General features: G+C 66.4%; 95 protein-coding genes, 1 other RNA gene and 1 pseudogene (1 of these 97 running past the window's edge). 77 read left to right on the forward strand and 20 right to left on the reverse strand.

Annotated elements, in window-relative coordinates; genetic code table 11:
* The 9 genes from ACSQ3N_RS04205 to ACSQ3N_RS04245 form a co-directional block, all read left to right on the forward strand.
* On the forward strand, positions 1-453 hold the 3' portion of the coding sequence (locus ACSQ3N_RS04205) for a hypothetical protein (protein ID WP_436145664.1). 15 nt of this gene lie to the left of the window's left edge; the window shows 453 of its 468 coding nt (coding positions 16-468); its start codon lies beyond the left edge, outside the window; the stop codon is at positions 451-453.
* A gap of 273 nt (positions 454-726) precedes the next feature.
* On the forward strand, positions 727-2,505 hold the full coding sequence (locus ACSQ3N_RS04210; protein ID WP_436145665.1) for a cell surface protein: 1,779 nt from the start codon (positions 727-729) through the stop codon (positions 2,503-2,505).
* 122 nt (positions 2,506-2,627) lie between these two features.
* The gene (locus ACSQ3N_RS04215) at positions 2,628-3,620 is read left to right on the forward strand and encodes a peptidylprolyl isomerase (RefSeq protein ID WP_436145666.1); all 993 of its coding nucleotides are present in this window, start codon (positions 2,628-2,630) and stop codon (positions 3,618-3,620) included.
* 172 nt (positions 3,621-3,792) lie between these two features.
* Positions 3,793-4,596, forward strand: a complete 804-nt coding sequence (locus ACSQ3N_RS04220; RefSeq protein ID WP_436145667.1) for an ABC transporter permease — start codon at positions 3,793-3,795, stop codon at positions 4,594-4,596.
* Between the two features lie 5 nt (positions 4,597-4,601).
* A complete protein-coding gene (locus ACSQ3N_RS04225; protein WP_369817115.1) occupies positions 4,602-5,900 on the forward strand; it encodes an ABC transporter ATP-binding protein in 1,299 nt (432 codons plus the stop codon).
* Between the two features lie 234 nt (positions 5,901-6,134).
* Positions 6,135-7,040: a class I SAM-dependent methyltransferase gene (locus ACSQ3N_RS04230; RefSeq protein ID WP_436145668.1), complete on the forward strand. Its 906-nt coding sequence runs from the start codon at positions 6,135-6,137 to the stop codon at positions 7,038-7,040.
* A 73-nt stretch (positions 7,041-7,113) separates the two neighbouring features.
* On the forward strand, positions 7,114-7,980 hold the full coding sequence (locus ACSQ3N_RS04235) for a class I SAM-dependent methyltransferase (protein WP_056164053.1): 867 nt from the start codon (positions 7,114-7,116) through the stop codon (positions 7,978-7,980).
* Positions 7,977-9,050, forward strand: coding sequence for an acyltransferase family protein (locus tag ACSQ3N_RS04240; protein WP_056164050.1), 1,074 nt, complete (start codon positions 7,977-7,979; stop codon positions 9,048-9,050). Before ACSQ3N_RS04235 ends, ACSQ3N_RS04240 begins: the two co-directional genes overlap by 4 nt.
* Positions 9,051-9,149: 99 nt before the next feature.
* Positions 9,150-10,280 carry an acyltransferase family protein gene (locus ACSQ3N_RS04245; protein WP_235507269.1) on the forward strand — a complete coding sequence of 377 codons (1,131 nt, stop codon included), beginning with the start codon at positions 9,150-9,152 and terminating at the stop codon, positions 10,278-10,280.
* Here ACSQ3N_RS04245 and ACSQ3N_RS04250 read toward each other — a convergent pair.
* Positions 10,258-14,049 carry a methyltransferase domain-containing protein gene (locus ACSQ3N_RS04250; RefSeq protein WP_056164047.1) on the reverse strand — a complete coding sequence of 1,264 codons (3,792 nt, stop codon included), beginning with the start codon at positions 14,047-14,049 and terminating at the stop codon, positions 10,258-10,260. The two genes, ACSQ3N_RS04245 and ACSQ3N_RS04250, sit on opposite strands and share 23 nt — an antisense overlap.
* Before the next feature lie 80 nt (positions 14,050-14,129).
* Here ACSQ3N_RS04250 and ACSQ3N_RS04255 point away from each other — a divergent pair, with 80 nt between their 5' ends.
* From ACSQ3N_RS04255 to ACSQ3N_RS04380, 26 genes are all read left to right on the forward strand, one after another.
* Positions 14,130-14,915, forward strand: coding sequence for a glycosyltransferase (locus ACSQ3N_RS04255; RefSeq protein WP_162241055.1), 786 nt, complete (start codon positions 14,130-14,132; stop codon positions 14,913-14,915).
* Positions 14,912-16,015 carry an MraY family glycosyltransferase gene (locus ACSQ3N_RS04260; RefSeq protein WP_056164043.1) on the forward strand — a complete coding sequence of 368 codons (1,104 nt, stop codon included), beginning with the start codon at positions 14,912-14,914 and terminating at the stop codon, positions 16,013-16,015. Before ACSQ3N_RS04255 ends, ACSQ3N_RS04260 begins: the two co-directional genes overlap by 4 nt.
* An 89-nt stretch (positions 16,016-16,104) precedes the next feature.
* Positions 16,105-16,995 (forward strand): acetylglutamate kinase, encoded by an 891-nt coding sequence (gene argB / locus ACSQ3N_RS04265; RefSeq protein WP_056164040.1) that lies wholly within the window; start codon positions 16,105-16,107, stop codon positions 16,993-16,995.
* Positions 16,996-17,052: 57 nt separating this feature from the next.
* Positions 17,053-17,745, forward strand: coding sequence for a response regulator transcription factor (locus ACSQ3N_RS04270; protein ID WP_056164036.1), 693 nt, complete (start codon positions 17,053-17,055; stop codon positions 17,743-17,745).
* Between the two features lie 139 nt (positions 17,746-17,884).
* Entirely contained in the window at positions 17,885-19,336 is a 1,452-nt protein-coding gene (locus ACSQ3N_RS04275; RefSeq protein WP_436147916.1) for an ATP-binding protein, read from the forward strand.
* A 220-nt stretch (positions 19,337-19,556) separates the two neighbouring features.
* Positions 19,557-20,219 (forward strand): nucleoid occlusion factor SlmA, encoded by a 663-nt coding sequence (gene slmA / locus ACSQ3N_RS04280; RefSeq protein ID WP_436145669.1) that lies wholly within the window; start codon positions 19,557-19,559, stop codon positions 20,217-20,219.
* A 292-nt stretch (positions 20,220-20,511) separates the two neighbouring features.
* Positions 20,512-21,264 (forward strand): TetR/AcrR family transcriptional regulator, encoded by a 753-nt coding sequence (locus tag ACSQ3N_RS04285; protein ID WP_396506003.1) that lies wholly within the window; start codon positions 20,512-20,514, stop codon positions 21,262-21,264.
* A 5-nt stretch (positions 21,265-21,269) separates the two neighbouring features.
* Positions 21,270-23,066, forward strand: a complete 1,797-nt coding sequence (locus ACSQ3N_RS04290) for an acyl-CoA dehydrogenase C-terminal domain-containing protein (RefSeq protein ID WP_056413892.1) — start codon at positions 21,270-21,272, stop codon at positions 23,064-23,066.
* A gap of 61 nt (positions 23,067-23,127) precedes the next feature.
* Entirely contained in the window at positions 23,128-23,565 is a 438-nt protein-coding gene (locus ACSQ3N_RS04295; protein ID WP_436145670.1) for a DUF2147 domain-containing protein, read from the forward strand.
* Between the two features lie 116 nt (positions 23,566-23,681).
* Positions 23,682-26,084 (forward strand): 3-hydroxyacyl-CoA dehydrogenase NAD-binding domain-containing protein, encoded by a 2,403-nt coding sequence (locus ACSQ3N_RS04300; protein WP_436145671.1) that lies wholly within the window; start codon positions 23,682-23,684, stop codon positions 26,082-26,084.
* Positions 26,085-26,095: 11 nt separating this feature from the next.
* The gene (locus ACSQ3N_RS04305) at positions 26,096-26,605 is read left to right on the forward strand and encodes a DUF4442 domain-containing protein (RefSeq protein ID WP_056164018.1); all 510 of its coding nucleotides are present in this window, start codon (positions 26,096-26,098) and stop codon (positions 26,603-26,605) included.
* Between the two features lie 15 nt (positions 26,606-26,620).
* The gene (locus tag ACSQ3N_RS04310) at positions 26,621-27,820 is read left to right on the forward strand and encodes an acetyl-CoA C-acyltransferase (RefSeq protein WP_056413886.1); all 1,200 of its coding nucleotides are present in this window, start codon (positions 26,621-26,623) and stop codon (positions 27,818-27,820) included.
* A 400-nt stretch (positions 27,821-28,220) separates the two neighbouring features.
* Positions 28,221-29,150 carry an alpha/beta hydrolase family protein gene (locus tag ACSQ3N_RS04315; protein WP_436145672.1) on the forward strand — a complete coding sequence of 310 codons (930 nt, stop codon included), beginning with the start codon at positions 28,221-28,223 and terminating at the stop codon, positions 29,148-29,150.
* A 27-nt stretch (positions 29,151-29,177) separates the two neighbouring features.
* Positions 29,178-30,083, forward strand: coding sequence for an acyl-CoA thioesterase (locus tag ACSQ3N_RS04320; protein ID WP_436145673.1), 906 nt, complete (start codon positions 29,178-29,180; stop codon positions 30,081-30,083).
* Between the two features lie 7 nt (positions 30,084-30,090).
* Positions 30,091-30,867, forward strand: a complete 777-nt coding sequence (locus ACSQ3N_RS04325; RefSeq protein ID WP_056164012.1) for an enoyl-CoA hydratase — start codon at positions 30,091-30,093, stop codon at positions 30,865-30,867.
* A gap of 1,153 nt (positions 30,868-32,020) precedes the next feature.
* Positions 32,021-32,752, forward strand: coding sequence for a TetR/AcrR family transcriptional regulator (locus ACSQ3N_RS04330; protein WP_436145674.1), 732 nt, complete (start codon positions 32,021-32,023; stop codon positions 32,750-32,752).
* A 26-nt stretch (positions 32,753-32,778) separates the two neighbouring features.
* Complete coding sequence (locus ACSQ3N_RS04335) at positions 32,779-33,732, forward strand: SDR family oxidoreductase (RefSeq protein WP_436145675.1); 954 nt, start codon at positions 32,779-32,781, stop codon at positions 33,730-33,732.
* Positions 33,729-35,342, forward strand: coding sequence for an acyl-CoA carboxylase subunit beta (locus ACSQ3N_RS04340; RefSeq protein ID WP_436145676.1), 1,614 nt, complete (start codon positions 33,729-33,731; stop codon positions 35,340-35,342). Before ACSQ3N_RS04335 ends, ACSQ3N_RS04340 begins: the two co-directional genes overlap by 4 nt.
* A gap of 32 nt (positions 35,343-35,374) precedes the next feature.
* The gene (locus tag ACSQ3N_RS04345; RefSeq protein WP_436145677.1) at positions 35,375-36,505 is read left to right on the forward strand and encodes a DNA alkylation repair protein; all 1,131 of its coding nucleotides are present in this window, start codon (positions 35,375-35,377) and stop codon (positions 36,503-36,505) included.
* Positions 36,506-36,558: 53 nt separating this feature from the next.
* On the forward strand, positions 36,559-37,755 hold the full coding sequence (locus ACSQ3N_RS04350) for an acyl-CoA dehydrogenase family protein (protein WP_436145678.1): 1,197 nt from the start codon (positions 36,559-36,561) through the stop codon (positions 37,753-37,755).
* A gap of 1 nt (position 37,756) precedes the next feature.
* On the forward strand, positions 37,757-38,566 hold the full coding sequence (locus ACSQ3N_RS04355; protein WP_436145679.1) for an enoyl-CoA hydratase/isomerase family protein: 810 nt from the start codon (positions 37,757-37,759) through the stop codon (positions 38,564-38,566).
* Between the two features lie 109 nt (positions 38,567-38,675).
* A complete protein-coding gene (locus ACSQ3N_RS04360; protein WP_436145680.1) occupies positions 38,676-40,802 on the forward strand; it encodes an acetyl/propionyl/methylcrotonyl-CoA carboxylase subunit alpha in 2,127 nt (708 codons plus the stop codon).
* Positions 40,799-42,058: an acyl-CoA dehydrogenase family protein gene (locus tag ACSQ3N_RS04365; RefSeq protein WP_436145681.1), complete on the forward strand. Its 1,260-nt coding sequence runs from the start codon at positions 40,799-40,801 to the stop codon at positions 42,056-42,058. The genes ACSQ3N_RS04360 and ACSQ3N_RS04365 overlap by 4 nt, the downstream gene beginning before the upstream one ends.
* A gap of 239 nt (positions 42,059-42,297) precedes the next feature.
* Positions 42,298-43,185: a 3-keto-5-aminohexanoate cleavage protein gene (locus ACSQ3N_RS04370; RefSeq protein WP_436145682.1), complete on the forward strand. Its 888-nt coding sequence runs from the start codon at positions 42,298-42,300 to the stop codon at positions 43,183-43,185.
* A 319-nt stretch (positions 43,186-43,504) separates the two neighbouring features.
* A complete protein-coding gene (locus tag ACSQ3N_RS04375; RefSeq protein WP_436145683.1) occupies positions 43,505-46,291 on the forward strand; it encodes a midcut-by-XrtH protein in 2,787 nt (928 codons plus the stop codon).
* 348 nt (positions 46,292-46,639) lie between these two features.
* Positions 46,640-47,281, forward strand: a complete 642-nt coding sequence (locus ACSQ3N_RS04380) for a LysE family translocator (RefSeq protein ID WP_436145684.1) — start codon at positions 46,640-46,642, stop codon at positions 47,279-47,281.
* Between the two features lie 211 nt (positions 47,282-47,492).
* Here ACSQ3N_RS04380 and ACSQ3N_RS04385 read toward each other — a convergent pair whose 3' ends face one another.
* Complete coding sequence (locus tag ACSQ3N_RS04385; protein ID WP_436145685.1) at positions 47,493-49,664, reverse strand: 3-hydroxyacyl-CoA dehydrogenase NAD-binding domain-containing protein; 2,172 nt, start codon at positions 49,662-49,664, stop codon at positions 47,493-47,495.
* Positions 49,665-49,689: 25 nt separating this feature from the next.
* On the reverse strand, positions 49,690-50,895 hold the full coding sequence (locus ACSQ3N_RS04390; protein WP_436145686.1) for an acetyl-CoA C-acetyltransferase: 1,206 nt from the start codon (positions 50,893-50,895) through the stop codon (positions 49,690-49,692).
* Positions 50,896-51,070: 175 nt separating this feature from the next.
* Between ACSQ3N_RS04390 and ACSQ3N_RS04395 the strand changes: the two genes are divergently transcribed.
* A complete protein-coding gene (locus ACSQ3N_RS04395) occupies positions 51,071-51,373 on the forward strand; it encodes a hypothetical protein (RefSeq protein WP_235507267.1) in 303 nt (100 codons plus the stop codon).
* Between the two features lie 182 nt (positions 51,374-51,555).
* Here the strand turns inward: ACSQ3N_RS04395 and ACSQ3N_RS04400 are convergent, their stop codons facing one another.
* The 7 genes and pseudogenes from ACSQ3N_RS04400 to ACSQ3N_RS04430 form a co-directional block, all read right to left on the reverse strand.
* The gene (locus ACSQ3N_RS04400; RefSeq protein WP_436145687.1) at positions 51,556-52,719 is read right to left on the reverse strand and encodes an acyl-CoA dehydrogenase family protein; all 1,164 of its coding nucleotides are present in this window, start codon (positions 52,717-52,719) and stop codon (positions 51,556-51,558) included.
* A 120-nt stretch (positions 52,720-52,839) separates the two neighbouring features.
* A complete protein-coding gene (locus ACSQ3N_RS04405) occupies positions 52,840-54,003 on the reverse strand; it encodes an ABC transporter substrate-binding protein (protein ID WP_436145688.1) in 1,164 nt (387 codons plus the stop codon).
* Positions 54,004-54,240: 237 nt separating this feature from the next.
* Complete coding sequence (locus ACSQ3N_RS04410) at positions 54,241-56,097, reverse strand: AMP-dependent synthetase/ligase (RefSeq protein WP_436145689.1); 1,857 nt, start codon at positions 56,095-56,097, stop codon at positions 54,241-54,243.
* 7 nt (positions 56,098-56,104) lie between these two features.
* Positions 56,105-56,926, reverse strand: coding sequence for an ABC transporter ATP-binding protein (locus ACSQ3N_RS04415; protein WP_436145690.1), 822 nt, complete (start codon positions 56,924-56,926; stop codon positions 56,105-56,107).
* On the reverse strand, positions 56,923-57,762 hold the full coding sequence (locus ACSQ3N_RS04420) for an ABC transporter ATP-binding protein (protein ID WP_436145691.1): 840 nt from the start codon (positions 57,760-57,762) through the stop codon (positions 56,923-56,925). The genes ACSQ3N_RS04415 and ACSQ3N_RS04420 overlap by 4 nt, the downstream gene beginning before the upstream one ends.
* Positions 57,759-58,833: pseudogene (locus tag ACSQ3N_RS04425) on the reverse strand (branched-chain amino acid ABC transporter permease). Before ACSQ3N_RS04425 ends, ACSQ3N_RS04420 begins: the two are co-directional and overlap by 4 nt.
* Positions 58,834-58,837: 4 nt before the next feature.
* Positions 58,838-59,713, reverse strand: coding sequence for a branched-chain amino acid ABC transporter permease (locus ACSQ3N_RS04430; protein WP_436145692.1), 876 nt, complete (start codon positions 59,711-59,713; stop codon positions 58,838-58,840).
* A 665-nt stretch (positions 59,714-60,378) separates the two neighbouring features.
* On the opposite strand from ACSQ3N_RS04430, the gene ACSQ3N_RS04435 reads away from it, so the two are divergent.
* Together ACSQ3N_RS04435 and ACSQ3N_RS04440 are read left to right on the forward strand one after the other, a co-directional pair.
* Complete coding sequence (locus tag ACSQ3N_RS04435) at positions 60,379-60,879, forward strand: thioesterase family protein (RefSeq protein ID WP_436145693.1); 501 nt, start codon at positions 60,379-60,381, stop codon at positions 60,877-60,879.
* A 223-nt stretch (positions 60,880-61,102) separates the two neighbouring features.
* A complete protein-coding gene (locus ACSQ3N_RS04440; RefSeq protein ID WP_056163938.1) occupies positions 61,103-61,678 on the forward strand; it encodes a bactofilin family protein in 576 nt (191 codons plus the stop codon).
* A 253-nt stretch (positions 61,679-61,931) separates the two neighbouring features.
* Here the strand turns inward: ACSQ3N_RS04440 and ACSQ3N_RS04445 are convergent, their stop codons facing one another.
* Positions 61,932-62,375 (reverse strand): acyl-CoA thioesterase, encoded by a 444-nt coding sequence (locus ACSQ3N_RS04445; RefSeq protein WP_056163935.1) that lies wholly within the window; start codon positions 62,373-62,375, stop codon positions 61,932-61,934.
* A 45-nt stretch (positions 62,376-62,420) separates the two neighbouring features.
* On the opposite strand from ACSQ3N_RS04445, the gene ACSQ3N_RS04450 reads away from it, so the two are divergent.
* The 5 genes from ACSQ3N_RS04450 (at position 62,421) to ACSQ3N_RS04470 (ending at position 66,722) form a co-directional block, all read left to right on the forward strand.
* Positions 62,421-64,253 (forward strand): ABCB family ABC transporter ATP-binding protein/permease, encoded by a 1,833-nt coding sequence (locus ACSQ3N_RS04450; protein ID WP_396503385.1) that lies wholly within the window; start codon positions 62,421-62,423, stop codon positions 64,251-64,253.
* Positions 64,254-64,442: 189 nt separating this feature from the next.
* Positions 64,443-65,375 carry a 2-hydroxyacid dehydrogenase gene (locus ACSQ3N_RS04455; protein ID WP_436145694.1) on the forward strand — a complete coding sequence of 311 codons (933 nt, stop codon included), beginning with the start codon at positions 64,443-64,445 and terminating at the stop codon, positions 65,373-65,375.
* A gap of 147 nt (positions 65,376-65,522) precedes the next feature.
* On the forward strand, positions 65,523-65,801 hold the full coding sequence (locus tag ACSQ3N_RS04460) for a DUF1778 domain-containing protein (protein ID WP_056163928.1): 279 nt from the start codon (positions 65,523-65,525) through the stop codon (positions 65,799-65,801).
* On the forward strand, positions 65,798-66,313 hold the full coding sequence (locus ACSQ3N_RS04465) for a GNAT family N-acetyltransferase (RefSeq protein WP_436145695.1): 516 nt from the start codon (positions 65,798-65,800) through the stop codon (positions 66,311-66,313). The genes ACSQ3N_RS04460 and ACSQ3N_RS04465 overlap by 4 nt, the downstream gene beginning before the upstream one ends.
* A 79-nt stretch (positions 66,314-66,392) precedes the next feature.
* A complete protein-coding gene (locus ACSQ3N_RS04470) occupies positions 66,393-66,722 on the forward strand; it encodes a nucleotide pyrophosphohydrolase (RefSeq protein ID WP_056164135.1) in 330 nt (109 codons plus the stop codon).
* Positions 66,723-66,790: 68 nt separating this feature from the next.
* Here the strand turns inward: ACSQ3N_RS04470 and ACSQ3N_RS04475 are convergent, their stop codons facing one another.
* From ACSQ3N_RS04475 to ACSQ3N_RS04485, 3 genes are all read right to left on the reverse strand, one after another.
* Positions 66,791-67,825, reverse strand: a complete 1,035-nt coding sequence (locus ACSQ3N_RS04475) for a DctP family TRAP transporter solute-binding subunit (protein ID WP_056163922.1) — start codon at positions 67,823-67,825, stop codon at positions 66,791-66,793.
* Between the two features lie 75 nt (positions 67,826-67,900).
* Positions 67,901-69,199 (reverse strand): TRAP transporter large permease, encoded by a 1,299-nt coding sequence (locus ACSQ3N_RS04480; RefSeq protein WP_396503389.1) that lies wholly within the window; start codon positions 69,197-69,199, stop codon positions 67,901-67,903.
* On the reverse strand, positions 69,196-69,762 hold the full coding sequence (locus tag ACSQ3N_RS04485) for a TRAP transporter small permease (protein ID WP_436145696.1): 567 nt from the start codon (positions 69,760-69,762) through the stop codon (positions 69,196-69,198). Before ACSQ3N_RS04485 ends, ACSQ3N_RS04480 begins: the two co-directional genes overlap by 4 nt.
* Positions 69,763-70,003: 241 nt before the next feature.
* Between ACSQ3N_RS04485 and ACSQ3N_RS04490 the strand changes: the two genes are divergently transcribed.
* The 6 genes from ACSQ3N_RS04490 (at position 70,004) to ACSQ3N_RS04515 (ending at position 75,443) form a co-directional block, all read left to right on the forward strand.
* Positions 70,004-70,936: a LysR family transcriptional regulator gene (locus ACSQ3N_RS04490; RefSeq protein WP_056163913.1), complete on the forward strand. Its 933-nt coding sequence runs from the start codon at positions 70,004-70,006 to the stop codon at positions 70,934-70,936.
* Between the two features lie 173 nt (positions 70,937-71,109).
* Positions 71,110-72,009: an amino acid ABC transporter substrate-binding protein gene (locus ACSQ3N_RS04495; protein WP_056163909.1), complete on the forward strand. Its 900-nt coding sequence runs from the start codon at positions 71,110-71,112 to the stop codon at positions 72,007-72,009.
* 115 nt (positions 72,010-72,124) lie between these two features.
* Complete coding sequence (locus ACSQ3N_RS04500; protein ID WP_056163905.1) at positions 72,125-73,024, forward strand: amino acid ABC transporter substrate-binding protein; 900 nt, start codon at positions 72,125-72,127, stop codon at positions 73,022-73,024.
* Positions 73,025-73,133: 109 nt separating this feature from the next.
* Positions 73,134-73,889: an amino acid ABC transporter permease gene (locus tag ACSQ3N_RS04505; RefSeq protein WP_436145697.1), complete on the forward strand. Its 756-nt coding sequence runs from the start codon at positions 73,134-73,136 to the stop codon at positions 73,887-73,889.
* A 1-nt stretch (position 73,890) separates the two neighbouring features.
* Positions 73,891-74,556 carry an amino acid ABC transporter permease gene (locus tag ACSQ3N_RS04510; RefSeq protein ID WP_056163898.1) on the forward strand — a complete coding sequence of 222 codons (666 nt, stop codon included), beginning with the start codon at positions 73,891-73,893 and terminating at the stop codon, positions 74,554-74,556.
* Positions 74,557-74,705: 149 nt separating this feature from the next.
* Complete coding sequence (locus ACSQ3N_RS04515; protein ID WP_056163897.1) at positions 74,706-75,443, forward strand: amino acid ABC transporter ATP-binding protein; 738 nt, start codon at positions 74,706-74,708, stop codon at positions 75,441-75,443.
* 133 nt (positions 75,444-75,576) lie between these two features.
* Here ACSQ3N_RS04515 and ACSQ3N_RS04520 read toward each other — a convergent pair whose 3' ends face one another.
* Positions 75,577-76,497, reverse strand: a complete 921-nt coding sequence (locus tag ACSQ3N_RS04520; RefSeq protein WP_436126015.1) for a MurR/RpiR family transcriptional regulator — start codon at positions 76,495-76,497, stop codon at positions 75,577-75,579.
* A gap of 102 nt (positions 76,498-76,599) precedes the next feature.
* On the opposite strand from ACSQ3N_RS04520, the gene ACSQ3N_RS04525 reads away from it, so the two are divergent.
* The 6 genes from ACSQ3N_RS04525 (at position 76,600) to ACSQ3N_RS04550 (ending at position 83,810) form a co-directional block, all read left to right on the forward strand.
* On the forward strand, positions 76,600-77,769 hold the full coding sequence (locus ACSQ3N_RS04525) for a M20 family metallopeptidase (RefSeq protein ID WP_436145698.1): 1,170 nt from the start codon (positions 76,600-76,602) through the stop codon (positions 77,767-77,769).
* 102 nt (positions 77,770-77,871) lie between these two features.
* Positions 77,872-78,882, forward strand: coding sequence for a Bug family tripartite tricarboxylate transporter substrate binding protein (locus tag ACSQ3N_RS04530; protein ID WP_436145699.1), 1,011 nt, complete (start codon positions 77,872-77,874; stop codon positions 78,880-78,882).
* A 138-nt stretch (positions 78,883-79,020) separates the two neighbouring features.
* Positions 79,021-80,073, forward strand: a complete 1,053-nt coding sequence (gene pyrC / locus ACSQ3N_RS04535; protein ID WP_056164132.1) for a dihydroorotase — start codon at positions 79,021-79,023, stop codon at positions 80,071-80,073.
* Positions 80,058-80,855: a DUF3025 domain-containing protein gene (locus ACSQ3N_RS04540; RefSeq protein WP_436145700.1), complete on the forward strand. Its 798-nt coding sequence runs from the start codon at positions 80,058-80,060 to the stop codon at positions 80,853-80,855. The genes pyrC and ACSQ3N_RS04540 overlap by 16 nt, the downstream gene beginning before the upstream one ends.
* Before the next feature lie 202 nt (positions 80,856-81,057).
* Positions 81,058-81,933, forward strand: a complete 876-nt coding sequence (gene htpX / locus ACSQ3N_RS04545) for a protease HtpX (protein WP_436145701.1) — start codon at positions 81,058-81,060, stop codon at positions 81,931-81,933.
* A gap of 305 nt (positions 81,934-82,238) precedes the next feature.
* Positions 82,239-83,810, forward strand: coding sequence for a methyl-accepting chemotaxis protein (locus tag ACSQ3N_RS04550; RefSeq protein WP_436145702.1), 1,572 nt, complete (start codon positions 82,239-82,241; stop codon positions 83,808-83,810).
* Between the two features lie 12 nt (positions 83,811-83,822).
* Here ACSQ3N_RS04550 and ACSQ3N_RS04555 read toward each other — a convergent pair whose 3' ends face one another.
* Complete coding sequence (locus ACSQ3N_RS04555; RefSeq protein WP_436145703.1) at positions 83,823-84,929, reverse strand: GlxA family transcriptional regulator; 1,107 nt, start codon at positions 84,927-84,929, stop codon at positions 83,823-83,825.
* 126 nt (positions 84,930-85,055) lie between these two features.
* On the opposite strand from ACSQ3N_RS04555, the gene ACSQ3N_RS04560 reads away from it, so the two are divergent.
* The 7 genes from ACSQ3N_RS04560 to ACSQ3N_RS04590 all read left to right on the forward strand — a co-directional run bounded on the left by ACSQ3N_RS04560 (position 85,056) and on the right by ACSQ3N_RS04590 (position 93,297).
* Positions 85,056-86,399 carry an amidohydrolase gene (locus tag ACSQ3N_RS04560; protein WP_436145704.1) on the forward strand — a complete coding sequence of 448 codons (1,344 nt, stop codon included), beginning with the start codon at positions 85,056-85,058 and terminating at the stop codon, positions 86,397-86,399.
* A gap of 177 nt (positions 86,400-86,576) precedes the next feature.
* Positions 86,577-88,253 carry an MBL fold metallo-hydrolase gene (locus ACSQ3N_RS04565; RefSeq protein WP_436145705.1) on the forward strand — a complete coding sequence of 559 codons (1,677 nt, stop codon included), beginning with the start codon at positions 86,577-86,579 and terminating at the stop codon, positions 88,251-88,253.
* A gap of 170 nt (positions 88,254-88,423) precedes the next feature.
* Positions 88,424-89,245: an rRNA pseudouridine synthase gene (locus ACSQ3N_RS04570; RefSeq protein WP_436145706.1), complete on the forward strand. Its 822-nt coding sequence runs from the start codon at positions 88,424-88,426 to the stop codon at positions 89,243-89,245.
* Between the two features lie 327 nt (positions 89,246-89,572).
* Positions 89,573-90,841 (forward strand): YjgN family protein, encoded by a 1,269-nt coding sequence (locus tag ACSQ3N_RS04575; protein WP_056163864.1) that lies wholly within the window; start codon positions 89,573-89,575, stop codon positions 90,839-90,841.
* Positions 90,838-92,118 (forward strand): M48 family metallopeptidase, encoded by a 1,281-nt coding sequence (locus ACSQ3N_RS04580; RefSeq protein WP_436145707.1) that lies wholly within the window; start codon positions 90,838-90,840, stop codon positions 92,116-92,118. Before ACSQ3N_RS04575 ends, ACSQ3N_RS04580 begins: the two co-directional genes overlap by 4 nt.
* A 139-nt stretch (positions 92,119-92,257) precedes the next feature.
* Entirely contained in the window at positions 92,258-92,881 is a 624-nt protein-coding gene (locus ACSQ3N_RS04585; RefSeq protein WP_156371947.1) for a hypothetical protein, read from the forward strand.
* Positions 92,878-93,297 carry a hypothetical protein gene (locus ACSQ3N_RS04590; protein WP_056163857.1) on the forward strand — a complete coding sequence of 140 codons (420 nt, stop codon included), beginning with the start codon at positions 92,878-92,880 and terminating at the stop codon, positions 93,295-93,297. Before ACSQ3N_RS04585 ends, ACSQ3N_RS04590 begins: the two co-directional genes overlap by 4 nt.
* A 57-nt stretch (positions 93,298-93,354) precedes the next feature.
* On the opposite strand, the gene rnpB is transcribed toward ACSQ3N_RS04590, so the two are convergent.
* Positions 93,355-93,791: RNase P RNA component class A (gene rnpB, locus ACSQ3N_RS04595), an RNA gene on the reverse strand.
* A 45-nt stretch (positions 93,792-93,836) separates the two neighbouring features.
* Positions 93,837-95,471, reverse strand: a complete 1,635-nt coding sequence (gene rtcR / locus ACSQ3N_RS04600) for an RNA repair transcriptional activator RtcR (RefSeq protein ID WP_056164129.1) — start codon at positions 95,469-95,471, stop codon at positions 93,837-93,839.
* Positions 95,472-96,258: 787 nt separating this feature from the next.
* On the opposite strand from rtcR, the gene ACSQ3N_RS04605 reads away from it, so the two are divergent.
* The 12 genes from ACSQ3N_RS04605 to ACSQ3N_RS04660 all read left to right on the forward strand — a co-directional run bounded on the left by ACSQ3N_RS04605 (position 96,259) and on the right by ACSQ3N_RS04660 (position 109,484).
* On the forward strand, positions 96,259-97,404 hold the full coding sequence (locus tag ACSQ3N_RS04605) for a slipin family protein (RefSeq protein WP_436145708.1): 1,146 nt from the start codon (positions 96,259-96,261) through the stop codon (positions 97,402-97,404).
* A gap of 82 nt (positions 97,405-97,486) precedes the next feature.
* Entirely contained in the window at positions 97,487-98,170 is a 684-nt protein-coding gene (locus ACSQ3N_RS04610) for a hypothetical protein (protein WP_235507265.1), read from the forward strand.
* A 32-nt stretch (positions 98,171-98,202) separates the two neighbouring features.
* The gene (locus ACSQ3N_RS04615; RefSeq protein WP_436145709.1) at positions 98,203-99,423 is read left to right on the forward strand and encodes an RtcB family protein; all 1,221 of its coding nucleotides are present in this window, start codon (positions 98,203-98,205) and stop codon (positions 99,421-99,423) included.
* Positions 99,424-99,849: 426 nt separating this feature from the next.
* The gene (locus ACSQ3N_RS04620) at positions 99,850-100,704 is read left to right on the forward strand and encodes a nucleotidyltransferase domain-containing protein (RefSeq protein ID WP_436145710.1); all 855 of its coding nucleotides are present in this window, start codon (positions 99,850-99,852) and stop codon (positions 100,702-100,704) included.
* The gene (locus ACSQ3N_RS04625) at positions 100,701-101,261 is read left to right on the forward strand and encodes a hypothetical protein (protein ID WP_156371945.1); all 561 of its coding nucleotides are present in this window, start codon (positions 100,701-100,703) and stop codon (positions 101,259-101,261) included. Before ACSQ3N_RS04620 ends, ACSQ3N_RS04625 begins: the two co-directional genes overlap by 4 nt.
* A 7-nt stretch (positions 101,262-101,268) precedes the next feature.
* The gene (rtcA, locus tag ACSQ3N_RS04630; RefSeq protein WP_235507264.1) at positions 101,269-102,357 is read left to right on the forward strand and encodes an RNA 3'-terminal phosphate cyclase; all 1,089 of its coding nucleotides are present in this window, start codon (positions 101,269-101,271) and stop codon (positions 102,355-102,357) included.
* 271 nt (positions 102,358-102,628) lie between these two features.
* On the forward strand, positions 102,629-103,546 hold the full coding sequence (cysK, locus tag ACSQ3N_RS04635; protein WP_056163843.1) for a cysteine synthase A: 918 nt from the start codon (positions 102,629-102,631) through the stop codon (positions 103,544-103,546).
* A gap of 301 nt (positions 103,547-103,847) precedes the next feature.
* Positions 103,848-104,612, forward strand: coding sequence for an endonuclease/exonuclease/phosphatase family protein (locus ACSQ3N_RS04640; RefSeq protein ID WP_056163840.1), 765 nt, complete (start codon positions 103,848-103,850; stop codon positions 104,610-104,612).
* Entirely contained in the window at positions 104,609-105,907 is a 1,299-nt protein-coding gene (gene clsB, locus ACSQ3N_RS04645; protein ID WP_082516758.1) for a cardiolipin synthase ClsB, read from the forward strand. Before ACSQ3N_RS04640 ends, clsB begins: the two co-directional genes overlap by 4 nt.
* 46 nt (positions 105,908-105,953) lie before the next feature.
* Positions 105,954-107,045, forward strand: a complete 1,092-nt coding sequence (locus ACSQ3N_RS04650) for a lysylphosphatidylglycerol synthase transmembrane domain-containing protein (protein WP_436145711.1) — start codon at positions 105,954-105,956, stop codon at positions 107,043-107,045.
* Positions 107,046-107,201: 156 nt separating this feature from the next.
* Complete coding sequence (locus tag ACSQ3N_RS04655) at positions 107,202-108,917, forward strand: NAD(P)/FAD-dependent oxidoreductase (RefSeq protein ID WP_436145712.1); 1,716 nt, start codon at positions 107,202-107,204, stop codon at positions 108,915-108,917.
* A 15-nt stretch (positions 108,918-108,932) separates the two neighbouring features.
* Entirely contained in the window at positions 108,933-109,484 is a 552-nt protein-coding gene (locus ACSQ3N_RS04660) for a VUT family protein (protein WP_056163835.1), read from the forward strand.
* Positions 109,485-110,445: 961 nt separating this feature from the next.
* Here ACSQ3N_RS04660 and ACSQ3N_RS04665 read toward each other — a convergent pair.
* Positions 110,446-111,648, reverse strand: a complete 1,203-nt coding sequence (locus tag ACSQ3N_RS04665; protein ID WP_436145713.1) for an MFS transporter — start codon at positions 111,646-111,648, stop codon at positions 110,446-110,448.
* Positions 111,649-111,785: 137 nt separating this feature from the next.
* Between ACSQ3N_RS04665 and ACSQ3N_RS04670 the strand changes: the two genes are divergently transcribed.
* Entirely contained in the window at positions 111,786-112,670 is an 885-nt protein-coding gene (locus ACSQ3N_RS04670) for a LysR substrate-binding domain-containing protein (RefSeq protein WP_436145714.1), read from the forward strand.
* A gap of 31 nt (positions 112,671-112,701) precedes the next feature.
* Here the strand turns inward: ACSQ3N_RS04670 and ACSQ3N_RS04675 are convergent, their stop codons facing one another.
* The gene (locus ACSQ3N_RS04675; protein ID WP_056415026.1) at positions 112,702-113,412 is read right to left on the reverse strand and encodes a glutathione S-transferase N-terminal domain-containing protein; all 711 of its coding nucleotides are present in this window, start codon (positions 113,410-113,412) and stop codon (positions 112,702-112,704) included.
* A 193-nt stretch (positions 113,413-113,605) separates the two neighbouring features.
* Here ACSQ3N_RS04675 and dapF point away from each other — a divergent pair, with 193 nt between their 5' ends.
* Together dapF and ACSQ3N_RS04685 are read left to right on the forward strand one after the other, a co-directional pair.
* Positions 113,606-114,487, forward strand: a complete 882-nt coding sequence (dapF, locus tag ACSQ3N_RS04680; RefSeq protein WP_436145715.1) for a diaminopimelate epimerase — start codon at positions 113,606-113,608, stop codon at positions 114,485-114,487.
* Entirely contained in the window at positions 114,484-115,176 is a 693-nt protein-coding gene (locus ACSQ3N_RS04685; protein ID WP_056173087.1) for a DUF484 family protein, read from the forward strand. The genes dapF and ACSQ3N_RS04685 overlap by 4 nt, the downstream gene beginning before the upstream one ends.
* Positions 115,177-115,343: the final 167 nt, after the last annotated feature.

Genomic DNA, 115,343 nt, shown 5'->3' on the forward strand with positions numbered 1-115,343 from the left:
TCGGCCGCCGCCCCCGCCACGATGGCACCCGTTGCTGTACCGCGCAGCATCAGCCGTGCCAAGATTGCACTGGCTGCCCTGGTAATGGCGGCAACAGCAGGTTGTGCCACCATGAGCGGCCAGACGCCTGAACAAAAGGTTCAGGCCCGTGCAGAAGCATTCTGGAAGGCACGCGTCGCAGGCGACGCCAAGGCTGCCTATGCACTGATGACCCCCGCCTACCGTGGCTTGCGCGACGAGCCATCGTTCGTCAAGCAATTCGGTGAGAAAGCGCCCGTTACGAAAAGCGAGATCACCAAGGTCACTTGCGAAGACGCAGAAAAGTGCATCGCGCAGGTGGGCCTGACTGCCAAACCGATGGTGCCTGGCCTGGCCTTGCCCACAGTGACTGGCTACATCGATGAGACCTGGGTGTTGGTAGACGGTCAATGGTGGCGCCACGAAGCTCCCTGACCGTGACAAATGACTCAAGAAACAACACTTCGTGCTGCCGTTGATAGAAATCATGGGACCGCAGGTGGGTGCTTGGGTATAGTCGGAATTGCTGATTACTATCCTGCGCCCGGCAGCTTGCTGCCAATGGTGACCAAGCCCTCTCTGTGGCGATGAAGCAACAGGTTTGTGGGGGTGCCGGAATCTTAGGCAGGTTTGAAAAACTCTGTGCTAGGATTCGCGGGCGTAATCAATCGTGGTAGTTGCGCTTATTTATTTAACTGGAGTTAAAGCATGAGAAAGAATGTATTGGCACTGAGCATTGCTGCCATGGTTGGTAGCTTTGCTGGCGTTGCCCAAGCTGACGTGTTTGCACCTGCTGCTGCCGCTACTGGCGTTGTGCTCGGCACGAACGTGGCTACTGAGCCAGGCGTGGTTGGTGCTGTTGCTACGGCCGCAACCGTGCTGGAAGTGAATTCCAACAACACCGGCCACATGCTGGTGGTTCCTTACTACACGGTGCAAAACGGCAACATGTCCGTGATCCACCTGAGCAACACCGACCGCGCCAACGGTAAGGCTGTGAAGATCCGCTTCCGCGGCGCCGCCAACTCGGACGACGTCAAGGATTTCCAGATCTTCCTGTCGCCTGGTGACGTGTGGACTGGTGCCGTTCTGCAAGGTGCCGATGGCGCAGCTTCGCTGTTCTCCAACGACAAGACCTGCACGGTTCCCGCTATTCCTTCGACCGGCACGCCTTTCGCTACCGCTCGTCTGAACACTACCGCCAATGTGAACGGCACGCGTGAAGGCTACGTTGAAATCTTCAACATGGCTGACATCCCATCTGTGAAGCTGTACAACGCTGCCACGCCTGCATCGGGCGTGGTTGCTGGTAACGCCGGCACTGCCAACTCCATCCTGTACACGGCTACCAAGCACGTGGCTGGTGTGGCGCCTTGCTCGGTGGCAGGTTCTGCCTCCCGTTCCACTCTTGATGAAATCGCTCTGACCAACTTCACTGCGGGCGCTCACGCTGCATCCGTCGGTTTCGCTGGCGCAACGACCGGTCTGGCTGCTGACTGGTACATCCTGAACCTGGCTCAAACCACTGCCTTCTCTGGCTCCGCTACCGCTATCGAAGCGCGCGTGGGTGCTGGTGGTGCTGCTGGTGCCGCCAACTTCGTGCATTTCCCACAAACGGACGCTGGTTCGGCTGCTTTCTTTGCTTCCGCCAACAAGAGCGCTGACACTTACACCGCTGACCCGCTGCTGCGCACTAACGTGCACAACCAAGCCAAGGCCGCCGTTGTTGGTCCAGTCGTGACGCCTCTGTTCATCGACCTGCCAGACATGTCGACGCCTTACCTGGTTGGCAATGCTCCTGCTGGCGCTCCTGCTGACGCAAACCGTCCTAAGGTCCAGGCTGTGACCCTGACTGCCGCTCTGTCGCGCACGTCGGTGTCTAACCAGTACGCTCTGGATGCAGGCATTTCGGCTCAGACCGACTGGGTGTTCTCCATGCCTACCCGTCGTTACAGCGTTGCTGCTAACTACAAGGCTGCCACCACCGCCGCTGATGCATACCGCCTGTATTCCGACTTGAGCGTGATTGCTACTTCCCCAGCACTGCCCGCCCTGACAGGTGCAGCTGACGAGTGGTTCCACCCCGCTAACACTTCGGTGGACAGCCGTGGCAACATCTGCGTGAATGCAGACGGTATCCGCTTCTTCGACCGCGAAGAAACCACGACTGGCAATGCGCCAATCTTCTCGCCAGCAGTGGCCGGCCAACTGGCTTTCTGCGGCGAAACCAGCGTGCTGTCGCTGTCGACCAACAAGGTTCTGAGCTCTGCTTCTGACCTGACGGCCTCGACCACGACGTCGCCTTACACCAATGGCTGGACGCTGGTCACCACGACCAACGCCTTTGCTGGTGTTGACAACACTAACACGTTCACCGGCGGTCTGCCAATCCTGGGTGACGCCTTCATCAAGATGAAGAACGACTCTGCAGGCCAAGGCTTCGCTTCGACGTTCGGTCTGACCTGGGGTCACCGTTACGGCCGTTAATTCGGCGTGAACTTTTCGCAGCAATGCGAAACCAAAAAAAGGCGGGGCAACCCGCCTTTTTTTTATTTTGTGCCTGACTGGTTGAGCAAGGTGGCCGGGGCACTCCACATACATTGATCCACATGCATATGCGTAAATTTTGTCAAAGCGTTCTGAAGAGCGACCCCCAAGAAACCGTAGCACATGGCGTCTGGAAGCAGCGCTGGGTGGCTGTTTGTGCAGTCCCGCTCCTGGCCTTTGCAGCTCATGCTGCTGAGCCGGTGCTGGCCAAGGGGTCGGTCAAGGGTGCGGGCGAAGTTCAGGTCACTGCGGCGGATGTAGCCGCCGACGTGCAGCGCATTCCACCAGAGGTGCGTCCTCAGGTTTTGACTCAGGCCCGCACCATAAATCAACTAGTCACCAATCTGTACACCCGCCGTGCACTGGCGCAGCGGGCGCAGGCCGAGGGATTGGGCCAGAATCCGGAAGTGGTTGCCGCGCTTGCATTGGCGCGTGACAAGGTTCTGTCGGATGCGCTGCTGGTCCAGGTCGACAGGTCCAACACGCCGTCGGACATGCAGGCCGTGGCCATGGCACGCACAATCTACAAAGCCCAGGCAGCGGAATATGCTGAGCCTGAGCAGGTTCAGGTGCGTCACATCCTGATCCTTGTCAAGGACCCGTCGGAAGATGCTGCTGCCAAAGCCAAGGCCCAAGACCTGCTGACCAAGGTGCGGGCAGGAGGTGACTTTGCAGCGCTGGCCAAGCAAAACTCGGGCGACCCCGGCAGTGCCGAAAAGGGCGGTGACCTGGGCTTCTTTGCCAAGGGCCGCATGGTGCCAGAATTCGACACGGCCGCCTGGGCCTTGCAAAAGCCCGGTGATACCAGCGAAGTGATCAAGACCCAGTTCGGTTACCACGTGCTGCAGCTCGTGGGTCGCAAGCCTGCGGGCCAGAAGCCGTTCGAGGAAGTGCAGGAAGCACTGGTGGCCAAGGTCCGCCAGGCTGAGCAGCAAAAGGGCCGCAACGAGTTGGCCAAGACGCTTGAGGAGACCGTCAAGCTTGACGAGGCCGCCATCAAGGCCACCGTAGACAAGCTGGTTGCTCCAGCACCGGCAGCTCCCGCCAAAAAGTAAAGCCGCTGGGCTTACGCCGTCGCTCCATGTGCCGGCGTAAGTCTTTGTGGCAACCGACAGCTCAATCCAACCAACGGCAGTCCGCATATCAGCATGCGGCAAAACGTGGTACGTTACGCGGTTTTGTCTTTGATGAGGATGGGCCTGCCAAGGCAGGCCCGCAACAATCAACATGCTGCATGCGTTTGGCAATGAACTGAGGGCCGTCTGGAGCGCGCGGTCCTTGGTATGGGTGCTCACCCGCCGTGAGGTGGCCGCCCGCCACGCAGGCACGGCTGCTGGCATTCTTTGGCCCTATCTCCAGCCACTGCTGACAGTAGCGGCTTACTACTTGGTCTTCGACGTGGTGTTTGCCATGCGGCTGGGTGATGGCGCCCCCACACATGCGGTGGGCACGTTCCTCGTGGTCGGCGCGCTTCCGTGGATGGCATTTTGTGATGCTGTGGCACGCGGCATGAACAGTCTTATCGATGCAGGCGGGCTGCTCCAGAAGAACCCACTGCCTCCAGTGCTGTTTGTCACCCGCTCGGTGTTGGCCAGTGCCCTGGTGTTTGCGCCGTTGCTGTTGCTCCTGGCGTTGGCTTACACACCGCTGCATCGGTTTGCGTGGCCCGTGGTTGCCTTCCCGCTGCTGGTTCTGGTCCAGTGGGCAATTTGTCTGCTCCTGGCCTACGTGCTGGCCATTTTGGCCGCCGCCTTGCGCGACACCGTGCAGATGGTGGGCTTTCTGTTGTCGGTCGGCATCTACCTGTCGCCGGTCCTCTTTCCCATGACCCTGTTCCCTGAGCGCTGGCGCTGGGTCTTGTGGCTCAACCCCATGGCGGCGCCAGTGCAGGGCTACCAGCAGATTCTGTTGCAGGGCAGCTGGCCCGCCGCCAGCGTATGGTGGGTATCCTGCGCATGGATGGTAGTGCTGGTTTTGGCTTTGAATGTGCTGGTGGCGCGCAGCCGGGATCAACTGGTGGACTGGCTATGAGTGCAATGGTTCAGCCTTCCCCAGAGGGCGGTGTGACGCCGCAGACTGTGTTGAGCGTGCAGTCCGTCAGCAAAGAATACAAACTTTACCCTTCGGCACGTTCAAGGCTGCGGGCCTTGCTCACGGGGCGCGCCACCCACCGCAGCCACTGGGCGCTGCGCGACGTGTCCTTCGAGTTGCATCGAGGCCAGTGCATTGGTGTGATTGGAGACAACGGTGCAGGCAAGAGCTCGTTGCTCAAGCTTCTGGCCGGGACCCTGCAGCCGTCGAGCGGACGCATTGATCGCGTAGGCCGTGTAACGGCCATTCTGGAACTGGGAGCAGGCTTCCACCCTGACTTCAGCGGCCGTGACAACCTGTACTTCGGCGGCAGCCTCATTGGCATCAGCCATGACGAGATGGCGCGGCTGGAGCCGGAGATCGTGGAGTTTTGTGAGTTGGGTGAAGCCCTGGACCGCCCGGTCAAGACCTATTCATCGGGCATGACGGTGCGGCTGGCTTTTGCGCTGGTGACGGCCGTGCAGCCCGACGTGCTGATCATCGACGAAGCCCTGGCGGTGGGCGACCAGCATTTTCAGAAGAAGTGCGTCGAACGCATCATGGCGTTTCGCAACAACGGCTGCACCATCCTGTTTTGCTCCCACAGCCCGTACCACATACGCCACCTGTGCGATGCCGCGCTGTGGCTCAGGGCCGGGGAGGTGGTGCAGTTTGGGCCCACCGAGCCGGTGCTCGCGGCATACGACGTGCACACCCGGCAGCGTCAGGCGCTGCAGGACGGCTCGCAAGAGGGCGTCGTTCCCTATGCAGATACACCCGGCGGAGGCGAAGGCGAAGCGGGCGCGTCAGAAGCCGACGCCGCGGGCAAGCACCCCGCAGCCGTTAACGATCTTGGCGCTGCATGCATCGTGTCGGTGGATGTGCAGGACCTGGCAGACCCGGTCGGCGACCAGCCACCTTTGCTGGAAAGCACCAACCTGGTGGTCACCATCACAGCCAGAGGGCGGGGCGAGGAACGTCCGCACATTGGCTTCATGATCGAGCAGTCCAAGGGCGTAGGTATCACATCGCTGGCGACGCATGAGGATGGTGCCTACCCTGAGCGTCAGCCAGATGGGACGTGGCGTTCGGTACTCACGTTTCCCGATTTGCCTTTGCACAGCGGCGACTACGTCATCAGCGCTTTCCTGTTCGACGAAACGGGCCTGGCTGTGTACGACGAGTGGTTCCAGTTCATGCATTTCCGGTTTGTTTTTCCAAAGGCATTGCCGGGGCTCGTTCGCTTGCCGCACCACTGGGGGTAGGGGCTCGGCTCGCACCGCAGCCACGCCGCAGTGAGCGGGTGTGTGCTGGCCCAGCCATGCACAAGTCGTGAGGCCGGGCGGGAATGTTGGAAAATGACCCACAGCCACGCCCCATCACCTCGCAGCGTACCTGGGTAGCAGGTCGCTGGCAGCTATGCGGCTTACTCAGATTGGCAACCTCGCATCGCGGGGCGCTTTTGTCTCCTTCAAGCAGGTATTGATTCCTTATTTCCCATGACAATGGATTCTCTGATTTCGCAGGACAACCCCACCAGCGCAGCGCAGCAGTTGCTGCACGAGGGCGTGCAACTTCTGCAGCAAGGTGACCGCGTTGGCGCCGCCCAGGTGCTTGCAAGGGCGCGTGAGGTGCGCGAGACCTTGCTTGAGGCGCACGACCTGATCGAGCAGCATGCGCTGGTGGGTTCGTTCACGAACATGACCGGGCTTGAATGCAAGATATCGCCCGAGGACGATATCTTTGGGTTCTTTGCGAGCCATCCATCCAGCGTCAATCCACTGCGCGACTACTTTGCAGACGGTTGGCGCACGCTTTCCGAGCTGCTGCTGTTGCTGGAGGCCGTAGATCAGCCGCTGCTCAAAACTCCGCAGGTGCTGGAGTTCGCCAGCGGTCACGGCCGTTTCACGCGCCATCTGGTCAAAGCGCTGGGGGCTGAGCGTGTCACCGTGTCTGATGTGGTTCCGGGGGCGGTCGAGTTTGCGAGGCAGACGTTCGGCGTGCAGGGGTTCCTGTCTGCCAGCGTGCCGGAGAGTGTGCAATGGCCACGGCAATATGACCTTGTGTTCGTTCTGTCGTTGTTCAGCCATCTGCCGCGCAGCACATGGACTCGGTGGCTTCAGGTGCTGCACGGGGCGGTTGCGCCTGGTGGGCTGCTGGTGTTCAGCACACACGGCATGAAGGCGGCTCATTTCGATAGCGTGCAGTTGGACGAAGAGGGCTTCTTCTTTGCCCCCTCGAGCGAGTCGAATGCCATCGATGCCCAGGAATATGGGACGGCTTTCACGTCCGAGGACTTCGTCATTCAGCGCATTGCTGAAACCTGGGGTGACCAGGCGCTGGTACACCGGTCGTTGGTGCATTTCTGGAACCACCAGGATGCGTACGTGTTGCGCAAGCCATGACGACCTGCACTGCCGCAAGTGCCTCCGGTGCGCTTAGTTTCTTCCCCTTCTGACATGGACTGACGACAACAACATGCGCACGCAATGGATGCTGCAGCTGCAGGAGCGGTTGTGGGGCCTGGCCCCTTGGGATGCCCAGAAAATCTCGGATGAGTGGTTCCGTGCCCATTTCCACTACGCCGCGGACGTGGTGAACCACTGGGTGGGCAGTGTCGTGGACATGCCCCACGCCAAGCTTTTCAACTTCGGATGCGGCGATGGCATCACAGACCTGTCGCTGGTGCTGCGCCATGGCGCGACACGCATCCATGGCGTGGACATCCGGCAGGAATACGCCAAGCTGCCGCGCATTGCACGCGAGCAGTTGGGAATGTCCAGAATCCCGTCGGCATTGACTTTTGAGACCATCCTGCCGGGCACCCCGCTGGCTGGGCGCCACAGTAACTTCGACGCGATCATGAGCTGGTCGACCTTCGAACATGTGCAGCGCGATCAGTTGGCCCCCATACTGCGCGACCTGCACGGGTGCCTGCGGTCTGGTGGGTACTTCTTCATCCAGATCGAGCCGCTTTTCTACTCCCCATTCGGTTCGCACCTGCGGCGCTATGACGACAAGCCCTGGCACCACTTGCTGGCCAGCGAGGACGAGTTGTGGGGCGTCGTGCAGTCGCACGAGGGGCCTATCGATGCGGCTGAGGTGGACTTCGGTTTTGCCGACTTTGGCGTGGACGGCTACAAGCGTTTTGTCTTCAAGGAATACCTGGCGCTGAACCGCCTGACCTCGGATGAACTGGTGGAACTTGCCGTAGCTGCGGGTTTCTCGGTGGCACGCCAGGAGCGGCGCAACGTAGAGATGGAGGTGCCGTCGGCACTGCGCGACCGGTATCCGCAAGAGTGGTTGCTGAACAACGAGATCTTCCTGCTGCTGCGCAAGGAATGAGCGCCATCCCCACATCGTCGGCCGATGAGCAAGGCAACGCCTTCAACGCGTTGCGGATCGGCGCTGCCTCCGCGGTGATCTTCAGCCACCACTTTCACATCACTGGGACCCCGCCGCCCTCCTGGCTGCATTCCGACATGGTGGGAGGCGTAGCGGTGATGACGTTCTTTAGCATCAGCGGCTATCTGGTGACGCTGAGCTGGCTGCGGGACCCGCGGGTGCTGGCGTTCATCGGCAAGCGGCTGCTGCGGCTGTGGCCTGGCATGCTGGTGGCGGTGCTGGCCGACGTTTTTCTGTTTGGCGCGTTCTTCACATCGCTCCCGCTGCGGGAGTTTCTCGTGCACCCGAAGACGCTGGAGCACTGGCAGAACCTGTTGCTGGGGACTGCCTACGTTAACCTGCCCGGAGTCTTCCCGAAGAACCCGCTGGCCGGGTTGATGAACGGGCCGTTGTGGACGATCCCGATGGAGCTCATGTGCTACTTTGCCCTCGCCGTAGCGGGCGTGCTGGGTGTGTTGCGCTCGCGCAAGCTGGCGTGCGCCGTGGCCGTGGCCTATGTCGCGTACTTCCTGGCAAAGCGCAATGCCGACCTGACGGGCGTGATGGAGCACTGGTTCGAATACCCGGCGTACTTCGCTTGCGGTGTGCTGCTGGCGTTGTCCCGCGATCAGTTCCATGCCCATGGGCGCAAGGTGGTACTCGGCCTGGTGCCGGTAGCGGCTGCGCTTTTTTTCGGCGCCAAGCTGGAGCACTCTGCCGGCCTGTTGCTGCTGCCCCCGTTGCTCATCCATCTGGGGTCGCTCAAGGCGCCTGCTTTTGCGTGGCTGCATCGCAAGGGCGATCCCTCGTACGGCATCTATATCCTCGGGTGCCCCATTCAGCAGGCGGTACAAGCCCTGTTCCCTGGCTTGCCTTTTTTGCTGAGCCTGGCGTTGGCGCTCGCTGTGGCTGTGGCTGCCGGATATGCATCGTGGCATGCCGTGGAGGCCCCCGCACTGCGGCTCAAGCGCTGGCTGGATGGGCGCCCTGGCGGCGCACGCACAGCAACTGCTGCCGCTGCTGGCGCATGACGCGCGGACACGACCGCTCCTGCCGGGCGCACGGGGTGTGCCGCTTGGTGCAGCAGCTCGCTGGCTTGGGGCCGATGCAGTGCATCAGGACCTTGCCGAATGGACTTTGGGGTCAACATGCATCGGGTGATTGCCATGCAGGCCATTGAGCGCGGCAACCGCTTCGATCTGCTTCGCTTGATGGCTGCGCTCGCGGTCTTTGTGGCGCACGGCGACTTTCTGTACCGTTTGCATCTGCCGGTGCCTTTCCCCGGGCACAGCCTGGGATCGGTGGCGGTGTATGTCTTCTTTTTCGTCAGCGGCTACCTGGTGTGCCAAAGCTGGGACCGCGAGCCCGACTGGCGTGCGTTCGGGGTGAAGCGGGCGATGCGCATCTTTCCGGGCCTGATGGTGGCGGTCTTATTTTCCGTCTTCGTGCTCGGTTGGGCGGTCACCACGTTGCCCTCGTCGGTCTACTGGGGTTCAGGCAGCACCTGGCTCAACGTCGTCAACAACGCGCTGGGGCTGGCGACGGTGCAGACCCTGCCGGGTGTGTTCGAAAGCAATCCGTTCGCGCGTGCGGTGAATGGATCCTTGTGGACCATCCGGTATGAACTGGCGATGTACCTGATCCTCGCCACCATGGCGATGGCTGCGCGCGGGCGCCGCTGGGTCTACCCGCTCGCTGTGTGCATTCTGGTACTCGGTTGGGAAGCAGCACGGCAGGGCCGCTGGGATGCCGGCATCGAAGCCGGTGGCGGGCTCCTGGCGGACGCATTCCGCTGGCGGGATTTCTGCGGCTTTGGCGTACCGTTTTTCGTCGGCGCGTGGTGGGCAGCCTATGGAGTGCGCCCGCGAGTTTGGATGGCGCTGGCTGCCTTGGTGTCTGCGGTTGCGGCCCTGACGCTGCAGAGCGAGTGGTTGCGCCAGATCAGCGTATGGGCTCTGGTGGCCTGCGGCACCTTCTACGCTGCGCATGCCGGGACGGCCCGCGAAGGTCCAAGGCAGCGGGAGCGCACCGATATCTCCTACGGGGTGTATATCTACGCGTTCCCGGTGCAGCAGGCGGTCACGGCAGTCTGCCTGCGCCAAGGCTGGCCGCTGTCCGCATGCCTGGCGCTGTCTTTGCTGCCGGTGCTGGGGCTGGCCCTGATGTCGTGGTTCTGGGTGGAGCGGCCTTGCATTCGCGCAGCCCACCGGTGGCTGCGCGCACGGCGCGCCACCCGACCTATGCCCTCAACCAGTTCTTGACACGGCGCTGCCAGTGGCCTGGAATCCTCTGGGCCACGCTGCGCAGCACGGGCAGCGAGCGCAGGTACACCACAGCGCTCAACAAGCCCGACTTGGCACCGAGCGCCGCATCGGGCTGCGGCAGATAGGCCTGCAGTGCATTACTGCCCAGACCAGTGGCTGAGGCACGGCGGGACGCAATGTCGTCTGCCAGGTAGGCCGACCGGTAATGCCATTCGCCGGCTCCACCCACGCCCGCGTTGCCGGAGGTTTGGGCTTCGGCCTCGGTGATGGCAGGGGGCGTGCCGGGTACGAAATGCTGCGCCTGGAGGGAGGCGAAGGTATCCACCCACTCCTTGGCGCTGAGATCCCAGCGGACCACCCAGCTCCAGGGGCGCCCCGCAATGCGTTCGGCGAATGCGCCCAGATCGCTCACCACCACTGGCAACGCAGCCTGCAAGGCGGCACTCAGGGTGTAGCTGTAAGTCTCTGGCCACTGCGCAGGGAACCACACCAGGTCGGGTTGCAGCCACTGCAGCAGGCCGGGCAGGTCTGCCTCCTCATACTGGCCATGCACGGTCAGTTTGGCGCGGGGCTGGGTCTGCAGGTGGCGGTAGCCGTAGCCCAGGAGGTGGAACTCTATGTTCACCTGCCGCTTGGCGGCTTCGATGGCCACGGCTTCGAGAAGGTCGGCGCCCTTGATGGCGCTCAGTGCGCCGATGACTGCGATCTTGAGGGGCGCGTTGGGCAGGCGTGTCGCAGGCAGCGGGGCCGTGAGCGTCGGCACGCCATCGCCAGTGAGGTCCGTGTGCGGGACAACCTTGACGCGTGCACCCTGCGCAAATGCGGCGATTCGCCGCGCGGTGTCGTGGCTTGGCGCGAAGACGTGCCGGGCGCTGGTCAGGAACAGCTCGTTGCGGTGCCGCCAGTCTGCGATGGTCCCTGTGCCCGCGGGGGCTGCTTCGTGCGTCGAGCAGCAGGCACATTCGCCGGGCCGGGGCTCTGGCGCATAGCGGTTGTCGTTCCCGGTCAGGGAGATGTGTGCGCAGTAGCTGTAGAAGTCGTGCGCGGTGAAGTCATAGGGCACGCCCAGTTGGTGGGGCAGGTCCATGATCAGCGGGTCGTGGCCCAGCAGGTGGTGGTAGTGGATGTGCGCCACGCCGAGCTGCCGCAACACCTCCACCAGATCCGGGTGCTGATCCGCAAGGCGGAAGACCAGTTCGAAACCTTCATCTTGCGCCGCCAGCTCGAGAACCACGCTGCGCGCAGGCGCGGGCTTGAGGGTGAGGAAGACGGCGCGATCGCTCAGGTGCTGGGCGAGCTCGCGCACATGGCGCAGGGTGCCGCCTGCTCTGTCGTGCAGCACGGCAAGCACAGCGGGAAGTCCCGCCTGCGCTATCCGGGCCACATCGAGCGCCAGGCGGGAGGGCTGTGCCGGGTCCGCCTGCACGAAGGCCATGACTGCTCTTTCATACCGCGGATGCAGCCGCCGCAGCGTCTCCATGGCGGCCTTTTCCCGCGGGCTCTTGCTGTCGCCGAAGCTCACCCCGCCCGTGTGCAGTACGAAGGTGTCCAGGTTGTGCAGGTTGCGCCAGCCTTTGGCTGCAGCGCGCTGGCAGAAGTCGTTCTCTTCGCCATAGCCCTTGCCGAAGTTCTCGGTGTCGAACAGCCCGACGTCGGCCAGGCTGTCGCGCCGGATGTACATGCAAAAGCCCACGCCGGTGGGCACATCCACGACCGCGCCAGGGTTGGTGGCTGCGCACAGGGCGTCCAGGCGGGCGGTGCTGTAGCCTTCCGGCAGGTCGTTGCCCTCGCAAAAGCGGGGGTAGCTGCAGATGGTGGCGTTGTTCGAAAACGGCGTGACGGATGCGACCTTCTGGTCGCTGTAGGCCGCGCGGCGGATGCGGTCGAGCCAGTCATTGGCGACTTCCGTGTCGCTGTTGAGCAGCAGCACATCGTGGCTGTCGCTGAGCGCCATGCCGCGGTTCACGGTGCCGACGAAGCCCAGGTTCTCGGGGTTTTCCAGCAGGGTGACGCGGCTGTCCTGGGCGGCCTTCTCGCGCAGCCACGCGGTGACTTCGGGCTCGGGACTCGCATCGTTGATCACGATCAGGCGGTACTCGCTCGTGCAAGAACTTGCCAGCACCGACTCGATGCAAAGCTGCGTGTCGGCCAACCCGCGGTAGACCGGAACGATGATGTCCACCGGATGGGCCGGTGCGGACATGGGCTGGGCTGTCGGGGTCGCAGCGGCGCTGCTTTTGGGCGCACGGCCCAGCAATCGGTCAATGCGCATTTTTGCGTGTACCAGGGGGCGGGTTGCGCGAAAGACGGTGGACGCCTCGATGTTCTTCAAGTGACGGGCCAGGTCGTCGTAGTCCCGCTGCACGCGCGTAGCCTCCCGTTGCCAGGTGGCACGCTGGTGGCCTGTGGCGCGGTTGCTTTCTTCCAGCAGCGCGTTGCGGCTGCGGGCCGTGGCCAGGTCTGCGCTCAGGCTGCTTTGCACTTGGTGCAGATGACCTTGCGTGTCGCGGAGATCGCCTTCCAGTTGCGCAATGCGGTCGTGCAGAGGGTGCACCGTCGCAGCCAGCGCCAGGTAGTCCGTGGACATCGGCCAGCCCAGCTCGACCTCCAGCGCCAGGCCGCCGGGCGACCGGGACCGCAGAATCTCTACCGGGACCGGTACCTCGAACCACGGGTCTTCGCCCGACAGCAGCAGCAGGGTCGCTCCGCTGGCGGCGGGCAAAGGTGCCTGCCAGACGATTTCATGGTGGGGCGTGGTGGCGAGCAGAGAGCGCTGGCTTGCCTGTGCATCCCACTTCCAGAGCTCGGCGCCCTGGGCATTCTTCAGCGCGATGCCGTACAGGTGCAGGTAGCCCGGCCGGTCTGCCGGGTCCAGCCGCAGGTGCGTGCAGGGCACGTCGGCTGCGGGGATGTCAAAGCGAACGGTCTGCCGGTCCTGGCCGATGATCCCCGACGCGGTGAGCTTGTCGGCTTCGCGGTACTGGCCGTCGCGCCCCAAGTACAGCTCGGCCGAAAAATGAGCCTTGCCTTCTGCAGGAAAGGACTCCTGCACCACCACCGCTTCTTCGGCGGACTCGACGGGACGCGCCGCACCGACAAACTGGTAGCTCAGGGCATCCGGGCCCGACAGGATGAAACGGGCCACCGACGGCGGCAGATCGTCGAACTCCACCTTGAACTCTGACTCGGGGATCGGGCGCTCGATGACCTCCAGGGTGTCAATGGCCCAGCGCTGTTCCGTCATGAACCGCACCAGCGACCGGCGCGTGAAGAAGCGCAGGTGCGTCTCATCCAGCAAGCCTTCCTTGCGGTATTTGAATTCGCCCTTGAGCAATTCGGCGATCAGGCCGCTGTAGCTGGCGTTGGGCACGGAGATGAGCAGCCGTCCTTCGGCGGACAGCATGTTCCGGGCGGCTGCCAACACCGACTCGGGGTGCCGCAAGTGCTCCAGCACGTCCGCACACACGATGGCGTCGTAGCGTTCCCCGGCGAACAGCTTGGGCAGGTCCGCGGTTTCCAGGTCCGCCACATGCACGTGGCGATAGTGGGGGCGGGCGTGGGCCGCTTCCGCCTCGCTCCACGTGACGCCGTCGCTGACACAGCTGCGGGTTTCCGCCAGGTACTGACCCAATGCCCCGCTCCCACAGCCCAGGTCGAGGACCTTGGAGCCTGCGGGAATCATCTCGGCGAGGGTGGAGAGAGAAGTTCTTTCTTCGGGACGAATGCTACGTAGATAGACGTGCAAGTCCTCAATTGTTTGCGTCATCCCGGAATTATGACGGGGCTTGCCAGGGCACCCCCGGGAGATTGTTACAACTGTGTGGCTATCCGAACGACAATACCGGGGTGCCACTGATTGCTCCCCGCCCTTCACCCACCGTCGTCGTGTCCATCGTCAGCCATGCCCATGGGGTTCAGATTCAGGCATTGCTGGAGGCCCTGGCCCGCCTGAATTCCCCGGTGGTGTCGAGGGTGGTGCTCACACTCAATGTGCCCGAGGCAGAGCCGCAATGGCCGTCAGGGCGATGGCCTTTTTCGCTGGACATCATTCGCAACGAGGTGCCCGTAGGTTTTGGCGCCAACCACAACCAGGCGCTGGCATCGGCCCAGGAAGCGTTTGTTTGCGTACTCAACCCGGATGTGGTGCTGGGCGACGACCCGTTTGTGCCCCTGGTCAACGCCCTGGCCGGGCACGCCTCAGGCTGCGCTTACCCCATCCAGGTCAACGAGAGCGGCCGTGTGCAGGATAGCGAGCGCGAACTACCGTCCCCCTGGACGCTGTTGCGCCGGCGTTTGCTGGGCCGCACGGAGCAGCGCGTCGATTGGGTCAACGCGGCATGTCTTCTGCTGCCGACATCTGTCTGGCGGGAGCTGGCCGGCTTTGACGAGCGCTACTTCATGTACTGCGAAGACGTGGACTTTTGCCTCAGGCTCCGGCTGGCCGGGGGGGCACTGATCAAGGCGCCGGTGGAGATCGTGCATGCGGGCCAGCGGGCCAGCGGCCGCCGGCTCGACCACCTGGCCTGGCACGTTCGCAGCCTGTTTCGGCTGTGGATGTCGCCCGTGTATCGGCAGGCGCAACAGTTGCTAACTGGGGCCTCAGGTATCAAAGGTACCATCGGCACCCCATGATTTGGTTGTCTGTAGTCGGTTTTCTGGTGGCGGCGCTGGCTGCAGGGCTCATCGTTCGATGGGGGAATGAACACGCGCTCGTCTATGGCGAGGGCATGCCGCAGCGGTTTCATCTGGGTGACGTGCCCCGCATCGGCGGCGCTGCGCTGCTGATCGGTATGGTCGTCAGCTGGGGGCTGGGCGTGTGGCAGTCGCTGGGCTGGGGCGACCCTGGCTCGCTGCGGCTGGGCAGTTGGGTCGGCGCCTGGCTGTTGACACTGCTGCCGGCTGCGCTGGGCGGCATTGCCGAAGACATGACGCAACGGCTGTCGGTGCGCTACAGGCTGGCCCTGACCGGTGCATCCGGTGTGCTGGCCATCTTTCTGCTGGATTTGACACTGCCCCGCGTGGGCTGGCCGTGGCTCGATGGCTGGATGGCCATGGCTCCCTGGATCGGCTGGTGCATCGTGGTGCTCGCCGTCGCAGGCCTGCCCCACGCCTTCAACATCATCGACGGCTACAACGGCCTGGCGGGCATGGTGGCGCTCATCGTGTGCCTGGCGCTGGCGCACGTCGCCTTGCAGGTGGGCGACCGCGCCCTGGCGGCGCTGCTGGTGTCCACCGCGGCCGCCACGGGCGGGTTCCTGGTGTGGAACTACCCGCGCGGCATGGTGTTCGCCGGAGACGGCGGGGCGTACGTGTGGGGCGTGGTGATTGCGCTGGCCAGCATTTCGCTGGTGCAGCGCAATGCCGATGTGTCCCCCTGGTTCCCCATGCTGCTGCTGATCTACCCGGTGTGGGAGACGGTGTTTTCCATCTACCGCAAGGCGGTCCGGGGCGTTTCGCCCGGGGTGGCCGATGCGTTGCACTTTCACCAGCTGATCTACCGGCGCATCGTGCGCGGCGTGTTCCATGACGACGAGTCCCGCCGCATGCTCATGCGCAACAACCGCACATCGCCCTACCTGTGGGGCTTCACCCTGCTGACCGTGGTGCCGGCCGTGCTGTTCTGGAGCAATACACCGCTGCTCATGGCGTTTTGCGGCCTGTTCGTGATCAGCTATGTGATGGCCTACATGGCCATCGTGCGCTTCAAGGTGCCGCACTGGCTGCGGCACTGAGACCGGTGCACGCACTGCGGTAGCGGGCCGCGCCGCGAATGCGGCACAATTTGCGCTTCACATTTTCTTCTTGCGGATGGCACGCCTCCATGACCGACCTTCTTTCGATTGCTCCACGCGACAAGGCTGAAATCCTGGCCCAGGCGCTGCCTTACATCCGCAAGTTCCATGGCAAGACCATGGTCATCAAGTACGGCGGCAACGCCATGACCGACCCGGCCCTGCAGGCGGACTTCGCCGAAGACGTGGTGCTGCTCAAGCTCGTGGGCATGAACCCCGTGGTCGTGCACGGCGGCGGCCCGCAGATCGAGACGGCCCTGAACCGCCTGGGCAAAAAGGGCGAGTTCATCCAGGGCATGCGCGTGACCGATGCCGAGACCATGGAAGTGGTCGAGTGGGTGCTGGCCGGCGAGGTGCAGCAGGACATCGTGGGCCTGATCAACCAGGCCGGCGGCAAGGCCGTGGGCCTGACCGGGCGCGACGGCGGCATGATCCGCGCGCAAAAACTCAAGATGGTGGACAACAAGAACCCCGCCATCGAGCACGACGTGGGCCAGGTGGGGGACATCGTCTCCATCGACCCCAGCGTGGTCAAGGCGCTGCAGGACGACGCGTTCATCCCCGTCATCAGCCCCATCGGCTTCGGCGAGAACAACGAGAGCTACAACATCAACGCCGACGTGGTGGCCAGCAAGCTCGCCACCGTGCTGCAGGCTGAAAAGCTCATGCTCCTGACCAACACGCCCGGCGTGCTGGACAAGCAGGGCAACCTGCTGACCGACCTCACGGCGCGCGAGATCGACGCGCTGTTCGCGGACGGCACCATCTCGGGCGGCATGCTGCCCAAGATCGCCGGCGCGCTGGATGCCGCCAAGGCCGGCGTGCACGCCGTGCACATCATCGACGGCCGGGTCCCCCATGCCATGCTGCTGGAGATCCTCACGGATCAGGCCTACGGCACGATGATCCGCTCGCACTGAGGCCACGATGATGCCGGGCGGCGGTCATCTTCCGGTGGGCCACCAGGGAGCGCAGGCGTGAGGCTGCTGCTCGTCGAGGACGACGTCATGGTCGCCAGCGGCATCAAGCTGGGCCTGTCGGACGCAGGCTACGCGGTGGACTGGGTGGGCAGCGGCGAGCGCGCTGAAGAAGTGCTGCGCACCGAGTCGTTCGACGCAGCCATCATCGACATCGGCCTGCCCGCCATGGACGGCCTGGAGCTCACCCGCCGCCTGCGCCGCCCCGACATGGCCAGCCCGTCGATGCCGGTGCTGATCCTCACCGCGCGCGATGCCCTGCACGACCGCGTCCAGGGCCTGGACCTGGGGGCCGACGACTACATGGTCAAGCCCTTCGAGTTGCCCGAACTGCTCGCCCGCCTGCGTGCCCTGCTGCGCCGCTCGCAGGCCGCCACCACGGCGGTGCTCAGCTTCGGCCCGCTCGAGCTCGACACCGCAGGCCGTCGCGCCACGGTGCGCGCGGGCGATGGCGATCTGGTCATCGAGCTCGGCCCCCGCGAGTGGACGGTGCTCGAATACCTGCTCATCAACGCCCCCAAGCCCGCCAGCAAGGACAAGCTGCTGCAGGCGCTGACCGGCTGGGACAAGGAGATCACACCCAACGCGGTGGAGGTCTACGTCTCCCGCCTGCGCGGCAAGCTGGAGCCGCACGGCGTGGCGCTGCGCTCGATCCGCGGGTTCGGCTACCGGCTGGAGCTGCAGGCGGCCTGACCGGCCCCCGTCGGCCCACCAGACCCACGGCCAGTCCGTCCATCGGTCAGCCTGCCAACTCGCCCATCTGCCGTCTGCTCCCGCCATGACGCCGACGCCACCCCGGTCCACCCCTTCGCAGCGGCCCGGCCTGCGCGCCATGACCTCGGACCTGCGCAACCGGCTGCTGCTGCTGCTGGTGCTGCCGCTGTGCCTGCTGGCCATGGTCGGCGTGTGGCTGGACTACCGCTCGGCCGACGACGCCGCCAACCGGCACGACCAGCGCCTGCTGCGCCTGCTGCCCGCGCTGTCCGACTCGGTGCTGGCCCCGGCCATCCGCGACAACGAACCGCCCCTGCTGCTGCTCGCGCCGCCGGTAGAGGACTTCCTGCGCCAGAACGCCGGCTTCTCGGGCTACAGCGTGCGCGACCCGTCGGGCAAGCTTTTGCTGGGCGACGACTGGGTGCACAGCGCCGTGCCCACCACGCAGGCGCCCGAGTTCCACAGTGTGGAGTTCGGCGGCGTGACCTACCGCGTGGCCGTGCAGCGCGGGCGCACCGGCGCGGGCGAGCTGGTGGTGGCCCTGGCGGACGGCTCCGACCCCCGCCAGCAGTGGGCCCAGCAACTGCTGCTGCGCGTGCTGCTGCCCAACCTGGTGCTGGTGGCCGCGGCGGCGCTGGCCATCCACTGGGCCGTGGGCCGCGCCTTCAAGCCGCTGGTGGACTTGGCCGAAGCGGTGGAGGACCGCTCCCCCCGCGACCTGAGCCCCATCGACGAAGCCGCGTCCCCGGCCGAAGTGCGGCCGCTCGTGCACTCGCTCAACCGGCTGTTCGCGCTGGTCAACGCCCAGGCCGAAGGGCAGCGCCGCTTCGTGGCCGACGCGGCGCACCAGCTGCGCACGCCCCTGGCCGGCCTGCAGGCCCAGGTGGAGGCCTGGGCCATGATGGCAAAGGCGGCAGCGCCGCCGCGCGTCTCGCTGCCGGATTTGGATGGAAAAACGGCCCTATCGCACGATGGGCGGGCGCAAGGCGCTATTGTTTTAGGAGTGGATCAGATCGAGAAGCTGCGCAACGCCACGCGCCGCACCTCGCAACTGGCGCACCAGCTGCTCGCCCTGTCGCGCGCCGATGCACGCAGCCAGGACGCCCAGCAGACGCAGCGGGTGGACCTGAAAGACCTGTGCGAAACCCTGCTCGAGACCTTTCTCGACCCTGCCACCGGCAAGGGCCTGGACCTGGGCCTGGAGGTGCAGCCGGTGCACGTCACCGGCCACGGCTGGCTGCTGCGCGAGCTCTTGTCCAACCTGGTGGACAACGCCATCAAGTACACGCCCGCGGGCGGCATCGTGACCATCCGCTGCGGCATGCGCCAGGGGCGCACCGGGCCGCCCCGCGTGTTCCTGGAGGTCGAGGACGACGGCCCCGGCGTGCCCGAGGCCGAGCGTGCCCGCGTCATGCAGCGCTTTTACCGCGTGCCCGGCACGGTGGGGGAGGGCACGGGCCTGGGGCTGGCCATCGCGGACGAGATCGCCCGCGTGCACCGGGCCTCCCTCACGCTGGGCACAGGTGCGCAAGGCCACGGACTGCTCGTCACGGTGATGTTCCCGCTGTAGCCACGGCAGGCAGTCCGGGGTGCAAAGCCCTGTGCGAGAATCATTTACATACAAGATTGACTTGTGCAAACATGGCGCCGGCCCTCGCTGGCGCCATGGGGGGCGGCACCACTGCCCCGACGCTTGCACAAGCCCTGTGGATCCCTGTCCTGCTGCCCACCCGCGATGCCCACGGCATGGCGGCTGGTGACGCAGGGCCCTACCTGAGCGCCTGCCCCGCATGTCCGAACTCTCGCCCCTGCCCGAGCCAGTCTCCACCGACGACGCGGAGGCTGCCCCCGCGGCGCGCAAGCGCCCCAAGCCGGGCGAGCGCCGCGTGCAGATCCTGCAGGCGCTGGCCGCCATGCTGGAGCAGCCGGGCGCGGAGCGCATCACCACGGCCGCCCTGGCCGCCCGCCTGTCCGTGAGCGAGGCGGCGCTGTACCGCCACTTCGCCAGCAAGGCGCAGATGTTCGAGGGGCTCATCGACTTCATCGAGCAGACCGTGTTCACCCTGGTGACGCAGATCACCGGCCGCGAGGTGCTTGACACCGAGCAGCCGCCCGAAGTCGGCGCGCGCCAGGCCGCGCGCATCGTGGGCCTGCTGCTGCAGTTCGGCGAGCGCAACCCTGGCATGGTGCGCGTGATGGTGGGCGACGCCCTGGTGTTCGAGCACGAACGCCTGCAGCAGCGCATGAACCAGTTCTTCGACCGCATCGAATCCACCCTGCGCCAGTGCCTGCGGCCCACGACTGCAGGGTCGTCCACGCCCACGGTGGATGCGCAGGTGGCCGCCAGCGTGCTCACCGCCTTTGCCGTGGGGCGCCTGCAGCGCTACGCCCGCTCGGGCTTCAGGCGCCTGCCGTCGGAGCACCTGGAAGCCAGCCTGGCGCTGATCCTGTAAGGCGGGCCCGGCTACCCGGCTACCCGGCTACCCGGCTGTCATGGCGAAGCGGCGGGCGCTGCCGGCGGCGATGCCAGCACGAGGGCATGGGCAGCCAAACGGCCGAGCCAACGACAGGATCTGTCAGAAGGCTCGATCGTCCAGAGCAGAAGAGCAGGGCAGCGCGCCCCCACCTTGCCGGTGGCGCCCCTGCAACGCCCGTTTGGGTACCCCTCCCTATTTTTTTCAAGGGTTTTGGCGGTGCCCTGAAATTGCTGCAGAATAGAACGAACGTTCGTTTTTATTTGCCAGCATGCCCGCCACCTCCGAATCCAGCCAGGCCACCCGCAGCCCGCGCGCCCGCAGCAGCACCGGCCGTGCCCTGCAAAAGGGCCAGCAAACCAAGGCGGCCATCGTCGAGGCGGCGCTGGGCCTGGCCACGCACATCGGGCTGGAGGGCCTGTCTATCGGGGCCCTGGCCGACGTCACGGGCATGAGCAAGTCCGGCGTGTTCGCCCATTTTGGCTCACGCGAAGAGCTGCAGATCTCGGTGATCCGCGAATACCACACCCGCTTCGAGCAGGAAGTCTTCTACCCCGCCATGTCCGCCGAGCGCGGCGTGGCGCGCCTGTCGGCCCTGTTCGACAACTGGATGAAGCGCACTTCCATCGAAATCGACTCGGGCTGCATCTACATCAGCGGCGCGGTCGAGTTCGACGACCGCACCGGCCCCGTGCGCGACGCGCTGGCCAGCTCGGTGCTGACCTGGCACGCCGCCATGCGCCGCGCCATCGAGCAGTGCAAGGGCCTGGGCGAATTGCGTGTGGATACCGATGCAGAACAGATGCTGTTCGAGATCCACGGCCTCATCCTTGCGCTGCACTACGAAGCGCGCTTCCTGCAGACCCCCGGCTCCATGGGCCGGGCGGTGCAGGGCTTTCACAACATCCTGGCGCGCTACAGCAGCGCCCCGTCCCCTTCGCCGGCCGCCGCCGCGCCTGCAGCCACCCCTGCTGCCGCCAAGCGCCGCAAAGTTTCCAACCAAACCACCACATCCAAGGAGTAAACCCCATGCCTATCTACACGCCGCCGCTGCGCGACATGCAATTCGTCATGCACGAAGTGCTCAAGGTCAGTGATGAATTCAAGGCAATGCCACCCCATGCCGAGGTGGATGTGGACACCATCAACGCCGTGATCGAAGAAGCCGGCAAGTTCGCCGCCGAAGTGACCTTCCCGCTGAACATCAGCGGCGACACCGAAGGCTGCGTGCTCGACAAGGCCACGCACGAAGTCAAGCCCCCATCGGGCTTCAAGGACGCCTACGCCAAGTACGTCGAAGGCGGCTGGGCGGCGCTGTCGTGCGACCCCGCCTATGGCGGCCAGGGCCTGCCCTTCGTGCTGAACCAGTGCCTGTACGAAATGATGAATTCGGCCAACCAGGCCTGGACCATGTACCCCGGCCTGTCGCACGGCGCGTACGAAGCCCTGCACGCCCACGGCACCGAAGAGCAAAAGGCCCTGTACCTGCCCAAGCTGACCAGCGGCGAGTGGACCGGCACCATGTGCCTGACCGAACCCCATTGCGGTACCGACCTGGGCCTGTTGCGCACCAAGGCCGAACCCCAGGCCGACGGCACCTACAAGATCACCGGCAACAAAATCTTCATCAGCGCCGGCGAGCACGACATGACCGCCAACATCGTGCACCTGGTGCTGGCCCGCCTGCCCGATGCGCCCAAGGGCAGCAAGGGCATCAGCCTGTTCGTCGTGCCCAAGTTCAACATCAATGCCGACGGCTCGCTGGGCGACCGCAACCCCATCTACTGCACGGGCCTGGAGCACAAGATGGGCATCCATGGCAACGCCACCGCGCAGATCGCCATCGACGGCGCCATCGGCACCATGGTGGGCCAGCCCAACAAGGGCCTGGCCGCCATGTTCGTGATGATGAACGCCGCCCGCCTGGGCGTGGGCAACCAGTCGCTGGGCCTGACCGAAGTGGCCTACCAGAACGCGCTGGCCTACGCCAAGGACCGTATCCAGATGCGCAGCCTGTCGGGCGTGAAGGCCAAGGACAAGGACGCCGACCCCATCATCGTGCACCCCGACGTGCGCAAGATGCTGCTCACCGCCAAGGCGTACGCCGAAGGCGGCCGCGCGCTGCAGATCTTCTGCACGCTGCTGCTGGACAAGGTGCACAGCCACCCCGATGAAAAGGTGCGTGCCGAATCCGAAGAGATGGTGGCGCTGCTCACCCCCATCGTGAAGGCCTTCATCACCGACAACGGCCACATCAGCACCAACGCGTGCATGCAGGTCTTCGGCGGCCACGGCTTCATCAAGGAATGGGGTATGGAGCAGTACGTGCGCGACAACCGCATCAACATGATCTATGAAGGCACCAACACGATCCAGTCGCTGGACCTGCTGGGCCGCAAGATCCTGGGCAACAACGGCGCCACGCTCAAGAAGCTGGGCAAGCTGATCGGCAAGCTGGTGGAAGAAGAAGGCGTGAACGAGAAGATGGCCGAGTTCATCAACCCCGTGGCGATGCTGGGCGACCAGATGACCAAGTTCACCACCGAGATCGGCTTCAAGGGCATGCAGAACCCCGACGAAGTGGGCGCCGCGGCCGTGGACTATCTGCGCGTGGCCGGCCACCTGGTGTTCGGCTACCTGTTCGCCCGCATGGCCCAGGTCGCCCTGCGCGAGATCGCCGCCGGCAACACCGACCCCTTCTACGGAGCCAAGCTGCAGACGGCCCGCTTCTACTTCGCCAAGCTCTTCCCCGAGACCGCGACGCTGATGCGCACCGCCCGTGCCGGCAGCAAGGTGCTGATGGACACGGACCTGGCCCTGGCCTGATCGCTGCGTCCACACCCTCCAGTCCCTGCGGATCTTCAGCCTTTTTTGCCACGGAGCGCTTATGTATAGAGCGGTAGCAGCTATTGTTTTGGTAGCGGGTGCCTTGCCGGCCTGGGCGCAGATGACGCCCGAAGGCCTGTGGCGCAACATCGACGACAAGACCGGTGAAGCCAAGGCCGAGATCCGCATCCGCGACACTGGCGGCGGCGTGCTGAACGGGGCGCTGGAAAAGCGCCTCACCAAGGACGCCAAGCCCGACGACGTCTGCGACGAATGCTCGGACGACCGCAAGGGCAAGCCCATCCTGGGGCTCGAGATCATCCGCGGCGCCAAGAAGGCCGACGGCAAGGAAGTGTGGGAGGGCGGCAAGATCCTCGACCCCGAGAACGGCCGCAACTACACCCTGCGCATGACGCCCATCGAGGGCGGCAAGAAGCTCGAAGTGCGCGGCTCCATCGGCCCCTTCGGCCGCTCGCAGACCTGGATCCGGGTCCAGTAAGCGCCAACCCCTATCAACACTCCGTTCGCCCTGAGCTTGGCCCCAGGGCCTGGTGGCCACCTCCCCGCCAAGGCTTCGACAGGCTCAGCCCGAACGGTTTTGAAATGACACAAACCATGTCCAGATTCCAAGTGAAAAAAGTCGCCGTGCTCGGTGCAGGCGTGATGGGCGCGCAGATTGCTGCGCACCTGGTCAACGTCAAGGTGCCGGTGGTGCTGTTCGACCTGCCCGCCAAAGAAGGCCCGAAGAACGGCATCGTCACCAAGGCCGTCGAAGGCCTCAAGAAGCTCAAGCCCTCGCCCCTGGGCGTGGCGGACGACGCGGCGCTGATCCAGAAGGCCAACTACGAAGAGCACCTGCACCTGCTCAAGGAATGCGACCTCGTGATCGAGGCGATTGCCGAGCGCATGGACTGGAAGCTCGACCTGTACACCAAGATCGCGCCCCACGTGGCCAAGCACGCCATCCTGGCGTCCAACACCTCGGGCCTGTCGATCACCAAGCTGTCTGAAGTGCTGCCCGAGAGCATCAAGCCGCGCTTTTGCGGCATCCACTTCTTCAACCCCCCGCGCTACATGACGCTGGTGGAGCTGATCAACACCCCCACCACCCAGCCCGAAGTCCTCGACCAGCTCGAAGCCTTCGTCACCAGCGGCCTGGGCAAGGGCGTGGTGCGCGCGCACGACACCCCCAACTTCGTCGCCAACCGCGTGGGCATCGCCGGCATGCTGGCCACCATGAAAGAGGTCGAGAACTTCGGCCTGACTTTCGACGTGGTGGACGACCTCACGGGCAAGAAGCTCGGCCGCGCATCAAGCGGCACCTTCCGCACCGCCGACGTGGTGGGCCTCGATACCATGGCCCACGTGATCAAGACGCTGCAGGACAACCTGAGCATCGAGACCGATCCGTTCTACGAAAGCTTTGGCACGCCCGCCGTGCTCAAGAAGCTGATGGAACTGGGCCACCTCGGCCAGAAGGCCAAGGCCGGTTTCTACAAGAAGGTCGGCCGCGACGTGATGCGCTTCGATCTGGAAGCCGAAGAGTACGTGCCCGGCGGCCAGAAGGCCGACGAGGTGTACAGCCGCATGCTCAAGAAGCCGGCGGCCGAGCGCCTGAAGCTCTTGCGCAACGCAGAAGGCGCACCCGGCCAGTTCCTGTGGGCCATCCTGCGCAACGGCTTTCACTACGCCGCCGTGCACCTGGGCACCATTGCCGACAACGCACGCGACGTGGACCAGGCCATGCGCTGGGGCTTCGGCATGAAGCAGGGCCCCTTCGAGCTCTGGCAAGAGGCCGGCTGGCTCGAGGTGGCGAAGATGATCCAGGAAGACATCGACGCCGGCAAGGCATTGAGCAAGGCGCCGCTGCCCGAGTGGGTCTTCAAGGGCCCCGTGGCCGAAGCCGGTGGCGTGCACACCGCGCAAGGCTCGTGGAGCGCATCGCAAAGCAAGTTCGTGCCCCGCCGCCAGCTGCCCGTGTACGAGCGCCAGATGTTCCCCGAGACGCTGCTGGGCGAGACCAACCTGCCCGACTGGCGCACCGCCGGCACGACCATTGCCGAATCGAAAGCCCTGCGCACCTGGACGCTCGACGGCCAGATACTGATCGCCAGCATCAAGAACAAGATGCACGCCATCAGCCCCGAAGTGATGGAAGCCCTGACCGAAGCCGTGGAGCTGGCCGAGGCCGAATACCAAGGCATGGTCATCTGGTCCGGCGACGCCCCGTTCAGCGTGGGCGCGGACCTGGAAGCCACCATGCCCGCCTTCATGGTCGGCGGTGCCGATGCGGTCGAAAGCATCGAGCAGGAACTGCAGAACCTGATGCTGCGCATCCGCTACGCGCAGGTGCCCGTCGTCGCGGCCATCCACGGCATGGCGCTGGGCGGCGGCTGCGAGCTGGCCGTGTACTCCGCCAAGCGCGTGGCCCACATGGAAAGCTACATCGGCCTGGTGGAAGTCGGCGTGGGCCTGGTGCCCGGCGCGGGCGGCCTGACCTACATCGCGCGCCGCGCCGCCGAGAACATGGCGGCTTCCACCGGCAAGGACATCCTGCCCTTCCTGACCGAAGGCTTCACCGCCGCCGCGATGGCCAAGGTGGGCACCAGCGCGCTCGAATCGCGCAAGCTCGGCTACCTGCTGGAGTCCGACATCATCGTCCCGCACAAGGACGAACTGCTGTTCGTGGCCGTCAACGAAGCCAAGTCCATGGCCGCCAGCGGCTGGCGCGCCCCGCACAAGCGCCTGTTCCCCGTGGCGGGCCGCAGCGGCCTGGCCACCATCAAGGCACAGCTCGTGAACATGCGCGACGGCGGCTTCATCAGCGCCTACGACTTCAAGGTCAGCACCATGATCGCCGAGGTGGTCTGTGGCGGCGATGTGGATGCCGGTGCCCTGGTGAGCGAGGAATACTTGCTCACGCTGGAGCGCAAGGCGTTCTGCCACCTGATCGCCCAGCCCAAGACGCACGAGCGCATCCTGGGCATGCTCTCGACAGGCAAGCCTGTTCGCAACTGACCGCCATCACCATGACGGACCACGCCCCCAACAAACTCCAGCGCTCGCTGATGCGCCTGGACGAGGCACCCGCCTTCATGCGCGGCTTCGTGCAGAACATCATCCTGCGCCGGGCCGTGCCCTTCACCGGCACGGCCGGGGTGAAGTTCGTGTCGCTCACGCCCGAGCGTGTGGAAGTGCGCCTTGCCAATGAGCACCGCGTGCAGAACCACATCGGCGGCGTGCACGCCTCGGCCATGAACCTGCTGGCCGAGACGGCCACGGGCATGGTGGTCGGCATGAACGTGCGCGACGACTGCATCCCGCTGGCCAAGGAGCTGTCCATGGCGTTCAAGAAGCGCGCCACGGGCGGCTTGAAGGCCGTGGCCACGCTGACCGCCGAGCAGCGCGCCGCCATGCAGGCCAGCGACAAGGGCGAGGTGCAGGTCGCGGTCACCGTGACCGACGACGCTGGCGTGGAGCCGGTCGAATGTGTATTTACGTGGGCCTGGATTCCTTCCAGCCGCCCCGCCAAGCATTGAAGGAGTTTCAACACCATGGCTCAAAAACAAGTCCAGGACGCCTACATCGTTGCTGCCACGCGCACCCCCATCGGGCGCTCGGGCCGCGGCTATTTCAAGAACACCCGGCCCGATGACCTGCTGGTCGCCGCCATCAAGAGCGCGATGACCCAGGTCCCCACGCTGGACCCCAAGGCGATCGAGGACGCCATCATCGGCTGTTCTTTCCCCGAAGGCGAGCAGGGCATGAACATGGCCCGCATCGCCGTGGGCCTGGCGTTCGACCACCCCGTGGGCGGCGTGACCGTGAACCGCTTTTGCGCATCGGGCATCACCGCGCTGCAGATGGCCGCCGACCGCATCCGCGTGGGCGAGGCCGACGTGCTGATCGCCGGCGGCGCCGAGTCCATGAGCCTCGTGCCCATGGGCGGCAACAAGCCATCGTTCAACGCCGAGATCTTTGCGCGCGACGAGAACGTGGGCATCGCCTACGGCATGGGCCTCACGGCCGAGAAGGTCGCGCAGCAGTGGAAGATCAGCCGCGAGGCACAGGATGCCTTCGCGCTCGAATCCCACCTGCGCGCCATCAAGGCGCAAAAGGCCGGTGAGTTCACCGACGAAATCACGCCCTTCGAGGTCGTGGAGCGTTCGCCCAACCTGGCCACTGGCGAAGTGGTGGAAAAGCGCCGCACCGTGAGCCTGGACGAAGGCCCGCGCCCCGACACCTCCCTCGAAGGACTGGCCAAGCTCAGGCCCGTGTTCGCCGCACGCGGCAGCGTCACGGCAGGCAACAGCTCGCAGACCAGCGACGGTGCCGGCGCGCTCATCGTTGCCAGCGAAAAGGCGGTCAAGCAATTCGGCCTCACGCCCCTGGCCCGCTTCGTGAGCTACGCCGCCCGCGGCGTGCCGCCCGAAATCATGGGCATCGGCCCCATCGAGGCGATTCCTGCGGCCCTGCGGTATGCGGGCTTGAAGCATGAAGACATCGGCTGGTTCGAGCTGAACGAAGCCTTTGCGGCGCAGTCGCTCGCTGTGATCAACACGCTGGGGCTGGACCCGAGCCGCGTGAACCCGATGGGCGGCGCGATTGCGCTGGGGCACCCGTTGGGGGCCACGGGCGCGATCCGCGCGGCGACGGTGGTGCATGCGCTGCGCAGGCACAAGCTGAAGTACGGCATGGTCACCATGTGCGTAGGGACAGGACAAGGCGCCGCCGGCATCATCGAGGCGTTGTAGGGGGTTGGCTACTGCGCGGGTCATCTGCGTCGTTGGGCGGTGCTCGCCATCCTCACGTACCTTGAGTACGTTCCGGTGGCTCCGCTCCGTCCGCCTAGCAGCTGAGCCCGCTCGCTACGCCCTGGAGGGCGGGGTGTGAAAGCAAGGGAACCGGGCAGGAGGATTCTGATGTCTCATCCCGACCCGACCCGACCCGACCCGACCCGACCCGACCCCGCCCGTTCGGGCTGAGCCTGTCGAAGCCAGTCCACGAGTCCCACCCGTTCGGGCTGAGCTTGTCGAAGCCTGGGCACCGGACCCCTACCCGTTCGGGCCGAGCCTGTCGAAGCCAGGGCCCAGCCCAGCGGTAGTTTCTTTTCTTCAAGCCGGCGCAGATCGGTCTCGAAACAAGGAGACAGACATGATCAACAAGCAAACCTTGCAGGTCCACCACGGTGCCGTGTCGCTGGCACTGCGCGTCTATGAGCCCGAGGGCGCACCGCCGCGCGCCAGCGTGGTCATCGGTGGGGCGATGGGCGTGCGGCAGTCGTTCTACGAAGGCTTTGCGCTGTGGTTGTCGCAGCAGGGGTTTCGGGTCACCACGTTCGACTACCGGGGGCATGGCGATTCGCTGCAGGGCGCCATGCGCGATGTGAAGGCCGACCTGTTCGACTGGGCGCAGGACTACGAGGCAGTGATCTCCGCCGCCAAGGCCGCGCTGCCCGCGCAGCCGCTGTACCTGCTGGGCCACAGCCTGGGCGCGCAACTGCCGGGGCTGCTCCAGAAGCCCGAGCAGGTGGCGGGCCTGCTCAGCGTGGCTGCGGGCAGCGGCTACTGGCGCGACAACGCACCGCAGCTCAAGCGCATCGTTCCGTATTTCTGGTGGGTGCTGGTGCCCCTGGCCACGCGGCTGTGCGGGTACTTTCCGGGGCGCACGCTCAAGAAGGTGGGCGACCTGCCAGCGGGCGTGATCCTGCAGTGGCGGCGCTGGTGCCTGCACCCGGCCTACAGCGTGGGCGCCGAAGGGCCCGCGGTGGCGCAAAGCTATGGCGCGGTGCGCTTTCCGGTGCTGGCCCTGTCGATGGCCGACGACGAGCTGATGACGCTGCGCGGCACGCACAACCTCGTCAACCTGTACGCCAATACCGAGCGCCGCGTGGAGAGCATCACGCCCTCCGATGTGCAGGTGCGGCGCATCGGGCACTTCGGGTTCTTCCGCGACCAGTTCCGCCAGAGCCTGTGGCCGCGCGCTGCCGCTGCTTTCATGGCGCTGGGCACTGCGGCGGGCCGGCCTTCCGGCGATGGGTCGGTGGCAGCAGCGGCGGGCGCAGTCGCCGGCACGACGATCTGAGTCTTCATTTGGCGGCACACTCGCAGCATGACTTCCGCATCCACATCCCTACCGCACCCGCTGGACGAGGCGCTGCAACTGCGGCGCGCAGCTGATGCGCAGTCGGCCGAGCCCGCATCTGCATCTGCGTCCGAATCTGCCGCGGCGGCCATTGCTGCAGGCCAGTACGAAGGCACCACGCACCCGGGCTACTGGAACATGGTGGGCCCGTTCGGCGGCATCACGGCAGCCACGCTGCTGCAGGCCATCCTGCAGCACCCCCAGCGCCTGGGTGATCCGCTGTCGCTCACCGTCAACTACGCAGGGGCCCTGACGGCCGGCGCGTTCACCGTGCAGGCCGTGCCGGTGCGCACCAACCGCTCCACGCAACACTGGACGCTGTCCATCCTGCAGCCCGACGCCGACGGCGCCCCGGTGGTCACCACCACGGCCACCGCCGTCACGGCCGTGCGCCGCGAGACCTGGAGCGTGGGCGACGTGCCCATGCCCGAGGTGCCCCGGCCCACTGACCACCAGGCCATCGTCGCGCCACCGGGGGCTGTGGAATGGCTCAACCGTTATGAGATGCGCCCCATCACCGGCTTCATCCCGCGCACCTGGGACGGCAGCGGCGACCACAGCCTGACGCAGCTGTGGATGCGCGATGCGCCCCCGCGCGCCCTCGACTTCTGCGCACTGGCCGCGCTGGCCGATGTGTTCTTCCCCCGCGTGTGGTTGCGCCGTGCGCGCCAGGTGCCTGCGGGCACCGTGTCCATCACCGTGTACTTCCATGCCACGGCCGAGCAGCTGCAGGCCACGGGCACCGGCTTTTTGCTCGGCCAGGCGCGCGGGCAGGAGTTTCGCAACGGTTTCTTCGACCAGACCGTGCAGCTGTGGAACGAGGCCGGCACCATGCTGGCCACCAGCCACCAGATCGTTTACTACAAGGAATAAGAGCACCATGAGCACTGCGACCCCCGACATCCTCGCCCACACCGAAGCCGGTGTGACCACCATCACCTTCAACCGCGTGGACAAGAAGAACTCCATCACGCGCGACATGTACGCCGCCATGGCGGACGCGCTGGATGCTGCCCAGGCCGACGCCAGCGTGCGCGTGGTGGTGTTCCAGGGCGACGTGGCGATCTTCAGCGCGGGCAACGACATCGGCGACTTTCTGCAGCAGCCCCCGGCCACGCAGGACTCGCCCGTGTTCCGTTTTCTGCGCGGCATCGCGTCCTTTCCCAAGCCCGTGATCGCCTCGGTCTGCGGCCCGGCCGTGGGCATCGGCACGACGATGCTGTTCCATTGCGACCTGGTCTACGCGGGCGACAACGCGGCGTTCTCCATGCCGTTCGTCAACCTGGGCCTGTGCCCCGAGGCCGCTTCGAGCCTGCTGGTGCCGCAGATGCTGGGGTACCACCGTGCGGCTGAAGCGTTGTTGTTGGGCGAGCCTTTCATGGCCGAGGCGGCGCTCGAGGTGGGGCTGGTGAACCGGGTGGTGCCGCCCACCGAGTGCAATGGGGTGGCGCAGGCGCAGGCGCGCAAGTTGGCGGCCAAGCCGTTGTCTTCGTTGATCGAGACGAAGCGGTTGATGAAGGGTGGGCAGACGGCGAAGGTGTTGGAGGTGATGGCGGAGGAGGGCGAGAGCTTCGGGCGCATGCTGCGTGAGCCGGCGGCGCGGGAGGCGTTCTCTGCGTTCATGGAGAAGCGCAAGCCTGATTTCAGCGCGGTCTGAATTGGCGGGAAACCTGGGTCTGTCGCAGCCCAGGCCGTTCGGGCTGAGCTTGTCGAAGCCGTTGTCCGTCATCACTGTCCGTTCGGGTTGAGCTTGTCGAAACCGGGGCGCTGCTCGCGAGCTCGCTGATGAGGCGGCGTGCCTGTGTTGAGGGCGGGAGCCGGGGTGCGCGCCCGGCGGCGCGGTAACTTTCTCTTGGTTCGCCAAGAGAAAGTCACCAAAGAGAAGGCGACCCCAAGTCTGCGACCCCTTCGCTGCGCTACGGGGCAAACCTGCGTCGGGGCGGTTGCGGGGTGCGCCGTGGAACTCACTGCGCGCCTGCGGCGCTCCGTTCAGACATCCACGGCGAGCTAGATGACGAGGCATGCGCGCTCCGACGCGCATGCTCACCCCGCAACCGCCCCGCCGCAGGCGCAGCCACAGGGGGTGGACAGCCGAACAGCCACACGGGCCTTTGCTTCGCTCGGCCTGGCGGTCGCGGCGCGCAGCGCCTGCGCGTTCGGGGCCGAGCAACGCGATGGCCCGTGTGGATGTCCTCTCCCCCATCCCTTCAGGATGCGCCGAGGAGCGCAGGGCGTGGGGTGAGCGTGTGCCGAAGGACACACGCATCGTGAACTGACTCGCTGCGGATGTTTGAGCGTAGCGCGGCAGCGCGCAGCGAGTTCCGCAGCGCACCCCACGACCGAGCACCGCAGGTTGCCCCACTCGCCCGCAGGGCGAGTGGGGACGCAGGCTGTAGGGTCGCCCTTTCTTTGGTGACTTTCTTTCGGCGACGCGAAAGAAAGTTACTCGCACGCCGGGCGACTCCCGGCCTCCGCCCTTGAACCAGGCACGCGGTACAAACCAGCGAGCCTGCGAGCGCACCCCGGTTTCGACAAGCTCAACCCGAACGGCCATGGGTCGATGCGCCCAGGTTTCGACAAGCTCAACCCAAACGGACGTGGATCGATGTACCCAGGCTTCGACAAGCTCAGCCCGAACGGTGCGGTCGATACACGTAGACCAACTCAACCCGGACGGACATGAGGGCGAGGGCACTCCAAACCCGTAGGGCACCCCGCCTCTGAAGCGCTCTATCCTTTCAGCACAAGCATCCATATTTTTACAAAGCACTTGCTTGCTAAAAATAATCCATTTTGCTATCGTGCAAAACATGGAATCCCCAGCCCGACGCCCCCGCGCATCCGCGCCCGCTGCACCCCTCCCACCAGCCCGCCAACGCAAGGCCGCCACGTCTCAGATATCCACCGCCGAAGAAGAAAAACAACCACCCCGCCGTCCCCGCGGCCGTCCCCGCAAAACCGCCGAAGAACTCGACGACGGCAACCGCCGCCGCAAGCTCATGGACGGCGCCGCAAAGCTGTTCCGCACCCAGGGCTTCGCCGCCACCAGCACGCGCGACATCGCCGCCGCCGCTGGCATGCACAGCGGCTCGCCCTTCTACCATTTCGAAAGCAAAAGCGCGCTGCTCTACGCGGTGATGAGCGAGGGCATGACCATGGCCACGCAAAGCCAGCAGCAGGCACTCGATGCGCTGCTCGCCCAGGCTACGCCACGCGAGCAGCTGCACACACTCATCCGCCACCATTTCGAGATCCTGCTCGGCCCGCGCAGCAGCTTCATCCCGGTGATGCTGTACGAATGGCGCTCGCTCACGCCGGCGCAGCGCAAGGGCATTGCGCGCATCAAGGACAGCTACGAGGCCGCGTGGATGCCCGCGCTTCAGGCGCTGGCGCAGCAGGGCGCGCTGCAGGCCGAGCCTGGCGTGGCGCGGCTGTTCATCTTTGGAGCGCTCAACTGGGCGGTGCAGTGGTTCTCGCCCAAGAAGGGCAAGTCGCTCGACGCCCTCACCGACGAGGCCTTGGCCCTCTTCATCCGCACATAACAGCAAAATAAAAAGGCGCACCCACCATGGCTTCCACGGCCCTCAATGCACCCAGCGGCTACCAGTCGGTGTTCGCGCCAGGCCTGTTCAACGGCCAGGTGGTCATCGTCACAGGTGGCGGCTCGGGCATTGGCCGCTGCACCGCGCACGAGCTGGCGCGTCTGGGCGCGCACGCAGTGCTGGTCGGGCGCAAGCCGGAGAAGCTGCAGGCCGTTGCCGATGAGATCGCTGCGGATGGTGGCGCAGCGTCCTGGCATGCGTGCGACATCCGCTCCGAAGACGCGGTGGTCGTGCTGGTGCAGCAGGTGCTGGCCGCGCACGGGCGCATCGATGGCCTGGTGAACAACGCGGGCGGGCAGTTCATGTCGCCGCTCGAATCCATCAGCGCCAAGGGCTGGGAGGCGGTGTTGCACACCAACCTCACCGGCGGCTTCCTGGTGGCGCGCGAATGCTACCGGCAGTGGATGGCGCCGAACGGCGGCTCGGTAGTCAACATCGTGGCCGACATGTGGGGCTCCATGCCGGGCATGGGGCACAGCGGTGCGGCGCGCGCGGGCATGGTCAGCTTCACCGAAACCGCTGCGCTCGAATGGGCCTGCAGCGGCGTGCGCGTGAACGCGGTCGCGCCGGGCTACATCGCATCGAGCGGCATGGACAACTACCCGCCCGCCGCCGCGCACACGCTGCGCGCCATGCCGCAGACCGTGCCCCTGGGCCGCTTCGGCAACGAGGCCGAGGTGTCGGCGGCCATCGTCTTCCTTCTCAGCCCGGCCGCCAGCTTCATCAGCGGTAGCACGCTGCGCGTGGACGGCGCGCGACCGCAGGTGCGCCTGGGCTGGCCCCTGCGCGTGCCCGATGCCGCCACGCAGCAGCGTGCTGCGGTCAAGCCCTATGCGGGCTTTCACCGTGCGCAGGTGCCGCGTGTGTTTGCAGCGTCCGCAGAACCGGCGGGCAGTGCACCCAAGGACTCCGACGAATGACCACTGCCTTCGCTTCGCGCTTCCTCCCCGGTGCACCCGATGCGCAAAAGCGCCGCGCTGACCTGGCTGCGCGCCTCGATGCCCTGCGCGCGCTGCAAGAGCGGGCCGCGGCGGCATCGGCCCGCTCGCTGCCGCAGTTCGACAAACGCGGCCAGCTGCTGCCGCGCCAGCGCGTGGCGCTGATGCTGGATGCGGGCGCGCCGTGGCTGCCGCTGTGCACCCTGGCGGGCTACCTGCAGGATGTGAAGGACCCCGAAAAGTCCGTGCCCGGCGGCGGGATGATTGCCGGCATCGGCTGGGTCAGCGGTGTGCGCTGCATGGTGGTGGCCAGCGACTCCGGCATCGAGGCGGGGGCGATCCAGCCCATGGGGCTGGAAAAGATTCTGCGCGTGCAGGAGATCGCCCTGCGCGAGCGCCTGCCCTTCGTGCACCTCGTTGAGAGCGCAGGCGCCAACCTGATGCGCTACCGGGTCGAAGGTTTCGTGCACGGGGGCACGCTGTTCCGCAACCTCGCGCGGCTGTCGGCAGCGGGCATTCCGGTCATCACCGTGCAGCACGGCTCGGGCACCGCGGGCGGGGCCTACATGCCGGGGCTGTCGGACGTGGTCATCATGGTGCAGGGCCGCTCGCGCGCCTTCCTGGCCGGGCCGCCGCTGCTCATGGCCGCCACGGGCGAGGTCGCGACCGAAGAGGAACTGGGCGGCGCCGCCATGCACACCGCCGTCTCGGGCCTGGGCGAATACCTGGCGCAGGACGACCGCGAGGCCATCGGCATGGCACGCGACGTGATCGCGCAGCTGGGGTGGACCACCCCCGCGCGGCCCAGCGCTCCCGGCCCCACGCTGCCCGCCGACGACCTGCTGGCCCTGATGCCCGGCGACCTGCGCCAGCCCGTGGACATGCGCGAGGTGATCGCGCGGCTGGTGGATGGGTCTGAGCTGCTCGAGTTCAAGGCCCGCTACGGCACGGCCACGCTCTGCGCGCAGGGCCGCATCGGCGGCCATGCCGTGGGCTTCATCAGCAACAACGGCCCCATCGATGTGGCGGGCGCCAACAAGGCCACGCACTTCATCCAGTGGATGTGCCAGCTGGGCCACCCCATCATCTACCTGCAGAACACCACCGGCTTCATGGTGGGCAAGGACAGCGAGCAGGGCGGCATGATCAAGCACGGCAGCAAGATGATCCAGGCCGTGACCAACGCCACCGTGCCGCAGATCACCATCCAGTGCGGCGCCAGCTTCGGCGCGGGCAACTACGGCATGTGCGGGCGGGGCTATGCGCCGCGCTTCCTGTTCAGCTGGCCCGGGGCCAAGACGGCCGTGATGGGCGGCGAGCAGGCCGCGCGCACCATGCAGATCGTGACCGAGGCGGCGCTGGCGCGCAAAGGCATCCCGCCCGACCCCGCCGAATCGCAAGCCCAGTTCGACAAGATCGTCGCCATGTTCGAGGCCCAGGCCGACGCGTTCTACACCAGCGGCCTGTTGCTGGACGACGGCGTGATCGATCCGCGTGACACGCGTGCCGTGCTGGCCTTTTGCCTGGATACCTGCGCTGAGGCACAGGCCCGCACATTGCGGCCCCTGGGCTTTGGCGTGGCGCGGATGTAAGCGACGAGGGTGCAAGCACACAGACACACACCATGGCCGAACCTCTCAAATATTTGCTGAACGACACCGTGCCGCCGCGCATCGCCGCCATGGTGCAGCGCGCCTGGCGCAAGTTCGACACAGCCGCCTTTCTGCGGCAGGTCGAGCCCGGCTACGAGTCGCTGGAGTTGATGGCGCGCGGCCAGCGCATTGCGCAGGCATTGCAGGCGCACCTGCCCCAGGACATACCCCGCGCACTGGCCGTGCTGGTCGACTCCATGGACCCGCCCATGGGCCTGGACGCCGCCGGCGAGCCCCATGCGGGCGACCGCCCCTACAGCGCCTTCCTGTACCTGCCGCACAGCCTGTACATCGGCTCGCAGGGCCTGGCGCATTTCGAGGCGGCCATGGCCGCGCAGCACGCGCTGACCCAGCGCTTTACCGCCGAGTTCTGCATCCGCCCCTATCTGCTGCACCACCAGCAGGCCACGCTCGCGCGGCTGCGGGACTGGGCGCAGGACGGCAACGCCCACGTGCGCCGCCTGGTGAGCGAAGGCACGCGGCCCCGCCTCCCCTGGGCGCCGCGCCTGCCCGCATTCCAGCAGGACCCGCAGCTGGCCCTGCCGCTGCTCGATGCGCTCAAGGACGACCCATCGTCCTACGTGCGCCGCTCGGTGGCCAACCACCTGGGCGACATCACCAAGGACCACCCCGACCTGGCCGTGGGCACCGCCCGTACCTGGCTGCAGGGCGCACCCGCCCCGCGCGAAGCCCTGGTGCGCCACGGCCTGCGTTTTCTCATCAAGCGCGGCGACGCTGGCGCGCTCGATGCCCTGGGCGTGGGCCATGCCGTGGCGCTGGATGTGCGGGCCGCGCGCGTGGTGCCCGCCCGAGCGCGCATCGGCGGCAAGGTGCGCATCGAGGCCGAGCTGCACAACCCCACGCCACTGCCGCAGCGCGTGCTGGCCGACCTGAAGGTGCACTACGTCAAGGCCCACGGTGGCGCTGCGCCCAAGGTGTTCAAGCTGCAGACGCTGGACATCCCTGCGGGGGCGACCGTGGCCGTGGGCAAGACGCTGTCGCTGCAGCAGATGACCACACGCACCCACTACCCCGGCGCGCACCAGGTGGAGCTGGTGCTCAACGGGCGGCCGCAGCCCCTGGGGCAGTTCGAACTGTCGTGATGTTCGGGGTCGAGGTTCGCAGGCACAACACATAACCGCAGGAGACAGGCACCATGCAGTTCACGCACGAGCACCGCGAGATCCAGAAGACCTTGAAGCGCTTCATCGATGAAGAGATCAACCCCCATGTGGACGAGTGGGAGGCGGCCGAGATCTTCCCCGCGCACGAGGTCTTCAAGAAGATGGGCCACCTGGGTCTGCTGGGCCTGTGCAAGCCCGAGGAATACGGCGGCGCGGGTCTGGACTACTCGTACAGCCTGGCCATGGCCGAGACGCTAGGCCACATCCATTGCGGCGGCGTGCCCATGGCCATTGGTGTGCAGACAGACATGTGCACCCCGGCGCTCGCGCGCTACGGCAGCGAAGAGCTCAAGCGCCAGTTTCTGGCCCCGGCCATCGCGGGCGACATGGTGGGCTGCATCGGCGTGAGCGAGCCGGCGGCGGGCAGCGACGTGTCGGGCATCAAAAGCGTGGCGCGCAAGGATGGTGACGACTACGTGATCACCGGGCAGAAGATGTGGATCACCAACAGCCTGCAGGCCGACTGGATGTGCATGCTGGTGAACACGGGCGACGGCCAGAGCGTGACGGGCGGCAGTCCTCACAAGAACAAGAGCCTGGTCATGGTGCCCCTGCGCGATGGCCCCGGCGGCCGGTTGACCCAGGGCGTCGAGGTGGCGCAGAAGATCCGCAAGATCGGCATGCACAGCAGCGACACCGGGCTCATCTACTTCGACGAGGTGCGCGTACCGCAGCGCTACCGCATCGGCGCGGAAGGGCAGGGCTTCATCTACCAGATGCAGCAGTTCCAGGAAGAGCGCCTGTGGTGCGCCGCCAGCACGCTCGAATCGCTGAACCACTGCATCCAGTGGACCATCGACTACGCACAGGAGCGCAAACTGTTTGGCAGCACGCTGGCCGACCAGCAGTGGGTGCAATTCAAGCTGGCCGAACTCAAGACCGAGGTCGAGGCGCTGCGCGCACTGACCTACCGCGCCTGCGACCTGTACGTGAACGGGCAGGACGTGCTGGAGCTGGCCAGCATGGCCAAGCTCAAGGCCGGCCGCCTGAACCGCGAGGTGCCCGACACCTGCCTGCAGTTCTGGGGCGGCATGGGCTACACGCTGGAGAACAAGGTCTCGCGCATGTACCGCGACGGGCGGCTGGCGTCCATTGGCGGCGGTGCGGACGAGGTGATGCTGGGCATCCTCGCCAAGCTCATGGGCATCGCCAAGCGGCCTGCGCACTGACATGGCCGATTCGCTGTTGATCGACCGCGCGCCGCTGGCTAGCGGCTGTGTGGAAACCTGGACGCTCAATGACCCGGCCAGCCGCAATGCGCTGTCGGAGGCGATGGTTGATGGTTTGATAGCCGCCTGTGAGCGGGCGGCGGCCGATACCGACCTGCGCGGCCTGGTGTTGCGGGGTGCCGGTGGGCACTTCTGCGCGGGGGGTAGCCTGGGTGGCTTTGCCAAGACCATTGGACAGCCCCTGGCTGCGGGCGAGGCTGACCCGCTGGTGCCGCTGAACCGCCGCTTTGGCACGCTGCTGCAGGCGCTGTGTGCGTTGCCGCAGTGGTTCATCGTGGTGGTGGAGGGCGCCGCGATGGGCGGCGGCTTTGGGCTTGTGTGCTGTGCCGACCGCGTGCTGGCACACAGCGGCGCGCAGTTCGCCACGCCCGAGGTCACGCTGGGCATCGTGCCTGCGCAGATCGCACCGTTTGTGGTGCGGCGCCTGGGCCCAGCGGCAGCGCGGGGGTGTTTGTTGACAGGCGTGCGCTGGGATGCCGCGACGGCTCAACGTGCGGGGCTGGTGGATGAGGTGGTCGCTGGTGGCATGGAGGCCGCTGTGCAAGCTGCCATCGCACGCCACGCCGCCGCAGCGCCGCAGGCCGTGGCCGCCACCAAACGTTTGTTGCTGGCCCAGCCCGAGACGCCATTGCTCGCGCTGCTGGATGACGCGGCCTTGGCTTTTGCGCAAGCGCTGCGTGGGCCTGAGGCATCGCAAGGGCTGGCTGCATTTGCCGCGCGCAAGACGCCGCCTTGGAGTGCGAAGCCATGAAAAAGATACTGATCGCCAATCGCGGCGTTCATGCCGCAGGCATGGCGAAGCAAATTGCCCGCGCACGCGAAGCGTGCAGGCGGGCGATGGAGCCGCGAGGGCACAGCTTATGAAAAAGATACTGATCGCCAATCGCGGCGAAATCGCTCGCCGGGTGATTCACACCGCCCACCGCATGGGCATCGCAACGGTGGCCGTCTACTCCGACCCCGACGCCAACGCCCTGCATGTGCGCGAAGCCACCCAGGCCGTCGCCCTGGGCGGCGCATCCAGTGCCGACACCTACCTGCGCACCGACAAGCTACTGGCCGCTGCCCGTGCCACCGGTGCCGATGCGGTGCACCCCGGCTACGGCTTTCTCAGCGAGAACGCCGACTTCGCCCAGGTCGTGGTCGATGCCGGCCTGATCTGGATCGGCCCGCCCGCCGCGGCCATCCGGGCGCTGGGCAGCAAGGCCGGTGCCAAGGCGCTGGCGGCGGTGCACGGGGTGCCTTGCCTGCCGGGCTACGCGGGAGGCGACCAGAGTGATGAACGTTTTGTGCAAGAGGCCGCGCGCATCGGCTACCCCGCCATGGTCAAGGCCGTGGCGGGTGGGGGAGGGCGCGGCATGCGGCTGGTCACCGATGTAGCGCAACTGCCCGCCGCACTGGCCAGCGCCCGGTCCGAAGCGCTGGCGGGCTTTGGCTGTGGCGACCTGCTGATCGAGCGTGCGCTGCTGCAGCCCCGCCATGTGGAGGTGCAAATTTTTGCCGATGCCCACGGCGCGTGCATCCACCTGGGCGAGCGCGATTGCTCGGTGCAGCGCCGCCACCAGAAGATCATCGAAGAGTCTCCCAGCCCAGCGGTAGGCGCCGCGCTGCGCGAGCGCATGGGCGCCTGCGCCGTGGCCCTGGCGCAGGCTGCCGGCTATGTGGGCGCGGGCACGGTGGAGTTCTTGCTGGATGGCAACGATGGGGACGACGCTGCAACGTCCCAAGCCGCGAAAGACCCACGCCCCGCAACAGCCGGGGCCCCGTCCCCGGGGAGCGCAGGGGCGCCATTCTTCTTGATGGAGATGAACACCCGCCTGCAGGTGGAGCACCCGGTGACCGAAGCCCTCACCGGCCTGGACCTGGTGGAGTGGCAAATCCGCATCGCGTGCGGCGAGCCGCTGCCCATCACGCAGTCGCAGGTCGATCTGCAAGGCCACGCCATCGAGGTGCGCCTGTGTGCCGAAGACGCGCACTTTCGGCCGCACACCGGCAGCGTGCTGCACTTCAGAGCGCCCGCGGCCACGGCCTTTGAACGCGCTGCGCCGGGTGCGCTGCGGTTTGACCACGCGCTGGAGGAGGGCGCCGAGGTCTCGCCCCACTACGACGCCATGCTGGGCAAGCTCATCGTGCATGCGCCCACGCGGGCCGAGGCCATCGACGCGCTGGTGCGCGCGCTCAACGCCACCCGCGTGCTGGGTCTGCCCACCAACCGCGCATTCCTGGCGGCGTGCCTGCAGCACCCGGCGTTCCGGGGCGGGCAGGCGCTGGTGCCGTTTCTGGCAGAGCATGCAGCGGGTCTGCAGGATCTGCTATTAAAAGAGGAGCTGTTGGCGCTGGTCCCTTGCGCGGTAGCGGCCATTTTTGCTTCAAATTCACCCACACCAGCCTCCGCCAGCCTGCCGTGCTCATTGGCGCGCCCGCTGCGCCTGCGCCACCAGGGCACAGTGCTGCCGCTGTCGGTGCGCGAACTGGGAGCCGGGCGGCTGCAGGTGGAGCGCGCCCAGCCTGCCAGCGCCTCGCCAGGGTTGATGGAAGCCATCACGACCACCACCACGGTGCAACTGACCCCGCAGCCCGGCGGTGCGGTGCGTGCCACCGGCCAGGGCGGCGATGCGCCGGTGGCCGACCACACGGTGCACGCCGTGCCCGTGGGCCGGCTGCGCTGGCACTGGCAGACCGGTGGCGTGGATGGCTGGGTGGAAGACGCATCCTGGGAGCCGGCAGCCCGCGCGGGCGCCGCCGGTGGCGCCACCGAGCTGCGCGCGCCCTTCAACGGCAAGGTGGTCGCGCTGCCGGTGGCCGCGGGCCAGGCGCTGGCGGCGGGCGACACCGTGGTGGTCATCGAGTCCATGAAGCTCGAACACAGCCTGGCCTGCCCCGTGGCCGCCACCGTGGCCGAGTTGCTGGTCGCGCCGGGCCAGCAGGTGGCGCCCGGCCAGGTGCTGGTGCGCTTTGCTCCCGCCCTGCCAGGAGGTCCCGCATGACGGCCCCGACGCACACGACGTCGGAGAGCGACGAAGACCGCAACGCACTCACCGACACCGTCACCCGTTTTGCCCGCGCCGAGATCGCCCCGCACGTGGGCGCCTGGGACGCGGCCGGTGAATTCCCTCGCAGCCTGTACCGCCGCGCAGCGGACCTGGGCTTGCTGGGCCTGGGCTACCCCGAGCAGTACGGCGGCACGCCTGCCAGCTACGCCTTGCGCCTGCCGCTGTGGCGCGCGCTCAGCCGCCACGGTGCCAGCGGCGGCGTGCTGGCCAGCCTGCTGTCGCACAACATCGGCCTGCCGCCCGTGCTGGCCCACGGCAGCGACGCGGTGCGCGCCGAGGTCATCCCGCTCGTGCTGGCGGGCGAGCAGATCGCCGCGCTGGCGATCACCGAGCCCGGTGGCGGGTCGGACGTGGCACAGCTCAGGACCACCGCGCGGCGCGAGGGGAATGACTACGTCGTCGATGGCGAGAAGGTGTTCATCACGTCGGGCATGCGTGCGGACTGGATCACCGTGGCCGTGAGGACCGGGGATGCCGGCAGAGACCATGAGCCCCCACGCTCCCCTGCTTTGCAGGGGTCGCTGCCCCCCGAGGGGGCGCTTGCCGCCTTGGGGCGGCCCGGCGGCGGCAAGGGCAGCGCGGGCATCTCCATGCTGCTCATCCCCGGCCACAGCGCGGGCCTTTCGCGCACGCGCCTGGACAAGATGGGCTGGCTCTGCTCCGACACCGCGCACCTGCGCTTTGACAACGTGCGCGTGCCGGCGCGCTACCTGCTGGGCGAAGAGGGTGCGGGTTTTCGGATCATCATGTCCAACTTCAACGGCGAGCGCTTCGGCTTGGCCGTGTCGGCCCTGGGCTTTGCCGAGGCCTGCTACGACGAAGCGCTGGCCTGGTCCCGCCAGCGCAAGACCTTCGGTGCCGCGCTGGTGGAGCACCAGGTCATCCGCCACAAGCTGGTGGACATGCAGATGCGCATCCAGTCCACGGCCGCATGGTGCGAGTCCGTGGCTGCGCAGGCCGATGCGGGCCACACCGGTACCGAGTGGGTGGCGAACGTGTGCCTGCTCAAGAACCACGCCACCCAGACCCTGCAGTTCTGCGCCGACCAGGCCGTGCAGATCCTGGGCGGCATGGGCTTCATGCGCGGCACCGTCAGCGAACGCATCTACCGCGAGGTCAAGGTCATGATGATCGGTGGCGGTGCGGAAGAAATCATGGAAGACCTGGCTGCCAAGCAGTTGGGTATTTGAATGGAAGCGTTGCCCGTGACCAAACGCCCACCCTTGTTCCCACCGTTCGGGCTGAGCCCGTCGAAGCCAGGTCTCCGCTGCCCCAGACCGTTCAGGCTGAGCTTGTCGAAGCCATGGCACGCCAACCATCAACCGTTCGGGCTGAGCCTGTCGAAGCCAGGGCACCCGCCTTCGACAGGCTCAGGCCGAACGGTCGGGGTGTTGCGAAGCAAGAGCAGTAACGCCATTCGGAGACGCACATGACCAGTCATGCAACCAGCCACAAAGCCATCATCACCTGCGCCATCACCGGCGTGCTGACCGACCCCGGCCAGCACCATGTGCCCGTCACGCCCGAGCAGTTGGCGAAGGAAGCCCGCCGCGCCTGCGACGCAGGCGCCGCCGTGGTCCACGTGCACTTTCGCAACCAGGAGCCCGGCAAGGGCCACCTGCCCAGCTGGGACCCGCAGGTCGCGCGCGACTGCGTGCAGGCCATGCGCGAGGCCTGCCCCGGTTTGATCATCAACCAGACCACCGGCGTGGTCGGCCCCCACTACCAGGGCCCGCTGGATTGCCTGCGCGCCACCCGCCCCGAGATGGCCGCGTGCAACGCCGGCTCGCTCAACTACCTGAAGGTGCGCAGCAACGGCACCTGGGCCTGGCCGCCCATGCTGTTCGACAACCAGCCCGCCAAGGTCAAGGACTTCATCGACGTGATGCTGGAAACCGGCACGTTGCCCGAGTTCGAATGCTTCGACGTGGGCATCGTGCGCTGCGTGGAGATGTATGTGCAGACCGGCATGTACACCGCGCGGCTGCCCGAATACAACTTTGTGATGGGTGTCGAGTCCGGCATGCCCGCGGACCCGGACCTGCTGCCCATCTTGCTCAAGCTCAAGATCAAGGACGCCCCCTGGCAGGCCACCGTCATCGGCCGCGCTGAGATATGGCCCGTGCACCAGCGCGTGGCCGAGCTGGGCGGGCATTTGCGCACGGGGCTGGAGGACACGTTCTATCTGCCGGATGGGACCAAGGCGGATTCGAACGGGCCGTTGATCGAGAAGCTGGCGCAGTACGCGCGCAATGCGGGGCGGGAGGTGGCGTCGCCGCAGGAGGCGCGGGGGGTGTTGGGTTTGGCTGGCGCGTAGCGTAGGCCACGCATTGCCCGCCTGTTGCGCGGCTTTGGCAGGCAGTTTGCGTACGTGCGCCTCCCCCACGGCGTTGGAGTAAGTCTTGTGCTCCGTGGGTCTGTTGCAATTTTCTATGATGGCTTACCTGCTTTTACAGGGTAGAGTGCCGGCGCCATCCCTCCAGGCGGCCTGCCGCAGGCCTTGTGCAGGCATGCCCGACAGGCAACCCCCCATGAGCTTTCATTCTTCCAACAACGAAGGACTATCGATGTTGCGCCCCTGGTATTGCGCCCCATTTTTCGCTGACCCTCTCGGTGCACGCAGTGCACTGCGGCGCATGGCGGCTGCAATGCTGCTGGTGGCCGCAATACCGGCGGCGCAGGCGCAGACGATTACGGCAGGCGCGCTCGCAGCCGCAGCGATACCCGTCGACCACCCTGGCGCCTTGCTGCTGCTGGCGGTGGCCATGGTGGCCTGCATGGGCTGGATGGTGCGCACGAAAGGCCTCGTGTCCTCCGCCACCTTGCGCAGCGTGGCGCTGGGAGCCGTGGCCACGGTGCTGGGCGCCTTGGTGGTGTGGGGTGACGCTGTGCAGGCCCAGTTGCAGGAGCTGCAGGCTGCCTTCCACCAGGCGGGTGGAGAAACGCTCACGATTCCCGTGCAGGCCACGGGCACCACACCCGGTGGCGATCCTTCGGGATTCCTGCCGGTGGTCTACACCAACCGGACAGCGTCCGGCTTGCGCATCACCAGCATCACGCAGCCGAGCTGGAGCACCTGCTTTCCGCTGGGCATTCCGTCGCCCCTGCCAGTGACCCCGGCCCGCCCGGGCACCGTCTGTGCCGTTGGCACTGCACTGCCTGCAGGCGGCGCGTGCTGGGTCGATGTGGCGGCACTGTGTGCTGCTGCGGCCACCGCGGCGCAGGGCCATCAGTCCAGCACCTTGCTGGCCGATACCGTGTCGGCGGTGGCGGCAGCGCAGGCCACGGGCAATGTGCTGCTCAATGACCTGGACCCTGATGGCCCGCTGGTGCTGGCCAGCTTCACTTACCAGGGCACGCGGTACGCGGCCGGCACGCCGGCCACGGCGGCAGGGCTGGGCACGTTGACCATGCAGCGCAACGGCGACTACACCTTTGTGGCGGCCTCGCCGTTCACTGGCGCCAGTCCGCTGGTAGTGACCTACACCGTGCACACGGGCGCATCGAGCACGCTCAGCATCACCGTGAACCGTGCGCCCGTGGCGGTGAACGACGCAGTCTCCACCAATGCAAACACCCCTGTGACCGTCTCTGTGCGCGGCAACGACACCGATGCCGACGGTGACCCCCTCACGGTTGCCAGTGTGACGCCGGGCGCTCACGGCTCGGTGGTGATCGATGCCGTCACGAACAACCCCATCTACACACCCAACGCAGGGTTTGCCGGCAGTGACAGCTTCACCTACACCATCAGCGACGGCAAGGGCGCCACATCCACCGCAACCGTCACGGTCACGGTCAATGCGCCGGCCAATGGCGCGCCCGTGGCCAACAACGATGTGGCGACAGTGGATGAAGACAGCTCTGTAGTCATTGCCGTGCGCGGCAACGACACGGACCCCGATGGCGATTCGCTCACGGTTGTTGGCGTGACTCAGGGCGCCAATGGCTCGGTGGTGATCGATGCCGTTACAGGCAACCCCATCTACACCCCCAACGCCGGGTTCACCGGTACGGACACCTTCACCTACACCGTCGACGATGGGCATGGCCACACGGCGACCGGCACCGTCACGGTGACTGTGAATCCCACCGTGAATCAGGCGCCGGTCGCTGCCAACGACACGGCCCTCACGCGCATGGACACGGCCATTTCCATTCCCGTGTCCACGTTGCTGGCCAACGACACCGATGCCAATGGAGACGTGCTGACCCTGGTGTCGGTACAGGCGGCAGTGAACGGCACGGTCAGCCGCATCGGCAACAATGTCATCTTTACGCCAGCCAGCGGCTTCGAAGGTGCCGCCAGCTTCACCTACACCATAGAGGATCCCTCCCGCGCCAGCAGCACGGCCACGGTCAATGTGACCGTCGGCTCGGCCACCACGCCTTCGTTGGTGGTTTTGAAGTCCCTGGTGGTCAATGCGCACGGCACTGGTGGAACCAGCGCCAGGTTCCCTATCACCACAATACTGGTGGACACGGATGGCTCCGAGAGCCTGTCGATCAGGGTGAGCAACGTGCCCACGGGTGTCTCGTTCAATGCGGGCGCCAACCTGGGTGGCGGCGTGTGGCAGCTTGCCGAGGCGGACCTGCCCAACCTGATGCTGAATCTTCCTGGCAGCTACACGACCAACGCAACCCACCTGACCGTACAGGTCACATCCACGGAAACCAACGGTGGCGTCACTGCGAGCGTGAGCAGTGTGGTGACGCTCAAGGCGGCCTACACAACGGTGGACATCACCACGACAGCGAGTGGCAGCTACACCGGCAGCTCTGCCAACGAATTCATCCAAGGTGGAAATGGCGACAACACCATCAATGCCGCCAATGGCAACAACATCGTCCACGGTGGTGACGGTGATGACAACCTCTCTGCCGGGAGCGGGTCCGACATGCTCTACGGCGGCAGCGGCAACGACACCATCAACGCCGGCAGCGGTGCCGACGTGATCTCGGGCGGTCCCGGCAACGACACCTTGATCGGCGGCGATGCCGGTGAAAACTTCGTGGACGTGTTTGTCTGGAGCCTGGGCGACCAGGGCGCTGCCGGGACTCCTGCGGTGGACACCATCCAGAACTTCGAAACGGCGGCAGCGGGCAGCAATACCGCGGGGGGCGACGTGCTGGACCTGCGCGACCTGCTGCAGGGGGAGCACGTGGGTCCATCCAACGGCGCGGGCAACTTGGCGGACTATGTGCACTTCGAGATATCGGGGGGCAACACCATCATCCACATCAGCCACACGGGTGGGTTTGCTGCGGATTCCCACTTCGTTGGGGCCGCCTATACCAGCGCCACCGAAACCCAGCAGATCGTTCTTTCGGGGGTCGACCTGCAGTCTCTCTACTCCGGCGCCACCACCGACCAGCAGATCATTACCCAGCTGCTGAACAACAACAAACTCATCGTGGATTGATGGCGGCGAGCTGGCCGGGCCCGTATCTGCCGGACGGGGCATCCGCCCGGCTCCGATACAGCCACGGGTGGTGGTCGGCGGGGCTGCGGGTCCTTCGGCCCCCGGAAGCAGCCTGGCATCTGGACCTGCAGCCCAAGCGGCGGGCGTTGGCAGGCCCAGCTTCCATCTTTTCAGGCCTCTGCCGCTGGTTTGCAAAGGAACGAATGCTATTGATTGGATAGTATTCGGTTTGCTGCGATGCCTTGGACATTCAGGGCAAGCCTCAGCACACCACCATCCCCATCACTGTCACCGTCTGCCCCGGCCAGCCAGGGGCGGCCAGCCAAAAAAAGCCAGGCAGCCACCACCATGTTGACCACCGCCCAGGCCATCGCGTTTCTTCTCACCGCCGTCATGCTCACAGCCACGCCCGGCCCCGACAACCTCATGGTGCTCAGCGCCGGCATGTCCAAAGGCCGCCGCGCTGGCATCGTGTTTGGCCTGGGTTGCGCATTGGGTTGCTTCAGCCATACCGTGCTGGCCGTCATTGGCGTAGGCGCTATCCTGGCCGCATCGCCAGTGGCCTTCACGGCGCTCAAGTGGGCGGGTGGTGCCTACCTGATCTGGCTTGGCACCCAGGCCCTGCGCCATGCAGGCGCTGTGCGCATCGAAGGCGCCCATGGCAGCTCCAGCAGCCAAACCGCTGCTGAATCGCTCGGCCGCACCTTCTCCAAGGGCCTGATAGCCAACGCCATCAACCCCAAGGTCGTGCTGTTCTTCCTGTCGTTTCTGCCGCAGTTCGTGGATGCATCGCGCGGCGGCATGGAGCTGCAGCTGGGCTTGCTGGGGCTGCTGTTCACGGCCCAGGCGGCGGTGCTGTTCGGGTTGCTGGGCTACTTCTCAGGCAGGGTCGGTGGGTGGATCCACCGCAAGCCGCGGGTGGGTGTATGGCTGGACCGGCTGGCGGGCACGGTGTTCATTGCGCTGGGGTTGCGGATGGTGGCGCGGTAAGCTCCATGGCGGCGGACGCTTCACGCTGAAAGATGTGGTGCTTCTCGCACTGCGCAGCGCAGCGCAGAGCAGCGCAGAGCAGAGCAGAGCAGGGCTGTGGTGGATGTTCACCACAACACCGAACCAGCGGATAGGGCAGCTGGTCGGTGATGCGTTTGGTGTGCCAGAAGCGAGTGCCTTCAGCTATCCGGTTCGAATGAAACAAGGTCGATCAATAGGTGGGCTGAAAGTCTCGAAGGGCATCTCGGGCTTTTGCTTCCACAGCGAACCCCGCCCCGTACGTCGCCGCCAGCTCATCCGCCCGCTTCAGGAACGCCTCCATTCCCGTGCCGTAAACGAACTGCATCGCACCCCCCGTCCACGCCGGAAACCCGATCCCAAAGATCGACCCGATGTTCGCGTCATGCACGCTGGCCAGCACCCCCTCGGCCAGGCAGCGCGCGGTCTCGATGGCCTGGCGATAGAGCAGCCGGTCCTGGATTTCCTGCACGCTCCATGCCACGTCGGGCTTTTCGAACAGAGGTTTCAGCTCCGGCCACAGGTGCTTCTTGCCGCCTGCGGGGTAGTTGTAAAAACCGCCGCCACCCGCACGGCCAGGACGCTTCAGCTCTTTGACCATGCGCTCCACCAGCAGCTCGCCGGGCGTGGGGGTGTAGGTCTTGCCTTCCGCCGCGTAGTCGGCGCGAGTCTGGTCCAGCACGTGCACGCTCAAGGTCAGCGCGGTTTCGTCCAGCACGGCCAGCGGGCCCACGGGCAGGCCGGCCTGCAGGGCGGCGTTTTCAATCGCGGCGGCGGGGATGCCTTCGCCCAGCATGGCGGCGCCTTCCATCACGTAGGTGCCGAAGGTGCGGCTGGTGTAGAAGCCGCGCGCGTCGTTGACCACGATGGGCACCTTGCCCAGGGTCTGCACGTAGTCGAAGGCGCGGGCCACGGTCTCGTCGTCGGTCTGTTTGCCTCGGATGATCTCCACCAGCTTCATCTTGTCCACGGGGCTGAAGAAATGGATGCCGACAAATTTCTCGGGCCGGCTGCTGGCCGTGGCCAGGCCGCTGATGGGCAGGGTGGAGGTATTGCTGGCAAAGAACCCGCCGGGCGCGAGTTGCGGCTCGGCCTCGCGCGTGACCTGGGCCTTGAGGTCGCGGCTTTCGAACACGGCTTCGATGATGAGGTCGCAACCCGCCAAGTCGGCTGCGCTGGCGGTGGGCGTGATGCGCGAGAGCAGCGCTTGCTGCGCCTCGGCCGTCATGCGGCCCTTGTCCACGCGGGCTTGTGCGAGCTTGGCGCTGTAGGCCTTGCCGGCCTCGGCCTTTTCCGCGCTCACGTCCTTGAGCACGGTGGTGATGCCTCGGCTGGCCTGGGCCCAGGCGATGCCGGCGCCCATCATGCCGGCGCCCAGGATGCCGACCTTTTGCGGCTTGTAGCGCGGGGCTGAGCCAGGGCGCGACTTGCCGCTCTTGATCGCGTTCATGTCGAAGAAGAACGTGTTGATCATGTTGCGCGCCACGGGGCCGGTCATCAGGCGGGCGAGGTAGCGGCTTTCGATGCGCAGGGCGGTGTCGTAGTCCACCATCGCGCCTTCGACCATGGCGGCGAGGGCCGCCTCGGGCGCGGGGTAGCGGCCACGCGTGGTCTTCTTGAGCATGGCGGGCGCCACCGTCAGGGCGCTGGCGATCTTGGGGTTGGCGGGCGTGCCGCCGGGCACACGATAGTTCTTGTCGTCCCACGGCTGCACGGCGTGCGGGTGGGTGGCGATGTGGGCCAGGGCGGCGGGCAGCAGTTGCTCACGAGTGGCCACCAGCTCGTGCACCAGCTGCAGGTCCAGCGCCTCGGCGGGGTTGAAGAGCTTGCCTTCCAGCACATAGGGCTGCGCGCCCATCAGGCCCAGCAGGCGCGTCATCTTGGTCACGCCGGTGGCGCCGGGCATCAGGCCCAGCGTGACCTCGGGCAGGCCGAACTGGATCTTGGGGTCGGCCACGGCGATGCGGTAGTGGGCGACCAGGGCCACTTCCCATCCGCCGCCCAGCGCGGCGCCGTTGAGGCAGGCAACCACCGGGATGCCCAGGGTTTCGAGCGTGCGAAAGTGCGCCTTCATGCGCTCGATCTCGCTGAACGCGGCAGGCGCGTCGGCGGGTGTCAGGCGCATGGTGGCTTTCAGATCGGCGCCCGCAAAGAAGCTGGTCTTGGCGGATGCAAGGACGATGCCCTTGAGCGCGGCGCCCAGGCGCTCGCGGTCTGCCACCACCTGGGCGGTGACCTCGCCCAGCTCTTGCTGCCACTGGCGGCACATGGTGTTGACGGGGGAGTTGGCTTCGTCGAATGTGATGACGGCGACCTGGCCTTCGGTGCCCTGGGCGGGGATGAGTTCGTAGCGGATGGTTTGCATGATGTTCTTGTCTCCTGCCCGTCAATCAAATGCGTTCAACGATGGTGGCAATGCCCATGCCGCCGCCCACACACAGTGTGGCCAGGCCATAGCGCTGGCCCCGGCGGTGCAGTTCGTCAATCAGGGTGCCGAGGATCATCGCGCCCGTGGCGCCCAGCGGGTGGCCCATGGCGATGGCGCCGCCGTTCACGTTGACTTTGTCGTGCGGCACGCCCAGTTCGCGCATGAAGCGCATGGGCACGGCGGCAAACGCCTCGTTGACTTCGAACAAATCGATCTGGTCGATGGTCATGCCCGCACGGGCCAGCGCCTTCCTGGCGGCGGGCACGGGGCCGGTGAGCATGATGGTGGGGTCGGCGCCGCTGAGCGCCGTGGCGACGATGCGTGCGCGCGGAGTGAGGCCATGGGCCTTGGCGGCGGCCTCGTTGCCGATCAGCACGGCGGCGGCGCCGTCCACGATGCCCGACGAGTTGCCCGCGTGGTGCACGTGGTGGATGCGTTCCACCTGCGGGTAGCGCTGCAGCGCCACGGCGTCGAAGCCCATGCCGCCCAGTTGCTCGAACGAGGCCTTGAGCGCGCCCAGGCCTTCGAGGGTTGTCTTGGGCTTGATGAATTCGTCTTCCGCCAGGATGGTCTGGCCGATGAAGTCGCGCACGGGCACGACGGAATGCTTGAAATAGCCAGCGGCGCGCGCCGCGGTGGCGCGCCGCTGCGATTCGAGCGCGAAGGCGTCCACGTCGGCGCGGGTGTAGCCGTCCAGCGTGGCGATCAGGTCGGCGCCGATGCCCTGGGGCACGAACAGCGTCTCCGAATTGGTGGCAGGGTCTTGCGCCCAGGCGCCGCCGTCGGAGCCGATGGGCACGCGGCTCATGCTCTCCACGCCGCCGGCCACCACCAGGTCCTCCCAGCCGCTGCGCACCTTTTGCGCGGCCAGGTTCACGGCTTCGAGGCCCGATGCGCAAAAGCGGTTGACCTGCACGCCCGCACAGCGAAAGTCCCACCCGGCCTTGAGCGCGGCCACCTTGGGCAGCACCGAGCCCTGCTCGCCCACGGGCGAGACGATGCCCATGACCACGTCGTCCACCGCGGCCGTGTCGAAGCGGTGGCGCGCCTGCAGCTCGATCAGCAAGCCGGTGAGCAGGTCGATGGGCTTGACCTCGTGCAGGGTGCCGTCCTTCTTGCCCTTGCCGCGCGGGGTGCGCAGCGCATCGAATACATAGGCTTCGGTCATGAATGGTCTCCGGTGGTCTCTGACATGGTTCGGTGAAGGCGCGCACGCTGGCAAAGCTGACCTTGCCCGCGGCAAGGCGCGGTGATTGGTGGCTCACACCACGACAGCACGCTCTCTGACGCCGGTGCGGCGGTTTTTGCACTATCTTTCGGTCGTTGCTTTCTCAATTTTGGCTATGAAACGAAATACATCCTCTGCCTTGCAGCGCATGGTCCGTGGCGCTGTGGAATACGACGACACGCGTGAAGGTTTTGCGCTGGAGCACCATGTGGCGCTGGCGGCCTCCAGCGCTCTGGCGGTGGCGGCCTTCATGGCGCCCAGTCCCGGCGCGGCGGCCATTCGCGGCATCGGCGCGGGTTTGCTGCTGATGCGGGCCCTCAGTGGCAGCCAGGGCGTCCGGTCCTGGGTGAATGTCACCGACCGCCGCCCCGGCGCGCCGCTCAGCCCTGAAGAAGCCCGCGCCGCCTGGTACCTGTAGAGGCGTTCGGCGCCCGCGGATACCCATTGGCCTTCCCACCATAGAAGCCGATCACGCTGAGCTTGTCGATGCGCCGCGCGGGGTGTCGACAAGTTCAGCTTGAACGGCAGGGGATGGCTGAACGCGAGGCCGAGGGAGCCAAGGTGGGTACGGGGCGGGTTCACGTTGTCTTGCGCGTTGTGTTACTTGCCCAGGCCCATCGCACGCGCAATCACCTCTTTCATGATCTCGTTGGTGCCGCCGTAGATGCGCTGCACGCGCGCATCGGCATAGGCGCGGGTGATGGGGTATTCCCACATATAGCCGTAGCCGCCGAAGAGCTGCACGCACTCGTCCATCACCTTGCACTGCAGGTCGGTGGTCCAGTACTTGGCCATGCTGGCGGTCTGGGTGTCGAGTTGATCGCGCGTGATCAGCTCGCAGCATTTGTCGACGAACACGCGCGCCACCTGCACCTGGGTCTGCAGCTCGGCCAGGGTGTGGCGGGTGTTCTGGAATGAGGCCACGCTCTGGCCGAAGACCTTGCGGTCCTTCACATAGTCCACTGTCCAGTCGATGGCGGCCTGCGCGGCGGACACGGCGGTGATGGCGATCTGCAGGCGCTCCCAGGGCAACTGCTCCATCAGGCAGATGAAGCCACGGCCTTCCATGGCGGGGCCGCCCAGCAGGTTGTCGGCGGGCACCTTCACGTCGGTGAAGAACAGCTCGGAGGTGTCCTGCGCCTTCATGCCCATCTTCTTGAGGCGCTGGCCTTTTTCAAAGCCGGGCATGCCGCGCTCCACCAGGAAGAGGCTGGTGCCCTTGGCCCCGGCCGCCGGGTCGGTCTTGGCGACCACGATCACCAGGTCGGCGTGCCAGCCGTTGGTGATGAAGGTCTTGCTGCCGTTGAGCACATAGTGCGATCCGTCGGCACTCTTCAGCGCCGTGGTCTTGATGCCCTGCAGGTCGCTGCCGGCGGCGGGCTCGCTCATGGCGATGGCGCCCACCACCGCTCCGCTGGCCATTGGCGGCAGGTAACGGCGCTTTTGCGCTTCGGTGCCGTAGTGCAGGATGTACGGCGCGACGATCTCGCTGTGCAGCCCGAAGCCGATGCCGGTGGTGCCGGCGCGCGCCAGCTCTTCCATCTGCGCCACCGAATAGAGCTTGTCGGCCCCGGCGCCGCCGTATTCCTCGGGCAGGCTCATGCACAGAAAGCCGTTGGCGCCCGCCTGGCTCCACACCTCGCGCGCCACGTAGCCCTGGTCTTCCCAGGCGGCGTGCTGGGGCACCACTTCCTTGTCGATGAAGCGGCGGAAGCTGTCGGCAAAGGCCAGGTGGTCGCTCTGGAAGAGGGTGCGGTCGATCATGGCGGCGATCCTATTTTTGCAAAGTTACTGCTTGGTTAAATTCTGCCACTGTCCAGGCCCGGACGCACCCCCCAATGAAAAAGCCGCCCACGGCGGCTTTGGGGGCGCAGCAGGGCGCGGCTACTTCACGTAGTCCGACACCACCTTCCACTTGCCGTCGGTGATCTGCGACAGGCGCGACAGGTCGCTGCCCAGGCGCTTTTGCGGGCCGTAGGTGGCCTGGGCGCTGCCGAACATGTCGGGCGGGATGACCATGGTGTCCATGGCTTTGATGAAGCTGTCGGTGGTAAGGCCCGTCCCCGCCTTTTGCGCGGCCTTGATGAACGCGTCCACCGCGCCGTAGCCGTAGACCGAGAACACGGTGGGGTCTTCGTTGAACTTGGTCTTGTACTTGTTGGCCCAGAAGCGGATGGGCTGGCTGGCTTCATCCAGGTAGGGGTGCTGCACCGTCATGGTGGCGTACAGCCCGTCCATGGGCTTGCCGCCCAGCTTGTGGATGAGGTCGGTGTAGGCGGCGCTCGATCCGAGGAATGTGGGGTTGAAGCCCGTCTTGCGCGACTCGCCAATGGTGCCGATGGTCTCGCGGATGATGGTGCCCAGGATCACGAAGTCGCAGCCCGAGGACTTCATCTTGGCGACCTGGGACGAGAAGTCGGTGGCGCCGCGCTTGTACGAGGTCTTCTCTGCGAATTCCATGCCGATGGACTTGAGCGCCGCCTCGCCGCCGCGCATCACCTCCAGGCCGAACTCATCGTCCTGGTAGATGGTGCAGACCTTCTTGGCGTCTTTCTCCTTGATGAGCTTGGGGGCGGCCAGGCGGATCTGGTCGTAGTAGGTGGCGGCGAACGAGTACTTGAGCTTGTGGAAGGGCTCGTACATTTCGCGCGCGGCCGTTACGGGGAAGAAGTTGATCACGTTCTTGCTGAACTGCACCGGCATGGCGGCGAGGTTCTGCGCGGTGCCGATGTGCGCGATCATCATGAAGATCTTGTCCTGGTTGACAAGCTTTTGCGCGGCCAGCACGGCTTTCTTGGGGTCGTAGCCCGAGTCCTCCACCTTGAGGTCGAGCTTGCGGCCGTTCACGCCGCCTTGCTCGTTGGCCTCGTCCACGCGCAGCATCATGCCCAGCCGCACCTGCTTGCCAAAGCCCGCCAGCGGGCCCGACAGATCCTGGATAGAGCCCAGCGTGATGGTGTCCTTGCTCACGCCCTGGGTGGCCTGTGCATGCGCGGCGCCTGCAGCCAGGGCCATGGCAGCCAGGGCTGCGATGGGATGAAGTTTCATGGCACGTCTCCTTCGGTTGGATCGAACACGATCGCTCGTTATAGAACGATGCCCGGGGTGGGGCACCAGCACTTTCCCTATCTGGGGCGGGCCTGGGTGGCGGTGCGCCCTGGCTTCGACAGGCTCAGCCCGAACGGTAGGGGGTGATTGCACGGCTTTGGGGTTCAATCCACAAACCCTCAATCCACCAACCCACCAACCCCCACCCGTTCAGCCTGAGCTTGTCGAAGGCCGCCCCTACCGGTACATCGCCTCGATCTGCGCCGCGTACTTCTGCTGCACCAGCTTGCGCTTGAGCTTCATGGTGGGCGTTAGTTCTTCGTCCTCGGCCGTGAGCTGGGTGTCGAGGAGGAAGAACTTCTTGATCTGCTCCACGCGGGCGAACTGCGTGTTCACGCGGTCGATTTCGGCCTGGATCAGGTCCTGCACCTCGCGCGCACGCGTCAGGCTGGCGTAGTTGGAGAACGGCACGTCGTTGTCCTGCGCAAACTTCTCCACGTTCTCCTGGTCGATCATGATGATCACGGTGAGGTAGGGCAGCTTGTCGCCGATGACCACTGCGTCCGTCACGTAGGGGCTGAACTTGAGCTCGTTCTCCAGCTCGCTCGGCGTGATGTTCTTGCCGCCGGCCGTGATGATGATGTCCTTCATGCGGTCTGTGATGCGCAGGTAGCCGTCGGCATCGATGGTGCCCACATCGCCCGTGTGCAGCCAGCCGTCGGCGTCGATGGTCTCGGCCGTCTTCTCGGGCAGATTGAGGTAGCCCTTGAACACGTTGGGGCCGCGCACCAGGATCTCGCCGGTGGCGGGGTCGATGCGCACCTCGTTGTAGGCCGCCGCAGGGCCGATGGAGCCGGGCTTGATGCGGCTGGCGGGCACGCCGGTGGCCGCGCCGCAGGTCTCCGTCATGCCCCATACCTCCAGCATGGGCACGCCCAGGGCGAGGTACCACTTCACCAGTTCGGGCGAGATGGGGGCCGCGCCCGTGACCAGAAAACGCGCGCGGTGGATGCCGATGAGCTTGCGCACGTTGTTCAGCGCCAGCCAGCGCGCCAGCTGGAACTGCGCCTTCAGCAGCCCGCCCACGGGCTGGCCGGCCAGCACCAGGTCGGCAATGCGCGTGCCCACGCCGATGGACCACGCATAGGCCGCCTGCTGCAGCGCAGTGGATTCCTTGAGCGCGATCATCACGCCCGAGTAGAACTTCTCCCACACCCGCGGCACGGCGGTGAACACGGTGGGCGCGATCTCGCGCACGTTCTCGGGCACGGTGTCGGGGTTCTCGACGAAGTTCAGGCGTGAGCCGGTGTACAGCGAGAAGTACTCGCCCCCCATGCGCTCGGCAATGTGGCACAGCGGCAGAAAGCACATGGCCTCATCCTGGTCGGTGCGCGAGATCAGCGTGTTGTAGCCGCGCACGGTGTAGGCCAGTGCGGCGTGCGTGTGCATCGCGCCTTTGGGCTTGCCGGTGGTGCCCGAGGTGTAGACGAGGATGGCCACGTCCTCGGGCTGGCAGGCCTGCACGCGCCGCATGAGTGCGTCGGGGTTCTGCTGGTTCCAGGCGCGGCCCATGTCGCGCAGCGCCTGCAGGCTAATGACGCCAGGGTCCTGCAGCCCGCGCAGGCCTTCCATGTCGAACACGACGATCCTGCGCAGCAGCGGCAGGCGGCCGCGCACTTCCAGTGCCTTGTCGAGCTGCTCGTCGTTTTCCACGAACAGCACGGTGGTGGCCGAGTCTTCGCTCAGGTAGTGCACCTGGGCCGCGGCGTCGGTGGGGTAGATGCCGTTGGAGACGCCGCCGCAGCTGAGCACCGCCAGGTCGGCCAGCACCCATTCGATGTTGGTGTTCGACAGGATGGACGCACAGTCGCCGCGCGCAAAGCCCAGCGCCATGAGCCCGCCCGCGATCTCGCGCACGGCCTCGGCAGTCTGGTCCCAGGTCCAGCTCTTCCAGATGCCCAGCTCCTTTTGCCGCATCCACACGTTGGGCCCGCGCAATGCCACCGCGTTCCAGAACATGGCGGAGATGGTGCTGCCGGCCAGCACGTCGGTGCCGGCGGGCTGGATGTGATCGAGGTCCCAGAGATTGCTCATGTAGTCCTCACCGCCATGTTTTCTTCTTCTTCCACCGCCGCTCGCCGCGCACGCCTTCGTCCTTCATGCCCAGGTAGAACTCCTTGATGTCGTCCTTCTCGCGCAGGCGTTCGCAGCTGTCTTCCATCACGATGCGGCCGTTTTCCAGCACGTAGCCGTAGTCCGATGCGTTGAGCGCCATGTTCGCGTTCTGCTCCACCAGCAAGATGGTGGTGCCGCGCTCGCGGTTGATGCGCACCACGATCTCGAAGATTTCCTTGGTGAGCTTGGGCGACAGGCCCAGGCTGGGCTCGTCGAGCAGGATGAGTTCGGGGTTGGCCATGAGCGCGCGCGAGATGGCCAGCATCTGCTGCTGCCCGCCCGACAGCAGGCCCGCGTCCTGCGCCGCGCGCTCCTTGAGGATGGGGAAGTAGCCGTACACCGTTTCGATGTCGCGCGCGACGGCATCGGTGTCGCTGCGGGTGTAGGCGCCCATGAGCAGGTTGTCGCGCACTGACAGCAGTGCAAACACCTCACGCCCTTCGGGCACGTGCATGAGGCCCCGGCGCACGATGGCCGCGGGGTCGCGCGCCGTGATGTCCTGGCCCTGGAATTCGATGGTGCCTTTGCGCGGGTCGATGATGCCGCTGATGGTCTTCAAGATGGTGGTCTTGCCCGCGCCGTTGCTGCCCAGCACGGCCGCGATCTCGCCGCGCCGCACCTGCAGGCTCACGCCCCGGATGGCCTTGATGGGGCCGTAGGCACTCTCGACGTTCTGCAATTTAAGCAGGGGTTGTGGGTCGGCCATGGCCGCGGCGCCAGCGTTGTCGACGGCGAGAACGGCGCTCATGCCCGCACCCCCTGGCTGGAGCCCGCCGGCCGGCGCAGGTTGCTCACGTCGTCGATGGTGCCCAGGTAGGCCTCGATGACGCCGGGGTGCGACTGCACCTCGCGCGGCGTGCCCATGGCCACCACTTCGCCCTGGTTCATGGCCAGCACGCGGTCGGACACCTTGGAGACCAGCGACATGTCGTGTTCCACCATCAGCACGGTGATGCCAAGCTCGTGCTGGATGTCCTGGATCCAGAAAGCCATGTCGTCGGTCTCCTCCACGTTCAGGCCCGACGAGGGCTCGTCGAGCAGCAGCAGCTGGGGCTCGGTGCACAGCGCGCGCGCCAGCTCCACCACCTTGCGCACGCCGTACGGCAGGCCGGCCACCAGCGTGTCGCGGTAGTGCTGCAGGTCGAGAAAGTCGATGACCTGCTCGGCTTTCTCACGGGCGCGCACCTCGGCGTCGCGCACCTTGCGGGTGAAGAACATCTCTGCCCACACGCCGGTCTCGCGGCGCGTGTGGCGGCCGATCAGCAGGTTGTGCAGCACGCTCGCATGCTCGAAGAGTTCGATGTTCTGGAAGGTGCGGGCAATCCCCAGGCCCGCTACTTTGTGCGGCGCCTGGTCGGTTAGCGGCAGCATGGCGCCGCCCGGGCCGGCGTACGCGATGGTGCCGGTGGTGGGCGTGTAGATGCGGCTGATGAGGTTGAACACCGTGGTCTTGCCTGCACCGTTGGGGCCGATGAGGGTGAACACCTCGCCCCGGCGCACGTCGAAGCTCACGTTGTTGACCGCCAGCACGCCGCCAAAGCGCACGCTGAGGTTCTGGGCGGTGAGCAGGATGTCGTCGTTCATTTCAGCCTGTCCGATTTTTGGAAGGACTTCTGCCGCTTGAACATCCCCCTGCGGTAGAACGGGAACATCTGCAGCCAGGTGCGCACCTTGAGCCAGCGGCCATACAGGCCCATGGGCTCGAACAGCACGAACGCGATCAGCACCGCGCCATAAACCACGGCCTGGAGCCCAGGCGCCTGGCCGATGGCGGCGGGCAGCCAGTCCTTGCTGAGCGAAATCATCTGGGGCATGGTGATGAGGAAGATGGCCCCGAGGAACGCGCCATGCACCGACCCCAGCCCGCCGATCACGATCATCAGCAGCAGGTCGATGGACTGCAGGATGTTGAACTGGTCCGGCGAGATGAACTGCAGCTTGTGCGCATACAGCGCACCGCCGATGCCGGCGAGGGCCGCCGAGATGGAGAACGACAGCGTCTTGTAGCGCCAGGTGGATGCCCATGCTTTGTGCCGATATCTCCGAATCGCGAATCGCGACAAAGGCCCGGCCCGTGGAGGACCGCAGCAGGTTCAGAATGGCCAGCGTGCTGACCACGGCAATCACCAGGCACAAGAAGTAAAACGATTCGGTGGATTCGAACTTGAAGCCCCAGATCTCGGGCGGCACCAGGTGCTTGCCGGAGTTGCCGCCCGTCACCGATTCCCACCGCGCGAAGACCTCTTCGACGATGAACCCGAACGACAGCGTGGCCATGCCCAGGTAGATGCCCTTCACGCGCAGCGCGGGCAGGCCCACCACCACGCCCACCGCAGCCGACAGCCCCGCCGCGCAGGCCAGCGACAGCGCGAACGGCCAACCCATGCCCGTGAGCACCGCCTGCGTGTACGCCCCCACGCCGAGGAATGCCGCATGCCCCAGCGAGAACAGCCCCGTAAAGCCCGCCAGCAGCATGAGCCCCAGTCCCACGATGGCGTAGATCAGCACGAAGGTGAGCTGCGCCAGCCAGTACTCGGGCGCCACCCAGGGGGCTGCGACCAGCGCCATGGCCAGCAGGCTGTACCAGAAGACATGCCCGCCATGCTTGGCCAGGCGCAGGTGTTGTTCGTACGAGGTCTTGAAAAGAAAGCGCATGGGGTCAGACTTTCTTTCTCAATTTTTCGCCGAACAGACCGTTGGGTTTGACCATCAGCATGATCAGCACCACGATGTACGCGGCCGTGTCCTTGAAGCCGTCGGGCAGGTAGAAGCCCGAGAGCGATTCGACGATTCCGATGACCAGCCCGCCCACGATGGCGCCCGGCAGGCTGCCGAAGCCGCCCACCACGGCCGCCGGAAAGGCCTTGAGGCCGATCATCCCCATGTTGGCGTGCACGAAGGTGATGGGCGCGAGCAGCAGCCCCGCCACCGCGGCCACGGCGGCGGCCAGGCCCCAGGCCAGGCCGTTGAGCCGCTGCACGGGGATGCCCATGTAGTAGGCCGCCAGCTGGTTCTGCGACGAGGCCTGCATGGCGATGCCCAGCTTGCTGTAGCGGAACATCGCGAACAGCAGCAGGCACAGCACGGCGGTGGCGCCGATCACCACCAGTTGCTCGGCGTTGAGCACCAGCGCCCCCACCCGCAGGGACATGTCCTTGTAGGGCACGGGCAGCGTGTGGGTCTCGGTGCCGATGTTGGGGATCATCGTCACCAGGCCGCGCAGAACGTAGCCGATGCCGATGGTGAGCATGACGATGGAGAACGCGGGCTGGCCGAGGATGGGGCGGATGACGGCGCGCTCGAGTACGGTGCCGAAAAGGCCCATGGCCAGGATGCTCGCGATCACCGCCACCCAGAACGGAAAGCCCAGCACCGTCATGAGCGCCAGTCCGCAGAACGCGCCCAGCATCATGAGTTCGCCCTGCGCGAAGCTCACGGTTTCGGTGGCCTTGTAGATCAGCACGAAGCCCAGCGCGATCAGCCCGTAGATGCACCCCTGGGAGATACCACTGATCAACAGTTGCACGAATTGCACACGGGCTCTCCCGAAGAGGACTGACGCAGATCGGACGGGGGCAACGCGCAGGGCCTTGGACATGCGGTGTGTCCATCCTGGTCTGCGTGGGCCTTGGCAGATATTTATACAAAGCGATTGCTTTGCATAAATAATGGTGCACGTGCTGCGGGCGCACCGCACTCGGGGCTAACCCTGATGGCGCGTCCAGGGGCATGGAGTCCGGGGGGCCGCGGCGCATATTGACGCAGCCCGGTGCACCGCGCAATAAGGGTTGCGGCCTAGGCGGGCTCGGGTTGCCGGGTTGGGCCACCGATCGCGGTATCGAGCGTGTCAGCGGTGTTGGTCGCGTCGGGGCGCGCTGCAGGCGCCATGCAGGCGGCCTGGAGAGGCTTGGGTGGCCTGGTGGCGCACCGGTGCGGGCCTCGGGATCGCTCGCGCGCTCATGGAGCGCCGTGTCGCGTGGGTGACATGAAGCGGCTTCGCTCAGCTGCGCGTAACGTTGCGATCCGTCCTGCTCGATCGCTGCAGGACCGGGGCGGGCGTACCGCAGAGAGTTCTTTAAGAAAAAATAGCCGCTACCGCTTTATCACCAAGCGCTGGAAGCTATAAAAATAGTAGCATCCACGGTGCAGGCCTCTTCACGAAGCGCTGGCGCCACCGCACAGGAGCCGAACAGGAACCGCATGAGCAAGACCAACCACACCACGCCCTCTGCCGCCGAGCCGCGGGCGTTCGAGCCGGAGTTCATCACCGGGCTCAAGGCCATCTTCGAAGAGAAGATCGTGTTCAACCAGGTGCTGGGCCTGAAGGTCACGAGCCTCAGGCCCGACGGCGTGACCGGCCGCATCGACATGAAGCCCGAGCTGGTGGGGCACTACGCGTACAACCGCATCCACGGCGGCGTGATCAGTGCGGGCCTGGACGCGATGGGCGGCCTGGCAGTAATGGCCGCCATCGGTGCCAAGCACATGGACGAGCCGCCGGAGCAGCGCCTGCACCGCTTCGGCAAGCTGGGCACCATCGACCTGCGCATCGACTATTTGCGCCCGGGCATCGGCAGCCACTTCGAGCTGCGCGCCAACGTGCTGCGCCTGGGCTCGCGCGTTGCCAGCACCCGCATGGAGTTCCTGGGGCCGGACGGCGAGATCATGTCGGCGGGTGCGGCTGCGTACATCGTGTCGTAGCGGGCTGCGGGCTCGCCAGCAGGGGCAGGGCGCGTTCGGGCGGCCTGGTTCGCGCCCTGCAATGTCCCAAGTTAGCTTGGCGCAGCGCTGACCTCTGAATGTGTGATCCCGCAAGCCTTGCAAGTGCATGCAACGAGAGAACCGTTTGGTTACCGTTCTTGCGTAACGAAGGCATCTTTCCCTACACACGGTCCCTACGATGACTTCTTTTCAAGGAGATCTGATGGCCGTGCAAAACCCCTTCTTTGGCAAGCGTGAACCCGAATCGTTCCAACCCCGCCACAGCGCCACCACTTCCACACCGACCCCTTCCACCTCCGCCGGCCTGACGGGTACGGCGGCGACCAGCGGGCTCAATGCGCAGGCTCTGTCGGGCTCTGCTGCCAAGTCGCCCACCGATACCACGGGCAGCAAGCTCACGGTGGGCCCCAACATCAAGCTCAAGGGTGTGGAGATCACCGATTGCGACACCCTCGTGGTCGAGGGCACGGTGGAAGCCACCATGGATTCGCGCGTGATCCAGATCTCGGAGAACGGCGCCTTCCGCGGCTCGGCCGAAATCGACATCGCCGAGATCCATGGCGAGTTCAACGGCACGCTCACCGTGCGCCAGAAGCTCGTGATCTACAGCACGGGCAAGGTCAACGGCAAGATCCGCTACGGCAAGCTCGTGGTGGAGGAGGGCGGCCAGCTCGCAGGCGAGATCGAAGCGGGCTTTGCCAATGGCGCATCGTCGTCTGGTGTGCAGCGCACGGCATCTGCCCCACTGCGGGCCGAACCCACCGCCATGGCGGCCTGATCGCCGCGCCGCCTTGGCGGCGGTCCACTCCGCAAGGCATCCACCCACCCGGGCACCCGCGATGGCCCAGCCGCCTGGCTGGCGTTCGTCGCAACGGGTGCCTGTTCACGTCTGCGCCCCGTGCCCTGGGGGCTATGTATTGCGTGCCCAGGTTTGTGCCTGCAGCGACTGCTGTGGCAATCGCGCCTTGAGCGCGGGCCAATCGCGGGCCAATCGCGGGCCAATGCTTGGGGCCTTGTGCAGGCCCCAGCGTTTACTCGTCTGCTGCGGCAGCGGGCGCAGGCTGCGTGAGCTTGGACACGGCCCGTGGGCGACCTTGCTCGTCGATGGCCACATAGGTCAGGCGGGCCTCGGTCACCTTCACGTACCGGCCTTGTTCGGCAAAACGCTCGGCGTACACCTCCACCTCGACCGTGATCGAGGTGTTGCCCACGCGCGTGATGGCCGAGCAGAACGACAGGATGTCGCCCACCCGCACGGGCTGCTTGAAGATGAATTCGTTGACCGCCACGGTGGCCATGCGGCCTTGAACGTAGCGCGCGGGCAGCACGGAGCCTGCCAGATCCACCTGCGCCATCACCCAGCCGCCGAAGATGTCGCCGTTGGCGTTGCAGTCCGCGGGCATGGGGATGACCTTGAGCACCAGCTCCTTGTCTGTGGGCAATGCGGCGGGTGGTGGGCTGAAGATGGCAGACATGGGCAAAATCCCGGGTAGATAAAAAAACAACCGGAATTGTCCCCCATGCGCCGCACCGGCGAATCCACCTCCCCCCTCCCCACGCCCCCGGGCGCCGCCGCAGCGGCCTCCACGCAGTCCGACTGGTCCACGCTCTCCCGCCTGTTCCCCTACCTGTGGCAGTACAAGTGGCGCGTGCTCGCGGCCCTGCTGTTCATGGTGGGGGCCAAGGTGGCCAACGTGAGCGTGCCGCTGTTGCTCAAGAACCTGGTCGATGCGATGAGCATCAAGCCCGGCGACCCCACGGCGGTGCTGGTGGTGCCGGTGGGCCTGCTGGTGGCCTACGGGCTGCTGCGCCTGTCCACCTCGCTGTTCACCGAGCTGCGCGAACTGGTGTTCTCGCGCGCCACGCAGGGCGCCACGCGCAGCATTGCGCTGGCCACGTTCGAGCACCTGCATGCGCTGAGCCTGCGTTTTCACCTGGAGCGGCAGACCGGTGGCATGACGCGCGACATCGAGCGCGGCGTGAAGGGCATCGAGTCGCTGATCTCGTACTCGCTCTACAGCATCGTGCCCACGCTGATCGAGGTGGTGCTGGTGCTGACCATCCTGGCCGTGAAGTTCGACGCCTGGTTCGCCTGGATCACGCTGTGCGCGCTGGGCCTGTACATCCTGTTCACCGTGACGGTGACCGAATGGCGCACCAAGTACCGGCGCGAGGCCAACGAGCTCGATTCGGCCGCACACACCAAGGCGGTGGATTCGCTGCTGAACTACGAGACGGTCAAGTACTTCAACAACGAGGGCTTCGAGGCGCGGCGCTACGACGAGAGCCTGGACCGCTACCGCCGATCGCGCATCAAGGCGCAGTTCACGCTGTCGCTGCTCAACACCGGCCAGCAGCTCATCATCGCGGTGGGCCTGGTGGCCATGCTGTGGCGTGCCACGCAGGGCGTGGCGGCGGGCACCATGACGCTGGGCGACCTGGTCATGGTCAACGCCTACATGATCCAGCTGTACATCCCGCTCAACTTCCTGGGCGTGATCTACCGCGAGATCAAGCAGAACCTGACCGACCTGGACAAGATGTTCACCTTGCTCGACCGCGAGCGCGAGGTGGCCGATGCCCCCGGCGCGCAGCCCCTGGCAGGGCTGGACCAGCCCACGGTGCGCTTCGAGGACGTGCACTTCGCCTACGACCCCCAGGGCGGCCGCACCATCCTGCACGGCGTGAGTTTCGAGATCCCGGCCGGCAAGACGGTGGCGGTGGTGGGGCCGTCGGGCTCGGGCAAGAGCACGCTGGCGCGGCTGCTGTTCCGCTTCTATGACATCCAGCAGGGCCGCATCACCATCGCCGGACAGGAGATCCGCGGCGTGACACAGGCCAGTGTGCGCCAGGCCATCGGCATCGTGCCGCAGGACACCGTGCTCTTCAACGACACCGTGGCCTACAACATCGCCTACGGCCGCCCGGGCTCCACACAGGACGAGGTGGAGGCCGCGGCCCGCTCGGCGCGGATCCACGACTTCATCGCCAGCGCGCCCAAGGGCTACGGCACCATGGTGGGCGAGCGCGGGCTCAAGCTGTCGGGTGGCGAAAAGCAGCGCGTGGCCATCGCGCGCACGCTGCTCAAGAACCCGCCCATCCTCATCTTCGACGAGGCCACCTCGGCGCTGGACTCGGCCAACGAGCGCGCCATCCAGGCCGAGCTGCAGAGCGTGGCGCAGAACAAGACCACGCTGGTGATCGCGCACCGCCTGTCCACCGTGGTGGACGCGCACGAGATCCTGGTCATGGAGTCGGGCCGCATCATCGAGCGCGGCACGCATGCGCAGCTGCTGTCGCAGCGCGGGCGGTATTCGAGCATGTGGGCACTGCAGAATGAGAGCTCCCCCTGAAGCGCTTCGCGCTATCCCCCTGAGGGGGACGCCACCGGTGGCCCGGCAGAGCCGGTTCCACGGTGGCGCTGGTGGGGCCGCGCTCGTGGCATGCGTTGGTGGGGTGACTGACCGTTGCCTGCTTCTCTGGCGTCCCTTGTTTTGCTCCGTCGTTTTCGGTTCCTCGTTCATCCTGTTCCATCCGCTCCCATGAAACCTGTCCTGCTTGCCCTCATGTTCCTGTCCGAAGAACACCGCGCCCAGATGGCGCAGTCGTTCGAGGTGATCTATGCGCCCGACGCGGCGCAGGCTGCGGCGGCCATGGCCGAGCATGGCGCGCGCATCACGGTGGTGCTGACCATCGGCGCCACGGGCCTTTCGGCGACGCAGATCGATGCGCTGCCGCAGGTGTCGCTGATCTGCGCGCTGGGCGCGGGCTACGAGAACATCGCGGTGGCGCATGCCAAGGCGCGTGGCATCGTGGTGGCCAACGGCGCGGGCACCAATGACGACTGCGTGGCCGACCATGCGTTCGGGCTGCTGATCGCCACCGTGCGTGGCATCCCCAGGCTGGACGCCCTCACGCGCCAGGGCGTGTGGCGCACGGCGCTGCCGCTGCCGCCCAACGTGTCGCACAAGCGGCTGGGCATCATCGGCCTGGGCACCATCGGCAAGAAGATCGCGCAGCGCGCGCTGGGCTTCGAGATGGAGGTGGGCTACCACAACCGCAGTGCGCGCAGCGATGTGGCCTACCGTTACTTCGCCGACGTGACGGCGCTCGCAGGGTGGGCGGATTTTCTGATCGTGGCCACGCCCGGCGGCGCGGGCACGCAGCATCTGGTCGATGCGCAGGTGTTGCAGGCTCTGGGCCCGCGCGGCCATGTGGTCAACATCGCGCGCGGCAGCGTCATCGACACCGCCGCGCTGGCCCAGGCCCTGCGCGACGGCACCATCGCAGGCGCGGGCCTGGATGTGTACGAGAGCGAGCCTGCGCCGCCGGCCGAACTGACCGGCCTGGACACCGTGGTGCTCACCCCCCACGTCGCCGGCTGGTCGCCCGAGGCGGTGCAGGCGTCGGTGGACCGGTTCCTGGAGAACGCGCGCCGGCACCTGGCGGGCGAGGCGCCGGTGTCGCCGATCTGAATCACGGCCAGATGGATATCTGGCCGTGATTCACTACGCACCTGGGCAACAAGTGCCTGCGGCTAGTGAATTGCCGTGGCGGTAACAGGGTTGTAGACGTGGTGTTGCTCTGTAGTGCTATTTGCGCTACATGACTACAATGTGCGCATGACTGCCCTCACCGTTCATCCCCTGTCGTTGCGCCTGGCCACCGGCGACCTGGCCATCATCGACCGCGCCGCCGCGCTGCGCGGTCGGTCGCGCACCGAGTTCATGCGCGATGCCGCCGTGCGGGCTGCGGAAGAAGCGTTGCTCGAAGCCCTGCCCATCCGCATGAGTCCCGAGGGCTTCGAGGCCTTCCTGTCCGTGCTCGCCGAGCCCGGTACGCCCGTGCCGGAGATGGTTCAAACGCTGCAGCGCACCGCGCCCTGGGAACGCACCCCGTGAAGATCGAAGGGCCGCAGGCCCTGACGGCCCAGCACGAGGTGTCGTCGTTCTCGTGCGGCCACCCCGCGCTCGACCGGTGGCTGCACACCCGCGCGCTGTCCAACCAGCAAAAGGGCTTCACGGCCGTGGTCGTCGTGCATGTGCAGGGCCGCGTGGTGGGTTTTTACGGCCTGTCGCCCACGGCGGTGCTGCCCGTGCAACTGCCGCGCTCCGTCCGCACCGGCCAGCCGCCCGATCCGGTGCCCTGCCTGCTATTGGGGCAACTGGCCACCGACAGCCGCTGGGCCGGGCAGGGCGTGGGTACAGGCTTGGTCAAGCACGCCTTGCAGCGCAGCGTGGCAGCGGCCCTGCTCATCGGTGGCCGTGCTCTGGTTGTTCACGCTGTGGATGAGGGTGCCGCCGCATTCTGGACGCGGCGGGGCTTCATCGCTTCACGCGACGACCCGCTGGTGCTGTTTCGGTCCATGGCGGACATCGCGGCATCGGTGGCGGCTGCGGATCGTGCTGCATGAGGGCGAGCTGCCTGCAGCCGACGCAGCCAGCCTTGATGGCGATGAAAAGTCAGCCAATGAGCTGGAAGAGAGAAGCACCATGGACCTGAAAGCCCTGCAAACCCGGTTGCGAGAGTTCGCTGCCGAGCGCAACTGGCAGCCGTTCCACACACCCAAGAACCTGTCGATGGCGCTGATGGTGGAGGCGGCCGAGCTGGCCGAGATCTTCCAGTGGATGACGCCCGAGCAGTCCCTGGCCGCGCGCGACGACCCGGCGCTTACGGAGCCCATCGCCGATGAGGTGGCCGATGTGCTGCTGTACCTGCTGCAGATCGCCGACCATGCGGGCGTGGACCTGCACGCTGCGGTGGAGCGCAAGCTGGCGAAGAACGCGGTGAAACACCCTCCACCCAAAGCCCCCAACCTGTGACACACGAAAAAAGAGCTGCTACCGCTTGATAGACAAGCGCCAGCAGCTCCTTTTTTGATAGCGTCAGCTTACTTGCGCGCCGCAATCGCCTTCTCGGCAGCCGTCACCAGGTCGGCGCCGATCTGGCCCTTCCACTTGTCGTACACGGGGCGGGTGACCTTCACGAACGCGGCGCGCTCGGCGGGGGAGAGTTGCGTCACGGTCACTCCGTTGGCGGCGATGTCCTTGAGCAGGGGCTTGTCGGCCTCGACCATGCCCTTGCGTGCGATGGCGATCTCTTCCTTGCCGGCGTCGATGGCGGCCTGCTTGACGATTTCGCGGTCGGCAGGGGTCCAGGAGGCCCAGATGTCCTTGTTGACCACGAAGATCAGCGGGTCGTTCACGTAGCCCCACATCGTCACGTGCTTTTGCGCCACGGTGTGCAGCTTGGCTGCCATGTAGACGGCGATGGGGTTCTCCTGGCCGTCCACGGCGCCGCTGGCGAAGGCGGGCTGTGCGTCGGCCCAGCTCATTTGCGTGGGGTTGGCGCCCAGCGCGGTGAAGGTGTCCAGGAACAGGGGCGAGCCCACCACGCGGATCTTCAGGCCCTTGAGGTCCTCGGGCGTCTTGATGGCCTTCTTGGAGTTGGAGATTTCGCGGTAGCCGTTCTCGCCCCAGGCGAGCGGCACCACGCCGGCCTTGTCCAGCGTCGCGAAGATCTGCTTGCCCACGTCGCCCTGCGTCACCGCGTCCACCGCGGCGTAGTCGGGGAACAGGAAGGGCAGCGAGAACAGGTTCAGTTGCTTGACCTGGGGCGACCAGTTGATGGTGGAGCCCACGGCCATGTCGATCACGCCCTGGCGCAGTGCGGAGAATTCGCGCGTCTGGTCGCCCTGGATCAGCGAGACGCCGGGGTACAGCTTGATGTTGATGCGGCCGCTGGTGCGCTCGCGGACCTTGTTGGCCCACAGTTCGCCGCCCTTGCCCCAGGGGAAGGCGGTGCCCAGCACCAGCGACATGCGGTACTCGCTCTTGTAGGCGGTCTGTGCGATGGCGGCAGGGGCCGTGAAGGCCAGGGCCGCTGCGGCGGCCACGGCCGAGGTCAGGAAGGTGCGCAGTTTCATGGTGTCAGTCTCCTTGTAGAAATCGATGGGTCAATGCGTCAGTCAGTCAATGCAATGCGTCGGTACGGCGGTCAGTCAGTAGCCCAGCTTGGCGGGCAGCCACAGCGCCAGCTGCGGGAAGGCGATCACCAGCACCATCACGAGGAACATGGCGAGCAGCATCCAGCCCACCCAGCGCACGGTCGACTCCATGCGCACGCCCGCGATGCGGCACGAGACCATGAGGTTCACCGCCAGCGGCGGGGTGAACTGGCCCAGGGCCACCTTCAGGGTCAGGATCACGCCGAACCAGACCGGGTCCCACTTGTAGAACTGCATGATGGGCAAGAGCAGCGGCACGAAGATCAAGAAGATCGAGATGCCGTCGAGGAACATGCCCACGGTGATCAGCAGCACGATGAGCAGCGCCAGCACGCCGTACTCGCCCAGGCCCGAGTTCACGATGGCGTTGGCCACCGGGTCGATCACGCCCAGCGTGGACAGCGAATACGCAAAGATGCCCGCCAGCGACACCACGATGAGGATCACCGCCGACAGCTCGCCCGACTCGCGCAGGATGGGGAACAGGTCGCGCACCTTGATCGTGCGGTGGATCACCATGCCCACGAACAGGCCGTAGAACACGGCCACCACGGCGGCCTCGGTGGGCGTGAACCAGCCGGCGCGCATGCCGCCCAGGATCAGCACCGGTGCGGCCAGGCCCCAGGTGGCCTCGCGCAGGCTCTTCCAGAACGGGGGGCGGGGCATCGTGGCCTCCAGCGCGCCCATCTTGTGCTTGCGGGCCATCCACACGGCCGGCACGATGAGTGCGATACCGGCCAGGATGCCGGGGATCATGCCGGCTGCGAACAGCGCCGGCACCGAGGCGCCCGGCACCAGCACCGAGTAGATGATGAACGCGACCGAAGGCGGGATCAGGATGTCGGTGGCGGCTGCAGCCCCCACCACGCTGGCCGAAAACGAGGGCGGGTAGCCCGCGCGCGACATGGCGGCGATCATCACGCCCCCCACGGCGGCGGCGTTGGCCGGGCCCGAGCCCGAGATGCCCCCGAGGAACATGGCCACCGCAATGGCCACCAGCGGCAGCATGCCCGGGCCGCGCCCGACGATGGCCACGGCGAAGTTCACGAGGCGCAGGGCCACGCCCGAGCGGTCGAAGATGGAGCCGACCAGCACGAACATCGGGATGGCCAGCAGCGGGTACTTGCCCAGGCCCGCGTAGAAGTTCTGCGGCACGGCCAGCAGGCCGAACCACTGGCTGTCGGCATTGGCCAGGGCGATGGCGGCGGCACCGGCCAGGCCCAGGGCGGCGCCAATCGGTACGCCCACGAACATCAGGCCCAGAAAGGCCACGAACAGGAGCGTGGCGATCATGGCTGGGCGTCCTGTGCGGCGGCGGCTTCGGAACGGCGCGCTTCACGGTTGCGGCGCACCAGCAGGCCCACTGCGCGGGCCGCGATCAGCGTGGAGAGCACCGGCAGCCAGATGGAATACCACCACTGCGGCACGCCGATGCCGGGCGAGGTCTCGCCAAAGCGGTAGTCGTCCCACACCACGCGCACGCTCAACACCGCGATCAGCCCGAACAGCACGGCCACGCAGATGGCGCCCAGCTGGGCCAGGCGCTTGCTGCGCATTGCCGAGCCGCCTTCTGCGAAGTACTCGATGCGGATGTGCTGGTCACGTGCCACGGCAGCCGAGCCGGCCACCAGGGCCAGCACGATCATCAGAAAGACCGAGATTTCTTCCGTCCACGCAAAGGACGAATTGGTGAAGTAGCGCACCAGCACGTTGGCAAAGGTGATGAGCGCAAGCGACGCCATCACGATGACGGTGAGCCAGTCTTCCAGCCGCAGGGAGCGCGGCTCGGACTCAGGGCTCGCGGCAGCCGGTGCCGCGTCGGAGGCCTTGGCCCCCGGAGGAAAAGAGGAGGACATTGGAGCGGGGGAGCAGGGATGGAGGAGACAAACAAACACATGCTGGTCGATTGCTCTGCCCGGCAGTGTTGTGCACCAGGGGCTGGGGGCATGCCCCGAGGGCAAAAAAGCGCGGTTGGCGCCGCTGGCTATTATGCGATGTGTTGCTAAGTGTGCACACCAATGGTGCAGGCGGTATCCACTGTGTAAACCCTCATATCCCCGCACTGCGCTGGCCGGGCCCCGCGCCGATAATGGGACGATGGAAACCAAGTGGCTCGAAGATTTCGTCAGTCTTGCGGAAACGCGCAGCTTCAGCCGCTCCGCCCAGCTCCGGCATGTAACACAACCCGCTTTTTCGCGGCGCATCCAGGCGCTGGAGGCCTGGGCAGGCACCGATCTGGTGGACCGCAGCTCCTACCCCACTCGCCTCACCCCCGCCGGCAAGACCCTGTACGACCAGGCGCTGGAGATGCTGCAGGCCCTGCAGAACACGCGGGCCATGCTGCGGGCGCACACCAGTGCCGGCAAGGACATGATCGAGTTCGCGGTGCCGCACACGCTGGCGTTCACGTTCTTCCCCGCCTGGGTGTCGAGCCTGGCCGACAAGTTCGGCCCGTTCAAGAGCCGGCTCATCGCGCTGAACGTGCACGACGCCGTCATGCGCCTGGTGGAGGGTGGCTGCGACCTGCTGATCGCCTACCACCACCCGTCGCAGCCGTTTCAGCTCGATGCCGACCGCTACGAGATGGTCAGCTTGGGCCAGGAGGTGATCTCCCCCTACAGCAAGGCCGATGCCGACGGCCAGCCGCTGCACCGCCTGCCGGGCCGCTCGGGCCAGCCCCTGCCGTACCTGGGCTACGCGCCCGGTGCCTACCTGGGGCGGGTGACGGAGCTCATCCTCAAGGAGTCCGGCACCCCCATCCACCTGGACAGGGTTTATGAGACCGACATGGCCGAGGGGCTCAAGGCCATGGCGCTCGAAGGCCACGGCGTGGCCTTCCTGCCGCACAGTGCGGTGAAGAAGGAACTGCGCGCCCGGCGCCTCGTGAGTGCGGCCCCGCCGGACACCGACGGACTGCAGATGACCATGGACGTGCGGGCCTACCGCGAGAAACCGGGCGGCAAAGAGGCGCCCAAGAGCACCGCCCAGGCGCTGTGGACCTACCTGCAGGCACAGGCAGGGTCATGCTAAGGGTAACTACGGATATAAACACTTTGCATAGTTGCGCCCGCAAACGGCATTGGAATTTCATGGTAACGACACGTACAGTTCGCGCCATCGCTGGGTTGGACACTGCAGACCGTGTCAAGCGCTAGATGGCACGAAGATTGCAGATCCAGTTCATTCACTCAACAGGGCATCGCATGAAAGTACAGCAATGGGGATTCGCCGCAGGCCTTGCAGGTCTGTGCTGCGCCCTGGCCATGCCCGCGCAGGCCGCCACCGTCCTGGAACGGATCAGCGCCGGCGGCAAGCTGGTGATTGCCCACCGCGATTCGTCCGTACCGTTCTCGTACGTGGACTCCCAGTCGGGCAAGCCCGTGGGCTATGCGGTGGACCTGTGTCTGCGCCTGGCCGACGTGGTGCGCAAGAAGACGGGCAAGAAGGACATGGAAGTCGAGTTCGTGGCCGTCACGTCCGCCAACCGCATTTCCATCATCGAGCAGGGCAAGGCGGACATGGAGTGCGGCTCCACCACCAACAACGCCGAGCGGCGCCAGAAAGTGGCGTTCACCATTCCCCACTTCATCACCGGCGCGCGCTTGCTGGTCAAGGCCGCAAGCCCCATCGACCGGGTCGAAGACCTCAATGGCAAGAAGCTGGTGTCCACCAAGGGCACCACGCCGCTCAAGGCGGCCGACCAGGCCAACCGGGAGCGCCTGATGGGCATCACCATCGTGGAGGCCCCCGACCACGCCAAGGCGGTGGACATGGTCGAAAAGGGCGAGGCCGATGCCTTCGTGATGGACGACGTGCTGCTGTACGGCCTGGCTGCCGGCCGCCCGGACCCCAAGGCGCTCAAGGTGGTGGGCCGGTTCATGACCACCGAGCCCCTGGCCATCATGCTGCCCAAGAACGACCCCGAGTTCAAAAAACTGGTGGATGAGGAAATGCGCCGCATGATCACCAGCCGCGACATCTACCCCGTTTATGACAAGTGGTTCAACAAGCCGATCCCCCCGACCGGCACGGTGCTGAACCTTCCCGTCAGCTATTTGCTGCGGGACTTCTGGAAATACCCTACTGACCAGGTTCCGTTCTGACTAACAATCCTGGTTGAGTACCCTTTCCGGAATGCTCTGCCTGCCGGCCACCCCGGCCTGTGCGGAGCCCTAAAATTCCCCTCTGTCCTTTCGCTTCACATACAAGGAGATTCTCATGAAGAAGCATTTGCTCGCGGTTGCTGTGACCGCCCTCGCTGCAGGTAGCGCGTTTGCGCAGGCCACAGATACCCTGGCCAAGATCAAGGGCTCGGGCAGCGTGACGCTCGGCGTGCGGGAGTCTTCGGGTCTTTCCTACACCCTGGGCAACGGCAAGTACGTCGGCTTTCACACTGAAATGGGTGAAATCGTCCTGCACGACGTTCAAAAGCAACTGGGCCTGCCCAAGCTGGACATCAAGTACCAGCCCGTGACCTCGCAAAACCGCATCCCCCTGGTGACCAATGGCACCGTGGACCTGGAGTGCGGCTCCACCACCAACAACGCGGCCCGCCAGAAGGACGTGGCGTTCGCCGTGACCACCTATGTGGAAGAAGTGCGCACCGTGGTGAAGGCCAACTCCGGCATCGCCTCGATCAAGGACCTGGCTGGCAAGACCGTGGCTACGACCACGGGCACCACTTCGGTGCAGACCCTGCGCAAGCATGAGCGCGCTGGCGGCATCGACTTCAAGGAAGTCTTCGGCAAGGACCACGCCGACAGCTTCCTGATGCTGGAAACCGGCCGTGCCGACGCCTTCGTGATGGACGGCTCGATCCTGGCTGCCAACATCTCCAAGTCCAAGAACCCTGCCGACTACAAGATCGTTGGCGAAGTGCTGTCGGTGGAACCCATCGCCTGCATGCTGCGCAAGGACGACGCCGCCTTCAAGAAGGCTGTGGACGACTCCATCAAGCGCCAGATCGCCGACGGCTCGCTGGCCAAGCTGTACGACAAGTGGTTCATGCAACCCGTGCCACCGACCAACACCAAGATCGGCCTGCCGATGTCGGACGCTACCAAGGCTGCCTGGGCATCGCCTAACGACAAGCCCATGGAAGACTACGCCAAGAAGTAATCTTCGCTGAGCTTGTGCCCCTTCGGCCAACCGGTTCGAGGGGGCTTTTTTGTTGGGCTGCGCCTGCGGGTCAGCCCAACGCCTTTCCAAGAATTAAAGGGGTGCTCCTATGAGTTGGGATTGGCAGGTGTTCTGCCAGGACACCATGGACAGGGAAGTCGTGCAAAGCTGCTTTGGCAAAGGCGGCGACATCACGTACCTGGACTGGATGCTGTCGGCCTGGGGCTGGACGGTGTCTGTTTCGTTGCTGGCCCTGGTGCTGGCGCTTGTGTTGGGTTCTTTCATCGGCACGCTGCGGACCTTGCAGGACCGGCCGATGATCGTTCGGCTGGGCAACGCCTGGGTCGAGCTGTTTCGCAATATTCCGCTGCTGGTCCAGATCTTCCTCTGGTACCACGTCCTGCCGAGCCTGTTCCCGGTGCTCCGAGGCGTTCCCGGCTTCGCACTCGTGGTGCTGGCCCTGGGCTTCTTCACCTCGGCGCGTATCGCCGAACAAGTGCGTTCGGGCATCCAGACACTGCCGCGCGGCCAGCGCTATGCGGGCATGGCAGTGGGCTTCACCACCTTCCAGACCTACCGCTATGTGCTGCTGCCCATGGCGTTTCGCATCATCATCCCGCCGCTGACCAGCGAGACGATGAACATCTTCAAGAACTCGTCGGTGGCGTTCGCCGTGTCGGTGGCCGAACTCACGATGTTCGCCATGCAGGCGCAGGAAGAGACTTCGCGCGGCATCGAGGTGTACCTGGCTGTGACGGCGCTCTACGTCATCTCGGCATTCGCGATCAACCGGATCATGGCGTTCATCGAAAAACGCGTGCGAATCCCCGGCATGGTCGTGGCCAGCGGCGGCGGGGGACATTGATATGAATCTCGATTTCTCCTTCTACAACTGGGACCTGATCTCCAACTTCGTGCTGAAGGGGCTGTATTTCAGCCTGTTGCTCACGGCCGTCGCCACCCTGGGCGGCGTGTTCTTCGGCACCCTGCTCGCGCTGATGCGCCTGTCGGGCAAGAAGTGGCTGGACGTGCCCGCCACCATCTACGTCAACGGCATGCGCTCCATTCCGCTGGTGATGGTGATCCTCTGGTTCTTCCTCTTGGTGCCTGCCATCATCGGACGGCCCATCGGCGCCGAGGTTTCCGCCATCATCACCTTCATCGCCTTCGAGGCTGCTTACTTCAGCGAGATCATGCGGGCGGGCATCCAGTCCATTCCGCGTGGCCAGGTGCATGCAGGCCAGGCGCTGGGCATGACATACGGCCAGAACATGAAGCTGGTGGTGCTGCCGCAGGCGTTCCGCAACATGCTGCCGGTGCTGCTCACGCAGACCATCATCCTGTTCCAGGACACGTCGCTGGTCTATGCCATCGGTGCGTACGACATGCTCAAGGGCTTTGAAGTGGCGGGCAAGAACTTCGGCCGCCCCATCGAGGCGTACTTGGCTGCGGCTGTTCTGTACTTCGTGATGTGCTATGCGCTGTCGTGGGCAGTGAAGCGCCTGCACCAGAAGATCGCCATTATTCGGTAGCCCCCTGAGTCGCCTTCGGCGCCTTCCCCTCAGGGGGACGACGCCAGTGGCCTGGCAAAGCCAGTTCCACGGCGTCCTCGCATGAAGCCCGCATCGGTTCATGCGCGGCGCCCTGAACAAGTGACAAGAGAAGGATTGAGGAAAAAGAAATGATCGAACTCAAGAACGTATCCAAGTGGTATGGCCCCGTGCAGGTGCTCAACGAATGCTCGGCCACCATCAACAAGGGTGAAGTGGTGGTGGTGTGCGGCCCTTCGGGCTCGGGCAAGTCCACGCTGATCAAGACCATCAACGCGCTGGAGCCCTTCCAGAAGGGCGAGATCACCGTGGACGGGATCCGTCTGCACGACCCCAAGACCGACCTGCCCAAGCTGCGCAGCCGCGTGGGCATGGTGTTCCAGCATTTCGAGCTGTTCCCCCACCTGTCGGTGACGGAGAACCTGACGATCGCGCAGATCAAGGTGCTGGGCCGCAGCGCGGACGACGCCAAAAAGCGTGGCCTGAAGATGCTCGAACGCGTGGGCCTGATGGCGCACAAGGACAAGTTCCCTGGGCAGCTCTCTGGCGGCCAGCAGCAGCGCGTGGCCATTGCCCGTGCGCTGTCGATGGACCCCATCGTGATGCTGTTCGACGAACCCACGTCGGCGCTCGACCCCGAAATGGTCGGCGAAGTGCTGGACGTGATGGTGGGCCTGGCCAACGAAGGCATGACCATGATGTGCGTGACCCACGAAATGGGCTTTGCCCGCAAGGTGAGCAACCGCGTGATCTTCATGGACGTGGGCGGCAAGATCCTGGAGGACTGCTCCAAGGACGACTTCTTCAACAACCCGGACGCCCGCCAGCCCCGCACGAAGGACTTCCTCAACAAGATCCTGGCGCACTGATCGGTGCGCACGCATTGCATCGCAGCCCTTCGGGTGCGATGCGGTGGATTCCACAAAGGCGCCTGCGGGCGCCTTTGTTTTGAGCGCCGCACCTGTCCGCCAACGGCAGCGGGCGCGCGCTTGCGCTTTCCCGCTACTTGCGTGACGTCCTGCGCACCGGCTGCTCGGCCACGATGAGCTGCTGGTCCTCCACATCCTTCCACAGCGTGTCCCTGCGCTTGAGCGCCTCGGACACCTGCGCATGCCGAAGCTGCGCGACGGCCGAGACCAGGGCATTGCAGACGAAGAACGCGGCGGTGTACGAATCGAAGGGCGATGCGTTGGACGTGCGCACCTGCACGAGGTGCCGGGCCAGCGCCGCCAGCGGGGCGGCCGGGCTGTCGGTGATGGCCAGCACCTGCGCGCCTGCGTCGCGAAAGCGCTGGGCTACCTTCACCGGCCCGCTGGCATAGCGGCGGATGCTGAAGACCAGCAGCGTGTCCTCGGGCTGCACCCACAGCAGCTGGTCGGTGGCGGCCACCGCACCGGCACCCAGTTCGTGCACGCCAGGGCGGCACATGTTCAGGTGCAGCGCCAGCCACGCGGCCACGGGGGCGCTGTTGATCTGCGCCAGCACGAAGATCCGCCCCTCGGTCTGGGCGATGCGCCGGGCCATCGCTTCGAAGGCCGCCATGTCCAGGCTGTCGCGGGTGGCGGTGATGTTGTGCTGGTCGTGCAGCAACGCATCGTCCACGCACTGCGGCAGGCTGCGCTCGGTGCCGATGGTCACCGGGGCGCGCTGGCCGGCCGTCTGCAGCAGGGCGGTGACTTCGCCGCGCGCCTCGCGCTGGGCCTCGGCGTAGCTGGCATAGCCCAGCTTGGCGAACAGCCGCACCACGGTCGACGCGCTGGTGCCATTGCGCGCGGCCAGGGCCGTGGCCGATTCGAGCAGCGCGTGCGGGTAGTCGCGCCCCAGGGCCTCGGCCAGGGCGCGTTCGCTGGCGGTCAGCTCCGCGCTCTGGCGCGCCAGGCGCTCGGTCAGCAAGCCTGTGGATGTTTGCAATGATGATTTCATTGATGTCTCTTTTGTGAAAAACGTATTGCAAACACGGACGACGCGTGCAACACTTCAACCCAGATTCGCGCCCCGATTCCGGGGCCCACCCTGAGGATTGAGATGCAGGATACCCTTGAAAACCAAGGCCTGGCGGTGCGCCAGCGCATTCTGGACTGGCTGGCCGGCCAGTCCCAAGCCATGCAAGACCTGTTGCAGAAAGTCGTCAACATCGACAGCGGCAGCCGCGACGAGCCGGGTGTGACGGCGGTGGCCATCGCCCTGCGCGAGCGGCTGGAAGCCGCCGGCGTGGCCGTGCAGTTCGAGCCCGTGCCGGGCTACGGCGTGCTGCTGCATGCCAACGTGCCGGGGGCCAGCGACGGCCCGCCCATCGTGCTCATGGGCCATATGGACACCGTGTTCCCCGTCGGCACCGTGGCGCGCCGCCCGTTTCGTGTGGAGGATGGCCGTGCCTACGGCCCCGGCGTGGCCGACATGAAATCGGGCCTGGTGATGAACGTCTTCGTGGCCGAGGCGTTTGCGCGCTGCGGCGGGCTCAAAGGGCCGCTGCAGCTGTTCTTTTCGTGCGACGAGGAGATCGGCTCGCCCGTCACGCGCGAGCGCATCATGGCCCAGGCGCGCGGCGTCAAGGCGGTGCTCAATGCCGAGCCCGGCCGCGTCAGCGGCAACCTGGTGACGAGCCGCAAGGGCTCGATGGTGGTGGAGTTCGAGGTGGAGGGCGTCGCCGCCCACGCCGGCATCAACCACGCCGCTGGCGCGAGCGCCATCGAGGCGCTGGCCCGCAAGATATTGGCACTGCACGCGCTGACCGACCCCGCCACGGGCACCACCGTCAACGTGGGCGTGGTGCACGGCGGCATCGTGCCCAACATGGTGGCACCGCACGCCACGGCCGAGGTGGACCTGCGCTTCACCTCCGACACCGATCCGGAGGCACTGCTGCAGAAGGTGCGCGCCATCGTGGAAGAAGAGTCAGTGCCGCGTACCCATGGCCGCATCAGCGAATCGCGCCGCACGCTGCCCATGAAGCCCACGCCCGACGCGCTGCTGGCGCTGTACCAGCGTGGCGCCCTGTCGTTGGGCTTCGAGGTGCAGGGCGAGTTCACCGGCGGCGCGGCCGACAGCGGCCTGACCGCGTCGGTGGGCGCGCCCACGCTGTGCGGCACCGGCCCCGTGGGCGGCCACCCGCACACCGAGCGCGAGTACTGCGAGCTGTCCACCTTCGTGCCGCGCGCGCAGGCCGTGGCGCTGGCGGTGCTGGACCACCCCTGAACCATTCCGCGCCCATCCGCTTATCCGTACCGGTCAGCACAGGTCCGCCGATGCCGCTGCGCCGACGCTCCATCTCCATTCCAGTTTCCTGAAAGTAAACCCATGCCCTTTGCCTCGCAAACTCCCCGCCGTCGCGTTCTTTCCGCCAGCCTGGCGCTGGGCCTGGCGGCCATGGCCGGCCTTGCCCCGCTGGCGGTGCAGGCCGACGAGAAATACCCTTCGCGCCCGATCACGCTCGTGGTGCCGTTTCCGCCCGGCGGGTCGGTGGACATCATGGCGCGCCAGTACTCAGAGCCCCTGTCCAAGGTGCTGGGCGTGCCCATCGTGGTGGAGAACCGCGCTGGCGCGGGCGGCTCGGTGGGCGCCCTGTACGTGGCGCGCGCCAAGCCCGACGGCTACACGCTGGTCGTGTCGTCGCAAAGCAGCCACCTGGCCAACCCGCTGACCCAGCCCAAGGTGGGCTACGACCCGGTCAAGGACTTCGAGAACATCGCCATCCTGGGCCGCCAGCCCAACGCACTGGTGGTGCACAGCAGCCTGCCGTTCAAGACGTTCGCCGAGTTCGTGGCCTACGCCAAGAAGAACCCCGGCAAGCTCAACTACGGCAGCGGCGGCGTGGGCAGCATGGGCCAGCTCAACGTCGAGATGTTCAAGGCCGCGACCGGCGCCTTCACCACGCACATCCCGTACCGCGGCGGCACGCCGCTGATCACGGCCGTGCTGGCCAACGAGGTGCAGTTCATCCTGGACAACCTGGTCATCATGCTGCCCCACGTCCAGGCGGGCAAGGTGCGCGCCCTCGCCGTCGCGTCCGACCAGCGCCTGCCGCAGCTGCCCGACGTGCCCACGCTGGCCGAGGTGGGCTACCCCGAGCTCAACCTCACGTCTTGGACCGGCCTGGCCGCGCCCGGCGGCACGCCCGACGCCGTCGTGCAGACGCTGTACAAGGCCGTGCGGCAGGTGGCCGCGTCGCCCGCCATGGTGGCCAACCTCAAGGACCGCGGCGTGATCGCGCCGGAAGAGATGACGCCCGCCCAGTTCGAGAAGATGATGTCCGAGCGCCTGGTGAAGTTCGGCGAAGTGGTGCGCAAGGTCGGCATCACGGCAGAGTGACCTGCCGGCGCCAGGGCTGGTGTGCGGGATACGCGGTTGGAAGGGTTTTGACCGCCTGCCGCACCGTAGGCAAGCGCCACCAGCTATCAAATGCATAGCGTGCAATGGGGTGGGGCGCGCAATGGGAGAATGCAGGCCATGACCGCCGCACCTTCCCACCCCCTTCAAACCCTCACCATCACCCGCCCCGACGACTGGCACCTGCATGTGCGCGACGGCGAGCCGCTGCAGACCGTCGTGCCGCACACGGCCGCGCAGTTCGGCCGCGCGATCATCATGCCCAACCTGCGCCCGCCCGTGACCACGGCGCAGCAGGCGCTCGAGTACAAGCAGCGCATCCTGGCCGCGGTGCCGGCCGGCGTGCAGTTCGAGCCGCTGATGACGCTGTACCTCACCGACAACCTGCCCGCCGACGAGATCGCGCGCGCCAAGGACGCGGGCGTGGTGGCCTGCAAGCTCTACCCCGCCGGCGCCACCACCAACAGCGACGCGGGCGTGACCGACATCCGCAAGACCTACAAGACGCTGGAGGCCATGCAGAAGGCCGGCATGCTGCTGCTGGTGCATGGCGAAGTCACCAGCAGCGACATCGACCTGTTCGACCGCGAGGCCGTCTTCATCGACCAGCAGCTCATCCCGCTGCGCCGCGACTTCCCCGAGCTCAAGATCGTCTTCGAGCACATCACCACCAAGGACGCGGCCGACTACGTGCAGGCGTCCGACCGCTTCACGGCCGCCACCATCACCGCGCACCACCTGCTGTACAACCGCAACGCGATCTTCGTCGGCGGCGTGCGCCCGCACTACTACTGCCTGCCCGTGCTCAAGCGCGAGACGCACCGCGTGGCGCTGGTGGAGGCCGCGACCAGCGGCTCTGCCAAGTTCTTCCTGGGCACCGACAGCGCGCCGCACCCCGCACACCTCAAGGAGCACGCCAGCGGCTGCGCCGGCTGCTACACCGCGCATGCCGCGATGGAGATGTACGCCGAGGCGTTCGACAACGCCGGCGCGCTGGACAAGCTCGAAGGCTTTGCCAGCTTCCACGGCCCCGACTTCTACAGCCTGCCGCGCAACACCGGCACCATCACCCTGCGCCGCGAATCCTGGACGCCGCCCGAAAGCTTCGTCTTCGGCGAGGCCAACCTCAAGCCCCTGCGCTCCGGTGAAGCGCTGCCGTGGCGGCTGGTGTAAGCCCGCCCACCCCCACGTTGCCGGGCGCGATCGACTGGAGCGCTCCCTGGCTGGCGCCGTGGCGCGCCAGGGGCCAGCCCGTGGCGCAGCAGGTGCAGGGCGGCAGCCCGGTCGGCCAGGCGCTGCAGGCCGCGGTGCGCGGTGCTGCGCCGGTGGTGTTCGCCGCCCAGTCCGAGCTGCCTGACGGCGTGGCCTACGAGCAGTACATCTGGGACACCCGCCGCGTGCCCACCCGCGACAACTTGCACGACTTCTTCAACGGCCTGGTGTGGCTGCACTTCCCGCACACCAAGCGCCGCCTGAACGAGCTGCAGGCCCAGGCCATCGCGGCCGATGGCGTGCAGGCCGTGCGCGGGCCGCTGCGCGATGCGCTCACGGTGTTCGATGAAAACGGCGCGCTGCTGCAGGCGCCCGATGCGCTGTGGGATGCCCTTCGCGCACGGGACTGGCAGCGCCTGTTCATCGACCTGCGCCCGCTGTGGGGCCAGGCCCGGCTGGTGCTGTTCGGCCACGCGCTGATGGAAAAGCTGGTTGTGCCCCGAAAATCGATGGTGGCGCACGTCTATCAAGCGCCAGCAGCTATCAATACAGTAGCAAGAGAAGGCATCGCCGCGCTGGACGCCTGGCTCGCGCTGGAGGTGCAACCAGACACCTGGGCCGCCAAGCCTTTCACGCCACTGCCCGTACTGGGCGTGCCAGGGTGGTGGCCGGCCAACGAGGCGCCGCAGTTCTATGCCGACGCGCAGGTCTTTCGCCCGCCCCGCGCGGTGCCCTCGCCGTAATTCCCGTCAGCGCTTGTGTGATAAGGCCGCGCCGCGGGTTTGCACCTACCATAGCGCGATGAAATCGCGGCCATGGGCGGCGGGTGCGGGGGCTCTGGGGCCCTCCATGCTGGAGGGCGCGCTGCTTGAAGCGCTGTCCCCCACCCCCATCTGAGCCAGCAAACACCCATCGTTGTTGTTTACCCCACGGAGAATTCATTCCATGAAGCGGATCCTGTTATTTGTGATGACCAACCTGGCCGTCGTTGTCGTGCTGGGGGTGGTGGCCAGCCTGCTGGGCGTGAACCGCTACCTCACGTCCAACGGGCTGAACCTGGGCGCGCTGCTGGGCTTTGCGCTCATCATGGGTTTTGGCGGCGCGATCATCTCGCTGCTCATCAGCAAGCCCATGGCCAAGTGGACTTCGGGTGTGCGCGTGATCGACGGCACCGGCTCGCCCGATGAGCGCTGGATCGTCGAGACCGTGCGCAAGTTCGCCGACCAGGCCAAGATCGGCATGCCCGAAGTCGGCATCTTCGAAGGCGACCCGAACGCGTTTGCCACGGGCGCCTTCAAGAACTCGGCGCTGGTGGCGGTGTCCACCGGCCTGCTGCAGGGCATGACGCGCGACGAGGTCGAGGCAGTGATCGGCCATGAGGTGGCCCACATCGCCAACGGCGACATGGTTACCATGACGCTGATCCAGGGCGTGATGAACACCTTCGTGGTGTTCCTGTCGCGGGTCATCGGCTACGCGGTCGACAGCTTTTTGCGCAAGAACGACGAAAACAGCTCGGGCCCAGGCATCGGCTACTACGTGACCACCATCGTGCTCGACATCGTGCTGGGCTTCGTCGCCGCGATGATCGTGGCCTGGTTCAGCCGCCAGCGCGAGTTCCGCGCCGACGCGGGTGCCGCCCAGCTCATGGGCCGCCGCCAGCCGATGATCAACGCCCTGGCCCGCCTGGGCGGCATGCACCCCGGCGAGCTGCCCAAGAGCGTCGCCGCCTTCGGCATCGCAGGCGGCATCGGCAAGCTGTTTTCCACCCACCCGCCCATCGAAGAGCGCATTGCCGCGCTGCAGAACGCGCAGCAGTAAGGCGGATTGCACGGGGCTGTCAACGCCCGCCGTGCCCCACACCATCGACCGCCGCAGGGTTTCGCCCTGCGGCGGTTTTTTCATGGGCGTTTCGGCGGGGCCGGACGCTGGCGGGAGGAGGGCGGGCCGCGGCGAGTGCGGTGGCAGACGTGCCGCGCGGCCCCTGCCTCTGTGCAGGGCCGCTGGCCGGTGGCCTCCAGCCTCAAGTGTCTGTAACTTTCTGTCGATAAACTCGCCACGGGGCCAGTCAGCGTGGATTGTCGTGCACGCCGTGCCCCGAAAATCTTCTTACGGAATCCTGTTGTATGTCCATCTCCCACGCACGTGTTGCGGTGCGCCTGGCCCTGGCCTTTGGCGTTGTGTGCCTAGTCATGTCGTTGTCTGCCGCCGTCGGCATCTGGCGGTTGGCGGGGCTGCAGGACATTGCGGATGACCTGGGGGGCGCATCGTCGGAGCGCGCCTTGCTGGCGCGCGAGCTGCACGCCATCGTGGTGCTGAGCTCAGTGCGCGCCGAGACCCTGCTGGAGATCGACAACGCCGCCTACGCGTCCCGCATCGATGCGGACCGCAAGGTCACCTCGGCCCGCTCGGCCGAGGTGCGCAAGCGGCTGGACGAGTTGGCTGCAGACCCCGAATCCCAGGCCCTGTTCGACGCCATCGACAAGGCCGGCAACGGCTTTCGCACGGTGCGCGACGATCTGGTCAAGCGCCGCAAGGACGGCGAGGCCCTGCCGCCTGACGCGATCGCCACGCGCCTGCGCCCTGCGGCCGATGCGTACGCGGCGTCGGTGAACAAGCTGGCCGAGTACCAGCGCCAGCGCGTGGTGGAAGCCCGCGAAGCCGCTGGCCGCAGCGAAAGCCAGGGCATCGCGCTGCTGGCGGCAGGCTCTGCCGTGGGCCTGCTGCTGAGCCTGGCCTGCGCCTGGCTGCTCTCTCGCTCCATCCTGCAGCCGCTGGCACAAGCGTCCGAAGTGACTGATCGCATCGCCGAAGGCGACCTGACCACGGCCGTGCCCACGCCCAGCGCCGGCAACCGCGACGAACTGCAAGCCCTGCTGGCACGCCTGGGCGGCATGCAGGCGCGGCTGGCCGGGCTGGTGGTGGGCATGCGCCAGGCCAGCACCTCGGTGGCGGGTGCCAGCAGCGAGATCGCCGCGGGCAACAGCGACCTGTCGGCCCGCACCGAGCACACGGCCTCCAACCTGGAAGAAATCGCCGCCAGCATGGAAGAACTGCTGGCCACCGTGCGCCACAGCGCCGACGCCGCCGCGCAGGCCAGCAGCCTGGCCACGGGCGCGAGCGATGTGGCGCGCCGCGGCCGCGAGGCGGTGGACCGCGTGGTCGGCACCATGGACGGCATTGCGCTGTCGTCGCGCCGCATTGCCGACATCACCAGCGTGATCGACGGCATCGCGTTCCAGACCAACATCCTCGCGCTCAACGCCGCGGTGGAGGCCGCCCGCGCGGGCGAGCAGGGCCGGGGCTTTGCCGTGGTGGCGGGCGAGGTGCGCAACCTGGCCCAGCGCTCGGCCACGGCGGCCAAGGAGATCGGCGGCCTGATCAGCGACAGCGTGCGCCAGGTGGACGAAGGCTCCAAGCTCGTGAATGCAGCCGGCAGCACCATGGGTGAGATCGTCGACTCGGTGCGCCAGGTGGCCACCATCATCGGCGAGATCAGCACCGCCGCGCGCGAGCAGACCACGGGCCTGAGCCAGGTGGGCGAGGCCGTGTCGCAGCTCGACCAGATGACGCAGCAGAATGCCGCGCTGGTCGAGGAATCGTCGGCCGCCGCCCAAGGCCTGCGGGTGCAGGCGCAGCAGCTGGCCGAGCTGGTGGAGGCGTTCCGCCTGCCCACCGGCAACGCGCTGCTGCGTTAGACCCTTCCGATCTCAGCGCGCCGCCACCTCCACCCGCCAGCGCCGGCGCGGCGCGCGCAGGGCATGCCGCTTGCGGTACTCGGCCGGCGCCATGCCGGTGTAGCGCGCAAAGATGCGCCGAAACGCCGCCGGGTCCGCATAGCCGCAGGCCACGGCGATGCTGGGCACGCTCTCCAGCGTCACCTCCAGCATCACCCGGGCGCGCGCGCAGCGCAGGCCGTGCAGGTAGTCCAGCGGCGACTGCGACAACTCCTGCTGGAAGTGCCGCAGCAGCGTGCGCGTGCTCACCGACGCAGCCTCGGCCAGCCGGGCCAGGGCGTAGGGCTGGTCCAGGTGCGCCTCCATGAAGGCGATGGCGCGCGCCAGGGTGCTGTCGCGCGTGGCCGGGATGTGCTGCTGCGCGTTGGCCTGCAACGCGGCGCGGGCGCGCTGGTGGTCGGGCGCCATCACGGACTCGCAGGCGGCGGCCAGTTCGGGCCCCATCGCGTGGCGTACCAGAGCGATGGCCAGCAGATTCACGCTGTGCGGCAGCGCGCCGCTGAGCCAGGGCCCGTCGTCCGAGACATCCTGACCCAGGCTGAGGCCGATGCCCGGAAAGTCCCGCTCGAACCCCGCGATGTAGAACCACGGCAGGCTGGCTTGGTACCCGTTGAGCCGCCCGCTGTGCGCGGCCAGCCAAGCGCCGTTGCCCACGGTGACCAGCCTGCAACCCGCATCGACCGCAATGCCCAACTGCCGCGACAGCGCGCCGTAGCGGCCCGCCACCGCCCGGATGGCCGGAATGTCCGGCGCGTGGAAGGACGGGATGAACAGCGCCTGGGCGGGCGCGCGGTCGGCCGCCGGGTCGTCTGACGGGGCGGGGTTGGCGCCATAGGCCGCCAGCGGCCCCGGCAACTGCGGCAGGGGCAGGCCCTCGGCGTCCAGCAGCCGCCAGGCCAGGCGCGGTGCCTGCGCGCCCAGGCGCAAGCCCGCCAGCAGATTCGCGCTGCGCAGCAGGTCGATGAGCTGCAGCGCATTGCCTGCCGCGGACTCGGGCAGCAAGGGGATGTCGATGCGATACACCGCAGGCTCGGTGCGGCTCGTCGTAACAGCGGGCAAGGGAAAACGTGGGGGCTGCATGGCGGTATTGGCTCTTTGGATGGCCATTTTCGCTTGTCATGCAACGGGGTGCGGCTTTTAGCATGGACGTGCTTTTTGCTATCGACCGGCCTTGCAAGCTGCCACCCACCTTTACGGACCTGCTCCATGCACAAACCCCTTTCTGCCATCGCCCTTGCCGCAGGCCTCGCTGCCAGCGGGCTGGCCGTCGTATCTTCGGCCCACGCTCAGGCGCTGGATGCCGCCGGCCTGCAGGCCATCGACACCGCCGTGAACAAGGTAGCGCCCAAGATGGTCAATTGGCGCCGCGACATCCATGCCCACCCGGAACTGTCGGGCCAGGAGGTGCGCACCGCCAAGCTCGTGGCGGAGCACCTGAAGAAGCTGGGCATGGAGGTGCAGACCAACGTGGGCGGCACCGGCGTGGTGGGCACCCTGCGCGGCGGGCTGCCGGGCAAGGTGGTGGCGCTGCGCGCCGACATGGACGCATTGCCCGTGCCCGAAAACACCGGCCTGCCGTTCGCCTCGAAAGTGAAGGCCAACTACCTGGGCAAGGAAGTGCCGGTGATGCACGCCTGTGGCCACGATGCCCACGTGGCCATGCTCATGGGCGCGGCCGAGGCGCTGGCCGGCATGAAGGCCCAGCTGCCCGGCACCATCAAGTTCATCTTCCAGCCCGCCGAAGAGGGCGCGCCGGTGGAGGCCGATGCCAGCGGCAAGGTGCCCAGCTTCGGCGCCAAGGCCATGGTGGAAGAGGGCGCGATGAAGGACGTGCAGGCCATCTACGGCCTGCACATCACGGCCAACCTGCCGTCCGGCGTGGTGGGCTACCGCAGCGGTCCGCTGATGGCGGGCTCGGACAACATCAGCATCCAGGTGGAAGGCCGCGGCGGCCATGGCTCGTCGCCCTGGAACGCGGTCGACCCGGTGGTCGCCGCCAGCCAGGTCGTGCTGGGCCTGCAGACGGTGGTGAGCCGCCAGCTCAACATCAGCCAGGAGCCCGCGGTGGTCACCATCGGCTCCATCCACGGTGGCACGCGCTACAACATCATTCCGGACAACGTGGAGCTGCTGGGCACGCTGCGCACCTTCGACGAAGGCATGCGCCAGGAGGCCTTGAAGCGCATCACCACCACTGCCGAGCAGATCGCGGCATCGAGCGGCGCCAAGGCCAAGGTGCGCTTCGGCCCCGTGGCCTACCCGGTGACCAGCAACCCGGCAGAGCTGACAGCCGCGTCGCTGCCGGCGCTGAAGCTGGCGTCGGGGGGCAAGGCGATGATCATTCCCAAGGTGAGTGGATCGGAAGATTTTTCGGAGTTCCAGAAGGTGGCGCCCGGCTTCTTCTACTTCCTGGGCGCGCCGCCGAAAGGCGCGGACTTCAACAAGGCGCCGTCGAACCACTCGCCGTTGTTCGACATCGATGAAGACCAGTTGCCGGTGGGGGCGCGTACGCTGGCGGCGCTGGCGGTGGATTTCTTGCAGCGCAAGTAGGGCGGGGTGGGGGCGGGGCTGGTCGTGGCGCCGGGTGGGCGGCCGGGGCGCTGCCCAGGTGGCTGGTAGCCAACCCGAACGGGTACGGCTAAGACAGCCCCAAGGCCTCGACAGACTCACCCCGACCGGCAAGGGCGCAGCGAGCGAAGCTTCCCGCCCCACGCCGATAATCACCCGATGCCCCGCACCACCCAACAACTGCACCCCCACCGCGAGCCCGTAGCCACCCGCCCCGCCGCCACCGTGCTGCTGCTGCGTGATGCGACAGGCGATGCAGGCGGACTCGAAGTCCTCATGACCCGCCGATCCGCCACCGCCAGCTTCGCCCCTGGCGCATACGTCTTCCCTGGCGGCGGCATCGATGCGCTGGACGCCGCCCCCACCACCCACGCCGCCGCAGACCGCCGCCCCACCCAAAGCGACCTGCACCTCACCCAGGCCATCGCAGCCATCCGCGAAAGCTTTGAAGAACTGGGCGTCCTGCTGGCGCGCCACGCAGCCGACGGCCGCTGGGCCGATGCCGCCGACATCGCGGCCATCGACCGCCACCAGCCCTTTGCCCAGCAATGCAGCGCACGCGGCCTGCGGCTGGCGGCCGACAGCGTGTTCGTGCTGGCGCACTGGACGACCGACCGCGACCTGCCGCGCCGCTTCGACGTGCCGTTTCTCGTGGCACGGATGCCCCAAGGCCAGGAGCCCGTGGCCGACGAGGCCGAGCAGTTCGAGCCCGTGTGGGTGCGCCCGGCCGATGCGCTCGCGCGGCACGAGGCGGGGCAGTTCTTCATGATCTTTCCGACCGTGCGCACACTGCAGCGGCTGGCGCAGTTCGGCACCACGCAGGCCGTGTTCGACGCGCTGGCCGACGAGCAGCCGCTGTGGACGAGCTGCCCGCGCGCCGGCACCCTGGCCGGCAAGGAAGCGCGCTACATGGAAAGCGACACGCCCTACGGCGAGCTGGCGCTGGTGTGCCCTGACGGGCAGATCGTCCACGCGCTGGACTGGCAGACCGCGCAGCCCGTGCCGCTGCTGCGCAACGTGCAACGCCTGACCGCACCCAACCCCGGCGTGATGACCGGCCCCGGCACCAACAGCTACCTGGTGGGCGACCCGGCCACCGGGTTCATCGCCATCGACCCTGGACCGGCCGACCCGGAGCACCTGGACAAGCTCTGGCGCGCAGCGGGTGGCGACATCCGCATGATCGTTTGCACGCATTCGCACGCGGACCACTCGCCGGGCGCCGCGCCGCTGCAGGCACTGTGCGTGCAGGCGGGCAAGGCGCCGCCGCCCATTCTGGGCCTGCCGTCCGCGCCCACGGCGCGTGCGGCCAGCGCCTTCACGCCCGACCGGGCGCTACAAAATAGTGAGCTGCTGACGCTTGCAGGACAAGCGGCAGAGGGCCCTGTCACCCACACCCTGCAGGTGATCCACACGCCCGGCCACGCGGCCAACCACCTGTGCCTGCTGCTGGTGGAAGACGCCCTGCTGTTCAGCGGCGACCACATCCTGAACGGCAGCACCACGGTGGTGGACCCGCCGGACGGCAATATGGCCGACTACCTCGACTCACTGGACCGGCTGGACGCGGTGTGCGCGCAGCATGGCGTGGAGTTCATCCTGCCCGCGCACGGCTATGTGCTGGGCCAGGCCCGCAGCGCCATCGCCAAGCTCAAGGCCCACCGCCTCGCACGCGAAGCCAAGGTGATGGCGGCCATGCAGGCGCTGCCCGAGGGCACCATGGAGGACTGGGTGCGCCACGCCTACGATGACGTGCCGCCGCGCATGTGGCCGGTGGCCCAGCGGTCGTTGCTGGCGCATGTGGAACGCATCCGGTCCCTGCAGCCTGGAGGTTAAGAAGCCCCCTGAGCGGCTGCGCCGCTTCCCCCAGGGGGACGCCACCCGTGGCCTGGCAGAGCCAGTTCCACGGTGGCACTGGCGACAGGCCGCGCTCGTGGGGAGTGCAACGCCGACAATCACCCACCTACACCCTCGACCCGCGCACGGCGAATGTTCACCTTTGATGTATGACCGACAAGAACCCTGACCCCTCCCACATCCGCCTGGCCAAGCGCGTGGCGGACCAACTCAACTGCTCGCGCAGCACGGCGGAGCAGTTCATCGAGGGCGGCTTCGTGAGCGTGGACGGCCAGGTGGTGGAGGCGCCCGGCACCCGCGTGCGGCCCGACCAGGCCGTGACGGTGGACCCCGATGCCAGCCTGCTGGAGCTCACGCCCGTCACGCTGCTGCTGCACAAGCCCGCCGGATTTGAAGCGGGCCTTGGCCAGAGCGCGCCCGGCGGAGCCTCCGCCCACAACACCCCATCAGGCAGTCATGGCAGCCACGGCAGCCGCAGCCAGGGCGCCACGCCCGCCACCACGCTGCTGAGCGCCGCGTCGCACCTGGCGGAAGACGCCTCGGGCATTCGCGTGCTGCAGCGGCACTTCCGGCAGCTCGAGTGCTTCACGCCTTTGCCGACCGAAGCCAGCGGGCTCGTGGTCTACACGCAGGACAAGCGCATCGGGCGCAAGCTGGCCGAAGATATCGAGTCGCTGGAGCAGGAGTGCATCGTCGAGGTGAAAGGCGAGATCGCCCCGAACGGCCTGCAGCGCCTGTGCCACGGCCTCACCTTCAACGGCCGCCCGCTGCCGCCCATCAAGGTGAGCTGGCAGAACGAGACAAAGCTGCGGTTTGCGCTCAAGGGCATCCGGCCCGGGCAGATCCCGGCGATGTGTGAGGCGGTGGGGCTGTCGGTGGTGGCGATCAAGCGCATCCGCATCGGCCGCGTGCCGCTGGCCAAGGTGCCCGAGGGGCAGTGGCGGTACCTGCAACCCTGGGAGAAGTTCTAGCCCCCCTGAGCCGCTGCGCGGCTTCCCCCCGGAGGGGGGACGCACCCGGTGGCCTGGCGGAGCCAGGTCCACGGGAAGGACTGATGCCCCCCTGAGCCGCTGCGCCGCTTCCCCCCAAGGGGGACGCACCCCGTGGCCTGGCGAAGCCAGATCCACGGGTGCGCTGGCGGAGGCGTGCCTTTTGCGAACGGCGTGTGGCGGGCGACCAATGCTATTAAAAATATAGCTGCTCGCGCTTTCCTATCAAGCGGCAGGGGCTGCTTTTGCTTGAATTTCGCACCCATGCCTCGCTGCTACACTGCCTGCCACTCGGGAGGGAGTGAGTTCATGAACGAAAACAATACCGGCGGCTCGGCAGGACCGATGTCGACTTTCATGCCGCAGAACATCGACGCGCACCCGCTCGAATTCACCGGCAGTGGGGGCGAGTATTTCAGGGTGTGGATCGTCAACGTGTTGCTGTCCATCGTCACGCTGGGCATCTACACGCCCTGGGCGCGGCGGCGTACTGCGCAGTACTTCTACAGCCACACGCTGGTGGCGGGCAGCCCGCTCGAATTCACCGCGCAGCAGCGCAAGATGGTGATGGGCTTTGTGCTGCTGACGCTGATCACCATTGCCTACAACATCGCCGCCAACACCGGCCAGGATGCCGCCGTGGGCGTGTTCTTGCTGACGGGTGCACTGCTCTCGCCGCTGATCTGGGGCAGCGCGATGCGCTTTCGCCTGGGTGCCACGCGCTGGCGCGGGCTGCGCCTGCAGTTCACTGCGAGCTGGAAAGAGGTCTACATCGCCAGCTGGCCCATGTTTGCGCTGGCCCTGGTGTGGTTCGCCGTGTTCTTCGGCATGCAGATGCTGTCGCCCGAACTGGCCCAGGCCATGGAGGCGATGGAAGAAGCCGAAGAAGGCGCCAAGCGCGCCCTGCCCAGCTTCACGCCCGCCATGGGCGGCCTGCTGGCGCTGGGCCTGGTGCTGACGGTGCTGTGTTTCATCCGGCTGGAATACAACTACAAGAGCCTGCTGGTACTGCGCGCCCAGGTGGGCGCCGAACGCGGCCGCTGGAAGCCGGTGTACATGGACTTCGTGAAGGTGTGGCTGGCCACGGTGGCCGTGTTCGTCCTGTGCGTCGTCGTCATCGCCACGCTGATCGCGGTGCTGGCGGGCAGCTCCATCGCGCTGCTGGTGGCCACCTCCGACAAGCTGGGTTTCTGGCTGTTCGTGATCATCTTCGCCGCCATCATCGGCGGGATGCTGCTGCTGTTCCTGGCCTCGGCCCCCGCCCGCGCGTACCGCGAGGCCCGCATGTTCCAGCTGCAGTGGAACAACACCGGCGTGAGCCATGTGGCGCGCTTCAAGTGCCACCTCAAAAGCGGCGGCTACGTGGGCCTGCGCATCAAGAACATGTTCCTGACCCTGTTCACGCTGGGCCTGTACCGCCCGTTTGCCCGCGTGAGCGAATACCGTATGAAGCTCGAATCGGTGACCCTGCACGTCAAGGGCGGCGTGGAACAGGTGGCCGGCACCATGGTGCGCCAACAGCAGGGCGGCCTGGGCGATGCGCTGGCCGACGCGGCCGGCCTGGACCTTATCGGATGAGTGACCCTACCACGCCCCCGGCCCGCCTGCTGCAGGGACGCTGGTTCGACGGGCTGAGCAGCAAGGCCCGGCCCGTGATGGTGAGCCTGCAGCCCACGCCCCGCGGGCCGTCGCTGGTGCTGCACCCGCTTTCTCAGCCCGGTGCCGAGCCCGTGGTCTTTGCCTGGAAGGACGTGGGCTGGCCTGAGGCCTGGAACGAGCACAAGCCCCAGCCCCGCGTGGTGGTGGACCTGCGCGACCAGGGCAGCCTCGAGATCGACGCCGTGGCCGACTGGCGCGCCGCGCTGGCCGCCGCGGGCGAGCGCCCCGGCATCGCCCAGCGCATGCAGACGCGCTGGCCCGTGCTGCTGGGCGTGACGGTGGCGGCGGCCATCGGCCTCACGCTGTTCTACCGCTACGGCACACCCTGGGCCGCCACGCAGCTCACCCGCTTCGTGCCGGTGGGCTGGGAAACCAGCGTGGCCGAGAACGTGCTCAGGCAGATGGACGACGGGACGCTCAAGCCCAGCAAACTGCCCCGCGAGCGGCAAGACCAGCTCAAGGCGCGCTTCGACGCACTGGTGCAGCAGACTCCGAAGACGTTGCACCGGTACCCCGACTACCGCCCGCCCCTGTCGCTGGAGTTCCGCGCGGGCATGGGCGCCAATGCGTTCGCGCTGCCCGGCGGCAAGATCGTGATGACCGACGGCATCGTCAAGGCCGCGGCCGAGAAGGGCCTGCCCGACGACGCCCTGGTGGGCGTGCTGGCGCACGAGATCGGCCACGTCGTGCACCGCCACACCACCCGCATGGTGGTCGAGCAAGGCGTGCTCAACATGGGCCTGGGCCTGGCGCTGGGCGACGTGTCGGGCATCGTGTCCACCGGCGCATCGGTGCTCACCGGCCTGGCCTACAGCCGCAGCCACGAGCGAGAAGCCGACTGCTACGCCATTGCCCTCATGCGCCACACCGCCCTGCCCACTGCGCCCATGGGCAAGCTGCTGCTGGCCATTGCGCGGGACGAAGAAGAGGCAGAGGACAAGAAGCAAAAGAACAAGAAGGACAAGGACAGCGCCAAGCCGGCTGCAGGCCAGAACGCAGAGGCGGCAGCCGCAGCGTCAGCTCCCGCTGCACCCGGCAGTGCGCCAGCCAGCGCGCCCGCGCCGATCACCAAAGGCCAGGCACGCGCCGAACTGGAAGCGCACCCGGTGTGGTCGCTGCTGAGCAGCCACCCCGACACCGTGCGCCGGGCGACGGAACTGGAGCAAGGTCATGCGCCGCATTGCGGCAAGAGCTGACATGCGCGTGTTCGAAATCCGTAGCAGCTGAGTAGACGAAAAGAAGGCCCCTCGGGGCCAGCATGTGCTGCCGCAGATAACAACATCTGGCAGCACATTCCGCTGAATTAGTTACCTGGATAAACACAAAGTAACAGCGATGGGCGCTTCCCTGCAGAGAATGGCCGGGTTTCGCAGCCGCCTGCCTCGCACGGACGAGGTCGATCCCCCAAGAGGTGAATGGATCGGAACCAAGGCGGTGTCTTGCCCTGCTGAACCGCAGGGCTTACTCATCCATCCAACCCCTATGAGCACGACACTCACAGCCCTTCAAGCTTACGTAGGCAAGCCGATCTCCGACATCTGCTCCAACAAATTTGACTCTGCGTCGCAAAATCATTGCGCACATTTTGTAAGCCATGCACTGGGCATCAAACTGGGCATGCTGTGCGGCGACATGAAGTTCAGCACCAAGAAGACGGGCGGGTCCATCCGCTGCGATGAGCTCTACAACAGGCTGGCCCTCAAGGGCAAATGGGCCGACAAGCCCGCGATATCAGACGGGCTGTTGATCTTTGTCCTGTCGGCCGCCAACGTGGTCAACAATGTGATGTCTCCCGTGCCGCAAAAACATGTGGGCATTTACCATGGCGGCATGGTGTTCAACTTCTCCAACGGCCAGCACAAGGTCGTTGCCGACAACTCCGTAGAAGCGTTCCACAACAAATTCAAGAACAGCTACGCCGGCAACGATATTTCGCTGTACTACGGGGTGGCACCGTGACACAGCGCCTGCACACGCTCTGCGCAGCCATCGCTCTGGGCTGCGCCCTGGCGGCGCCTCCTGCGTTGGCAGCTGATACAGCACCCGCTGCGGCCGCTGCTGCGGATCCGGTCGCCACGCAGAAGGCTCTGGGCGCTTTGCTGGCGGCCGCCAACGACACCATTCCCCGCGCGTCCTCATGCCATGGCGATTTTGGCCAGACCGGAAAAGCCAAGGTCAAGGATCTGCTGGCCATGCGCATGGCGTACCTGTATGCAGGCACGAACGTGATCGAGGGGAGTTGCAGCAAGGCGGCGCAATGCACGGTGACCATTCGCCACGCAGCGGGTGAGGATGTGGCGTCTGCGGCCATCTCGTTCGCCGTCAGCGCGGGCAAGGCGCGGGTTTCGTCACTGCAGTGCGTCATCACGCCGTGATGCAGGCGTGATGCGGCCGCGCTGTGTGAAGCCCGTGGACATGGGCCTCAAAATAAAGTGTGAAGCACGCCGATAAGCCGGATTCTGTGCACCACGGTTGCCCGCAGTGTGACCGCCATTAATCTGGGCCGGGTGTCGCCACCACGGCTCGGTGCTACCTACCCGCCAGCTCTGCGGAACCACATCAACGCTGGCCTACTTGGTATTGCTGCGCGTAGAGATTGCCCGTTTCACCCCGAGCGGGCTTGCCCGCTCGGGGTGGCTGTTCGGACCCGGCTTTCGCCGGGTTCGGACAGCTCTCGCTGTCCTCTCGCCAGCTTGCGCTGGCGCCTCACAGAACACTCCGTGGCGGATTCCCAATCGGACTCGTCTCTGTTGCTCTGATCCTCACCTCACGGTGGGCAGCCGTTAGCTGCTACGCTGTCCTGTGCAGTCCGGACGTTCCTCCAGTGCCTGGTTTCCCAGATTGCACCAGCGGCGGTCTGGCGTGCTTCACGGGCTGGATTATCCCACCTCCCGTGTGGCGCACCGCGCAGCCTTCATCCCTTTCGGCTGACACGCTCCCAATCCAGCCCGAACCGCGCCAGAAACTTGCGGAGCCGGTCCGCATCGTTGACCACCGTGCGCTGCGTGCGCGAGGCGTTGAAGAGCTGTCGGCCCGCGTCGGACAAGGTGCGCGATTGCCGGCACATTTGCAGCACCGCGGCCAGTTGCAGCTGGTCGAACAGGTCCAGTCCACCCACCGCCTCCTCGCCCAGCAGTTCCACCAGATCGTCGCGGCCGACGGTGCCAACGCCTGCCTGGGCCATGCCGTCGCGCGCATCCCGGGCCGCCTGCCACAGCCAGCGCAGGCGGGCGATCTCGGCCTCGACCAGGGGCAGGCCGATGCGGCCGCTGTCGGCCAGCGTGGCCAGGCGCGTGGCGCTGGCCGACAGGTCGCGGAAGTTGCCGCTCCACAGCGCGTCGCTTGACTGCGCAAAGCGCAGGTAGGCCACGCGCGCCTCGGCCGACAGGCGCACCATGCGACCCAGTTCGACACCGGTGCGCGCGAGCAGGTGGTCCAGGTGGGGCTCGATGTCTTCGGGCCGCTGGGCCAGGCCGGGCAGCTGGTAGCTCCAGAGGTTGATGCGTGCGTACAGGTCTTCGCGAAAGCGCCCGGCCGCCACTTCGGTGCGCAGGTCGCGGTTGGTGCCCGCGATCAACTCGAAGTCGCTCGCCACCTCGCGATCGCTGCCCATGGGGTAGAAGCGCTTTTCCTCCACGGCCTTGAGCAGCATGGCCTGCTCGTCCAGGCCCAACTCGCCGATCTCGTCGAGAAAAAGCACGCCCTTGTGCGCCGTGCGCAGCAGGCCCGCGCGGTCGGCCGCCGCGCCGGTGAAGGCACCCTTCTTGTGGCCGAACAGCGTGGACGCCGCGCCGTCGCCGTGCAGTGTGGCGCAGTTGACTTCGACGAAGTCGCCCTCGACCTGGTGGCGCGCCTTCTTGAGCTCGAACAGGCGCCGCGCCAGGTGCGACTTGCCCGCGCCCGTGGGCCCGGTGAACAGGATGGGCGCGCGCGACCGCACCGCCACGCGCTCGACCTCTTCGATCAATGCGTTGAAGCGCGCATTGCGCGTGGCGATGCCGCTCTTGAGAAAGTCCACCGCATCGCGCTGCTCGGCACCAAAGCGCTGCGCGATCACGTCGTAGCGCGAGAGGTCCAGGTCGATCAGCGCATAGCTGCCCGGGTCGCCCATCTGCTGGCGCTTCGGCGGTGATGTCTGCGCCAGCACGCTCGGGATGCGGCGCGACTCCACCAGCAGGAACAGGCAGATCTGCGCCACGTGCGTGCCGGTGGTGATGTGCGTCCAGTACTCCTCGCGCTCGGTGTCGAAGCGGTAGCCCTGGGCCCAGTCGAACAGCGTGGCGTAGACCTCGCCGAAGTCCCACGGGTCGGCGATGTCCAGCTTGACGAGGTGGACGGTGGTTTCGGGCGACGCGGTGTGGATGTCCGTGCGCACCTGGTGGGCCAGATCGTGGTGGGGCGGGGTGTAGAGCAGCTCCATCCGCTTGACGACCACATCCTCGTGCTGGGCCAGCGACACCGTGGGGCGCCACTTCTCCCAGCGGCCCGCCCCCTTGCCTGCATCCAGCTGCGTTCCCAGAAAACCGATGACCACTTTTTCTTTGCGCATCATATTCAGCTAATTGACTAGCTTTTATTCTATCTTTTAGGCAAATCGATTGCGACAAAGATTTTTTGAAATGTCATTAATTTCATATGAATCAATGGCTTGCAAATTTTCACCCCCAATTTCACAAGCTGGCACGCATCTGGCAATAGATAAGTACCAGACGCCAGCGTCGACCGCTCACAGGCCAGGGTTAGGACACAAGTTCGCCCTGCCGGTGCCGAGGTTCCAGGGGTCCTCAAGGCTCTTGTCGAACCCCTGCATGCCGCACGTCGCCATCGTCTGGTCACGGCACGGTCGTGGAGACCACTCCGAAAGGACGTGTCTGGTTCGACTCCAGGCGGGCCACCACTGGTAGCTCAGAGGAAGAGCAACCCGCAAGGGTCTGTCACAGGTTCGATTCCTGTCCATTCTTCCGGCCGCAAGGCCGGAGCTTTGAAGAAACGGTCGAAAGACCACCCGCCGGACGCGGGGCGCAGGCAAAGGCTGCTGCACGGCAGCCCCCGCAGGCACTCCGTCAGCCGGCGGCGGTTTGCACCAGACCCCGGTGCAGCCCGCGCCCGCAGCCAGCCACGCTGCCGCCCTGTTTACAGGGCAGCAACCACGGCGCACTGCAAGGCCCGCGGCTGCACTGCCTGGAGCCCCGCCGCCGCTGTAACGGCGCCCTCTTGGGATGGGGGTTGTGTTGCCAGCGCTGTGCGCCAACCGACATGACAACGACGACGAAGAAGAGAAGACGAACGAACGAACGAGAAATCCGCGGCGCGGACCGCAATAAGGAGAAAAAGAAATGCTGAACAACAAGATCCAACGCATCACCGTCAAGAAGAACGAACGCGCCCTGCTGCTGCGCAACGGCGATTTCGACCGCGTGCTGCAGAGCGGTACGCACTGGCTGTTTGCCGGCCTGGACACGCTGCGCGTGGAAACCTTCGCTCTGGAGCAACCCGCGTTCACGAACGGCCTGGCCGATTACCTGATGGCCCAGGAGCCTGCCGTGGTCGCCGCCAACTTCGTGCAGGTGAACCTGTCGGAGCGCGAAGTGGGCCTGCGCAGCGAGAACGGCGTGCTGGTTGAAATCCTGCCGCCCGGCACGCGCCGCCTGTACTGGAAGGACCTGGTGGACGTGACCGTACAGGTGGTGAACCTGCAAAACGGTGCCGAGCTGCCCGCCGACCTGGTCGCCCGTCTGACGCAGACCCAACTGCGCCAGCGCGCAGTGACTGGCCTGAACGGCGTGCTGCAGGTGCAGGTGCCTGAAGGCCAGTGCGCGCTGCTGACGCTGGACGGCAAGGTCGAGCGCCTGCTGACCGCCGGTACCTACGCGTTCTGGAAGTACGGCCGCACCATCGCCGTGGAACTGGTGGATTTGCGCCTGCAGGCCGTGGAGGTCTCGGGCCAGGACATCATGACCCGCGACAAGGTGAGCCTGCGCCTGAACCTGTCGGCCACTTACCGCGTGACCAATGTGCTGCAAGCCTTTGCCCAGCTGCAAAAGCCTGCCGACTACCTGTACCGCGAGCTGCAGTTTGCGCTGCGCGCCGCCGTGGGCACCCGCACGCTCGACGAGCTGCTGGAGAACAAGACGGTGATCGACGAGGTGGTGACCGCTCACTTGGCGATCAAGCTGCAGCCTTACGGCATGCAACTGGAGAGCGTGGGCGTGAAGGACATCGTGCTGCCCGGCGAGATGAAGACCATCCTGACCCAGGTGGTGCAGGCGGAAAAGCAGGCCCAGGCCAACGTGATCCGCCGCCGCGAGGAAACCGCCGCCACGCGCTCGCTGCTCAACACCGCCAAGGTGATGGAGGACAACCCCGTCGCCCTGCGCATGAAGGAGCTGGAGACGCTGGAGCGGGTGGCCGAGCGGATCGACAAGATCTCGGTGTTTGGTGGCCTGGACCAGGTGCTGAACGGCCTCGTGAAGATGCGTTGATTCTCATGAGGAAAGAGAAATCGAGATGAAAGCAAAGAAACTGACCGCACGTGAAAGGCGCGCGAACCGTAAGGAGACGCCCGTGAGTTGCGAGTCGATCAACCTGGAGCCGGCGGTCTATAGCGCAGCCCTGCGTTATCTGTTCGACCGCCCCGTGCCCGATAAGAGCGGGCAGGAGTGGTACTGGCTGATCGACGAGCCGGAGTTCGACGCCACGCCGCTGCAATGGACCCACATCCAGACCGTGCTGTTCGCCAACGCGGGCACCGACCTGGCGCCCTACAGCGACGAGCAGGTGGGCATGGGCCTGAACCATGTGATGAGCAACAACGCCGGGGACATTCCGCACATGGTGAACGACCCCTCCGTGCCCCTGGCCGACGCTATGCGCATGATGCGGGCGCTGCCCAACTTGTGGCGCGACTGCCTCGGCCCGCGCCTGGATACCGGGCCGAGCCCCATCGGGAGCCGAAGCGACCGCCTGTACTTTGTGAGCTACATGTGGTTTGACGTATGGCCGTCGTTCTGGAACGCCAAGGACATCCCTGAATGGCGCGACGCGATGTGGCAGGTGTTCTGCGAGATGCTGGCGATGCCGTACCGGGCTGCCCAGGAATCCGCATTGCACGGGATAGGCCATGAGGGCGCGCGGTTGGGGCGGCCCCAGGAACTGCAGGCGCACATGGACGCATTCATCCGCCAGGTGAAGAGCGACGACGAACTGAAGAACTACGCCCAGGCCGCAGCGCGCGGAATGGTTCAATGAACGGCAGAGAAGACCAAAGACGAAAGAACGATATGAAGACTTACGAACAACTCGAAGTACCCAACGGCGTCCCCGTGAAGATGTGGACGAACGGCGTGCCCGTGGAAGAAGAAGCCAAGAACCAGCTGCGCAACATCGCGCGCCTGCCCATCGTGTTCAAGCACGTGGCGGTGATGCCCGACGTGCACCTGGGGATCGGCGCCACCATCGGCTCGGTCGTGCCGACGCTCAAGGCCATCATCCCCGCCGCGGTGGGTGTGGACCTGGGTTGCGGAATGATGGCGTGCAAGACCACGCTGACCGCGAGCGACCTGCCCGACAACCTGTCCGGTGTGCGTGCCGCCATCGAACGCGCCGTGCCGGTGGGGATGACGCCCAAGCACTTCGGCCGCGACAAAGGAAGCTGGGATACCCCGCCTGCCGAGACCGACCGCGCATGGTCGGCGCTGGTGGACGAGTTCAAGGAAATCTGCGAGGCGCACCCGCGCATCGAGAAGACCAACAACTACAAGCACCTGGGAACGCTCGGAACGGGTAACCACTTCATCGAGATCTGCCTGGACGAACACCAGTCCGTGTGGGTGATGCTGCACTCGGGGTCGCGTGGGGTGGGGAACGCCATCGGCACCCACTTCATCGAGCTGGCCAAGAAGGACGCCGAGATGAACCAGCGCAACCTGCCCGACAAGGACCTGGCGTACTTCGAGGAAGGCGCGCAGTACTTCGGTGACTACGTGAAGGCCGTGGGGTGGGCGCAGAAGTTCGCCGCCGCCAACCGCGAAGTGATGATGGGCCGGGTGATTGCCGCGCTGCGCTTGTGTGTCACCAAGCCGTTCGAGACCCACGTGGAGGCGGTGAACTGCCACCACAACTACGTGCAGCGCGAAACGCACTTCGGGCAGGACGTGTTCGTGACCCGCAAGGGCGCGGTGAGTGCCGCACAAGGCCAGCTCGGGATCATCCCGGGGAGCATGGGGGCCAAGAGCTTCATCGTGCGCGGAAAAGGCAACCCCGAGAGCTTCAACAGCTGCAGCCACGGCGCGGGCCGCACCATGAGCCGTACCAAGGCCAAGAAGATGTACACGGTCGAAGACCAGATCAAGGCGACCGAAGGCGTGGAATGCCGCAAGGACGCCGACGTGATCGACGAAATTCCGATGGCGTACAAGAACATCGACGCGGTGATGGCGGCGCAGGAAGACCTGGTGGAGGTGGTGTACACGCTCAAGCAGGTGGTGTGCGTGAAGGGGTGAGGCAAATGCAACGACAAGAGGTCCGTTTGAGAGACGGTAGCTGCGCATTCCTTTTCCAATCCCTTGACGGGCATTGGGCCTGTCCGGTGTGTGGAAGTGTTGGGCTGCTCAATCCACCCTATCTGGATTGCGGAGGAGCCTCATTCGAAATGTGCCAGTGCGGATTCGAGTTTGGATACGACGACGACCCTGGAGCGTCGAAACTGGCTGTACCAGAAGTGCAGGCAAACTGGGCGGCGTGGAGAGCTCGGCTGCTCGCGCGCACTTTGGGTGAGGTGCGTACCCAACTTGTCCTCAATCTCAAATTGGTTGGTGTCCAAGTGACAGATTGACCGCCAACAACAACCTGCAGCCAGCCCGAAGCGGGCCGCTTATGAAAACTCATAGCTAGTAGCGCTTACCCAGTAGGCGCTACAGCCGATTTTTATGCATACATCAGAACAAAAAGAACTGCTGCGCTCCGCCCACCCGGTCGAGCCCCACATGCGTGCGCAGGTGATGCAGGAGCTGCAGCGCATCGAATCCACGCACGACGTGACCATCCTCTTCGCTTGCGAGTCCGGCAGCCGCGGCTGGGGTTTTGCGTCGCCCGACAGCGACTACGACGTGCGCTTCATCTACGTGCACCGGCTGCCCTGGTACCTCACAGTGGCGCCCGGGCGCGACGTGATCGAAGTGCCGATCAGCGGCGACCTGGACATCAACGGCTGGGACCTGCGCAAGGCGCTCGGGCTGCTGCGCGAGTCCAACCCCACGCTGCTGGAGTGGCTGCGTTCGCCCATCGTCTACCGCGAAGAGGCGGCCACCATGGCGCAGTTCCGCGCGCTTGCAGAGAACGTCTTCTCCAACGCCAAGGGCTGGCACCACTACAGCTCCATGGCCAAAAAGAACTTTCGCGAGCATCTGCAGGCCGACGAGGTGCGCTACAAAAAGTACCTGTACGTGCTGCGCCCCCTGCTGGCTGCGCGCTGGATCCGCAACCTGCCCGGCGTACCGCCCATGCGCTTTGCCGAACTGGCCCAGCACACGCTGGACCCGGTGGCCGACGCTGCGCTGGTCGCGGAGATCAACGCCCTGCTGGAGGTGAAGATGCGCGCCGGCGAGGCCGCCACCAGCCCGCGCTGGCCGGGCATCCACGCGTTCATCGAGGCCGAGCTGGCACGCAACGCGGCCGAGCCTGTGCAGCCGCTGCCCGTGCCGGGGCATGCCGCGCTGGATGTGCTGCTGCACGACACCGTGCTGAAGTACGACATCAGGGACTCGAAACGCAGCTTGGCGTGAAAACCCCGGTGATTGACGCTCGCGTGATCCGGGAGACCGAGCGTGAAATGAACCGTCTTCACGCGGCTTGCCGTGCCGCAGCCATGCGCCAGCGCTCCAACCCGGCGCTGCGCAAAGAGTACATGCGCGCCGCAGAGGAGTTTCGGGCATACCGAAGCCCGCTGTGGGAACTATGGAGTGCTCAAGCGCAACACGACATCCTGGCTGGCAGCGGCAAATGGCGTGACACGGCAATTCTGTACCTGCAAATCAGTCCTCGGTTCTTCCGCTCAGGCTACTTGCGCAACGTGGTTTGCACGAGACTCAAACAAGCCCAACTGCAGGACCGGGAACGAAAAGACATTCAGAAATCTCTTCTGATTTCCATTGCCCATCGCCCTTCTACAGGCAGTTTCCGATACGACTGCCGACTGGCCATCAAAGTGGCCAATGAGAGTTTTCTGAAAGAACTACGAGTCCTCTGCAAAGACCAAAATTCATGGACATCCGGGAGAGCTCAGCGCATGGAAATGGCGATCTTGCGTCATGCAGCACTCTCTTTCGACACTGACATCTGAGGCTATCTTGAGCGAGACATCCAATATCTCCGGCAATCCGAATCCCCCGCCACTCATCCTCGACGGCTTCACCGGCGAGGGCGGCGGCCAGATCCTGCGCACCGGCTTGGCGCTTTCCATGGTCACCGGCCGGCCGCTGCACATCACGCGCATCCGTGCCGGGCGGCCCAAGCCGGGTCTGATGCGCCAACACCTGGCCTGCGTGCAGGCCGCAGTGGCCGTGAGCGGTGGGCAGGCGGACGGCGCCGAGCTGGGCTCGCAGACACTGCTGTTCACGCCCGGCGCGGTGCAGGCGGGCGACTACCGTTTTCAGATCGCGACGGCGGGCAGTTGCCTGCTGGTGCTGCAGACGGTGCTGCCCGCGCTGATGCTGGCCGGCGGCGAAAGCCGTGTGCAGCTGTCGGGCGGCACGCACAACCCGATGGCGCCGCCGTTCGACTTTCTGGAGCGGTCGTTTACGCCACTGGTGCGGCGCCTGGGTGTGGGGCTGGACCTGCAACTGCAGCGCCGCGGTTTCTACCCCGCCGGGGGCGGCGAGCTGGTGGCGCACATCACGCCGTCAGCGCAGCCGCTGACACCTGTGGACTTGATGGAGCGCGGGGCGCTGCTCAATGCCTACGGCGAAGCGCTGGTGCCGGGCCTGGCGCGCAACATTGCGCACCGCGAACTGGAGGCCCTGGGCCAGCGCATGGGCTGGACGTTCGAAGCGGGGCAACTGCGCAACCCGCCCACGCGGCAGAACGAAGGGCCGGGCAATGCACTCATCGCCACGCTGGAATACGAGCACGTGACCGAGGTGTTCTGCCAGTTGGGCGAGCGCAGCCTGTCGGCTGAGCAGGTGGCCAAGCGGCTGGCGGACGAGGTGCTCACATATCAGCGCAGCCACGGTGCGCTGGGGCCGCACCTGGCGGACCAGTGGATGCTGCCGCTGGCACTGGCCGTGTGGCGCAGCGGGCGTGCCGCGCGCTACACCTGCACCGAGGTGACGCAGCACACGGCCACCAATGCGCAGACGATTGCGCTGGGCCTGCCGGTGCGGGTGGAGATCACGCCGGCGGACCGGGCGATGCGGGTGGAGGTCAGCCCGCTGCAGTGAGCGCAGCTGGAATGGCTGAAAGCTGGGGAGTGGCGCCTCGGATATATCCATATCACCGGAGCCGTCGAACAACTGGTTCAGAATGCGCGGGACACCGCAATGCCGGTCAGTGACCCGTCCACCCAGAGCTGTCGAAGGACCAGCCACGCCATCGTGCCCTGGCTTCGACAGGCTCAGGCTGAACGGATGGTTGTTTATCTGGCCATCCACCGGCTGGCATTGGGTCACCCCGTCACCCCTATCCATTGAATTGACCTTCACAGGAGACGCCATGAAAGCTGACAACATTCTGCAAACCATCGGCAACACGCCGCACGTGCGCATCAACCGCATTTTTGGCCCGGCGGCCAACGTGTGGGTGAAGTCCGAGCGCAGCAACCCCGGTGGCTCCATCAAGGACCGAATTGCGCTGTCGATGGTGGAAGACGCCGAGAAGTCGGGCGCGCTCAAGCCTGGCGGCACGATCATCGAGCCGACCTCGGGCAACACCGGCATCGGCTTGGCGCTGGTGGCGGCCGTCAAGGGCTACAAGCTCATCCTTGTGATGCCCGACAGCATGAGCATCGAGCGCCGTCGCCTGATGCTGGCCTACGGCGCGCAGTTCGACCTGACGCCGCGCGAGAAGGGCATGAAGGGCGCGATCGCCCGCGCGCAAGAGCTGCAGGCCCAGACGCCGGATTCGTGGATCCCGCAGCAGTTCGAAAACCCCGCCAACATCGACGTGCACGTGCGCACCACGGCGCAGGAGATCCTGGCCGACTTCCCGGACGGCATCGACGCACTGATCACGGGCGTGGGCACGGGTGGGCACATCACCGGCGTGGCGCGGGTGCTCAAGGCCAAGTTCCCGAACCTCAAGGTGTTTGCGGTCGAGCCCACGGCGTCGCCCGTGATCTCGGGCGGCGCGCCGGCACCGCACCCCATCCAGGGCATCGGCGCGGGCTTCGTCCCCAAGAACCTGGACACCAGCGTGCTCGACGGCGTGATCCAGGTCGATGCCGAACCGGCGCGTGAATACGCCCGCCGCAGCGCGCGCGAAGAGGGCCTGCTCGTGGGCATCTCCTCGGGTGCCACGCTGGCCGCCATTGCGCAGAAACTGCCCGAGCTTCCAGCTGGCGCGAAGGTGCTGGGCTTCAACTACGACACGGGCGAGCGCTACCTGTCCGTAGAAGGCTTCCTGCCCGCGTAAATCGCCCCCTGAGGTGCGGCGCGCCATCCCCCCGGGGGACGCCCCCCGTGGACTGGCAGAGCCAGATCCACGGTGGCGCTGGTCCAGGGCGCGTCAGCTTTTGATGCCGAGGTGGGGTGACTTCTTGACCCTTGCTGCTCATTGCGGCGCAGTCACTGCAAGCCTTTTCGGCCACGGCAGCACATGCCAACGGCCAGACGTCCTACAGTGGCCGCGCACCACGGCCACAACAATCGTTTCACCCTTCGGACCGCCCTGCGTGGCGCCTTCGCCGCAGGGTCACTACAACGATTGTTTGCCTATGGCCACCACCCCATCCCAGCCCATTGCGTTCAAGGTTCTGACAGTGAACGTGCACAAGGGCTTCACCACATTCAACCGGCGGTTCATGCTGCATGAGCTGCGCGAAGCAGTGCGGGAGGTGGAGGCGGACCTGGTGTTTTTACAAGAGGTGCAGGGCACGCACCACAAGCATGCCAGCCGGCTCGCCAACTTTCCGCAAGTGCCGCACTACGAGTTTCTGGCGGACACGATCTGGTCGCAATACGCCTACGGCCGCAACGCGGTGTATGACAACGGCGACCACGGCAACGCCCTGTTGTCCAAGTTCCCCATCACTCGCTACGACAACCACGACATCTCGATTGCCGGGCCCGAGCGCCGCGGCATGCTGCACTGTGTGCTGCAGCCCCCAGGCCATCACCTGCCGGTGCATGCGGTGTGTGTGCACCTGGGCCTGCAGGAGTCGCACCGCCAGCGGCAATTGAAGCTGGTGTGCGACCTGGTGAACACCTTTCCGAAGGACGAGCCCGTGGTGTTGGCGGGCGACTTCAACGACTGGCGCCACCGCGCCCATTCCATCCTGCACCGCGGCGCGGGGCTGGAGGAGGTGTTCGTGCAGGCCTTCGGCCGCGCGGTGCGCACCTTCCCTGCGTCGATGCCGCTGCTGGCGCTGGACCGCATCTACGTGCGCAACGCGTCGGTGCACTCGCCGTTGACCCTGCCCAAGAAGCCATGGGACAAGCTGTCGGACCACGCGCCCCTGGCTGCGGAGATTTATCTATGAGCCTGCGCCGCCCCACCTTCACGCCGCCGCGGTCTTCGCGCTGGGTGCCCGGCAACCACTTCGAGCTGCTGGAAAACGGCGAGGAGTTCTTCCCCCGCGTTTTCGACGCCATCCGCGCAGCGCAGCGCGAAGTGGTGCTGGAGACTTTCATTTTGTTCGAAGACAAGATCGGCAAGGAGCTGCATGGAGCCTTGCTGGCCGCAGCCGACCGCGGGGTGGAAGTGCACGTGCTGGTGGACGGCTTCGGCTCGCCCGATTTGTCGGACAGCTTTGTCGGCCAGTTGGTGAATGCGGGCGTGCGCTTTCGCATCTTCGACCCGGGCCGCCGCTTCATGGGCCAGCGGCTGAATTTGCTGCGCCGCATGCACCGCAAGATCGTGGTGGTGGATGGCGAACTGGGTTTCATCGGCGGCATCAACTACTCGGCCGACCATGTGGCGGACTTCGGACCCGAGGCCAAGCAGGACTACTCGGTAGCGATGCGCGGCCCCATCGTGGCCCAGATGCACCGCTTTGCACGCGAGGCGGTGCTGGGCCGTGGCGGCCGCAAGCCGCAACAGCAGCCGGATGGCAAGGCGCAGCAAAAGGAACCGGCCACAGCAGGCAGTGCCGACGCGATCTTTGTCACGCGCGACAACCACCATCACACCAACGACATCGAGCGTCACTACCGCGTCGCGCTGCGCTCGGCGCGCCACCGCGTGGTGATCGCCAATGCGTATTTCTTCCCGGGCTACCGCTTCATCCGCGAGATGCGGCGCGCGGCCAAGCGCGGTGTGGACGTGCGGTTGATCCTGCAGGGCCAGCCCGACATGGCCATCGTGCGCACGGCGGCCAGCATGCTGTACGACCACCTGCTGCGCGCCGGCGTGCGCATCTACGAATACTGCGACCGCCCGCTGCACGGCAAGGTGGCGCTGGTGGACGACGAGTGGTCCACCGTGGGTTCGAGCAACCTTGACCCGCTGAGCCTGTCGCTGAACCTCGAAGCCAACGTCATCATCCGCGACCGCGCCTTCAACGACCACCTGTATGGCCGACTGTCGCACCTGATGGAGAACAGCTGCAAGCAGATCAAGCCCCAGCCCTCCGGGCGCTTCGATGGCCTGCGGCTGATGCGCAGCTACCTGGTGTTCCACCTGATGCGCTGGTTCCCCACGTGGGCGGGCTGGCTGCCCCGGCACCAGCCCACCATCACCATGGTGCGCGCGGCGGCAGCCGCAGCCGAGGCCGATGGCGCACCCGGTGGCTCGGGCGCCAAGTCGTCCACGCCCAACGCGGGTGCCGCGGCTTAACGCGGCTCGCAGCCAAGCCGTGCGCTCCGCATAACCTCTTTTGCCCATGGCTGCCAGCACCCCCCACCCTCTTGCCCTGGAGCCCGGCAGCGACACCCACCTGCATGCAGCACCCACAGGCTGGCGCGGCATCACGCAGCGCCCCTGGTGGCCCTGGCTCACGCGGGGCCTGGCACTGGCCTTCTTCGCGGTGGTGGCCTGGCTCATCGTGCGGCAGGCACGCACCGTGGACTGGCCTGCCGTGTGGCAGGCACTGCAGGCGCTGCCGGTCAGCGTGCTGGCCGTGGCAGGTGCCTTGGCGCTGGCCAGCCACTGCACCTACGGCACCTTCGACCTGATCGGCCGCCACTGCACAGGTCACGGCCTGTCGCGCTCCACCACGCTGGGCATTGCGATGACCAGCTATCCCTTCACCTTGAACCTGGGCTCGCTGATTGGCGGCGTGGGTGTGCGCTACCGGCTCTACGAGCGCCGCGGTGTGGGCCCCGGCACCATCGGCCAGGTGGTGGGCACCAGCATCGTGACCAACTGGGTGGGCTACCTGCTGCTGCTGGCCGTGCTGCCCTGGCTGTGGGTTGCGCCGGCAGTAGCAGGCTGGGCCGTCGAGCCGTGGCAACTGCGCACTGGAGGCGCCTTGGTGGGCTGCCTGCCCATCGCCTATGTGGCGCTGTGCGCGCTGCGCGCGGGTCGGGCGCTCACGCTGCGGGGCCACGAGTTTCCGCTGCCGCACTGGCCGGTGGCACTGTGGCAGGTGGTCGTCTCGGCCACCAACTGGATGCTGATGGGCGCAGCACTGTGGACGGTGCTGCAGGGCCAGGTGAGCTACCCCGCAGCCCTGGCCACCGTGCAACTGGGCGCTGTGGCCGGGCTCATTTTGCGCGTGCCTGCCGGCCTGGGCGTGCTGGAGGCCGTGGGCGTGGCGCTGCTGGCCACCGGAGCGGCAGGCGCATTGGGGCAGGACCAGGTGCTGGCCGCGCTGCTGGCATACCGCGCGCTGTACTACTTTGTGCCGCTGGTACTGGCCGCCGTGGCGTTTGGCGTGGCCGAACTGCGCTGGCGCCGGGGCGGCAACAACGACAGCAACAATACCAACCCGCCCAAAAATCAAACCAAAATGGCCTCTACCGCGCATCCATAAAGCGGCAGCAGCTATTTATTTGATAGCAATCACTCAAAACACGGGTCGCTTGCTGACCCGCTTGCACGCCGCCACTGCACGCCGCGCAAGCAGCCCCGGTAAAATCACGGCCCCACGACTTTGCACGCCGCCCGATCGACACGGGCCCGCAAGACCATGATCCGCCTCTCTGAAATCCGGCTGCCCTTCACGGCCGCCGAAGCCCCTGACGCGCCGCTGCGCGCCGCCGCCGCCAAGCTGCTGGGCCTGGCCCCGGCCGACATTGCCCACCTGCACGTTTTCAAGCGCAGCTTCGACGCGCGCAAGGTCGAGCTGCTGGCGGTCTACATCGTCGACATCGCCCTGGCCCAGCCAGAACACGAAGCCGCGCTGCTGGCGCAGTTCGACAGCAATCCGCACATCCAGCCCACGCCCGACATGGCCTGGTACCCCGTGGGCCAGGCCCCTGCCGACCTGCCCCTGCGCCCCGTGGTGGTGGGCTTCGGCCCCTGCGGCATCTTCGCGGCGCTGGTGCTGGCGCAGATGGGCTTCAAGCCCATCGTGCTGGAGCGTGGCAAGCCCGTGCGCGAGCGCACCAAGGACACCTGGGGCCTGTGGCGCAAGCGCGAGCTGCATGCTGAGAGCAACGTGCAGTTCGGCGAGGGCGGCGCCGGCACCTTCAGCGACGGCAAGCTCTACAGCCAGATCAAGGACCCGCGCCACCTGGGCCGCAAGGTGATGAACGAGTTCGTCAAGGCCGGCGCGCCCGAAGAAATCTTGTACGTCGCCCACCCGCACATCGGCACCTTCAAGCTGGTGAAGGTAGTGGAGAACCTGCGCGAGCAGATCATCGCGCTGGGCGGCGAGATCCGCTTCGAGCAGCGCGTGACGGACGTGGTCGTGGAAGGCACCGGGGAGGGCCGCCACCTGCGCGGCCTGAAGGTGCTGAACCAGGCCACGGGCGAGACCACCGACCTGCGCGCCGACCACGTGGTGATGGCCCTGGGCCACAGCTCGCGCGACACCTTTGCCATGCTGTACGACCGCGGCGTCGCCATGGAGGCCAAGCCTTTTTCCATCGGCTTTCGCATCGAGCACCCGCAGGGCATCATCGACCGCGCCCGCTGGGGCCGCCATGCCGGCCACCCGCTCTTGGGCGCGGCCGACTACAAGCTGGTGCACCATGCGCAGAACGGCCGCGCGGTCTACAGCTTCTGCATGTGCCCCGGCGGCACCGTGGTGGCCGCCACCAGCGAGCCGAACCGCGTGGTCACCAACGGCATGAGCCAGTACTCGCGCAACGAGCGCAACGCCAACGCCGGCATGGTGGTGGGGATCGACCCGAGCGACTACCCCACCGATGCCGCCGCCTTCGACGCCCACCTGGGCCACACCCACGGCATCGAAGCGCTGCCGCAGGGCCAGTTCCACCCGCTGGCGGGCATCGTGCTGCAGCGCCAGCTGGAGTCCAACGCCTTCGTGCTGGGCGGGCGCGACTACAGCGCGCCGGGGCAGCTGGTGGGCGACTTCATTAAAGGCACTCCATCGAAGCACCTGGGCGATGTGGAGCCCTCGTACAAGCCCGGCGTGGCCCTGGGCGACCTGCACGCCGCCCTGCCCGGCTACGCCATCGCCGCACTGCGCGAGGCACTGCCCGTGTTCGGCCGCAAGATCAAGGGCTTTGACATGCACGACGCGGTGCTGACCGGCGTGGAGACACGCACGTCATCGCCGCTCAAGATCGGGCGGGGCGAGAACCTGCAGAGCCTGAACACCGCCGGCCTGTACCCGGCGGGTGAAGGCGCGAGCTACGCGGGCGGCATTTTGTCGGCGGGGGTGGACGGGATCAAGGTGAGCGAGGCGGTTGCCCGTGCATTGCTGGGCACGGCCTGACGTGCTGGTGGTGGCATGCCTGCTGCGCTGACGCTCCCGACCCGCGCGCAGTTCGCAGCTGCAGCGCTCGCCATGGCCGCTGTGGTGCTGGCTTCCAACATCCTGGTGCAGTTCCCGATCAACGACTGGTTGACCTGGGGCGCGATCACTTACCCCGTCGCTTTCTTGGTGAGCGAGCTGGTCAACCGCTCCCACGGCCCGCAGCCAGCGCGCCGCGTGGCCTGGGTGGGCTTTGCGGTGGCGGTGGCCGCGTCGCTGGTGCTGGCACCTGCGCGCATTGCCATCGCGTCCGGCACGGCGTTTTTGCTGTCGCAATGGCTGGACATCGCCGTGTTCGATCGGCTGCGCCACGGCACCTGGTGGCGCGCGCCGCTGGTGGCCACTTTGCTGGCTGCGGTGCTGGACACGGCAGTGTTCTGGAGTATCGCTTTTGCTGGCAGCAACGATCCGTGGGTGACCTGGGCGCTGGGGGACCTGGGGGTGAAGCTGGTGTTGGGGGTGGCGCTGCTGCTGCCGTTTCGGCTGCTGGTGGGTCGGGGCGCTGCGCTCTACACACGGTCGGGTTGAGGTTGCCGAAACCTGGGCGCTTGACCCACGTCCGTTCGGTTTGAATCTGTCGAAACTTGGGCGCTGCTCGCTAGCTCGCTGATGGGGCAGCATGCCAGTGTTGATGGCGGGAGCCGGGGTGCGCGCCCGGCGGCGCGGTAACTTTCTCTTGGTTCGCCAAGAGAAAGTCACCAAAGAGAAGGCGACCCCAAGTCTGCGACCCCTTCGCTGCGCTACGGGGCAAACCTGCGTCGGGGCGGTTGCGGGGTGCGCCGTGGAACTCACTGCGCGCCTGCGGCGCTACGTTCAGACAGCCACGGCGAGCTAGATAACGAAGCATGCGCGCTTCGACGCGCATGCTCACCCCGCAACCGCCCCGACGCAGGCGCAGCCACAGGGGGGGCAGCCGAACAGCCAACCTCCGAACAGCCACACGGGCCATTGCTTCGCTCGGCCGCGCGGTCGCGGCGCGCAGCGCCTGCGCGTTCGGGGCCGAGCAACGCGATGGCCCGTGTGGATGTTCTCTCCCACATCCCTTCAGGATGCGCCGAGGAGCACAGGGCGTGGGGTGAGCGTGTGCCGAAGGACACACGCATCGTGAACTGACTCGCTGCGGATGTCTGAGCGTAGCGCGGCAGCGCGCAGCGAGTTCCGCAGCGCACCCCACGACCGAGCACCGCAGGTTGCCCCACTCGCCCGCAGGGCGAGTGGGGACGCAGGCTGTAGGGTCGCCCTTTCTTTGGTGACTTTCTTTCGGCGACGCGAAAGAAAGTTACTCGCACGCCGGGCGACTCCCGGCCTCCGCCCTTGAACCAGGCACGCGGTACAAACCAGCGAGCCTGCGAGCGCACCCCGGTTTCGACAGGCTTAACCCGAACGGGCGTGGGTTGAGCGCCCAGGTTTCGACAAGCTCAACCCGAACGGCTGTGAAGTTTCCGCGCCCAGAAAAAAAAGTGATGGAAGCACTCGAAGCCAACCTCCCTCAATGCCCCACAGCCACCGCCCCACCACCCCGCACCGGTATCCCACTGCGCCTATCCAGCACCCCGCTGTAATGCGTCAACCCCAGCGACACCAATACCACCACCGCCCCAATCCACGGCGTATGCATCAACCCCAGATGCGTCACGATCAACCCTCCACCCCATGCCGCCCCCGCAATCCCCAGATTGAACGCCGCAATGTTCAGCCCCGACGCCACATCCACAGCCTGCGGCGTGAACCGCTCCGCCTGCTTGACCACATAGACCTGCAACCCCGGCACATTGCCGAACGCCACGGCGCCCCACAGCAACACAGTGGCCAAAGCCAGCCAGGGGTAGGGTGCCGTGAACTGCAGCACCAGCAACACCGCAGCCAGCAGCGCAAAGATGATGCGCAGTGCCGGGATGGGCCCCAGCCGGTCCGCCAGGCGGCCGCCCCAGATGTTGCCCACGGCCACCGATACGCCGTACACCAGCATCACCCAGCCCACGGCGCCCGCGCTGAAGCCCGAGATGTCCGTCAGGATGGGCGCGAGAAAAGTGAACGGGATGAAGGTGCCGCCATAGCCGACGGCAGTCTTGGCGTACACCAGCAGCAGGCGCGGCTCGGCCAGCACGCGGGCCTGTTGCAGCAGTGATGCGGGCGGCGTGTGCGCAATGCCGCGCGGCACGAACCACGCGCTGCCGATGAAGGCCACCACGCCCAGCGCCGCCACGGCCAGGAAGGTTTCGCGCCAGCCGAAATGCTGGCCGATGAAGGTGCCCAGCGGCACGCCGGTGACCAGCGCCACGGTGAGGCCGGTGAACATGATGGCGATGGCGCTGGCGGCCTTCTCGCGCGGCACGAGGCCGGTGGCGATGGTCGAGCCGATCGAGAAGAACACACCGTGCGCCAGGCCGGTGAGGATGCGCGCCGCTACCAGCGTCTCGTAGCTCGGGGCCTGCCAGGCCAGCAGGTTGCCGGCGGTGAACAGCGCCATCAGCGACAGCAGCAGCGCCTTGCGCGGCACGCGGCCGGTGAGGGCGGTGAGCACGGGCGCGCCGACCGCCACGCCCAGGGCGTACAGGCTGACCAGCAGTCCCGCCGAGGGGATGCTGATGGCCAGGTCGGCCGCCACGGTGGGCAAGAGGCCCACGATCACGAACTCGGTCGTGCCGATGGCGAATGCGCTGAGCGTCAGCGCGAGCAAGGCAATGGGCATGGAAGAACACTCCTGGTAGGCAATGGGTGAATGCCTGGAGTGTGGGTGCTTGTCCTTTGCAGAAAAAGACGGTGATCGGCAGAAGATACTTGCTGCCAAATCAATAATGGCGGCTTGTCTGAACCGAGGCGCATTCCATGAAAGCCACGCTCGAAGAGCTGCAGGCCTTTGTCGCCGTCGTGGACGGCGGCTCCATCACCGCCGCCGCCGACCGCCTGGACCAGACGGTGTCGGGCATCAGCCGGGCGCTGGCGCGGCTGGAGAAAAAGCTCGACACCACGCTGCTGCGCCGCACCACCCGCCGCACCGAGCTGACGGAGGAGGGCCAGGCCTTTCTGCAGCGCACGCGCGTCATCCTCGCGTCCATCGAAGACGCCGAAGAGCACATGGCCGCGCGCCGCCAGCAGCCCGCGGGGCGGCTGCGCGTGAACGCGGCCACGCCGTTCATGCTGCACGCGGTCGTGCCGCTGGTGCCGGCGTTTCGCAGTGCCTACCCGCAGATCACACTGGAGCTCGACACGGACGAGGGCTACATCGACCTGCTGCAGCGGCGCACCGACGTGGCGATCCGCATCGGCCAGCTGCAGGACTCGACCCTGCACGCACGCCCCCTGTGCACCACCCGCCTGCGGGTGCTGGCCAGCCCCGAGTACCTGGCGCGCGCGGGCAGGCCCAAGAGCGTGGCGGATCTGGCCGGGCATACGCTGCTGGGCTTCAACCAGCCCGAGTCGCTCAACCGCTGGCCGCTGCGGGGCGCGCATGGGGACCAGTGGCCCATCGTGCCCCGCCTCACCGCGTCGAGCGGCGAAACGCTGCGCCAGCTGGCGCTCGCGCATGTGGGGCTGGTGTGTCTGTCGGACTTCATGACCGCAGGCGACCGCGACAGCGGCCGCCTGGTGCAGGTGCTGGCGCGCGACACGGTGGAGGTGCGCCAGCCCATCAACGCGGTGTACTACCGCAACACGCAGCTGGCCGCGCGCATTGCGTGCTTTCTCGACTTTCTGCAGGAGCGCATGGGCTGACGCGGCGGCCCCCGCGCTGCGCCGGCCGGGCTCAGCCGCGCGCCGGAATGTTCAGGCCCTTGGCCACGGCCGGGCGCTTTACGAACGCTGCCAGCACGCGCTCGATCTCCTTGAACTGGCCGAACTCCACCAGGTCGCCCGCGCCGTAGAAGCCCACCAGGTTGCGCACCCACGGCAGGATGGCGATGTCGGCGATGGTGTAGGTGTCGCCCATCACCCACTGGCGGCCCTTGAGGCGCTCGTCCAGCACCTTCAAGAGGCGCTTCGATTCCGCCACGTAGCGGTCGCGCGGGCGCTTGTCTTCATAGTCCTTGCCGGCGAATTTGTGGAAGAAGCCCAGCTGGCCGAACATGGGGCCCAGGCCGCCCATCTGCCACATCACCCACTGCAGGGTCTCGTAGCGGCCCGCGGTGTCCTCTGGCATCAAATGGCCGGTCTTGCTGGCCAGGTACACCAGAATGGCGCCGGACTCGAACAGCGCCAGGGGCTGGCCGTCCGGCCCGTTCGGGTCCAGGATGGCCGGGATCTTGTTGTTGGGGTTGAGCGACAGGAATTCGGGCGAGGTCTGGTCGTTGGTCTCGAAGCTCACCAGGTGCGGCTCGTAGGGCAGGCCCAGCTCTTCGAGCGCGATCGACACCTTCACGCCGTTGGGCGTGGGCAGCGAGTACAGCTGAATGCGCTCCGGGTGCTGCGCGGGCCATTTGCGGGTGATGGTGAAGGCGGAGAGATCGGGCTGGGCCATGCTGAAAGATCCTTCGAAGTGGTGGTGGTAGGGGCCGTGCGGGCCGGAAAAAGCGCAAGCCTAAACCGGAGCGCGAATCGGTGCACGCCAGGGGCTTGCGCCGTGGGTGCGCCGCACGGCAGCCCGGCGTTGTGGTGCGTGCGGTGGGGTGTGCCATGGCGGCCAACCCGGTCCTGCGACGATAATCCCGGGGATGCAGATTCGCTTCACCAAGATGCAGGGCGCGGGCAACGATTTCGTCGTGCTTGACGAGACCCAGGGCCGCCTGGGCCTGTCCACCGCCCAGTACCGCTTTCTGGCGGACCGCCACTTCGGCGTGGGCGCCGACCAGATCCTGACCGTGCGGCCATCGCCCGGCGACGGCATCGACTTCGAATACGTGATCCACAACGCCGACGGCGGCGAGGTGGAGCAGTGCGGCAACGGCGCCCGGTGCTTTGCGCGCTTCGTGCACGACAAGGGCCTGACGGGCCGCGACACGATCCGCGTGCAAACCAAAAGCGGCGTGATCGCCCCCCGCCTCACGGCCGACGGCCGCGTGACGGTGGACATGGGCCGCCCCGAGTTCGACCCGGCCAAGGTGCCGTTCGACCCCGCCGGCCTCACGCCCGTGGACCAGGGTTCGGGGCAAAAATGGCCGCTGTCGCTCGATGGGCAAGCGCAAGCAGCTCCTGTTTTTGTAGCGGTGGCCTCCATGGGCAATCCGCATGCCGTGCAGCTGGTGGATAACGTGGACACGGCGCCCGTCGCGCAGACCGGCCCGCTCATCGAACACCACGCGCGCTTTCCCCAGCGTGTGAACGCCGGCTACCTGCAGGTGGTGGACCGCAGCCATGTGCGGCTGCGCGTGTTCGAGCGCGGCGTGGGCGAGACCCTGGCCTGCGGCACCGGCGCCTGCGCAGCCGTGGCCTCGGGCATCCGCCTGGGCCTGCTGGACGCCGAAGTGCAGGTGGAGACCCGCGGCGGGACGCTCACCATCGCCTGGAGCGGCCAGGCGGCCGATTCCGTTTTCATGACCGGCCCGGCCACCACGGTGTTCGAAGGCCAGATCGACATTCCCGATACCCTCCTATGACGACGTCCCACATCCCACCGATCACCGAAGACGACATCGCCCAGTTCCTCACCAACACGCCGGGCTTCTTCGAGCGCCATGCGGAGGTACTGGCCAGCGTGCAGATCACCAGCCCCCACGGCGCACGCGCCGTGAGCCTGCAGGAGCGCCAAGCTGAGATGCTGCGCGAGAAGATCAAGGGCCTGGAGCAGCGCATCATGGAGATGGTGCGCAACAGCACCGAAAACGCCACTATCGCGCACAAGGTGCACCAGTGGACCAGCGCGCTGCTGGAGGTCAAGGACCCGTTCGACCTGCCCCAGGCCGTGGTGGACGGCTTGCGCACGCTGTTCGACGTGCCCCAGGCGGCGGTGCGCGTGTGGGACGTGGCCGGCCCGTACATCGATGCCGACTTCACCCAGGGCGCGAGCGAGGACGCGCGCGCGTTCGCCTCGTCGCTGACCATGCCGTTCTGCGGCCCCAACCTGGGCTTCGAGCCGGCCGGCTGGCTGGCGCAGGAGCCGGGCGAACCCGCCCAGTCGCTGGCGCTGCTGCCGCTGCGCGCGGGGGCCATCGACAGTGCGACGCCGGCGTTCGGCCTGCTGGTGCTGGGCTCGCCCGATGCGCACCGCTTTGACGCGACCATGGGCACGGACTTTCTGGCGCGCATGGCCGAGCTGGCCAGTGCGGCGCTCATCCGCCTGAAATGAGCTTCCCCCTGAGCCGCTTCGCGTCTTCCCCCCAAAGGGGGGACGCCACCCGTGGCCCGGCGAAGCCGGTTCCACGGTGGCGCTGGCGTGGGGGCGCGCCGGTTGCGGCCTTCGCGCGGGTGGTTTAGAGCTTCAAGGCTGCTGCCGTTCTGTTTGGCGTTACCACC

Origin of the sequence: Acidovorax sp. LjRoot194 (assembly GCF_964253015.1) — a bacterium.
GTDB lineage: Bacteria > Pseudomonadota > Gammaproteobacteria > Burkholderiales > Burkholderiaceae_C > Acidovorax.

Coding starts and splice junctions, on each gene's coding strand:
- ACSQ3N_RS04210 (WP_436145665.1), top strand. CDS start 727: ATGAGAAAGAATGTATTGGCACTGAGCATTGCTGCCATGGTTGGTAGC.
- ACSQ3N_RS04215 (WP_436145666.1), top strand. CDS start 2,628: ATGCATATGCGTAAATTTTGTCAAAGCGTTCTGAAGAGCGACCCCCAA.
- ACSQ3N_RS04220 (WP_436145667.1), top strand. CDS start 3,793: ATGCTGCATGCGTTTGGCAATGAACTGAGGGCCGTCTGGAGCGCGCGG.
- ACSQ3N_RS04225 (WP_369817115.1), top strand. CDS start 4,602: ATGGTTCAGCCTTCCCCAGAGGGCGGTGTGACGCCGCAGACTGTGTTG.
- ACSQ3N_RS04230 (WP_436145668.1), top strand. CDS start 6,135: ATGACAATGGATTCTCTGATTTCGCAGGACAACCCCACCAGCGCAGCG.
- ACSQ3N_RS04235 (WP_056164053.1), top strand. CDS start 7,114: ATGCGCACGCAATGGATGCTGCAGCTGCAGGAGCGGTTGTGGGGCCTG.
- ACSQ3N_RS04240 (WP_056164050.1), top strand. CDS start 7,977: ATGAGCGCCATCCCCACATCGTCGGCCGATGAGCAAGGCAACGCCTTC.
- ACSQ3N_RS04245 (WP_235507269.1), top strand. CDS start 9,150: ATGGACTTTGGGGTCAACATGCATCGGGTGATTGCCATGCAGGCCATT.
- ACSQ3N_RS04250 (WP_056164047.1), bottom strand. CDS start 14,049: ATGACGCAAACAATTGAGGACTTGCACGTCTATCTACGTAGCATTCGT.
- ACSQ3N_RS04260 (WP_056164043.1), top strand. CDS start 14,912: ATGATTTGGTTGTCTGTAGTCGGTTTTCTGGTGGCGGCGCTGGCTGCA.
- argB (WP_056164040.1), top strand. CDS start 16,105: ATGACCGACCTTCTTTCGATTGCTCCACGCGACAAGGCTGAAATCCTG.
- ACSQ3N_RS04275 (WP_436147916.1), top strand. CDS start 17,885: ATGACCTCGGACCTGCGCAACCGGCTGCTGCTGCTGCTGGTGCTGCCG.
- slmA (WP_436145669.1), top strand. CDS start 19,557: ATGTCCGAACTCTCGCCCCTGCCCGAGCCAGTCTCCACCGACGACGCG.
- ACSQ3N_RS04285 (WP_396506003.1), top strand. CDS start 20,512: ATGCCCGCCACCTCCGAATCCAGCCAGGCCACCCGCAGCCCGCGCGCC.
- ACSQ3N_RS04290 (WP_056413892.1), top strand. CDS start 21,270: ATGCCTATCTACACGCCGCCGCTGCGCGACATGCAATTCGTCATGCAC.
- ACSQ3N_RS04295 (WP_436145670.1), top strand. CDS start 23,128: ATGTATAGAGCGGTAGCAGCTATTGTTTTGGTAGCGGGTGCCTTGCCG.
- ACSQ3N_RS04300 (WP_436145671.1), top strand. CDS start 23,682: ATGTCCAGATTCCAAGTGAAAAAAGTCGCCGTGCTCGGTGCAGGCGTG.
- ACSQ3N_RS04305 (WP_056164018.1), top strand. CDS start 26,096: ATGACGGACCACGCCCCCAACAAACTCCAGCGCTCGCTGATGCGCCTG.
- ACSQ3N_RS04310 (WP_056413886.1), top strand. CDS start 26,621: ATGGCTCAAAAACAAGTCCAGGACGCCTACATCGTTGCTGCCACGCGC.
- ACSQ3N_RS04315 (WP_436145672.1), top strand. CDS start 28,221: ATGATCAACAAGCAAACCTTGCAGGTCCACCACGGTGCCGTGTCGCTG.
- ACSQ3N_RS04320 (WP_436145673.1), top strand. CDS start 29,178: ATGACTTCCGCATCCACATCCCTACCGCACCCGCTGGACGAGGCGCTG.
- ACSQ3N_RS04325 (WP_056164012.1), top strand. CDS start 30,091: ATGAGCACTGCGACCCCCGACATCCTCGCCCACACCGAAGCCGGTGTG.
- ACSQ3N_RS04330 (WP_436145674.1), top strand. CDS start 32,021: ATGGAATCCCCAGCCCGACGCCCCCGCGCATCCGCGCCCGCTGCACCC.
- ACSQ3N_RS04335 (WP_436145675.1), top strand. CDS start 32,779: ATGGCTTCCACGGCCCTCAATGCACCCAGCGGCTACCAGTCGGTGTTC.
- ACSQ3N_RS04340 (WP_436145676.1), top strand. CDS start 33,729: ATGACCACTGCCTTCGCTTCGCGCTTCCTCCCCGGTGCACCCGATGCG.
- ACSQ3N_RS04345 (WP_436145677.1), top strand. CDS start 35,375: ATGGCCGAACCTCTCAAATATTTGCTGAACGACACCGTGCCGCCGCGC.
- ACSQ3N_RS04350 (WP_436145678.1), top strand. CDS start 36,559: ATGCAGTTCACGCACGAGCACCGCGAGATCCAGAAGACCTTGAAGCGC.
- ACSQ3N_RS04355 (WP_436145679.1), top strand. CDS start 37,757: ATGGCCGATTCGCTGTTGATCGACCGCGCGCCGCTGGCTAGCGGCTGT.
- ACSQ3N_RS04360 (WP_436145680.1), top strand. CDS start 38,676: ATGAAAAAGATACTGATCGCCAATCGCGGCGAAATCGCTCGCCGGGTG.
- ACSQ3N_RS04365 (WP_436145681.1), top strand. CDS start 40,799: ATGACGGCCCCGACGCACACGACGTCGGAGAGCGACGAAGACCGCAAC.
- ACSQ3N_RS04370 (WP_436145682.1), top strand. CDS start 42,298: ATGACCAGTCATGCAACCAGCCACAAAGCCATCATCACCTGCGCCATC.
- ACSQ3N_RS04375 (WP_436145683.1), top strand. CDS start 43,505: ATGGCGGCTGCAATGCTGCTGGTGGCCGCAATACCGGCGGCGCAGGCG.
- ACSQ3N_RS04380 (WP_436145684.1), top strand. CDS start 46,640: ATGTTGACCACCGCCCAGGCCATCGCGTTTCTTCTCACCGCCGTCATG.
- ACSQ3N_RS04385 (WP_436145685.1), bottom strand. CDS start 49,664: ATGCAAACCATCCGCTACGAACTCATCCCCGCCCAGGGCACCGAAGGC.
- ACSQ3N_RS04390 (WP_436145686.1), bottom strand. CDS start 50,895: ATGACCGAAGCCTATGTATTCGATGCGCTGCGCACCCCGCGCGGCAAG.
- ACSQ3N_RS04395 (WP_235507267.1), top strand. CDS start 51,071: ATGAAACGAAATACATCCTCTGCCTTGCAGCGCATGGTCCGTGGCGCT.
- ACSQ3N_RS04400 (WP_436145687.1), bottom strand. CDS start 52,719: ATGATCGACCGCACCCTCTTCCAGAGCGACCACCTGGCCTTTGCCGAC.
- ACSQ3N_RS04405 (WP_436145688.1), bottom strand. CDS start 54,003: ATGAAACTTCATCCCATCGCAGCCCTGGCTGCCATGGCCCTGGCTGCA.
- ACSQ3N_RS04410 (WP_436145689.1), bottom strand. CDS start 56,097: ATGAGCAATCTCTGGGACCTCGATCACATCCAGCCCGCCGGCACCGAC.
- ACSQ3N_RS04415 (WP_436145690.1), bottom strand. CDS start 56,926: ATGAGCGCCGTTCTCGCCGTCGACAACGCTGGCGCCGCGGCCATGGCC.
- ACSQ3N_RS04420 (WP_436145691.1), bottom strand. CDS start 57,762: ATGAACGACGACATCCTGCTCACCGCCCAGAACCTCAGCGTGCGCTTT.
- ACSQ3N_RS04435 (WP_436145693.1), top strand. CDS start 60,379: ATGAGCAAGACCAACCACACCACGCCCTCTGCCGCCGAGCCGCGGGCG.
- ACSQ3N_RS04440 (WP_056163938.1), top strand. CDS start 61,103: ATGGCCGTGCAAAACCCCTTCTTTGGCAAGCGTGAACCCGAATCGTTC.
- ACSQ3N_RS04445 (WP_056163935.1), bottom strand. CDS start 62,375: ATGTCTGCCATCTTCAGCCCACCACCCGCCGCATTGCCCACAGACAAG.
- ACSQ3N_RS04450 (WP_396503385.1), top strand. CDS start 62,421: ATGCGCCGCACCGGCGAATCCACCTCCCCCCTCCCCACGCCCCCGGGC.
- ACSQ3N_RS04455 (WP_436145694.1), top strand. CDS start 64,443: ATGAAACCTGTCCTGCTTGCCCTCATGTTCCTGTCCGAAGAACACCGC.
- ACSQ3N_RS04460 (WP_056163928.1), top strand. CDS start 65,523: ATGACTGCCCTCACCGTTCATCCCCTGTCGTTGCGCCTGGCCACCGGC.
- ACSQ3N_RS04470 (WP_056164135.1), top strand. CDS start 66,393: ATGGACCTGAAAGCCCTGCAAACCCGGTTGCGAGAGTTCGCTGCCGAG.
- ACSQ3N_RS04475 (WP_056163922.1), bottom strand. CDS start 67,825: ATGAAACTGCGCACCTTCCTGACCTCGGCCGTGGCCGCCGCAGCGGCC.
- ACSQ3N_RS04480 (WP_396503389.1), bottom strand. CDS start 69,199: ATGATCGCCACGCTCCTGTTCGTGGCCTTTCTGGGCCTGATGTTCGTG.
- ACSQ3N_RS04485 (WP_436145696.1), bottom strand. CDS start 69,762: ATGTCCTCCTCTTTTCCTCCGGGGGCCAAGGCCTCCGACGCGGCACCG.
- ACSQ3N_RS04490 (WP_056163913.1), top strand. CDS start 70,004: ATGGAAACCAAGTGGCTCGAAGATTTCGTCAGTCTTGCGGAAACGCGC.
- ACSQ3N_RS04495 (WP_056163909.1), top strand. CDS start 71,110: ATGAAAGTACAGCAATGGGGATTCGCCGCAGGCCTTGCAGGTCTGTGC.
- ACSQ3N_RS04500 (WP_056163905.1), top strand. CDS start 72,125: ATGAAGAAGCATTTGCTCGCGGTTGCTGTGACCGCCCTCGCTGCAGGT.
- ACSQ3N_RS04505 (WP_436145697.1), top strand. CDS start 73,134: ATGAGTTGGGATTGGCAGGTGTTCTGCCAGGACACCATGGACAGGGAA.
- ACSQ3N_RS04510 (WP_056163898.1), top strand. CDS start 73,891: ATGAATCTCGATTTCTCCTTCTACAACTGGGACCTGATCTCCAACTTC.
- ACSQ3N_RS04515 (WP_056163897.1), top strand. CDS start 74,706: ATGATCGAACTCAAGAACGTATCCAAGTGGTATGGCCCCGTGCAGGTG.
- ACSQ3N_RS04520 (WP_436126015.1), bottom strand. CDS start 76,497: ATGAAATCATCATTGCAAACATCCACAGGCTTGCTGACCGAGCGCCTG.
- ACSQ3N_RS04525 (WP_436145698.1), top strand. CDS start 76,600: ATGCAGGATACCCTTGAAAACCAAGGCCTGGCGGTGCGCCAGCGCATT.
- ACSQ3N_RS04530 (WP_436145699.1), top strand. CDS start 77,872: ATGCCCTTTGCCTCGCAAACTCCCCGCCGTCGCGTTCTTTCCGCCAGC.
- pyrC (WP_056164132.1), top strand. CDS start 79,021: ATGACCGCCGCACCTTCCCACCCCCTTCAAACCCTCACCATCACCCGC.
- htpX (WP_436145701.1), top strand. CDS start 81,058: ATGAAGCGGATCCTGTTATTTGTGATGACCAACCTGGCCGTCGTTGTC.
- ACSQ3N_RS04550 (WP_436145702.1), top strand. CDS start 82,239: ATGTCCATCTCCCACGCACGTGTTGCGGTGCGCCTGGCCCTGGCCTTT.
- ACSQ3N_RS04555 (WP_436145703.1), bottom strand. CDS start 84,929: ATGCAGCCCCCACGTTTTCCCTTGCCCGCTGTTACGACGAGCCGCACC.
- ACSQ3N_RS04560 (WP_436145704.1), top strand. CDS start 85,056: ATGCACAAACCCCTTTCTGCCATCGCCCTTGCCGCAGGCCTCGCTGCC.
- ACSQ3N_RS04565 (WP_436145705.1), top strand. CDS start 86,577: ATGCCCCGCACCACCCAACAACTGCACCCCCACCGCGAGCCCGTAGCC.
- ACSQ3N_RS04570 (WP_436145706.1), top strand. CDS start 88,424: ATGACCGACAAGAACCCTGACCCCTCCCACATCCGCCTGGCCAAGCGC.
- ACSQ3N_RS04575 (WP_056163864.1), top strand. CDS start 89,573: ATGAACGAAAACAATACCGGCGGCTCGGCAGGACCGATGTCGACTTTC.
- ACSQ3N_RS04580 (WP_436145707.1), top strand. CDS start 90,838: ATGAGTGACCCTACCACGCCCCCGGCCCGCCTGCTGCAGGGACGCTGG.
- ACSQ3N_RS04585 (WP_156371947.1), top strand. CDS start 92,258: ATGGGCGCTTCCCTGCAGAGAATGGCCGGGTTTCGCAGCCGCCTGCCT.
- rtcR (WP_056164129.1), bottom strand. CDS start 95,471: ATGCGCAAAGAAAAAGTGGTCATCGGTTTTCTGGGAACGCAGCTGGAT.
- ACSQ3N_RS04605 (WP_436145708.1), top strand. CDS start 96,259: ATGCTGAACAACAAGATCCAACGCATCACCGTCAAGAAGAACGAACGC.
- ACSQ3N_RS04615 (WP_436145709.1), top strand. CDS start 98,203: ATGAAGACTTACGAACAACTCGAAGTACCCAACGGCGTCCCCGTGAAG.
- ACSQ3N_RS04620 (WP_436145710.1), top strand. CDS start 99,850: ATGCATACATCAGAACAAAAAGAACTGCTGCGCTCCGCCCACCCGGTC.
- cysK (WP_056163843.1), top strand. CDS start 102,629: ATGAAAGCTGACAACATTCTGCAAACCATCGGCAACACGCCGCACGTG.
- ACSQ3N_RS04640 (WP_056163840.1), top strand. CDS start 103,848: ATGGCCACCACCCCATCCCAGCCCATTGCGTTCAAGGTTCTGACAGTG.
- clsB (WP_082516758.1), top strand. CDS start 104,609: ATGAGCCTGCGCCGCCCCACCTTCACGCCGCCGCGGTCTTCGCGCTGG.
- ACSQ3N_RS04650 (WP_436145711.1), top strand. CDS start 105,954: ATGGCTGCCAGCACCCCCCACCCTCTTGCCCTGGAGCCCGGCAGCGAC.
- ACSQ3N_RS04655 (WP_436145712.1), top strand. CDS start 107,202: ATGATCCGCCTCTCTGAAATCCGGCTGCCCTTCACGGCCGCCGAAGCC.
- ACSQ3N_RS04660 (WP_056163835.1), top strand. CDS start 108,933: ATGCCTGCTGCGCTGACGCTCCCGACCCGCGCGCAGTTCGCAGCTGCA.
- ACSQ3N_RS04665 (WP_436145713.1), bottom strand. CDS start 111,648: ATGCCCATTGCCTTGCTCGCGCTGACGCTCAGCGCATTCGCCATCGGC.
- ACSQ3N_RS04670 (WP_436145714.1), top strand. CDS start 111,786: ATGAAAGCCACGCTCGAAGAGCTGCAGGCCTTTGTCGCCGTCGTGGAC.
- ACSQ3N_RS04675 (WP_056415026.1), bottom strand. CDS start 113,412: ATGGCCCAGCCCGATCTCTCCGCCTTCACCATCACCCGCAAATGGCCC.
- dapF (WP_436145715.1), top strand. CDS start 113,606: ATGCAGATTCGCTTCACCAAGATGCAGGGCGCGGGCAACGATTTCGTC.
- ACSQ3N_RS04685 (WP_056173087.1), top strand. CDS start 114,484: ATGACGACGTCCCACATCCCACCGATCACCGAAGACGACATCGCCCAG.